The sequence below is a fragment of the Halovivax asiaticus JCM 14624 genome (genome assembly GCF_000337515.1).
Taxonomy (GTDB): Archaea; Halobacteriota; Halobacteria; order Halobacteriales; family Natrialbaceae; genus Halovivax; species Halovivax asiaticus.
In genome coordinates, this window is record NZ_AOIQ01000021.1 from 57,009 (window position 1) to 168,380 (window position 111,372).

Sequence of the window (111,372 nt, forward strand, 5' to 3'; positions counted from 1 at the left end):
GCCGGGTGATCGAGATCCCGAGCACGCCCGGCGGGACGCCCGTCAGGACGATCGTTCCCGCGACGACGGCAAGAAACAGCAGTTGTGTAGCCAGGACGTTCCACCGGAGCGCGTGACTGGTGATCGACTGGTCGCCGATGCGAGCGACGATCCGCCCGGATCGCGTTCCGCTCGCTGAACCGGTCCCATCGTGGACGCGTTCGGATGTGGCTTCCGACGGATCGACGGCACCATCGCCCCACTCAGATCGAGTCGTCGCTGGATCGACCGCGTCGTTCGCCGGGTTCGGCTGCTCGGCCCGCTGGTGGTCCGCTGACGAGGATAGTACCGCACTGTCTGCCTCGGTTATTGCTGTCGCGTCTCGGTGGGTAGCTGTTTCGCTCCGTGTCGTTCGGTCACCCTCGGGCGCACTGGCAGGGGCCGGCGTTTCGAGATTTGTCGACTGGCCGGCTTCGACGGGCGTGAGCGATCGCTGTGTCTGACGTGTGAGAACGACCATTGCGGCCGTGAGAAGCGTGACGACCGTCGCGAACGCCACCCACTGGGTCATCGCTTACTGCGGGCTCGGGTTCGACGACGGTCCGGTGACGCTCTGCTGGTCGAGTGTTGCGCTGGTGATGGACTTGAGGCGGTCGAGCAGCGAGTCCTTCTCGGGCTCGCCGATCAGCGCCACGTCCAGGACCTCGCTGATGTTCGAGACGGGGACGATGTCGACCATCTCCTCGTACTCGTCTTCGATCATGACGTCCTGCTCGTTGGCCTTCGGGATGATGACCGTCTTGCAGCCCGTCTTCGCGGCGGCCTCGATTTTGTGCGTCACACCGCCGACTGGGAGGACGTCGCCGCGGACAGACAGCGAGCCGGTCATGGCGACCGATTGATCAACCGGGATGTCCTCCAGCGCGGAGATGACGGCGGTCGCGACCGTGATGGAGGCCGATGGGCCGTCGACGCCCTGCTGGCCTGCCTGGATGAACTGGATGTGGACGTCCTTACCGGCGAGTGAGGACTGGGGATACTCGCTGTCTTCGTAGCGATCTTCGTCCCAGCCGGGGACGTTCGTCGAGAGCTCCTCGCCGGAGAACTTCTTGATGATCGCCGAAACGTTCTGGACGGATTCCTGGGCCATCTCCTTTAGCTGGCCGGTCGCGATGACGCGGCCGGGGCCCTGGGCGGGCGTGACTTCGGCCATGACGGGGAGCATGATGCCCGAGTCCTCGCCCATGACGGCGAGGCCGTTGACGCGCCCCTCGACGCCGCCGTCGATGACCTGCAGTTCGTAGTCCTTGCGCCGATCGATGTAGTCGTCGGCGAGTTGCTGTTCGATCGAGCGCGAGCGCTTCTTCGCCTGCAGGACGTCCTCGCGCGTCGTGTACTCGCGGTCCTCGGCGCGGGCGATGTCGCCGGCGACGCGAACCAGTCCGCCGAGGTTCCGGAACAGCAGCGTGAGGTGGTCCTTCCGGCCGGCGCGACGGCGGGCTTCGAGCATGAGTTCCTCGATCGCCTCACGGTCGAAGTGGGGCAGACGCCCGTCGCGTTCGACCTCCTGGGCGATGAAGCGGACGTACTTCCGGCGCATCTCGGGTGTGTCCTCGATGGTGTCGTCCATGTACACCTCGTACCCGTAGCCCTTGATCCGCGAGCGCAGCGCGGGGTGCATGTTCTCCATCGCGTCTAAGTTCCCCGCCGCGATCATGATGAAGTCCGTCGGGACGGGCTCGGTCTGGACCATCGCGCCCGAGGAGCGCTCGGACTGGCCGGTGATCGAGAACTCGCCCTCCTGGATGGCCGTCATCAGCTTCTGCTGCGTGCGGATGTCGAGCGTGTTCATCTCGTCGACGAACAGCACGCCCTTGTTGGCCTTGTGGATGGAGCCGGGTTCGACGCGGTCGTGGCTCGGCGTCTCCATGCCGCCGGACTGGAACGGGTCGTGGCGGACGTCGCCCAGCAGCGCACCGGCGTGGGCACCCGTGGCGTCCTCGAACGGCGCGACGCGCTGCTCGCCGTTGTTGACGATCATGTTGGGCACCATGGCGTCCATCCCGCGGGAGGTGTAGCGGAAGAACAGCCAGATGACCACCGCGGCAATGACGCCCAGGAGGAGGGGCCCGCTGATGAACGCGTACACCACCACGATGGCGATGATGACCCACATCAGGATCGAACGCATCTGTTTGCGCTTCCTGGCTTCCTCCTTGTGGGCGTCGATGATCTGTTCGCCCTTGCCCGCCGGGACCGTCCGGACCTTCGGCTCGTTACCGTCGTCCGGGTTGTGGTAGACCAGGATGTCCTGGAGGTCTTCTTGCGGGAGGAGCTGGCTCATCGCCTTGGCGAGCATCGACTTGCCGGTCCCCGGGGAGCCGATCATCATCACGTGCCGGCGCTGTTTGGCCGCCTTGATGATGATGTCGCGTGCCTCGTCCTGGCCGATCACCTGATCGACCAGTCGGTCGGGCACCTCGATGTCCGCCGTCGAGTCGATCTGGAGGCCGCCCAGAAGATTGTCTTCCTCGTCCTCGTCGATCTCGAGTTCGGCGTCGACGCTGACCTCGCTCCCGAGGTCGTCTAGCGTCTCGACCGTCTCTGGCTCGTCGTCGGCCTCGTCGTAGACGGTGCCGTCGCCGGACTCGGCCGGCGGGCGCTCGGCCACTCCCGCCGATTCGTCGTCGATCTCCGCCCAGATGTCGTCGGGAACGGCGTCCGGATCCGTCTCTTCGGTCGACGAATCGGGTTCGTCGTCCGACGAATCCGTCTGCTCAGTGTCTGCGTCCGCCACTGTCTCGTCGTTCGCTGACTCCTCACTCGCCGACTCGTCGTCCGACGGTGCGAGGACGTCGCGTGGCGGTTGTTCCTCGACACCCTCCTCGGGCTCCGTATCGGACGCGTCGGCCCCCTCGTCAGGGGGGTCGGTGTCGTTCGTGTCGTTACTCATAAGGGGCTGGTTGCTACCTCAAACGAAGGGGCTCGCACTGATATACTTTCTCCTCCACTTCTGGCGAATATGGTCATAATGAAGCCTGTAAGTAGCCATCTCATCTCTTGCGACATCGCCACTATCCATTTTCAAAAATTATACATTTCTAATATATTTAATATAGATATATTTAAGTGTGTTCTCTACAAACAACATTTTGCATGGTATCACGACGGAAGTTTGTGGGAGTAATCGCTGCTGCAAGTGGTCTCGGAACCGTAGGTACAGTTAACGCACGTGGATCAGGAAAAGTATCACTCGCTGAGGCCGGTCTATTGGATGTCGTGAAGGGACTGGCTCAAAAAGGGGAAACCGAAGAAATGCATAAAATAATGGATGAGAATAATGTGGAATATTATTCTGGATACGATAGTTTAGGTCCTTCAATTAATGCAACTCAATGGTCGAAAGGGGATTCTGATATGCATGCTACACTAACTCGGGCAAAAGGTGATGATGTTTATTTTGCATCAAACGAAACAACCTTATCCGGGAGTTCTGGTTTGAAAGTCCGTGACGCTAGACGTGTAGATGATGCAATCGGGATTGATTGGGACCACGACAATTGGACTCCAACTGGTCGCACTGACTCTAACGTATATTTAAGTGCTTATGGGGAAATGGCAGATAAAGATTATCTTGAAGTTGAATACGATAATTATTCCTACTATGGAGTAGCAGCAAAGGTGAAATATGACTTTAGTTCCCCAGTAAGGACTATGGATACTGAATTTACTGTGAATCTTATGACAGAGTTGATAAAAGAAACAGATGATCCTAGACATGGGGTCAAAAGTCATTATGAACATACATATAGTGCGACCCCAGGAGCTATAGATATATCCATAGGTGCTGGTGGGTTTTCAGTGTCAACTCCATTCGCAGCAGGAAGTTGGGAGTTAGAAAAAGATTCATTCATAGATAATATGCGGGATTAAAATATCCATTCTACTATTTATTAAGGAGGATATATTCGTCCGACACACTTTAGCAGAAGTGCCGTAACCTCTTTAGTATGACGCGGGGCATCTACATCGGCCGGTTCCAGCCGTTTCACGACGGTCACTACAGCGTCGTGGAACGCATCGCCGACGACGTCGACGAACTCGTCCTGGGTATCGGGAGTGCCGATGCTTCGCACGCGACACGAAACCCCTTCACTGCCGGCGAACGCATCATGATGATCACGAAGAGCCTCGCCGGCCTCGACCTGGTCACCTACGCCGTCCCCATCGAGGACCTGGACCGAAACGCCGTCTGGGTGAGCCACGTCGAGAGTATGAGCCCCGACTTCGACGTCGCCTACGCCAACAACCCCCTCGTCATCCAGCTTTTCCGCGAGGCCGGCGTCGAGGTTCGCCAGTCACCCATGTATGATCGTCACGTCCTCGAGGGGAGCGAGGTGCGCGAGCGCATGATCGACGACGGCGACTGGGAGTCACTCGTCCCCGACGCCGTCGTCGAGGTCGTCGACGAGATCGACGGGCTCGAACGCATCCAGATGGTCAGCGACACGGACGCGAACGGCGCCTGACTCTTCGTTCGACTCCTTCTGCCCGACTGCTAGCTCGCCCCATATTCGTCGATCGCCGTGAGAACCTGCTCCGGCCCCGACGCTCGCAACCGCGGCTCCTCGCTTTCGATCGCCTCGCGTGTGAAAAATCGAGCGTCCGCTGCGTCTCCGCCTGCCGATACCTGGCCCTCGGTTGCGGCCCGCGGAACTGCGTAATTGATCGACACCAGGGAGTGGCCGTCGTCGAACTCCAGATACCCCGTCCCCAGTAGTCTGAGATCCGTCGGATCGACTGTCACTCCCGTCTCCTCTGCGAGTTCCCGTGCCGCTGCACTCGGCAGTGACTCGTTCGCGTACGTGCACGCCCGGGAGTGCCCACGCGCCGATGTCGGCGCCAGCACCTCGTTCGATCAGGAGCACGGACTCATCCGCTATTACGGCGACGCGCGCCAGCGGCACCGGATTGCGAAAAATCGGTCGTTCGAACCTCTCACAGTACGATCGTGGTTCGCCGTCGAACACGGCGTCACCGAGTTCGCCGCCACAGGTTGGACAGTACCGCGGGTGCGGGCCAGTAGTCGTCCATACCATCGTCTCCCTATTGCTGTCACGTCAGGAAACAGTATCGGCGCGATTGCTATCGTGACGAACCGGTGCTGTCGCTCAGTCACTTGCGTCGGTAGGAATTGTGCGTGGGTGCAGTCCCAAGGGACTCCACCTGCATCGTGCAGCGTTCGGCGGTTTGTCTCACGGGCGCAAAGCGCCCGTTCGACCGACCGCGGAACCGGAACGGTTCCGCGCGCACCGCCTCACGTTCCGTCGCATTCGGCGACGCGTGCGATGCGTGGGACCGGATTTGAACTTCCGTCACTCCGCGTTCGCTTCGTGACGACGTTCGCAGTCGCACAGCGACTGCTCACCGGCGGACCCCGCTGGGGCAGCGCCTGCAACAGTATCGATTCCTCTCCGAGACGTAATTTGCTGTAGGAATTGTGCGTGGGTGCAGTCCCAAGGGACTCCACCTGCATCGACGTTCAGCGGCTTCGCCGCTTCACGTTTCGCGGTCGTTTCACGACCGCGCTTGCGATGCGTGGGACCGGATTTGAACCGGCGGACCCCTACGGGACAGCGCCCTCAACGCTGCGCCGTTGGCCTAGCTTGGCTACCCACGCTCGCGTGCTCTGTCTGCATCAAATTCTACCCGCGGGTCGATATAAAAGCGTGTTCTTTTGCGGCCACCGTGGGACGGGGACGCAGTGAGGCGGTCAATTGAAATGCTGCAGGGGCGAAGTCCGCCTATGGCTAAGTACTCGACCGGTTCCTCGTCCGGAGGCGGCGGAACCAACTGCGAACTCTGCGGTGCGGAGAGCGATTCGCTCACGCAGCAGACGGTTGCCGGTGCGAAACTGGAGGTCTGCTCGAGCTGTGCGTCCCACGGGGACGAGGCGAAATCGTCGGCTTCGTCGTCCGGTTCCGGGCGGGGCCAGGACGAGCCGAATCGCAAGAAGAAGGCCGCCCAGAACGTCGCGAAGGCGAACCCGGTCTGGGACGGCGACTCGGAACACTGGGAGAAAGAGGGGACGAACTACGACGACGACCCGCTTCCGTACCTCGTCTCGGACTACGGCGCGGTGCTCGAATCGAGCCGACAGGATGCCGGCCAGACGCGCGAAGAACTCGCCGAGGAACTCGGTGTTCCCGAATCGGACCTCCTCGCGATCGAGCAGGGGCGGGCGACCCAGGCCGGTATCGGCGGCGGCCTGATCGACGCACTCGAAGAACGGCTCGACGTGGAACTCGCCGAATAAGACGGACCGATCCCGTCGCCTCGCGAAGCGGTGTTTCTATCGTGCCATTCGGGGCCGAAGCTGGTGGAATTCGATGTAATCGGCGAGCAGATTTTTACGTAATCCGAACTGAGTACCGGGTAATGAGCGGGCAACGGGCAGCCGCCGAACCGTACGCGACGCGATTCGAGACCGAAGTGTCGGCCGTCGACGGCCGGCGCGTCTGGCTTGAATCGACGCACTTCTTCGCCGAGAGCGGCGGTCAACCCGCAGATTATGGCACGATCGGCGACGTGCCGGTCGTCGACGTCACGGTTGAGGCCAACGAACACGTCCACGTTCTCGAGTCGGAACCGCGATTCCGCGCCGGAAAACGAGTCCTGTGTTCGATCGACTGGGAGGCGCGCATGTACTGTATGCGCGCACACACGGCCAGTCACGTTCTCTTCGGCGCCGCGCGCCGGGTGTTCGACGACGTCACCTACACCGGTCTGGAGATTGGTGACGAACGCGTTCGGCTCGACCTCGCCACAGACGAGCGCGTCGACGACGATGCACTGGTCGAACTCGACGAACTGGTCAACCGGGCCGTCTGGGAGTCACGCCCCGTCTCCTGGGATTCGATGCCGGTTTCGGAAGCGCGTGAGACAGACGAGATTCACATCTCGGAGGCGACCGAGGACACGGCCTTCGAGAAGGGCCGCGTGCGGGTGGTCACGATCGGCGATGCGGATAGTGGCGGGGCGAACACTATCAGGTCCTCGCGAGATACCTGGGACGTCGCCGCGTGTGGCGGGACGCACGTCCGGAACACGCGCGAAATCGGACCCGTCACCGTTCTCGGGTCCGTAACGCCGAAACCCGGCCACGTCGGAATCGAGCTCGCCGTCGGTCCGCGCGCGATCGAACGACGGGAGGTCGAAAAGCGGGTTACGTTCGCTGCGAGCCGTCAGCTTGGCGTCCCGCTGGGTGAGGCGACCGGCGAACTCTCGCGCCTCGAATCGGAACGCGAGAAGCTCGCGGACTCCGTCGGCACGCTTCAGCGCGAACTCGTCAAGACGCGCGTCGAGAGCGCCGAGCCGTTCGAACGAAACGGGCGGACGTGGGTCGCCACGACGGCCGGCGTCGTGGACGCCGACGAAGCTGGCGATGTCGCCGAATCGGTCGCCGGCGAGCTCGCGGACGTCGTAGTTATCGCCGGGGAATCCGACTCGCCGTTCGCGGTCGTCGCCGCCGGCGAGGAGGCAGACGCCGAGTCGATCCTCGGCGAACTCACCGACGAGTTCGGTGGCGGCGGTGGCGGCTCGGATCGCCTCGCCTGGGGAGGCGACTTCGACGTGGAGCCGGACGACGTGGTGTCTGGCCTCGAGGGGTAGTCAGCCGCAGCCGATTGTGTCGGTCGGACACTGTCTTGTACTGTCGTCTCGTCCCGCCGAGGCACCTCTTCTCCTTCGACCAGTTCTATTGTCACGTGCGGCCCTGCTGCTGTGGGTTCCCGACCGATCCCATCGATCCCCGATCGGCGGCGACGGAAAGACAGATAAAAGGGCACGCACGTTGTTTGGCCACCCATGAACGTACCCTACGATCTCACGTCGTACGTCCGCGTCCTGAAGATGGCGACGACGCCGAGCCGGGAGGAGTTCTTCCAGGTGTCGAAGATCGCCGGCGCTGGGATCTTCCTCATCGGCTTTCTCGGCTTCATCATCGGCGTCACGATGGGTCTGCTGACCGGTGGCCTCTGATGGGGATCTACGCCGTCAAGACGACCGCCCGACAGGAACAGACCGTCGCGGACATGATCATCAACCGCGAGGAGCCTGACGTTCACGCGGCGATCGCCCCCGACTCACTGACCTCTTACGTCATGGTCGAGGCCGACAACAACGCCGTACTGGAGCGCGCGCTCGAGGACATTCCTCACGCGCGCACGATCGTCCCCGGCGAGTCAGACATCTCCGAGGTCGAACACTTCCTCTCGCCGAAACCGGACGTCGAAGGGATCGCCGAAGGGGACATCGTCGAACTCATCGCCGGCCCGTTCAAGGGCGAGAAGGCGCAGGTCCAGCGTATCGACGAAGGGAAGGACCAGGTGACGGTCGAACTCTACGAGGCGACGGTGCCGATCCCCGTGACGGTTCGAGGGGACCAGATTCGTGTGCTTGACAGCGACGAACGGTAGTTCGTCGGACCGTGCGACCAGTGGGAGGCCCAATCTTGCTTACCATGCGAACGGGCGACCCGCTGCGAGCCCGTGAGTAGATGCTCGGCACGCCTTGGGTAACCGGAATTTCTGCGCAGCTCATCACGTCGCGGAGTGAAGCGTTCGGCTCTCCGTACAGGTGACTAGTGTCTGGGTAGCAATCCCATTACGCGGGCCGATCCCAGTCGACGTCGCTCACGACGAAGCGAGCATCTCTGCGAGGAGTTGCTGGTCGATGTCGGCGGTGATGTCCTCGAGGAGTTCTTCGCGGGTGCGAATCGCGGCCGAGTCCGCGTCGTACGCACGGACGTACTCCGCGCGACTGTGGTTCGTAAACGTGTGGTAGATCGCCAGAAAACCGTCGGGAACGACCGTCCCACAGATTTCACATTCTCGTCGTTCGTGCGCGTCGGCTTGGTGGACGACCGCCGACTCGACGTCTTCGAAGACCGACCCGCAGTCGTCGATCCCACACTCCCAGGCCATTACGGCAGTGATTCACAGGCCGCCTTAATGGCCTTTTCGCCCGCGACGTGTACCGGGGTCGGCCCCGGGAGTTCCTGCCGGTGGTCGCAACTGATTTGCTCTCGATAAATGATAACAGCTAATTCCCGCCCATCGATACCTGACGGTGTGTCAGCGCAGGACCGCGTCGATCTCCACGTGAAGGTACTCTCAGACGACGTCGTGTCCCGGGCGAAGCAGTGCGGACTCGACGTCCTCGTCTACGCCCCACACTTCACCCCACTTCCGGAGATCGAGGCAGCTGCCCGACGGTACTCAGACGACGAACTCCAGATTGTGCCGGCCAGAGAGGTCTTTACCGGCCACTGGCGGGACCGGAAACACGTGCTGGCGCTCGGCCTCTCGGATCCGATCCCTGATTTCATCACGCTCGAAGGGGCGATGGCCGAGTTCGACCGGCAGGATGCGGTCGTCCTCGTGCCACATCCAACGTTTGCGACCGTCAGTCTCGGCCGGGAGGACCTTCGGCGGTATCGATCACAGATCGATGCGATCGAGGTATTCAACCCGAAGCACTTGCCGATGCACAACCGGCGGGCGCAGGCGGCGGCAGCCGAACTGGAGCTGCCAGCCTATACGTCGTCGTACGCACACCTTACTCGCTCTGTTGGTCTCGCACGGACCGCGTTCGAGACCGAAATCGACTCCGAACGGACCCTCCTGTCGGCGCTCGAATCGGGCGCCGACCGACGGATCGAACACGTTACAGGTGTACGCCGCTGGATCGGTACCGCTGGTGAACTCGGTCACCTCGTCTGGGAGAACACCTGGAAGAAAGCGCGACGGATACCCGGTCCCGGAATCGAACCGACGCATCCCGACGACCCACGGTATGCGGGCCGATTCGACGATGTAAGCGTCTACTGAACCTGTTTTGGATGCCTTCGACCGGATGGCGGGGCGCTCTCCCTCTCTGGTAGTGTTACCCTCCGCCCTGTACTGTTTGCCTGCCGTACTGTAGGGTCACCCGGAGGATTCCGTCGCCCAATGACAGGGACTGATTAGTAAACCACCATGATGGTCAGGGCTCGAGTATGGATCGACGCTCGGTCCTCGTTGGAAGTGGTACCGCACTCACACTCGCGCTCGCCGGTTGCATGGAAGGCGACGACGGCGACGATGGTAGCGAGGAGCCCGAAAACGACGTCAGAACGGGCGGTGATACTGGAGAGAACGGGGATTCAAACGGTGACGATACCCCCGACGACACCCTCCCCGGCATCGACCCAGACGAACTGGACGACCTGACCGACGCGGTCACTGTGAGGGATGTCGTGATCGAAGACCGAATCCTCAAAATCACCGCCGATCTTACGGTCGACTCCAAAAAGAAGGGGATGACCGATATCGGAGCGGGAATGCAGAAGGGAATTAGCGATGTCCACGCCCTGAAGAAGAAAATCGACTGGGTGAAGATCGTCCTCTACGACAGCGGCGAGAAAGTCTTCACCGCGAAAATCAGCGTTGCCTGGCTCGTCAAATTGGTCGACGAGGAGATCGACATGGACGAATTCAGGGCCTATCTCGAAGACGCTACCGACGCCGGGGACGACTGAGGCGGCGGCAACCAGGCCGACTCTGGCGAACGGTGGGCCCCGGCGGAACCTGCGTCCAGCCCGTCACGTCCCCGGTTCGATCGCCGCCAGTGTCTCGTTTACGCGGTCCCAGTGGCTGCCGCGCCAGAAGTGCTGTTCGCAGTCGCGGCACCGCCAGCATCGCTCTTCGTCGGCGGCGGGCGCGTAGTCTGGGGTCGAAGCCGCCGGTTCGACCGCTTCGAGCCGACCGTTGCACCGGCCGCACCGGGTCGGTTCGTCTGGAAGCGTCAGGTCGATTCCTGTGGTTGCGACCGCAGCGAGTTGTCCGTGCACGTCCCGCGATTCGAGGAGAACCGATTCGGCAGCTCGATCGGCGAGTTCCCGATCCCGCGTCAGTACCGTTCGATCCTCCGCGGCGGCGACTGCGAGGACTTCGTCGTCGGCTTCGAGTCCCCGACGCCGGCGTATATCGTGTCGTAGCCACACATCCGCAGGTAGGGAACGAGCCGGCCACACATCACGTCGACGAGGAGGCGCACGGAGTTCATACACGTTCCAGCGACAAAACGTGGCCCCGGCGTTCCTCGCTGTGGAGATCCGACCCAGCCGCGTTCAGTGGAGGAACGATTCGAGGGTGGAGCGGTCCCACGTGTTGACGACATCGTCCGGCTCCGCCCAGCCGCGGCGGGCGGTGTGGACGCCCCAGCGCATGAATTCGAGCGTCGCGGGTCGATGGGCGTCGGTGTCGATGGCGATCTTCGCACCCTCGTCGATGGCCGCCTGCACGGCGCTCCCCCAGAGATCGAGCCGGCGGGGATTCGCGTTCACTTCGAGCGCCGTGTCGTTCGCCGCGGCGGCGTCGCCGAGGGCGCCCGCGTCGATGGCGAGTCCCTCGCGCTCGTTGAGCAGGCGGCCGCTGGGGTGGCCGAGCACGTCGACCGCCGGGTTCTCGATCGCGCGTCGCAGGCGCTCGCCGGCCGTCTCGGCGTCCTGACCGAGCGCGCTGTGGGGCGAGGCGACGATCAGGTCGAGCGCGTCGATCACCTCGTCCGAGAGGCCGATCCCTCCATCGGCATCGACGTTCGCCTCGATGCCGGCGAACACGTGGACGTCGTACTCGTCGTCGATGGCCCGGATCTCGTCGACCTGATCCAGTATCTCGGCCTCCGAGAGCCCCATGCCGCCGACGACGCCGGGTCCCTCGGCATGATCGGCGACGCAGTAGTAGTCGTAGCCCCGTTCCTCGGCTGCCGCGACCATCTCCTCGATGGTGTTGTTCCCGTCGGACCACTCGGTGTGCGTGTGGAGATCCCCGCGAATATCGGCCTCCACCACGAGGTCGGGCAACTCCCCCGCCTCCGCGGCGTCGATCTCCCCGCGATCCTCGCGAAGCTCCGGCGGGATCCACGGCAGACCGAGCGCGTCGTACATGCTCTCTTCGGTCTCGCCGGCGACGCGCTCGCCGACGCGCTGCCCGCCGCCGACGTGCTGGGGATCCGCGTCGGGGTCGGCGTCGAGTTTGGAGACGTCGAACGCACCGTACTCGTTCAGCTTCATCCCGCGGTCGATCGCGTAGTTGCGCAACCGGACGTTGTGCGCCTTGCTCCCGGTGAAGTACTGCAGCGCCGAGCCGAACTCGTCGGGGACGACGAGTCGGAGGTCGACGCGCACCTCGCCGACGCGAACGCTCGCCTTCGCCGGCCCGGACTCGATCTCATCGTCGATCGAGTCCCAGGCGAGGAAGTCGTCCACGACGGCGTCCGGCTCGTCCGTCGCGGCCAGCACGTCGACGTCGCCGATCGTCTCGCGCCAGCGCCGGATCGAGCCGGCCACCTCGCAACGCTCCACGCCGGCGATTCCCTCCAGGTATCCGAGGACGTCGTCCGCGAGCGGGCGGGCCTCCCCTACCAGGTGGCGCTGCCCGACGGTGCGGGCGAAGTCGATGTTCTCGAGAATGTTTTGCTCCGTCTTCGCGCCGAACCCTTTCACGTCCTGAATCTCGCCGGCTTCCGCGGCCGTCTCCAGATCGTCGAGCGTCTCGATCCCGAGTTCGCGGTAGAGCGTGCCGACCGTCTTCGGGCCGACGCCCTCGACGCGGGTGAGGTCGGAGATATCGACGGGTAACTCCGCGCGGAGGTCCTCGAGTTCTTCGATCTCGCCGGTCTCGACGTACTCGACGATCTTCGACGAGATGGCGTCGCCGACGCCCTCGATGTCGTCGACGGCGTCCTCGTCGCCCGACTCGACCGCCTCGGCGATGGGAACGGGGTGAGCGAGGATGTTCTCCGCGGCGCGGCGGTACGCCCGCGGCTTGTACTCGACGTCGTCGGCCTCGAGCAGGTCGGCGAACTCCTCGAAGCGTGCGGCGAGTTCCGCGTTCGTCGTCATGCCCGGACGTTGCACTTCGGGTGCCTTAGTGTCTGGTACCCGTAGGATGGGTCCGCCCTCGCACCCTCACCTGTGAGTAAGGGGGCCTATCGGCCGCCTCGACTCGACGCATCGTCTTCGTTCCCGAGCGCCTTCTTGAGGAAGGACAACCAGCGCTTACGGTCGGCCAGCTCCTGGGCCTGCTGTTCGCGTTCGAGATCCGTGGGGCCGAGGTTCTCGAGGGCGTTCAACGCCCGATCGATGCCGATGATCGCGTTAGCGAGTTCTTCGCCTTCCTCGAACGTGATATCGCCCTCCTCGATCCGCTCGACGCGTTCGACGCGCTCTCGACGGAGATTCCGCTTGGCCTGATCGACGCGGTCACGTTCGCCAGACGGGATTGTCTCGCGGCGCTTGATCTCGAAGACGAACGACTGCAGGTCGAGCTCTTCGCCCTGCACGTCGATCCGGTCGGGGATGTCGACGCCGACCGTCGCCCCGTCGCGCTCGACCCGCTCTAGCAACTGAGAGCGCTCGTAGGGTTGCACACCCAGTGGTCGGATGCCCGGAGTCAAAAACTCCTCGTCCAGCGACGGGGGCCTCGCAGTCGTGACTGGGGCCCGATCGCACCGTCGAAAACCCCAAACCCCATAGCGATCCATCTCATACCCCAGCGCAATGGCGACGTGTGACGTGTGTGGGAAGTCGGTCAGTATGCCCTACGACTGCCGGCACTGCGGCGGGACCCACTGCTCCGAACACCGGCTGCCCGAGAACCACGACTGTTCCGGCCTCCAGAGCTGGAACGACCCGAGCGGCGTCTTCGACAGCGGGTTCGACGAGTCGGTGAACGGGTCGTCCGCATCCACGACGGAGCGGATCATGGCGAAGCTCCCGATCGACACGGGTCCGGGCGGCCCGCTCGCGTACTTCCGCGGCAACGTGACCTACACGATCTTGCTGTTCATGTGGGTGACGTTTCTGGTGCAGTTGATCGTCAGGTCCATCGACCCACAACTCCACCAGACGCTGTTCGTCCTGACGCCACAACACCCCGAGTATGTATGGACGTGGGTGACGTCGATCTTCGCTCACAGCCCAATTAAGATCACCCATATCGCGTTCAACAGCATAGCCATATTCTTCTTTGGGCCACTCCTCTCCCGGTACCTCTCGGACAGACAGTACTGGGGGCTCTTCCTCGGTGCTGGGGCACTTGCTGGCCTTTCACAGATCGCCGTTCAGGCCTTCAGTCCTGGACCTGCAGCCGGCGTCCTGGGGGCGTCGGGTGCGGCACTTGCAATTCTCGGCGTAATCACGATCTTGCATCCAAACCTCAAGGTCTACTTCATGTTCTTTATCCCGATGCCGTTGTGGATCCTGACGCTTGGATTCGCTGTGTTGAGCCTGCTTATGGTCGGATTTAGCCTCTCGAGCCTCGGCGGTATCGCCCACGCGGCCCACCTCGTCGGCCTCCTCGTCGGCCTCGCCGTCGGTGAGTACGTCAAACGCACGCAGACAATCCGCGGCCCGAACCAGTTCCAGCTCGGGCCTGGTGGTCCCGGTGGGCCAGGCGGTCCTGGCGGCCCCGGTGGTCCCGGTCGCGGCCGGTTTTGATACCGTTCCGCTGTTCGCACTTATTCTGGGACCATGACCGTCCATCACCCTGACTTCGCACCCGACCCGTCCCTCTCGCGCGCCGAGATGGAGTCGCTCCAGCGTGAAATCGCCCGGAGCGCCGTCTTCACCGACGATCTCGGGTTCGATCCGGCGCTGCTCGACGATCCGATCGCACGAGCGACCGCGGAGGCAGCATCCGATACGGACGAGACTGCAGATCCGGAAGATCGAGCCGACGGGACCGTCCCGCTCGTGGCCGGCGTCGACCAGTCGTTCCTCCTCGATCAGGACCGCGCGCTTTCTGCGATCGTCGTCCTCCGGCCAGCGGGTTCGGAGTGGGAGGTCGTCGAACGCGTCCACGCGGTCACGCCGCTCGAGATCCCGTACATTCCTGGGCTACTCTCCTTCCGTGAGGGTGGGGCGATCCTGGCGGCGGTCGAGGAACTCACCGCTGACCCCGATCTGTACCTCTTCGACGGCAGCGGTCGCATCCACTTCCGGCAGGCGGGTATCGCGACACACATCGGGGTCATGCTCGACGCGCCGAGCATCGGCGTCGCGAAGAAACTCCTCTGTGGCGACCCCGTCGCCTCGACGGAGGGACTCGCGGCCGGCGAGCGGGTGGCCATCCGGGCGAACGCGGACGTGGAGGGGCCGAACGACATCGCTGGGGAGGGCTCGAGTAGCGAGGGCCACGACGCGGCCGATCCGGACTGGCCCACGATCGGCTCCGCCGTCCAGTCGAAGCAGTACGACTCGCCGAATCGCCACGTCAACCCGTTGTACGTGAGTCCGGGTCACCGCATGTCCGCGGCCACGGCGGCTGACGTCGTCCTCGCGTTCGCGGCGGGGTACAAGCTCCCCGAACCGACGCGGCTCGCTGATGCGTACGCGGATGAAGTGAAGGCGGAGTACCGATAGTCTCGACCGAGTCACACAACTGTGAACGCGACCGATCCCGTCGCCGGACGAGAAAATCGGCGGGACTTACGTATCGGGACGTGAACGGGTTCCGTATGACCAGTGCGACGGCGGCCGACGCGGACGAGTCGGCGGACGCGACGCGGACGGACCGATCGGACGAGCGCGCGCGAACGGGCAGCGACCTCGACGAGGACCGCTACACGCGAAAGCGAAGCGTCCTGATCACCGGCTGTTCGTCGGGAATCGGCCGCGCGACGGCGCTCGCGTTCCTCGACGAGGGGTGGACCGTCGTCGCGTCGTCGCGCGATCCGGCCGACATCGCCGACCTGGCCGAGGCGGGCTGTGAGACCATCACGCTCGACGTCACCGACCCCGACCAGGTGACGTCCGTCATCGAGCGCACGGTCGAGGAGACCGGCGCGATCGACTGTCTGGTGAACAACGCGGGCTACGCCCAGATGGGGCCGCTCGAGGACGTTCAGGCCGACGATCTCCAGTCGCAGTTCGACGTCAACGTCTTCGGTCCACACCGTCTCACTCGCGCGGCGCTGCCGCACATGCGCGCCCAGGGGGAAGGCCGGATCGTCAACGTCTCGAGCATCAACGGACGGATTTCCGTCGCGGGGTCCGGGGCCTACGCCGCTTCGAAACACGCGATGGAGGCGATGAGCGACGCGCTGCGCGTCGAGGTCGAGCCGTTCGACGTCGACGTGGTCCTGATCGAACCCGGCCCGGTGGAGACCGCCTTCGCCGACCGGGTCGACGAGGAACTCCCCGAGTCGCGGACGCCGGACTACGACGCCATTTACGACCTCTTCGAGGACACCCAACTGATCGGCGGCAGCGGACCGCTGGCGAGCGCGCCCGAGGACGTTGCCGACGCCATCGTCCACGCCGCGACCTGCTCAGAGCCGCCGGCGCGCTATCCGGTCGGCCCCGTCGCCCACTACGGCTCGTACGCGCGATTCCTTCCCGACCGGCTCCGTGACGGCATCTACGGTCTCGTCCGGAAACTGGTCTAAGGGACCCACGCCCAGTTACTGTTCATCGACGAAATCACACCGACGCTGGGCGTTCGGCGGTCGCAGGTTCCTGTCTGGAAGCCGGGATCACTATCGCACACTGCAACCTCGAGAACCACCTGAAACCACGCAACCGGCGGTCTACGGCGTCTGCTGGTTCTCTATTGGCACAACCGCCTACTGGGCGGGTCCGATCGAGCCAACTACGCACCAGCCCAGTCGGCGTTCCGATCGATACCGTCTTCACGAACATCATCGGCTCCGGCGCCCCGATTTTCGAGATAGATGCGTGCGTAGGCCAGTTGAATAACTGGTGCGACAAACGCGGTCATCGCGGTGACGAGTCCGACCAGCAAGACCATACTCAGCGTTCCCGAGCTATCGACGAATACGGCCAGTGGCACCAAGCCGATTATCGCAGCAAACATCACGACCAGGAAGAGGATCGTGATACCGAGGAGTTTGAGCAGGTTTCCCTGTGCGACATCCCAGCTCTTTCCGAGGCTGTCGAACGCGTCTTTTCCGTCGATAACACATGCGGCTGGCGCGAGCGAGAGTCGAAGTGTGATGTAGATGCCCGGGATGATGAACAGGAGGAATCCGATCCCACCGAGTATCACCGTAATCAGGGCGATCCCGATCAACGAGAACATACGACCCAGGACCACCGACGAGGCGGCACCGATGTCGGTTGTCTTCCCTGCCAGTTCGTCACGAGCGACCAAGTGAGCAATGCCGCTGACGTACAACTGGATGAGAAACCCGACGATCGAGAACAGGGCGACCACTTCTCCGAGGCCGGAGAAGATGCCGACGACGAGGAAGAGGACGATCAGAATCGGGTTCGATTGCAACCAGCCGATCGATTCGCTGATCGTTCCCATTGCACTTTTCCTTCGAATGGTCGAACTCATACGACCCACTTTCAGCACACTAGTAAAATAGTGCCTATTTTGGTACTGTACTAATTTGAGGTTGATTCGAACCTGACGCGGTCTATGGGAGATCTACCGCCGGAGACACGCCGCTACGACTGAGAGCATCTTCTCGCCGCGGACCTCGTCGGCGAATAGCGGAACGCGCTTGACGTCCGTGCCGCGGAAGAGGTCCTGTGCGGACGCCAGGGCCTGTTGCTGGACGTCCCAGCGGCGCTGACAGAAGGCGCAGTCGTCGAGGTCGGGACTGAGGAAGTCACCATCGACCTCGTCGGTCACGTCGGCGAGGGGCTCCATGACGCGATTGACGACGACGGTACCGACCGGGATGCCCACCTCGTCGAGTTGTTCGCGCAGTCGTGTCGACTCGCGAACGCTCATCTCCTCGGGGACCATGACGATCCGGAAGTCGGTGCGCTCCGGATCCTGAAGTGCGGTCCGGAGTCGTTCGATTCGCTCGCTCAAGGCCTCCAGATCCTCGACGTCGAACCCGGCCGACTCCGCACCGCCGCCGAACATGCCCTTGATGCCGTCGATCATGCTCCCGATACGCTGCCGGATCGTCAACACTTTCCCGACCATCGAGTCGAGCAGTTCGGGGAGTTCGAGGAGGCGGAGGGTGTGGCCCGTCGGTGCCGTGTCGACGACCACGCGGTCGAAGCGGTCGTCGTCGAGGTACTCGAGCAGGAGTTGGACGGCCGCGGCTTCGTCCGCACCGGGCATCGTGCCACCGAGGAGCCCCTCCATCGGGTTCTCGCCGCCCATCATGTCGGCGAGGCCACCGGGTCCGGGTCCATCTTCGCCGCCAAAGGGGCCGCCTGCGGTAGCTGTTCCCTCTCCCTCGTCGGAAAATGGGTTCGTGCCGGGGTCGGTCGCGTCGTCCGCTCCAGCGGTGGCGTCCGTCGCGCCACCGAAGGGTCCGCCGGGATCGCCGAACGCGGTTTCGCCGGCCTCCATCGCCGCTTCGGGATCGATCTCGACGCCCCACAGCGGGACGTCGTCTCGCAGTCGCGCTGGCGAACTGGGAACGTCGGTCTCGAAGGTGTCCGACAGCGAGTGGGCCGGATCCGTCGAGACGACGAGCGTTCGAACGCCGTCCCGGGCGCTGTCGAGGGCGGTGGCGGCGGCCATCGTCGTCTTGCCGACGCCGCCTTTCCCACCGTAGAGAACGTAGCTCGGCCCGTCGATCGAATCGCCATCGTCGGACTCGACGTCGATCCGGGTCGCCTCGTTGGCGTCCTCGACGTCGAGTCCGTCATCGTCCCCGACCGAGTCCGTCGGCGTCACCTCGATCTCGTTGTCGCCAGTGTCCTCGTTCTCGACCGGCTCGACGTCGAGTCCGCTCATTGGCGGTTGGTAGCTGTCGCGGACACGAGTATTCGTCGGTCTCGGCTCGGTTCGCCGGTCTTGGCTCGATCCGTCGTTGCTCGGTCAGGTCGTCTCGGTTCGTCCGGCCGGCTCACTCCCGTCAGGCGACGTACTCGGCGAGCCGGTCGGCCGCCTCCTCCACGCGAGGCGTGACGAGCGCGAACCGGAGCCAGGAACTGGCGCTCTCGCCGAACGCGCTGCCGGGCATCCCGGCGACGCCCGCCTCGTCGATCAGTTGTTCGACGGTCTCCAGGGTCCCGGGATAGTCATCGAAGCGAGCCAGGACGTAGAACGCGCCGTCCGGTTCGACGTAGTCCGCCCCGGCCGATTCGAGCGCTCTGGTGAACAGGTCGACGCGTTCGCGGAGCAGGTCCCGATTCGCTTCGTAGTACGCGGGGTCCGTCTCCTGCAGCGCGCGGAGCACGGCGTACTGTGCGGGTCGACTTCCGGCGACGTTGACGAGCATGTGCCGGCTCTTCGCGTCGTCGACGAGGTGTGGCGGGAAGACCGCGTACCCTACCCGGAAGCCCGTGATCGCGAGTGATTTCGAGAACGCGTTGGTGACGATCCGGTGCTCGGAGTCGACCGAGAGTGCGCTCGTGAACGTCCCCGAGAGGTCGTAGTGGTCGTAGACCTCGTCCGAGACGAGGATCGCGTCGTTCGTCTCGGCGATCTCGACCAGTTCGTGGACGGTGGCTTCGGGGTAGACCGCTCCCGTCGGATTGTTCGGTGTGTTCACCACGATCGCAGCGGTGTCTTCGCTCGCCGCGGCGCGGACCACGCTCGGATCCAGCTGGCCGTCGGCCCCGGCGGAGACGTAGTGGGCGCGCCCGCCGAGCATCGTCGTCTTGCCCGGGTAGTACGAGTAGACGGGATCGGTGAGGATAACCTCCGAGCCGGCACCGCGTTCTAACGCGCGAGCCATCGCGAGGTAGTTCGCCTCCCCGGCGCCGTTGGTGAGCACGACCTGTGAGACGTCGACACCCCGCCGAGCGGCGATCTCCTCGCGAAGGGGTCGAATGCCCTCGCTCGGCGGGTACTGAAACCGGTCCGCGTCGAAGTCGGCGTACTCCCGGAGCCCCTCGCGGAGGGACGCCGGCGGTTCCCAGTCCGGGTTCCCACTCACCATGTCGATCACGTCACCCTCGGCGTCGGCCGCGTACCCCATCACGTGGAAGAACAGCGGTGTCTCGTAGTCCATACGGGGACGTTGGCCGGAAGGGCCGTGGCTCTTTCGTCACTGCAGCATGCTGAAGGAGATCGAACGCGTGGTGAGGCATATGACAGACTCGGGACCGCGTCACGACCCGGTGAGCGTCCCTGCCGGGGAATCGGCTAGGGACCGCCGCGAGCTACTGACGAGCTACTACGCGCTCGTGGATGCGGGCGACATCGACGGGCTCGTCACACTGTTCGCCGACGATATTCGGTACGAGCGTCCCGGTCAGGAGACCATCGAGGGGATCGACGAACTTCGGCGGTTCTACGAGCGAGGCCGACCACTCGAGGACGGCTCCCACGAACTCTCGCGGATACTCGTCGAGGACACGAGTGCGGCTGTGCGGGGCACATTCTCCGGCCGTCTCGACGGTGACCCGGTTTCGTTCGGGTTTGCCGATCACCACGAGTTCGACGCGGATGGGTTGATTACGGAGCGATACACCTTCACCGACCGCGATTCTGTATAACACTCTCTGCCGGCGTACCCGTCCGGGCGAGTGGTGGCCAATCCACCGGTTTGACAACGACTGCACGCGTGCCCGAACGTGTGAACGACGATATCGATCGCGACCTCCCGATGCGGGTGGCCGACACGCTCAGGGACGCCGGCGAGACGCTCGCGGTCGCCGAGTCCTGCACCGGTGGCCTCGTCGGTGCGACGCTGACGGCGATTCCGGGGGCGAGCGACTATTTCGAGAGCGGGTTGACGACCTACGCCTACGACGCCAAACGCCGGCACCTCGCCGTCAGTCGAGAGTCGCTCGACGAACACGGGGCGGTCTCCGAACCCGTCGCCCGGGAGATGGCCCGGGGCGTTCGGGACGTCTGCGACGTGACCTGGGGCCTGTCGATCACGGGGCTTGCCGGCCCCACCGGCGGGACGGCGTCCAAACCCGTCGGTACGGTCTACATCGGCGTCGCGTACGCCGGTCCCTGGGAGAGCGAATCGTCGTTCGCGGCGGTCGAACGCCACCAGTTCGACGGGGATCGGGCGACGATCCGGGCGGCGACAGTCGAGCGGGCGCTCGCCGTCCTCCTCGAATCCTGTGACGAGGTCGAGCGCTGACCTGAGGCGGTACTGGTCCCACACCGGACCGACCGCTCGATTGCCCGATCGCGAAGTAGACGAGCGGGATCGCTACGGGCCGGACGATTCGACCGGCGGCTGACGTGGCCGTCGGGAACGATTCGGAACCGTTTCGGAAATATGGGGCCGAACCATTTGGACGCCTCTATCGACGAATTCCTGCTTAGTACCCTGGCCACACTAACGCGTCCAACTCGGCAGGGCCAATTCACCTTCGGTTGTGAAACAACCGGCGTTTCGGTTTCCGAAAAAAGCCAGAGGGAAAGGTATTCACCTACGGCGTCGCTCCCCTCGCGTACATGAACAAACGGGATCACGTCATGAACGCGGTCCTCGTCGGGATCGGGCTCGGGGCGCTCGTCGAACCGACCGGCGGTGAGACGATGGTCGAGGCCATCCTCATGATCGGTGTGCCGGTCTTGCTCGGGGCGCTCGTCCCCGACATCGACACCGTGATGGGCGACCATCGCAAGACGTTCCACAACCTCCCGCTACTCGTCGGCTTCGCCGCTTTTCCCTACACGTTCGGCAACCTCCAGTACGTCTGGATCGGGATCGTGACGCACTACGTCCTCGACGTTGCGGGGAATACGCGCGGGATCGCCCTCTTCTACCCGTTACTGGATCGCGAGTACGGGCTGCCGATCGGGGTTCCCGCGAACAGTCACGTTGCCGACGTCGTCACGCTGTTGATCACTGGTGCAGAACTTGCACTCGCCGCAGTCATCCTCCGCGGCATGGACGCTGGCTGGTTCCAGTCGGTTCCGTCGGCCGTCGACGCCGTCCGGCCGGCACTCGGGGTATAGGGCCGTTTTTGGCGTCGGCTACTGATTCGGTTCCCACTCCTCACAGGGATCCATGTCGTCCATGTGTGTTCCCTGGTACGTACAGTGGGGGACCATTCCCGAGGATTCACGCCGATACTCGAAGTGGTTACAGTTGCCGCAGTAGTGATCGGCCGGCTCGGCCGGCGTCGTCCGATCCGTGGCTGTGCCCGAATCGAGCGGTGACGAGATATCGGACGTCTCGACGCCGCCGTCGCTCGTGGCCGTCGGACGATTTGGTGAGCGTCGGGACGACCCCGATCCGCTCATCGCCGACGCCGCGTCGGAGACGGCTTGCGTGACGCGGCTGGTTCGACTCGTCTCCCCGCCGTTCGTCTGCGTTTCGACGTCGCCGTCGGGGGTCGAGCCAAGGAAGCCGACACTGCTGACTCCCTCGGGTGGATCGTCACCCTCGACGATCGTCGTTCGCGTCTGGTGGGTGACGTTCATCTCCAGGGCGCCGCCAGGGTCGTTGCGCATCTTGAAGTTCGCCACGACGACGAAGAGACACCAGATCGCACTGAAGAGGCCGAGCAGGTAGACGATGGCGACGAAGAAAGTGAGGTCCTGGTTGTGTCCGTCCCAGTGACGGGGGTAGGCGTACCTGAAGAGCGCGACGCCGAGCAGACAGATACTGGCGCTGATGGCTGCAGCGGCCTGTGCGCGTCGACCGGCCGGCAGCACGGTGAAGACACCGACGAGGACGAGCGGGACGGCGAGGCCACCGAGCGTCCCGGCTGCCTCCCGCGAGGGCAAGGTCCCACTCGCGACGAACGAGAGCACGTCGGTCGTCGCGACGAGGATGGCCAGGACGGCGAGCAGCCCACCCGCGAGGACGAGCGCCGTCCCGGTGTACAGCCGGCGAGTGCTCGTCACCTCCCGCTTGTTCCCTTCGTAGGCCTCCGAGAGACTGGTCATGTCCGCCCAATCGGGTTCGGTCCTCAAAACAGTACGTCAGACGCTCGTCGCACGCGGTCTCCGGCCACTTCGGCGACTTCGAAATGGATCCAATGAGCCGTCGATTCACCGACCGGACGCACCGGGTGAAGCGAAACCTTGAATCGCTCGCTGTGTGAACGGACGGCTATGAGCGAAGAGGACGAGGCCGAGCATCCGATCGAACTCGGCGACCAGACGCCGGTCGAGGGAGCACCGCTGGCGCGGGTGAGCTCCCGCTTGCACTGGCCGATCGAAGCGAGCGAGATCGATCGGCGCGAGGGGGAGTCGCCGATCAGAACGCCTGACGGGCCGGTCAAACTGGAGGACCTGCTCTCGACGATCGACGTGACCTACTTCTCGTCGCGCCAGGAGTTCGAACGCCACGTCCGGGAGGCGATGGGAGCGGGCCCCGTTCGGACGGCGGAGTAATCGACCGTGCCACGGGACGGAGTGCGCACGTGGACTCGCCGGCTCTCGACCCGATTGTCGGCGCTCACGTGGGTGCAGACCTCGCTGCTGGCCGGCGCGGTGCTGACGCTGTGCTGGATGTACACCGTCCCGCAGGAGCTCGACGAGCGTGTACTCGTCGACGGCGTCCTGTTGCTCGGTGGTCCACTCGTCCTCGGACTGACCCACGGCGAGCGGATCGGCTGGCGCGTCAATCGTCGCGCGCTGCGGAACACGGTCTTGCTCGCGCTCTTCGTCCTCCCGTTTTACCTCGTCGGCTCGACGTTACCGACGATCAGGGCGTTCTATCCGATGTGGGAGACCACTGCCGCGCCGTCGGTGTTCGTCCCACACGCGCTGAAACTGTTCTTCCTCGCTCTCGCGGCGGAGACGTACTATCGCGGCCTGCTCTGTGTTGGTGTCCGGTCGATCGGGATGAAAGCAGTCTTCATCAGTCCGTTGCTCTACATGGTTCACCACTTCGGGAAGCCACCGATCGAGTTCGTCCTGTCCGGCCCGACGGACGTCCTCTTCGGGGCGGTCGATTACAAGTCGAACTCGATTCTCCCGTCGGTCGTCGCCCACGGGGCGGGACTCGTCCTGCTCGACTGGCTCGTCCTCCACGAGCCGTTGTTCGACCCGACGCTGCTCATCTCGATCCTCGAACACAGCCCCGTGCCGGTGTGACCCTGGCTGACCTGGGAGGCAAGCGAATCCAGGCTGCTCGGGAAACCTGATCGCTCTAGGCAACTTGGAAGCTCGGGGCAGCTTGGCCGCTCAGCCGATCGTGTTGTGATCGTCCCAGATTCGGCGAGAATGGCTCGTTCGTCGGCACGTGGACTACCGATCTGACGCCGACGAGTCGCTTCTAGCCGCGGTCTCACTCGACGGCGACTCTTCGTCGTCAGTCGGCTCTCCCTCGTCAACCGACGACTCGTCGGCCATCGCGGCGAGCTCTTTCTCGGCGCCGGCGCGGACGTAGGCGGCGCTGCCGGTCACGACGGCGATCGCGACGAGCGGCACCCCGACGAGCAGGACGAGGATGAGGACGAGTTCGAACACAGTCGACAGCTAGGGACCGGACCCTATAGCCCGTTCGCTCTCTGGACTCGCTACCGGCCCGTGAACGCGGCGAGGTTCGATTGGAGACCGGCGGCGAGTTCTGATTTCCGTTTGAGTCGGGCGAGCGAGACGGGCAGTTGCTGCGTGACGGTCGCGACCGCGTCGTGGAATGTTTCGGCCGTGCCGTACTCGCCCTCGAAGGCGTTGCGAACGCTCTCTCTGACCTGCCAGACGCCGACGGGCGCCCAGTACTCGTCGGAGACCTCCCGGAGGACGAGACACTTCGCCTGTCGGCCGATGGATTCCAGATGTTCGAGGGCGCCGAGCCGGGAGGCGTAGTAGGCGCCCGCGGTCTCCTCGACGTATCCCGTTCGGCCCTCGTAGCCCTCGCTCGCGCTGCCCATCCAGATATTTCCGCCAGGGTCGGGGTTCCAGACGCTGCCGGGCGCTTTCATCTCGACGAGTTCGAACTCCCAGGTGCCCGGCGCCAGGATCACCCAGTAACGGTTGCCGACGTACTCGTTCATCCAGACCTGGACTTCGTCGACGCTCGGGCGATTGCGGATCCGTCCGCGGAGGTACTCACCGACGGCGTCGTCGACGGCCGTGATCGACCAGCGCGTCGGGACGAGCCGGCGCTGGTCGGCCTCACCGAGTGCGCCGGCGGAAAGGATCGAGTTGATCTCGTAGACGTCGAACCCGCGGCGGTAGAGGTAGTTCATCGCCCCCTGTGCCTGCCAGTCGTCGTCCTCTAAGGTCTTCTCGACCTGACGGGGGACGTGTGGGTTCTCGCGGAGTTCGGCGTCGCGGGCGTTCGCGCGTGGGCCACGAGGCGTCGCGACGTCGGTTCCGACGTCCAGGTTCAGGTCGGGTTTACTGTCGAGGCCGATCTCCAGGTCCACGGGCCGATCGGCGATGGCGACCTCGCGCTGGACCCCGACGAACCCGTCCCAGACGTCGTGGACCGAGGGTGCGAGCTGCGAGGCGATACTCGGCGCGTCGACGTTGGCTCGCTTGCTCGAGTTCAACAGGCCGGTGCGCCGTTGCAGGACGTCGTCGATGCCGTAGTCCTGCTGGTACCACTTCCCGTCGGTGACGTAGTCTTCGGCGCGGTCTTCGTCGCCCACGGGGGAGAGCAGCCCGACCGGAATGTCGGGGTAGTTGGATCGCCCGACGAAGATGGAGGGTGCGCTCGACCCGACGAGGGAATCGCCGCTGATGACGTCGTCGAAGCGCCGCTCGACGGTCTCTAAGTGATCGGTGATCGCGTAGGACTTCTCCTTCGCGAGGCGCCGACGTTCGGCCTCCTCGTCGGGTTCTAGGTCCTCGATGTACTCGTCGAGGCGCATTCGACCGTCGCTACGTACCGAGCCGTGTTGAATGTTGAGTTCGGCTGCGGCGGTGTGAAGTCGTCGGTGACGCGCGTTTCGGGTCTGAAATCGGCGGATGACGGCGTCGTCGACAGGACGGACGCTGCCGGTCCACCCAGTACGCGGTATCGCCGTGAGAAGAAGCGGGAGACGCGTCGGTCCTAGCCGTGAATGCCCATCGCTTCGATCTGTTCCTGGTAACGGTTCCGGATCGTCACTTCGGTCACCTGTGCGACGTCGGCGACCTCGCGCTGGGTCTTCTTCTCGTTACAGAGCAACGAGGCGGCGTAGATGGCCGCGGCGGCGTAGCCGGTGGGCGATTTGCCCGAGAGGAGCCCCTCCTCGGCGGTCTTCTCGATGATCTCGTTGGCCTTGGTCTGGACCTCTTCGGAGAGTTCGAGTTCGGAGCAAAAGCGGGGGACGTACTTCTTCGGGTCGACGGGTCGCATCTCGAGGCCGAGTTCCTGAGAGATGTAGCGATAGGTTCGCCCGATCTCCTTGCGTTCGACACGGGATACTTCAGAAATCTCCTCGAGGCTTCGTGGAATGCCCTCCTTTCGGCAGGCCGCGTAGAGTGCCGACGTCGCGACGCCCTCGATGGATCGCCCGCGGATGAGGTCTTCTTTCAGCGCGCGCCGATAGATGACCGAGGCGACCTCCCGGACCGATCGCGGGACGCCGAGCGCGGAGGCCATCCGGTCGATCTCGGAGAGGGCGAACTGCAGGTTCCGTTCGCCGGCGTCTTTCGTCCGAATGCGCTCTTGCCACTTTCGCAGCCGATGCATCTGACTGCGCTTCTTCGAGGAAATCGAGCGCCCGTAGGCGTCCTTGTCCTTCCAGTCGATGGTCGTCGTCAGTCCCTTGTCGTGCATCGTCTGGGTCGTCGGCGCGCCGACGCGGGACTTCTCCTGGCGTTCCTGGTGGTTGAACGCGCGCCACTCCGGGCCCGGATCGATCTTCTCCTCCTCGACGACGAGCCCGCAATCCTGACAGACGAGCTCACCCCGATCCGAATCTTTCACGAGATTGTCGGACTCGCACTCCGGGCAGGTCCGAATCCCCTCTTGTTCGTCGTCCTCGACCGTCTCGCGCGTACGCTCCCGCTGGCGGGTGGACCGTGTCATCGCACTTTTATAGTAGTATCTTCCAGGTATATAAGACTTCGGTGGGTGGCTCGATCGTGATCCGTGCGTCCCCGGGAATCGGCAGCGAGAGGGCGGGTTCGAGTAGATTTTTGGGACAAAACCAGAAAAGTTTTACCGGCAATCGCGCTCCTCCCGACAGATGCCGACCATCGAATGCGACGTCGACGTGGCGCGCGAGCGACTCGAATCCGCCGGTGTCTCGATCGAGGCTGGCAACACCGATCACGAACGCTGGCGGGCGAGTCGCGGCGAGGCGACGGCCGTCGCCTACGACGGCAAGGTCGTGATTCAGGGAGCGAACCCGCGCGACATCGAGACGATCCTCCGCGAGTCCGGCGGTCGGGTCCACCTCTACTGGGACGGTGGGTCACGCGGCAATCCCGGACCGGCGGGGATCGGCTGGGTCCTCGTCACGAGCGACGGGATCGTCGCAGAGGGGAGCGACACGATCGGCGAGGCGACCAACAACCAGGCCGAGTACGAGGCGCTGATCGCGGCGCTCGAGGCCGCCCGCGAGTACGGCTTCGACGAGGTGCACTGTCGCGGCGATTCCGAACTGATCGTCAAACAGGTCACCGGCGCGTACGATACGAACGATCCAGTGCTCAGGGAAAAACGCGTGACTGCCGTCGAGCACCTCTCGTCGTTCGACGAGTGGACCATCGAGCACGTCCCGCGCGAAGCCAACGAACACGCAGACGACCTCGCGAACGAGGCGCTCGACCGCGCCTGAGGTGCGCGTCGCTGTCGTCCGTCCGATCGCAGACGTCGAGCGTGGACCGACAGGGAAAACTTCGCGCCGACCTAACGATGGCTATGGACGACCCGACATCGGATCGATTCGACCAGCCACGGGACCGATCCGACCCGGCTCTGGACCGATCAGACTCGGCTTCGGACCAATCCGACGTATCGACGTCTGGATCGGCCCACACCGACGTCTCCGGACACGAGGCTGCTGGCGGCTCCGACGAGGACGGACTCCCGTCGTCGGTCGTCGAGGAGGCAGAGCGCCTCACGCGGCTCGCGCGCAACGCGACCGACCCGGACGAACGGGCGGCTTCCCTGGATCGGCGCGATTCGATCGTGGCTGCACACGACTACACGGCTCGCGTGCGCGAGGAGGACGAGACGCTCGTCTGCCATCCGGACGAGTGGGTCGTCGACGGAACCGTCCGGTTCGATCGGATCGACGACCGTTCGGCGGCCGTCGAAGTCTCGCTGTCGGGCCCGGGCGACCCCGACGACTGGGCGGCGGTCGACGACGCTAACCGCGAGCTCGTCGAGCGCGTCCGCGAGCGAGCGGGCGACGTCCATGCCGCGAACGTCGACCGCTTCGCGGACTTCATGGGCAACCACTGTGCGAAGCGGATGACGGCGGCCTCGTCGGCGGAGATCGAACAGTTCTTCGGCGAGTACTACCCCCGAAACACCTGGCCGGAACCCGACGAACGCGCGGTCGTTGCGGAGTCGATCGAGCGACTGTTCGACGTGGCAGGCGAGTCGCCACCGCCGTTCTCACGACCGGAGTGACCGCTCCGTGTTATGGAGCCGTGTGGCTCCTGCAGTGTCTTATCGGTCCGTCACCGCAGCCGTCGACTCACGCCCACGACTCGGAGCCGCCGCTCGGTGGTTCGGCCGACTGAAAAACCGGTAGTGGGCGGTTTTAGTAGTTGTTGTCGACGATCGCGTCGATCTCGTTGGCTCGATCGGCGTCGGTGACGATCTTCGAGAGCGTCCATTCGAGCTGGTCGATGACCGCCTCGTAGCCCTCGTCGGTGAGCGCGTACTGGTTCGTCCGCTTGTCGAGTTCGCTCTTCTCGATCAGTCCCAGGTCGACGAGTTCGTCGAGGTTGGGGTACAGGCGACCGTGGTTGACCTCGGTGCCGTAGTAATCCTCGAGCTCACGCTTGATCGCGAGCCCGTACATGGGCTCGGTCGAGAGGATGGTCAGGATGTTGTTCTGGAACGCGGTCAGGTCGCGCGCCGTTCGGCCGTCGGTAACTGATTGTGCCTCTGACATAGGTAGGGTAATGTCACCGATCTATTTAACACTTGCTTACGGGTTTGTGCGTACGATCGGTGTTGGTGGTGACAACCGGACGGGACGGGCCCCGAGGCGGTGAATTTCTCGCCTGAGACTCGATCCGTCGCCGATTGCCGTCTCACTAACCTGAGATCCGATTACGAAAGTACTTTTTGATCCACACGAGACGCTCTCTATGTATGCCTAATCTCTGGGAAGAACTCGAGACCGGACCGAACCCGCCAGAAACCATCTACGCCGTCGTCGAGTGCCTCAAGGGCGAGCGCAACAAGTACGAGTACGATAAGGACGTTCCCGGCGTCGTCCTCGATCGCGTGCTCCACTCGAACGTCCACTACCCCTCCGACTACGGCTTCATCCCGCAGACCTACTACGACGACGAGGATCCGTTCGACGTCCTCGTCCTCGTCGAGGACCAGACGTTCCCCGGCTGTGTCATCGAGGCGCGCCCAGTCGCGTTGATGAAGATGGACGACGACGGCGAGCAGGACGACAAGGTGATCGCCGTTCCCACCGAGGATCCCCGATTCGACCACATCGAGGATCTGGCGGACATTCCCCAACAGCAACTCGACGAGATCGACGAGTTCTTCGCGACCTACAAGAACCTGGAGGCAGGCAAAGAAGTCGAGACGCTGGGCTGGGAGGACAAGCAGGCCGCGATTGACGCCATCGAACACGCGCAGGACCTCTACGAAGAACACTTCGGCTGAGACCCCTCAGTTGAGAACGTTCCGGCTGCACATCGACTCCCGCGTCACGTTTCAGCTCTGATTCCTCCCGATCCGACCGCTACCGGTTCGATCCCCGGTCGGTTTCGGTGATCGTCGGTTGTCGTTCCTCGACGCTCGCTTTCGGGACGCTGAGTTCGACGACCGTGCCACGGGGCTCGTTCTCCTCGAATCGGAGTTCGCCGCCGGATTGCGTGACGACCCAGTCGACGAGCCAGAGACCGAGCCCGCTCGCGTGACGCAACTGCGTGATCTCTCGATCCTCTTCGAGCAACTGCCGTTCTTCGTCGGGGATGCCGGGGCCGTCGTCGGCGACGGCGATCGACACTGTCTCCGGATCCTCGCCGACCTCTCGCATGGTCACACCGATCGTTGGATCGTCCCGGTCCGTGTGCTGGACGGCATTCTCGAGGACGTTGTACACGGCGTCGACGAGGAGGTCGTCAGCTCGGACGAGCGCCGTGGATTCGAGTTCCCGATCGACCTCGGCGTCCGGATACTGCTCGGTAAGCCGCCCGATCGCATGCTCGACCACTTCGGTGGCGTCGATCGGGCCGGCCGCGGTGATATCTCGGTCGATCGTCCGCTCGACCGCTCGCGTCTTCTCGGCGAGACTGATGAGTTCGGCCGTGCGGTCCTGTATCGCTTGCCAGTAGCGTGCCGCCTCCGGCGAGTTGGTCATCGAGGCGAGCCGTTCGGCGCTCCCCTCGATGATGTTCATCCCGTTACGGAGGTCGTGCCTGAGAACCCGATTGAGCACCTCGACTCGCTTCTGGCGCTGTTTCTGGTCCGTCACGTCGGTGTAGAGGCCGAACGCGAACTCCTTGCCGTCGACCTCGTACGGGACGACCCTGAGCATGAAGTCTCTGAGTCCGTCCGTCGTTTGGCGTTTGACTTCCGCCTCGACGATCTCACCGGATTCGCTTCGGTCGTTGATCGTTCTCGCCTCGTCCCGCCGATCCGGCGGTGCGAGGTGCTCGTCGATCGGTTCCCCGTGGATGTCTTCGAGCGATAGGCCGAACGTTGCTTCGAACGCCGAGTTCGTCTCCTCGACGAGGAAATCAGACCCGACGATCGGACCCGTCACGACGGCGTCGGGGACGTTCTCGAAGAGGACGGCGAATCGATCTCGCTCCGTGACCAGTTGCTCTTCGTAGGCGAGTCGATCCAGCGCATCTATAACGTGACTGATGAGTAACTCGGCCAGTTCTTCGTCCCGTTCGTCGAATGCTGCGAGATCGGTCGAGATTGCCTGAAACATGCCGTACTCGCCGATCGGAACGGTAAGTCCCGATTGGTACGAATCGTTCTGTGGACTCGCCTCGTCCGACGCATGGATGTCGTCGACTCGACGGGTTTCGCCCGTGACGAACGCTTGTCCGCCCACACCCGCATCTATGGGTCGGCGCGTCGTGTACTGAGACTCGTCGAGCCCCTCCGATATCGCACGCATCTCCAGATGGTCACCGACAGCTTCGGCTACCATGCAGATGTCGAGGTGAAGGACCCCTTCGGCTGCGTTGACGGTCTCTTCGAATATTTCCGTTCTCGTGTCACAGGCTTCCAGTCGGCCGACGACATCGTGAAGTGTCGCCACCTTCTGCTGATGGTCGAGCACCGCCCGTTTCATCGCCTTTCGATCACTAACGTCCCGAACGATGCCGACCGTCCCGATCGCCTGGTCGACCGTTTCGAGCGTCGTCGACGTCACTTCGCAGGGGACCACGTCGCCGGACGCCGTCTCGAGTTTTACCTCCGCCGTCTCGACTGTTTCTGATCGGTGACCTGCCGCCGTCTCTGCTGACAACTGCCCGCAATTGCCGGCGGGTGCACCTTCGCTGTCGATATCTGCCTGGACGTGGTCGAGCGCCCCGTCCGGAAAGAGCAGCGAGGCGTGTGATCCGAGCAAGCGCCCCCGGTCGTACCCGCTCATCGACTCCAGTCGGTCGTTCACCGTCGTGAACGTGCCGTCGGGTTCGAGGGCGTAAACCCCGTCACCGACGGTTTCGACGATCGTCTTCGCTCGTCTGCGCTCTCGATCGCGATCGACGCGCTCGACGGCGACGGCTGCGGTCGCGGCGAGCACGTCCACGAGGTGGTACTCTGTCTCGCCGAGCGTCCGTTCTTCCCGGGAGGCAACGGTCAACAGCCCGTCGTCACCGACGGGCATGACGATGGCGTCGCGAACCTCGACCTCGAGATCGTAGGGGACGACGTCGCTGTTGACGTTCTCGAGCATCCGGGGCTCGCTCCTCGTGAACGTGTCCCAGAGAACGCCATCACCGGCACCGATACGCGTCCCCTCGATCGTCGTTTCGATCGCACCCGTCGAGGCGGACAGGGCCAACTCTTCCGTCTCCGGATCCAGATATCGAAAGCCAGCACGCGGATCGTCGATCACGTCGTTCAGCGCGTCGATCGTGATGGTCGCAATCTCCGACCGCGATCTCGATCGCATCAACCGATGCGTCGTCGACTGGAGTGCTTCCAGTGCGTCCGCACGTCTGACTTCTTCGGTTACGTCCTCCGCGAACGAGAGGACGCCGACGACCGTTCCATCGTCGATCAGTGGCGTCACGTGCCACTCGCAGAGACAGATACTCCCGTCCGCACGGACGTTCCGACGTGCCGTCCGCGCTTCCTCACCTGTCTCGACGACCCGTTCCCACTCGTCTGCGACGGCAGCGTGATCGGCGGACGGAAAGAGGGTTTCGAGCGCCGACTCGCCGTGGATCTCGTCGGCGTCGTACCCGAACAGCGCTGTCGCAGCGTCGTTCCAGCGGACGGCCTCGAACGACCGGTTCCACTCGACGATCGCGAGTGGCGATTGCTCGACGACGAGTTCGTTCCAGTCGAGCGACGACGTGGCTCTCGATCGATTCGAATCGGTCGTTCGTTCCCCCGAATCGGCTACGAGTAACTCGCGGAGTCTCGTTCGCAGTGTCGACGATCCGGCCGAAGCCGGCACGTACCCGTCAGCGCCCGCGGCGACCACCTCGCCGGCGAGGTGCTCGGTCCCGTCGTCAGTGTAGACGAGAACCGGCACGTCAGGTGCACGGTCGACGACGAATTCACAGTTCGATACGAGGGCGTCTTCTCCCAGTCCCGGCCCGAGCACGACCGCACCGAACCCAGCGTACTCGGCTTCGGTTTCCGGCGGTGCGTCGACCCGGACGATGTTGCAGCCTGTCTCGCCGAGCGGGAGCGCTCGTGCATCTGCGGCTGCGACGTTGATAACCTGTTTTTCAGCTCTCATACCTGCCCCATCCCGTCGGTTTCGTTGTGAGATGGAGACCGGCCCACATTAATCTTTTAGCTGATTTATCACACGTACCGGACGGTAGTGCCGGTACTGCTCGATCGTTCGTCTCGAAACGCGGCCACGTCCGGATCGATGCTCGTCGGCTATCCCGTTCACCCAACTTGTGGTCGCTGTCCAAGTCCAGGCGCACTCACCGTTCGGACCCGACTGTGAACGCAGGTTACTGCCCGGTCACTCGAACGCCCGGAGAACGCCCTTGCCGTCGGTCATCCCGACGTGGGGAATCGTCGCCCGCTCCGGGTGGGGCATCATCACGGCGACCGTCTCGCGGTCGCCGAGGACGCCGGCGACGTTGTGGCGGGAGCCGTTCGGGTTGGCAGCGTCGGTCACGTCGCCGTTTTCGTCGCAGTAGCGAAAGAGGACGCGATTCTCGGCTTCGAGTGTGTCGAGGCGATCGGCGTCGATCTCGTAGCGGCCTTCGCCGTGGGCGATGGGAATCTCGATCACGTCTCCCTCGTCGTAGGCGTCGGTCCAGGGCGTGTCGTCGCGTTCGACACGAAGGAACACGTGTTCACACTGGAACCGGGCGCTCTCGTTCGTCGTGAACGCGCCCTCGGTCAGTCCCGACTCACAGCCGATCTGGGCGCCGTTGCAGACGCCGAGTACGGGGACGCCCTCGGCAGCTAGCGATTCGACCTCGTCGATGATCGGCGACTGGGCGGCCATCGCGCCGGCGCGGAGGTAGTCACCGTACGAGAACCCACCGGGCAGGACGACGCCGGTCGTGTCGGTCGGGAGACCGTCCTCGTGCCAGACGATCTGGGAATCGACGCCGAGATGGGTGAGTGCTCGCTCGGCGTCGCGGTCGCAGTTCGAGCCGCCGAATCTGACGATCGAGACCGTCATCGCTGGGCGACGTCGACCTCGTAGTCGTGGATGGTCGGGTTCGCGAGCAGCCGCTCGGCCATCTCTCCGGCGCGATCGGCGGCCGCGTCGGCGTCTGCCGCGTCGAGGTCGATCTCGAACTGGTCGGCCGAGCGCAGCGCGTCGAGTTCGAAGTCCAGGCGCTCTAAGGCCTGCTTCGTCGTCTCGGCCTCGGGGTCGAGCACCCCGTGCTTGAGTCGCACGGTCACCGTCGCGGTGTAGGCTGTCATTACCTGAACGCGCGCGAGCAGGCTCAAAAACGCTTTCGTATTGTGCGAGGCGGCGAACGAACGCGCGTCGCCGCTGATCGACCGACGGAACACTTGCGCCCATCTGAAGACTTTTGCCGTTCGGTCGTCTCGAGGTCGGGTAGCGATGGTCGCGACATCCCGCGAGCGGCGAGGATCGAGTAGTGCGAGAGCCTCGAAACGGCGAGCGGGGAACGGAGTGACCCGCGAGCGGCGAGGACCGAGTAGTGCGAGAGCCTCGAAACGGCGAGCGGGGAACGAAGTGACCCGCGAGCGGCGGTGGTTCCGATGACGAGCGAACTGACCGAAATCACGGTCATCGGCGAGGACGACACGGGGCTGGTCGCCCGGGTGACGAGCCTGCTCTTCGAGCGCGGGATCAACATCGAGGACATCGATCAGGCCGTCCGCGAGGGCGTTTTCCGGATGTACTTGGCGGTCGATACCGCCGGGATGGACGGACACCCGGAGACGCTGCGGTCGGACCTCCGGGACCTCGGCGACGACCTCGACCTCGACGTCCAGGTTCGATTCCCCGCGGACCGCGAGACCCAGCGGATCGCGGTGCTGGTCACGAGGGAGAGCCACTGCCTCGAGGCGCTGTTCGAAGCGTGGGCGAACGGCGACCTCGGAGCCGATATCGGGGTGGTCATCGGCAACCACGACGAACTCGAGCCGCTGGCCGACCACTACGACGTCCCCTTCCACGACGTCGGCGCGCCGTCCGGCGAGGTCGACGAGGACGAACTGCTCGCGGCGCTGGCTTCCTACGACGTCGATCTGATCGTGCTCGCACGCTTCATGCGAATCTTGAGCCCGAACGTCGTCTTTCGGTACGAAGATCGCATCATCAACGTCCATCCCTCCCTGTTGCCTGCGTTTCCGGGTGCCGAGGCCTACCGGCAGGCGCTGGAGGCGGGCGTGCGCGTCGCCGGCGTCACCGCCCACTACGTAACCACGGACCTCGACCAGGGACCGATCGTCACCCAGCGGGCGTTCGACGTCCCGGACGGTGCGGACCTCGCGAAACTGAAGGCAACGGGACAACCGCTCGAAGCCGACGCCCTCCTCGAGGCCGTCCAGTTGCACCTCAATGGGGACGTCTCAGTCCACCGCGGCCGGACGACGGTCCGCGAGAACGGCGACGGCTACCAGCTCGGACTGCCTGCGGCGGTGACGGACGCGAACCCCGACCGGCCCATCGACGGTATCGTGGGAGGCGAGGATTGAGCGTGTCTACCGAGCGAAATCTTCGGGATTCGAGCGGTGAGCGTAGTGAATCGTGAGCGAGGCGACGCACACCGGACGACTCTCGAAGACGACATGGGACCGATCCAGGTGATCGGGTCGGGTGCGACGATCAACGACGCGACCCAGACCGCCTTGGATCGCGTCGGCGACCTCCTCGATGACAGGGGCATCGTCCACCTCGTGCGTGAACAGTACGACCTCTAGGCGCATCGAGTCGACAGCCAGGATCGAGTCGGTATCGAGGACCATACACGGTGGCCGACCAGTCAACGGTCGACGGACGATCGCCGGTGAGAAGAGTGAATTCGGTCGCTATCACGCGTCCCGGTCACCACCACGCGGGGACTACAGTCGACTGACGGCGCCGATGGCCGTCGACAGCGCCGGTGCGTCGAAGTGGTCGGTTCCCGTGTAGGCGTTGGTTCCGGCACAGTACATGTCGCGAGCGGTCTGCAGCACGCTCTCGTCGAGGGATTCCGGCTCCCGCTCACACAGCGCCTTCCAGTCGGCCCGATCGGTTCGTTTGGCCTCGGCTTTCGCCGCGTCGATGGCGTCGACCCACTCGGGCTGGGTGCGCTTGTGGTGCTGGCGGAGCACCTCTTTCGAGAGCTGCGTGCCCTCGTAGCCGAAGCGATTCTCGTCAAAGGTGCCGACGACGTCGGCGACGCGGATCTCGCCCTGGTAGTAGAGACACTCGATCTTGCCATCCTGGTGGTCGAGACCGGCTCCGCTCGCCTGTCTCGTGACGATGCGGTTGACCTCGCGGGCTAGCGATTCGAGCTCGTCGATCGCCGCCGCGCCGGCGATCGCGTCGGCTTCGGCACGGTCCAGGTAGCGATCGGACTCCTCGTACTTCGTGGAGAACTCCACGATCGGGGTCTCCAGGTCGACGGCTTCCTCGGGCCAGGTGTCGAGATCGAGCCCGTGGTCGGCCGGGTCGGTTCGGCGTCGCAGACTCGAGCCGACGGGGACGCGGTTGCGAAAGACGATCTCGAGGGGGATCAGGAAGTTCTCGCCCGCGCCGGCGTGGTAGGCGTCGTAGTCGTAGTCGCGGCCTTCGTGTGGCAGGTCGGGAACCTGGGTGAGATCGATCGCCATCTCGCGCGGTGGCGAGGTCGTGTCGGTCAGCGGGACCGCCCGTCCGTCGTCGACCACGCCACGGTAGTGTGTCGCCACCCCGGCAGCCTCCAACCGTTCGAAGTTGTACGCCCCCATCGTACAGAGGCTCTCGCCTTTTTGGGGGATCTCGTCGGGCATCTTCCCCCAGTCGAAGACCGAGTAGTCGTCGGTGAAGACGAACGAGCCCCGACCCAGTTCGGTCGCCGTCGCCGGTTCGTCGATCTGAAACTCCTTGACTGACGTCATGCGATCACCGCGTTCCGGGCATTCGATCGTGACGCGACATCGTCTCGGTCGCCCATCACGCTTCCCGACGCAACCTGCACACCGGTGTTCATACCCGAGCAACTGCGGCCCTCCCCCATCAACCTTTCAGTGTGGCCCGACAGTTCGCCCGATCCGACTCGTTCCAGCGGCGTGGTACACCGACTCGTTCCAGCAACATTCGTCGGGGACCACCACGTTTTTGCGGGTACACTGGATTCCCTCCCCTGATGGACGGAACTGCGGGCGCGGGTGACGCCGCTCGACCCGGAGCGGGTGACGATGGCCGAGCCGAAGGGAGAGCGCAGCTGGCTGGTGCCGACGAACTCGACGTCTCGTTCGACATCGTCCCCGAGACCGACCAGTCGTTCGAGAACGCGATCGAGAAGGCCCGCGACGGCGTCCGCCTCACGGTCGACGACGCGATCGAACTCCTGACGACCGGCACCGACGTTGACGGAATCGACACGCGCCGGAAAGAGCAGGTGCTCCAGGCCGCCGATCACCGCCGGCAGGATGTCGTCGGCGACGAGGTCACGTTCGTGGCGAACCTGAACAACAACGTCACGACCGCGTGCAACGTCGGGTGCCTGTTCTGCAATTTCAAGGATGCGGCCCACACGTTCGAGACCGACTACGACTCGCCGGCCGAGGCCGAAGTCCCGGGATTCACCAAGACGCCCGCGGAGAGCCGCGAGATCGTCGCCGACGCCGTCGATCGGGGTATCTACGAGGTCACCTCGGTCTCCGGATTACACCCCGCGTTCGCCCTCGACGACGAACACCGCGCGACCCTCGAGGGATACGTGGACGAGCACGGACCCGAGGCCGCCTACCGCGATCTGAATTACAAGCGACCGGAGACGTACGAGACCGATCCGGGGACGTACGTCGCCCAGATAGAGGCGATGAGCGTCGACGGCGTCCACGTCCACTCGATGACGCCGGAGGAGGCCGCCCACGCCCGTCGCGGCACCGACTGGTCCTACGCGGAGATCTACCGGTGCCTCCGCGAGGCCGGCCTCGATACCGTTCCCGGAACCGCAGCGGAGATCCTCGTCGACGAGGTCCGCGACGTGATCTGCCCGGGCAAGATCGACACGCAGGGGTGGCTCGACGCGATGGAAGCCGCGGCCTCCGTCGGGATGGGGCTGACCGCGACGATCATGTACGGCCACGTCGAGAACGAGGCCCACCGAGCGGTGCACCTGAAGCGGGTTAGGGACCTGCAAGCCCGCGTCGACGGCGCGATCACGGAGTTCGTCCCGCTCTCTTTTATCCACCAGAACACGCCGCTGTACGAGCACGGCGTCGTCTCCGGCGGCGCCTCGCGTGCGGAGGACGAACTCATGATCGCGGTCTCGCGCCTCTTCCTCGACAACATCGAACACATTCAGTCCTCGTGGGTGAAGTACGGCGACGAGGGCGGCCTCTCGATGCTCGCCTGTGGCGCCGACGACTTCATGGGGACGATCCTCTCGGAGGAGATCACGAAGCGCGCTGGCGGCGAGTACGGCGAGTTCCGGTCGGTCGCCGACTACGCCGACCTTATCTCATCGATCGGTCGAATCCCCGTCGAACGGTCGACGGACTACGAACAGCGCCGCGTCGTCGATCCGAACGAGTCCCCGCTGGGCCCGCGGCTCGGACCGAAGGCCGACGGCACGCCACTGATTCGGGAGTGACACCGCCAGCGAATGTGATTCTCGGATGCACCAGATGCAGTCGTCGGTTCCCGCACCCGACGGGTTCATATCGCCGGAGCCGATTGAGTTGGGACAGAAACGGCTCGTTCGCGACGGCTACCTCGGATTCCATTTCTGGAATGCTCCCCACATCCGGTATGCTTTTACCGCCCGAGGCGGAAGCGTGAGGTATGTCAGTCACAGCGACGTCGGTCGTGGGCCACGACGAACGGGCCACGCTGAAGCTGCTCGCTCTCACGGGCGGGCTCGAAGGCGACGTCAAGATCTCGTGTGCCGATCTCGCCGAGCAACTCGACGCCTCGAACCAGACGGCCTCGCGACGCCTCCAGCGGCTCGAGAGCGCCGGGCTGATCGAGCGCGACACGGTCAGCGACGGCCAGTGGGTCGTCGTCACGGACGAAGGTGAACACGAACTGCGGGCCGCCTACGAGGAGTACCGGCGCCTCTTCGAGACGGCGCCCCAGGTCGATCTCGAGGGGACTATCACTAGCGGCATGGGCGAGGGCCGCCACTACATCTCGCTCCCAGGCTATCAGCGTCAGTTCGACGACCGCCTCGGCTACGATCCGTTCCCCGGGACGCTGAACGTCGAACTTCGCGACGAGAGCGTCCGTCGCCGCCGCGCGATGGACGCCGTCGAACCTGTCCCCATCGACGGCTGGGAGGACGACGAGCGAACCTACGGCCCCGCGGTCTGTCACCCGGCCACGATCGAAACGGCCGACGGCGAGACCTACACGGACGCCCACACGATCGCGCCGGAACGAACCCACCACGACGAGGACCAGCTCGAACTCATCGCCCCGGAGAAGCTCCGCGACAGCCTCGACCTGACCGACGGCGACCAGGTGATCGTCCATGTCGGAGACGACTGAGATGTCGGGCCACCAGACCGGCGCGAACGCACTGGAACGCGCCATCGACGCCTTCAGCCGCGGTGAGCCCGTCTGCGTCCACGACGCCGCCGACCGCGAGGGCGAGACCGACCTGATCTACCCCGCCGAGGCGGTCACCGCCGACGCCGTCGCCCGTCTTCGCAACGACGCGGGTGGCCTCGTTTGCGTCGCCCTCTCTCACGAGGTCGCCGAGGCGTTCGAGTTGCCGTTTTACACGGAGGCGGTGGATCACCCCGCCGCTGGTGACCACGAACTCGGCTACGACGACCGCTCGTCGTTTTCACTCACCGTCAACCACCGCGACACCTACACCGGCATCACCGACGACGACCGGTCGCTGACGATACGCGAACTTGCGGATGCCGCACGTAACCCCGACGCCGCCGATTTCGCCGATCGGTTCCGGGTTCCCGGCCACGTCCACCTGCTGAAGGCCGCCCCGGAGGGCCTCGCCCAGCGCGAGGGTCACACCGAACTCGGCCTCGCCCTGGCTGACGCGGCCGACACCGACCCCGCCGTCGTCGTCTGCGAGATGTTAGACGACGAGACCGGCGGCGCCGTGACGCCTCGCGACGCCCGTGCCTACGCCGCCCGGCACGACCTCGTCTATCTCGAGGGCAGCGAGATTCTGGACGTCCTCGGCGAGTAACTCGCTCGACGCGCTCTTCTACGGCATCCTTGGGACGACGGTCCGCCGTCTCTGGAACGCCCCACGACTGTCATCATTGCTTGCCAGTGCGCTCGTCGCGCTGGCCGAACTGCTGCGGGTAGCGATTCCCGAATCGAAGCCCGAGGGTGTCAGTCGTCGGCGACGACGGCAGCGTCGGCGAGATCGCGATTCTGGTCGTAGCCGTGGCCGGAGAACGCCATCGCGAACAACACGAGCGGCGAGAGGAACCCGAAGAAGTAGAACGGCAGCCACAGCCACGAGGTGGCGCCGGCGGTGTTCGGGAACAGCACGCCGGTCATGTAGACGGCACCGGCGTGCCACGGGAACAGCGGCCCCGTGGGAGTGCCGGCAGCTTCGACGGCCCGGGAGAGGTCGGTCTCGTCGAGGCCGTACTCCTCGTAGAGGCTGCGGAGGCTCATGCCGGGAACGACGATACTCATGTACTGCTGGGCCGAGAACGCGTTCGTCACCATCGCGGCGGCGCCGGTGCCGGCCACGAGGGAACCGGGCGAGTAGACAGCACTGGTGAGGTGGTAGGCGAGTGTCGCGAGCACGCCCGTGCGTTCGAGCAGGCCGCCAAGCGAGAGCGCGGCGACGACGACGGCGATGGTCCACGCGGAGCCATCGATCCCGCCGGTCGTCAGGAGGCCATTGACGAGTTTGCTGCCCGTCTCGGGGCTGGTGCCGTTCAGGAAGACGTCCCACGCGGCGGCGAAGCCGACATCCTGTACGAGTACCGTGGTGAACACGCCGGCGAAGATGCCGGCGATCAACGACGGCAGCGGCGGGTAGCCACGAATGGCGAGCCCGAACGTGACGACCAGCGGCAAGAAGACCAGGGGGCCGAGCGCGTACGAATCGGCGAGCGGCTCGCTGATGCTAGCGACGTCCGCGCCGCCGCCAGAAACCGCGTAGACGCCGAGTGCGGCGTACGCGACTAGCGACAGGCCGAACGCGAGAGCGGTGCCGGTTCGCATCGCCCTGATGTGATCGTAGAGCCCGCTGTTGGTGACGGCGGCGGCGAGATTCGTGGTGTCCGAGAGCGGGCTTTGCTTGTCGCCGGCGTAGGCCCCGGAGACGATGGCGCCGGCGGTCATCGGTGCCGAGACCCCGAGGCCGCTGCCGATGCCGATAAAGGCGACGCCGAGGGTGCCGACGGTGGTCCACGAGGAACCGATGGCAAAGGCGACGATCGCCGAGAGGATGGCTGTCGCCGGCAGGAAGACGGTCGGCGACAGTGCGCCGAGGCCGTAGTACATCAGGCCGGGGATCGTGCCGGCGCTGGTCCAGGTGGCGATGAGGCCGTAGATGACGAACAGGATGAGGATCGCCTGCAGCCCCATGCGGATGCCGGCGGCCGCGGCGTCGTAGACGCCGTCCCAGTCGTAGCCGAGTCGGTACCGGGCGAACAGTCCCGTGAACGCGATACTCCAGAGGAGCGGAGCGTGCGGTGCGAGGCCGAGAAAGCCGGAGCCGATGCCGAGTGCGGCGACGACGGCGACGATCGGCACGAGCGCCTCGCCGAGGCTGGGTCGTTTCGCCTCGTCAATGGTCTCGTAGGTGAGGGGTGTGTACTCGCTCATCTCCTCGTCGTAATTCCCTGCGCTAATTAAATAACCCGGTTCGATTATTATAGGGAATATGTGCCACTTCTCGCATCTCCCGGCACTACCTGCCCCAACCATCACTCGAGGTTTTAAGAGACGGCCGCGCCATCCCCCTCGTATGGCAAGCTTCGACGAGATGGACGTCGACACGATCTGGATGGACGGCGAGTTCGTCGACTGGGAGGACGCCCAGATCCACGTCCTCACGCACGCGATGCACTACGGGACCGGCATCTTCGAGGGCGCTCGCTGCTACGAAACCGAAGACGGCCCCGCCATCTTCCGCTGGCCGGAACATCTCGATCGCCTCTACAACTCCGCGAAACCCTACGAGATGGAGATCGATCACACGCGCGAGGAACTCACCGAGGCGACGATGGAACTCATCCGGCGGCAGGACTTGACTTCGTGTTACATCCGACCCCTCGCGTTCTACGGCTACGAGTCCCTGGGCGTCAGCCCCGGCGACTGTCCGACCCGCACCGCCATCGCCGTCTGGCCGTGGGGGACCTACCTCGGCGAAGACGCCCTCGAAAACGGCATCGACGTGATGGTCTCCTCGTGGCGCAAACACGCCTCCAGTCAGATCCCGACCAACGCCAAAACGACCGGCCTCTACGTCAACAGCATGCTCGCCGGCGAGGAGGCCCGCCGCAACGGCTACGCCGAAGCCATCGTCCTCAACAAGGAGGGTAACGTCGCCGAAGGTCCCGGCGAGAACATCTTCCTCGTCCGCGACGGCGAACTCTACACGCCCGGCCTCGCGGAATCCATCCTCGACGGCATCACCCGCGACACCGTCATCACGCTCGCCCGCGAGCTCGGCTACACCGTCCACGACGGCGCTACCATCTCTCGGGGCGAACTCCACACTGCCGACGAACTCTTCTTCACCGGCTCCGCCGCCGAGGTCACCCCGATCAAACGCGTCGACAACGTCGAAATCGGCGACGGCTCCCGCGGCCCCATCACCGAGGAGATCCAGACCCGCTTCTTCGACGTTGTCGAACGCCGCACCGACGACCACGAGGAGTGGTTTACGTACCCCTAACGAACTTTTTCGCTGCGCTCTGGCGGACCGACGCCAGCGCTGCTGGCGCACGGTCCGCCGACGCTCGGAAAAACTTCGATGAAAAGCACTCCTCCTTCCGTTCCGGGCGCGTAGCGCCCTCCACATCAGTCGTCGGCCCGCTCGCTCGGTCAGAGCCTCGCTCGCGGTGAACACATGTGAGTCCGCCAGCCTTTCCCCGGGTCGTGACGACGGCGCTTCGCGCCGGGTCACTCCCGGCCAACGGCTTCCTCCAATACTTCTTCAAACAACCAGCTGGCCGTGAGTCCGGTCGCCGCAATACGGCGGCCGGGCGAACCGGGGAAGGGCAGGCATTCCTATCGACTTGTACCGCGAGCAAGGCCGTCGGCCGAGCGAGCGGGCCGAAGACTGACCCAGAGTGAGCGTAGCGAACGGCGGGGAAGGAGGAGTGCTTTTCATCAACGTTTTGCCGAGGGCCAGCTCCGCTGGTCCGCAGCGCAAAAGGTTGTTAGTCGTCTGTTTTCGTCTCCGTCGTGGTCGTGCCCTCGTCGATGACGTCGATGGGGATGCCGCCGCCCATGGGGCCGTCGCGGTTGCTATCGCCGAAGCCGGCGCTCAGGACGCGGGTGAGGGCCTCTTCGACGTTTTCGTCGAGTTCCTCGACCTTGTCCGCTTCCACCTCGACGACGTAGCCGCTGGTGATGTTTGGAGAGGTGGGAATGAAGATGATCTCGCGGCCGTCTTTCGCGGTTTTGCCGGTCCGGAAGCCGGTCATCCGGAGGTCGTCCCAGACTTCGAGTTTGACCGGTTCCTGGAGCGTTTCCTGATCGCCGACGGCGGTCTGGGCGGCCATCTTCGAGGCGTTGTAGACGACGCGGAGGCCGGGGAGGCGGTTGGCGAGGTTGTCGATGAGGCGTTCGAAGAGGTCGCCGACGGTGGTTCGCATCAGGTAGCCGATGGCGAAGACGAGGATGACGAGGACCGTCATCGTGATCAGGACGCGGATGAGTCCGGCCAGTTGCTGGGCGGCTTCGCCGTTGCCGAGGAAGTCGACGATGAAGGCGTCCGGCAGGATGAACCCTGGCGCCAGTGCGGCGACGTAGCCGTAGAGCCAGTAGAGGACGAAGAGGGTGACGAGGATCGGGCCGAGGACCACGAGGCCGCTGGCGAAGTCCCGTTTCCACGAGGTCATGCTCGAAATCACTCACCCGGCCCCTATGAGCGTGTTCATTTGTTCCGGGTGAGGCCTGTACTGAACGGAGGTGTGGGCTGGTGGTACGCCGGCACCCAAACGTGCGCTCGGCGGTTATCGCCCGACGACGGCCCTGAGGGCGAACAGCAGATTCTCCTTGCGTTCGCGGACGCGCCGCCAGAAGTACGAGAGCCACTTGCCGCCGTAGGGGGCGTACTGCCAGACGTCGTACCCTTCGGCGGCGAGGTCGAACTGGGCGTCGGTTCGAACGCCCATGAGCATCTGGATCTCGAAGTCGGTGCCGTATTCGTCGTGGAGCCGTTTCGCCAGGTCGATCATTTCGGGATCGTGGCTGCCGACGGCGATGCCGCCGTCGAAGTGCTCGAAGGCGTATTCGAGGAGTTCCCGGTAGGCTTCGTCGACGCGGGCTTTGTCTTTGTACGCGATCGAGGCGGGTTCGTCGTAGGCGCCTTTTACGAAGCGGACCTTGCCGGGGACGTCGGCGAGTCGTTCGATGTCTTCGCGCGTGCGCTTGAGGTTTGCCTGGACGCAGAGGCCGACGCCGCCGTCGTGTTTCCGGGCCAGATCGCAGAAGACGTCGAGCGTGACGTCGGTCGTCGGGTGGTCTTCCATGTCGATCCAGACGAAGACGTCGCGGTCGGCGGCGTGGTCGACGAGGTCGGTCACGAGCTCGCGGAAGGTGTCGTCGCCGACGTCGAGCCCGAGTTGGGACGGTTTGATCGAGATGCAGGCGTCGACGTCGGTGTTCGCGAGTTCTTCGACGAGATCGCGGTAGGCTGCGGCGTCGTCCTCGGCAGGCCCACGCTCGTCGTAGTGTTCGCCGAGCCGGTTCAGAATGACTGAGACGTCACGCTCGTTTACTTCACGAGCGTGCTCGAGTGCGTCGGCCGGTGACTCACCGGCGACGAAACGACTCGCGATCGGGGGAAGCATACGCGACCATTTCGAGGCGGGATATATGTGCGTTGATGATTCGGGCTGGCCGTCCACGCCGTCATAGTGACTGGTGGGCGGAGTACGCTGCGCTGGCAGAAGCGGTAAGCGTGGTGCTGTATTGGTCGGGTTTCTCGCGTAATCGGTCGATCGGACTCGTGTCGGGGTGACGACCGAAAGTGAGTGCGATTAAGAGGGGTGAGTTCGTTCGACCGATCGAGAATGGGAGTACTCTCGACGATCGTCGTCGCGTTCTGGCTGATGTTGCCCGCGTACGTCCCGAACAACGCGGCGGTGCTGGCCGGCGGCGGACGGCCGATCGACGGCGGCCGGATGCTGGGCGGGTCACGACTGCTCGGTGACGGCAAGAGCTGGCGCGGAACCGCTGTCGGGACGGCCGTGGGGGCCGGGCTCGCGTTCGCCTTGAACGCGGTTTCGGGCGAGGTTGGTTCGGCGATCGGGATCGCGTTGCCGACGTTCCCTGTCGCGGTGGCGATCGCCCTGCCGCTTGGGGCGATGTGTGGTGACATCGCTGCCTCCTTCCTCAAACGGCGGACCGGTCGACGCCGCGGCGCGCCGTTTCCGGTGGTCGACCAGCTCGACTTCGTCGTTCTGGCGCTCGCGTTCGCGTACGTCGTCGCGCCGGGATGGTTCCGCGACGAATACACCCTCGGCGTCCTCGCGGTGATTCTCGTGTTGACGCCGATCCTGCACGTCGGGACGAACGTCCTGGCCTACTGGTTCGGGTTCAAGGACGAACCGTGGTAGGCGTGGGGCCGAGGGGGTTGTCGAACCCGAAGCATCTGCTTTCAAACCGCTTATCTCGGTCGCCTCGCACACGTCGAGTATGACCAACCAGACACTCATCGACGCGTTGCGGGCCGCGGATGCGGTCAAATTCGGCGAGTTCGAACTCGCCCACGGCGGGACGAGCGAGTACTACGTCGACAAGTACCTCTTCGAGACGGATCCGACCTGTCTCTCGGCGATCGCCGACGCGTTCGCCGAGCACCTGGGCGCGGACGACAAACTCGGCGGCGTGGCGCTGGGGGGCGTCCCGCTCGCGGCGGCGACGAGTGTGGTGGCGGATGTCCCGTACGTCATCGCGCGCAAGCAGCGCAAGGACTACGGCACGGCGAATCTCGTCGAAGGCCGCCTCGACGAGGGCGAGTCGGTCGTCGTGATCGAGGACATCGTGACGACCGGGACGAGTCTGGTCGAGGCCGTCGAGGCGCTCAGGGACGCGGGTGCGACGGTCGAGCGCGCGCTGGTCGTCGTCGATCGCGAGGAGGGCGGCCGCGAGACGGTCGCGGACGCGGGCGTCGAGATGGACGCGTTGGTGACCGCGAGCGAACTGCTCGCCGACGCCGATCGGGAGTGAGTTCGCGGGCGGGTGAGTCACGGTCCGGCGACTTCCCGGGTCAAAGCTGGACCGATCGTCGTCGGTCCTCGCCGGGCGGACCCGGCACGTGCCGGTTCTCGCCGACGGCCGGGGGCTCGACCATCAAAACGTTTTTATTGCGGTCCGGGCTACGCGTAGTCACGATGGTAGGTGTCCGCTTTACAGGGCGTTCCGCCCGCTTCTAACCCACACCTACCGGTCGCTGTGTCGGAATCGGTCGACCAGCGGGCGGCGTTCGCGGACGCCGGATCGGGCTTCTCCGAGAAGTACCACGCGCTATCACAGTCATGTCAGAACCAGATTCACAGCACGGAATAGCGGTCGTATTGCCGGACGGGTCCGAACTCGACGTCGACGCGGACGCGACCGTCGAGGACTGCGCCTACGAGATCGGCCCCGGCCTCGGGAGTGACACGGTCGCGGGCAAACTCGATGGCGAGCTCGTCGCCAAAGAAGCATCCGTCTACGACGGGGTGAACTTAGAGATCGTCACCGACCAGTCCGACGAGTATCTGGACGTGATGCGTCACTCGGCGGCGCACACGCTTGCCCAGGCCGTCGAGCGTCAGTTCGGTGACGACGTTCAGTTGGCGATCGGGCCACCCACCGACGAGGGCTTCTACTACGACTTCGATCAACTCGACGTCGACGAGGACGACCTTCCGGATCTCGAGGCGGAGATGGCGTCGATCGTCGACGAAGACCTCGATATCGAACGCGAGGAGGTCTCGATCGCCGAGGCCGAGGACCGTCTCGCCGACGAGCCGTACAAACTCGAACTCTTAGAAGAACTGGCCGCGGAGGGTGAGACGGTCACCTTCTACAGTCAGGGCGAGTGGGAGGACCTCTGTGCCGGCCCGCACGTCGACTCGACCGGCGAGATCGGTGCGGTAAAACTGCTCGAGATCGCTGGCGCCTACTGGCGCGGCGACGAGGACAACCCGATGCAGACCCGGATCTACGGGACGGCCTTCGAGAGCGAGACCGATCTCGAGGAGTTCCTCGAACGGCGGGAGGAAGCCAGAGAACGCGATCACCGCAAGATCGGTAACGAGATGAACCTCTTCTCGATTCAGGACGTCACGGGTCCCGGCCTCCCGCTGTATCACCCGCCGGGAAAGACGGTCCTGCAGGAACTCTCGTCGTTCGTCGGTGAATTGAATCGTGATGCGGGATACGACTACGTCGAGACGCCCCACGTCTTCAAGACCGATCTCTGGCACCGTTCGGGCCACTACGAGAACTACAAGGACGACATGTTCGTCTTCGACGTCGGCGACGACGAGTTCGGCCTGAAGCCGATGAACTGTCCCGGCCACGCCGCCATCTTCCAGGACCAGTCCTGGAGTTACCGCGACCTGCCGATCCGCTATGCCGAGGACGGGAAGGTATACCGCAAGGAACAGCGCGGCGAACTCTCCGGGCTCTCACGTGTGTGGTCGTTCACCATCGACGACGGCCACCTGTTCGTCCGGCCCGACCAGATCGAGGCGGAGGTCGAGCAGATCATCGAGATGATATTCACCGTCCTCGAGACGTTCGACTTGGAGTACGAGGTCGCCCTCGCGACGCGTCCCGAGAAGAGCGTCGGCAGCGACGAGATCTGGGAGCGCGCCGAGTCGATCCTCGAATCCGTCCTGGAGGAGTCGAAGATGGACTACGAGGTCGAGCACGGCGACGGCGCCTTCTACGGGCCGAAGATCGACTTCGGGTTCGAGGACGCCATCGGCCGCAGCTGGGACGGCCCCACCGTCCAACTGGACTTCAACATGCCCGAGCGCTTCGACCTCTCCTACGTCGGCGAGGACAACGAGGCCCACCGCCCGGTGATGATCCACCGCGGCATCTACGGCAGCTACGAGCGCTTCTTCATGGTGCTCATCGAGCACTACGAGGGTAACTTCCCGCTCTGGCTCGCGCCCGAACAGCTTCGCGTCCTGCCGATCTCGGACGACAACCTCGCGTACGCTCACGAGGTCGCCGACGAATTCGGCGACTTCCGCGTCGAGGTCGACGAGAGTGACGCCACGCTCGGCCGGAAGATCCGCGCCGCCCACGACGACCGCGTCCCCTACCAGCTCATCGTCGGCGACGACGAGGAGGCCGACGGCACGATCTCGGTGCGCGACCGCTACGAGGACCAGCGAGAAGGGGTCGACCTCGAGACGTTCCACGACCACGTCGCGGCCGAACGCGCCGAAAAACGGACGGATCCCGACTTCCTGCAGTAGTCGGCCATTCTCGCGGTGATATCGCCAAAAGCGGTGAGGGACTTGGCGTTTTCCTGCACTCGATTTCAGGAAACGCTGAAGGTGATACCGAGTTTGGGTCGGATATGGAACTCGTCGAGAACACGCTGCCCGCCGACCTCGATACCGTCCTCGACCGACCGCTGTTTTGCTTTTTCGCCACGGCGTCGCCCGACGGGTACCCGCGCATCTCGCCGCTGTGGTACCTCTGGGAGGACGAGTGCATCTGGATCATCGCCGACACGATCGAGAAGTCCTACACTACCCGCGTCGAACGCACGCCGGAAACGGCCGCGGCGATCGTCGACTTCGACCCGACGTCCGGACGGGTGTACCACGTCGGGATGCGCGGTCGGTCGACGATCGAACCGCTCGATGACGCTCGCGCCACGCGGCTGCTTCGGCGGTACCTCGGCCCGAACCGCGAGGAGTGGGACGACCGGTTCGCGTCACTCGATCCGGAGCGCTGGGGGCTGATCCGGTTCGAGCCGGAGTCGGTCGTCGCCCGGGACCAGTCGTTTTCCCCGTCGCTGTGATCGGTGGTGTCGAACGGAGACACCGGTCGGTATCGAGGGTCGGTCCCGCCGACCCTCATCGGACGATGGTCACTGGGACGGGGGAGCGACGGGTGATCGTCTCGGCGACGCTGCCGAGCAGGATGCGTCGGGCACCGGTGCGGCCGTGACTACCGATGACGACGTGGTCGATGTCGTGGTCCTCGACGTACTCGAGGATCGAGCGCGAGACGCTTCCGACGACGTGGTCGGTCTCGATCTCGGAACCGGCGTCGGCAGCGGTCTCGCGGGCCTCTTCGAGGAGGTTCTCCGCCCGTTCGTTCTGGTGTTCCATGATGGCGTCGTAGTTGGCCATGGCGCCACCCTCCATGCCAGTGGCCGCGTAGAAGTCGCTGGGATCGATCACGTGGACGGCGGTGATCGTCGCCTCGGGGTGTTCGTCGATCGCGAATTCGAGCGCGTCGGTCGATCGCTCTGAGTCGTCGTACGGGACGAGGACGTGGTGTGCCATGAGCGATGATTCGCGCTCATCCGAAATAAACGCCCGGTCGGGTGCGAGGACGTGGGAACCGTCGTTGGGAGCTGATTCGTCCGTCCGGCCGTGTCGACTCAGGCGCCCTCGACGAGGCGTTCGAGCTGGGTCGGCGGGACGGCACCGCGGGCCGCGTGTTCGTCGGTGGTGAACGTCGGGACGCCCGTGACGCCCTGGCGACGGGCGTCGGCGAACAGGTCTTCGAGCTCGTCTCGTCGAGTCTCGTCGGCCGCCACCTCGCGGATTTCGTCGCCGTCGAGTCCGACAGACGCGGCGACGTCTGCGAGCACGTCGGGGGAACCGATGTCGCGGCCGTCGATCCACAGGGCCTCGAGAATCGCGTCGTCGAATGCTCGCCACGTGTCCGGGTGGATGTCGTCGACGTAGTAAGAGGCAATCTGCGCGGGGAGCGAGTCGGTCTCGGGTACCTCGTCCAGGTTCAGCATGTCGTCGACGCCGTACTCGTCCTGGAGGCGTTCGACGTTCTGGCGTGCCTGTTCGTAGTAGGCCTCGTCCTTGCCGTCGTCGACGTCGTGATTGATCTCGCCGTCCGGTCCTCGCTTCCCGCTGCGCAGATCGAACGGGTGCCACTCGATCTCGAGCGGGGCGTCGCGGGACGCTTCGTACGTTTCGAGCGAGCGCCGTCCGAGGTAGCAGAACGGACAGACGTGGTCGGAGTAGACGGTGAGCTGGTCGACAGTGTCGCTCATGGGATGAACGTGGGCGTTCACGTGGAAAAGGCGCCGGGTCGCGGCAGAATCGGTGTCAGATCGGGTGTCGGCGCGGACTGTCTGTCTCGTCAGTCGTCGTCGGCGGCGATCGGCTCGGCGTCGTCCGTCGACGCGGCCTCCTCGACCGATTCGTCCTCGTCGGGATCGTGCGGGAAGTTTCCGATCGTGGCGTCCTCGAAGGCGTCGACGTCGAAGTCATACTCGCCGTCGAGGAACTCGAGGACCTGTTTCGTGTCGCGTCGGGCGTTTTTCAGACAGGTCGAGGCGCCGGGCGAGGGCGTCACGTTGAAGACGATATCGTCGCCGGTGATCGTCGCCTCACCCATGTCGAGGGACTTCGTGCGCGTGTTGACGATCTGTGGGCGGACGCCGCCGTAGCCCTTCGCCCGCTCGATGTCGTCGAGTTCGACCGTCGGGACGACCTTCTTGACGTGCGGCAGGAAGGCACGTGGGCCAACAGCCGGCAGGTCGTACAGCAGGTTCTTGACGACGTAGGGAAAGAGGATGCGGTCTGCGAGGATGTTGGTGTAGCTGAGGAAGGAACTGGGGCTGAGCCCGAAAACGTCGAAGAAGTCGGGGACGGTCGAGAGCCGCCCGCGTTCGAGGGCGGGGACGACCTTCGCCGTCGGGCCGAAACGGGTGAGGTCGCCGTCGTGGACCTCGGCGTCGCCGTGGACCGCGGCGAAGGGGAGCTTCTTCATCTGCAGCGTGTAGACCTTGCCGTTGAGGAGGCCCTCGTCGGCGACGAAGAAGCTGCCGGCGACCGGGAGCAAGGAGAGGTGTTCGCCGTAGCCCATCTCCTGGGCGATCTGCAGGCTGTGTGACCCGGCCGCGACGACCGTGGCGTCGGCTTCGAAGTGCCCGGCGTCGGTATCGATGACGAAGCCGTCGTCCTCGTCCGATATCTCCGTGACTTCCGTGCCGGTGAAGACGTCGACGCCGTCGTCGTCGCGGACCTCGTCGACGAACGACTTCGCGAGTTTGCCGTAGTCGACCGTGTAGCCGTCCGGCGTCTGGAGTGCGAGCATCTCCTTGCCTGGGTCGCGGCCCTCGACGACCTTCGGCTCGATCTCGGCGATCTCGTCGCGGTCGATCGCCTCTAGCTTCGGGAAGAGGTCGCCGAATCCCTCTTCGTGATAGCGCTGTTCGAGCGAGTCGACCTCCTCGTCGCCGACCGCGAGCACCATCTTCGAGCGCTTCGAGTGCATCTCACGGTCGGAATCGTTCGATTCGAGGTAGCCGGCGACCATCTCGGCCCCTTCCTTGACCGACTCGGCCTTCTCCAGGGTGTAGTTGGTCTCGATGTCCCCGAAGTGAAGCGTCTGGGAGTTGTTCGTGTGATGGGAGTTGATGGCCGCGATCTCGTCTTCCTTCTCGACGAGCGCGACGCGTTCGACGTCAGTAAACTCCGCGACAGTGTACAACAGCGATGCCCCGCTAATCCCGCCGCCGACGATGACTAAGTCGTATTCCTTCATGGTTGACTCGAACCGACTCGGTGTGTTGTCCTCATCGACAAACTGGACTCGATACACAAAATAACTCCTACATCGGCTGAAATGTGGTGTGGTGCCATACCACTCGAAGGGAGTTTACTTCGATCGAGTCGGGGTACCGTCCGGCGCGTGCGGTCCACCGACGCAGCGTTTGGGCGACCGGTCATCCAGCGCCCGGTCAGCACCGGTCACCGAGCGTCCAATCAGGGGGATCGTTTACGGGCGTGGTCGGTGTTCTCGACTGCCGATGGTCGACCGACGCGAGCCCGACCGCCTGTCCGACCCCCGGAACCGGCCCTGGGTCAGTCCCACCGACCGATCGGTGAGTGCGGTGATCCCCGCGCGTAACGAAGCGGCGTACATCGACGCGACGCTGTCCTCCTGTCGGGAACTTATCGGTGCGTCGTTCGACGAGATCATCGTCGTCGACGGCGAGTCGACGGACGAGACGGTCCCGATCGCTCGCGACCACGGGGTGACCGTCGTGACCGAACCGGAGCGGAGTATCGCGAGAGCGCGGAACGTTGGCGCCCGACGGGCGACCGGCGAGTGGCTCGCGTTCGTCGACGCGGATACGGTTCTCGACCCATCGTATCTCTCGGCGATGCTCACGTACGTCGATCTGACTGGCCGCGCCGCGGCGAGTTCGTACTGCCGGATCACTGGCCCGGTGCGAGCGAAACTGATGCAGGGGACGATCAATCGACTCTTCCCGCGACTCACCCACCCCATCCTCCCGGGATTCAATACGTTCGTCCACCGGGCGGCGTTCGACGCACTCGGAGGCTTTCCCGACGTCCCTAACGAGGATACGGCGTTCAGTCGGCGACTCGCCGCCGAGTATCCGACCGGCTACTGCCCGAGAATCCTCGTCGAGACGTCCGGTCGCCGCGTCGCTGCCGACGGACTCACGGGGACGCTCTGGCACTACGCACGACTGGATGTCGGCCGGGTACGGGCGACCGGAGTGGGATGAGGTGGACTGCTGCGGACGACTCGCTTTGGACGGGGTAGCCTGCCGTCCAACCGGCCTGGGACGGGGTAGCGATCGGCGGTACTGGATCCCATCGGCGCTCGCTCATGCGCCCCGTCTTCGGCCGTTTTTCTTCCTATCGGCAATCTGGGGGCCTATAACTGCCGAAATGGGGGTATCTGGTAGCTTCATCGTCCACCACTTTATTTAATACCTCTCGGAAACGCCATCTGGACAGCTACATGTCGAACGTGTTTCTCGCGCGGTGTGAGTCGCCGGCCTTCGACGACACTGTCGTATCGCCTGTCGATCTGACGTCCGTTCCCGATGCCCCCGACGGCCTGGCCGACGGCGAGTCGGTTCGGTTCTGGGGAGTGAGCGACGGTTCGCGAAACGAGTCGAATTTCGCCAAACTGGAACCCGACGATCTCGTCCTGTTCTTCCGGGACGACGCCTACGTCGCCACGGGGCGGGTCGAGACGACGGTCGAAGACGAAGACGGCTGGGCCAGCGACGCGTTCGAGACGGGTGAGACGTTCAGTATGCTCTACTCGCTCTCGGCCGTCGAGGAGATTCAAGTACCGCGAGCGAAGGTGAATCGACTCTTCGACTACTCGGATTCGTACGAACCCCACGGACTGTTACGCGTCAACCCGTCCAACGTGGACGGCTCCCTCGCGGCGATCGAACTCGCCTTACAACGCGTTAGTGAGTAGGCGTCGCGTCGATCACCCTCCACTCCGTCAGTGGCCGCCGGCGAGGTGAAGGCCGACGATCCCGACGACGATGAGCCCGACGAAGCCGGCTCGTGCGAGCGTCGCGGGTTCGTCGAAGAGGACCACGCCGAGCGTCGCGGTTCCGACGGCGCCGATGCCCGTCCACACTGCGTAGGCCGTCCCGATCGGGAGTTCCGTGACAGCCCGCGCGAGCAGAACCATACTGATCGCGAGCGCGATCAGGGTCGCGACCGTCGGGCCCGGTTTCGTGAACCCGTCGGAGTACTGGAGCCCGATCGCCCAGGCGATCTCGAACAGGCCCGCCAGCAGGAGGACGTACCACATCGTGTATCCCGGGTTCGGGCCCGTTCGATCTTAGGCTCCCCGGTTCACGGCTGAACGAGCCGTGCGGTCACGATTGACCAGTCCCGGTCCTGGCTATGACGAAGGGTCGTGATCCAGCGACGTTCGTGTGGTTCTCGGCTCAGATCGGTTCGGTCTCGTGTAAAAACGCCTGGAATTCGACCGTTCGTCCCTCGGGATCCTCAGCGAAGAACTGGTAGATTCGATAGCGCTCGTTCTCGACGGGCTCGTCGTGGGCGACGTCGGAGAGTCGGTCGTACGCGTCGTCGACGGCGGCGGGCGAATCGAAGACGACCGTGATCGTGCCGTCGGTCTCGGCGTGGTCGCGATCACAGAACCCGAGCAGCTGATTGTCGTAGCGCAGGATCGTGCAGTCGGGTTGTTCGAGCCAGCGGTCGGCACCGACCCGCTCGACGTAAAATTCGACGACCGATTCGCGTGATCGGGTTCCGAAGAAGACGATTCCGGACATACGAGTTCTATTCGTCGCGTCCGAGTTTGCAGTTTCGGTCGGGCCGGCAGTGAGCGACGGCCGGTGCCGGTGGGCGCTCTCTGGTCGTTCAGTCCGCGTGGTGTTCGGGCGAGTCAGCGGCCGATGGAAGCGTCCCGTCGGAAAGCGACCGTGCACTTCGTACGCGGCGGATACCGGTCCGGATGGCCGTCTCGAGGACGACGATGCCGATAGAGGCCGCAGCGAGCACGCCGATCGCGAGAACGTGCATCCCGCTTTCGGGGACGGTGAACACCTCCGTGTACATAGCCGTCGGGACGACCACTGCGTAGAGGGCGGCGGGTGCGAGCAGGCCGCGACCGAGTACGGCGCCGAGCGCAATCACCGTGGCCACCGCCGCGAACCCACCGCCGAGAATCGAGCCGGCGAGGTCCCAGTTGTGGCTCGCTTCGAGCTGGGTCAGGACCGCTATCCCGACGAGGATGCTGACGGTGCCGACGACCGTGATGCCGGTCGAACGGGACCGTGTTAGGGTCGGCAGCGTTCGGATACCGTCACTGCCGAGCTCGTACCGGCTCCTGAGCGCGTACTCTGCGATCGCGCCGACGAGCAAGAGCGAGAGCCAGACGGCCCACGACTCGGCGTACCACAGGACGTAGAACGCGCCGTCGACGACGATGGCGCCGCCAAGTTCGCCGATCCGTTCCGGACCGGGCGTCGCGAGCTCGACGACGCTCACGACAGTGACGAGCGCCCCGAAGCCGATCCCGGGCGTGAGCAGCCGCGTGTAAAGGCTGCACCCGACGGCGATGAAGCCGAGGCAGAAACTTCCCAGCAGGAGCGCCGTCATCGGGGCGTTCGGAACGACGGCCTGGTACTCGAAGAGACTGAACAGTCCGTAGACGAGGAAGGCGTGGGCAAATCCGGCGAAAGAGCCACCGAGGATGGTGGCCTGGAGGGTGCGCGAAAGCTGCATGTTCGTCCATATCCATCCGTTCGGCACACTTGTAAGTATTCATTGCAATCGAGTGTGTACGTTTGTGTCGTGCCCGCGAGTGACACGCCCGTTCGGTCGTCACTTTCTGTAGTCAGTTGGGTCGAGCAGGAATGGTGGCAGTGTCCCACAGTGGTGGGTCGGATGGTATCGACGCCCGTCTCGTCCCCGTCGGAGGTGTGCCGGAGACGAGGGTTCCGCGGGATGATACTCGCGGCACCGATGCAAGTGAGTTCAACGGGATCTCTCCTCGGTCTTCGAAGCGCGTCTGAAACCGAGTCGTGGGTCGAGCCTGGCGTCTTTCCCAACGCCGATTGGACGCGATTCTGTCCCTCCTGCTCACTGACCGGTGAACACTTCGATGGTGCCGTCGGCAATTCCGGAGCGGGAATGGACCGTAACGAAATCTCCTTCTTCGATCGTTGTCTCGCCGGTCGGAGTGATGGCTTCCTCATTCCGATTGATTCGTACAACGAGGACATCCGACGGGACGAGTCCCTCGCCGTTGGCTTCTTCGAGCGTTTTCCCGGCTATCGGTGCGTGGTCCCGGACGATCACTTCGACGACGTCGGCATCTCCGGCCAGGCCGGCGACGCCGGTCACCGGTGAAATCGGTTCTTCGTCCCGGGGCCCGAACGGCGCGTACGGGCGGACGTACTCACGGTGAACCAGATCTTCGTCGTCGATCTCGATTCCGAGCGAAGTCAGTCCCTGTGCGATTCTCGTGAGATCGTCCGTATCCGTCCCGATCACCGTGATACGCAGGTCCCCCCGTCCCGACATAATCTCACGGACGGTGATCACGCCGGGAACGTCGAGTGCCCGCTGGGCGAGTTCCTGCCGATCGCGGTCACCGGTACTGCAAACGTAGTGATTTCGTAACCGCCCGTCTACCTTTTCGTAGTCGATGTTGGCTGTGTACCCGCGAATGACGCCCGCCTCTTCGAGGCGACGGATTCGATTTCGGACCGTCGGTGCCGAGACATCGACCTTCTCGGCGATGTCGGGAGCCGAGGTGTGACGGGCCTCTTGAGCCAGGTAATACAGTATTTGCTCGTCAACTGAATCGATTTCAAGGCCCATGCGTATAGAGAACTATCGATTCTCCATTTTCTTTTAGGTTACGTTTGGTTTTCCGGTTTTCAACAGGTCGTTTGCTCGGTAGGCTCCGTCACTCAGTCTCGGTGGTCCAACTATTCTGTCAGTACAGGCCGTGAGTTGGGTGACGAACGATTAGAAAATAACGGTGCATTTCGCTACTCGATCGTTCCCTCGTTCGGCAGGTATTTACTAGCCCGAACCCATTGGCCGGATATGGCCGCGGATTGTCGTGGGAAAGCGCCGCTTCGACACGGTAGGCTTCCGACCGGTGACAGCGTGCCCCATCGCCGAGTGACGGTTTCAGGCACCCCTCCACACGAACCATTTCAGGGCCCGTCCCCGATCCGATCGATCGAGAAATCGGCGACCGATCCACGTGTCGGAGTGGACGGTGGTCTCGTATGAACGACCCAGCGGAGAACGCGGCGGATTCTGATCAGGTTCCCGAGACGGTCCGCGATCAACTGGACGAACTTGAATTGCCCGAACTGCGGGGCGTTCTCTCGTACGTCCAGCGGCGTATCGAGTCACTCCGTCGTCCGATCGCGGAAGAGATCGTCGAAACCGCCACCGGCGAAGTCGTGGACATCGAGAACCACGGTACGCACGCGATCGTTCGGACGCATCCACCGGACCCGGACGGCCCCGGTGTCGATACCGAACTCGTCTCCCTCTATCACGTCCGTCGGGAGCGACATGTAAACGGTGAAGAGCTGTTACACTGGTCGTTTCTGGGCGACATTCGAGACACTGTCGAGTGGCGGTGTAACTCCTGCGGGAGGCCGCTCGATGCGAGCGGGGGCAGTTGCCCCCACTGCGGCAGCGAGCAAACCGAACCCAGGGACACGGAGCGGTGAGAAATGTCATTGCTTCTCGCTAGGGGCCGTTTCGTTTCGGTCGCGAGTGAGAACGCAGCCAGCGAATCGGCGTGCGTGCGCGACCCACATTCGTCGGGCCGTGAAACGGCCCTTCACGATGCAGCGACCGAACTCGCAAGAAGCAACTGATCACACGTTCGAACGAAGGGACACTCATGTACATAATCGTTATCGGCGCTGGAGATATCGGGACGGTGTTGATCGAACGAGCCGTCGCCGACGGCAACGATGTCGTCGTTATCGAACAGGACGAGGAACGCGCGGACAGGGCGTCGATGGAGTACGATTGCCTCGTCTTGCACGACGACGCGACGAACCACGACACGCTGAAGGACGCGGATATCGATCGCGCGGACGCGATCGTCTCGACGACGGACGTCGACGCGACGAACATCATGGTGTTGTTGCTCGCGCAGGAACACGACGTCCCGAACCTGGTGAGCGTGGTCCACNCACCTCTATCACTCCGTTCGCTATCCGAACGTCAGCGACTTCATCGAACTCGACCACCGGACCGAACTCGTGGAGTTGACCGTCACGGAGGGGGCGCCGATGAGCGGCGAACTGCTCAACACCGCGATGGAGCGTGGCAACCTCCCGGAAGGGTGCCTCGTCGTCGCGCTCATGCGGGACGGGGAGATCCGTGCACCACGGGGCGACACGAGAATCTGTGCGGGCGATGAGGTGACCGTCTTCACCGACGACGCCTCGTTGTCCGATGCGGTTCAGGCGTTCACTGGCAATCACAGATGAGGATCCAGTACCGAGCGGTCGGACGGGACGTGGGTCGGATTCTGCAGATCGTCGCTTCGATGCTCCTCGTCTCGATCCTGATCGCGGTCGTCTATGGGGAATTCTACGCCGTTCCGGCGTTCGCGGCGTCCGCACTGATCGTCGCCGGACTCGGGATCGGTCTCGCGCGAGCGTTCCGGTCGGCGCCCGAAATCGGCAAACTCGAGGCGATGGTCACGGCGGCGACCGCGTGGGGTGCGGTCGGTCTGTTTGGCGGCCTTCCGTTCGTCCTCGTCGCGTGGACGATTGCGGCGGATCCGTATCCTGCGTGGGCCAACACGCCACAACTGACCGAGACAGTTGCTACATTCCGGCATCCGGTCAACGCCGTCTTCGAGAGTGTCAGCGGGTTCACCAGTACGGGCCTGACGATGGCGACGGTGGAGGAGGACCTGCCGAGTTCGTTGCAGTGGTGGCGGTCGTTCACGGAGTGGATTGGTGGGGTCGGCGTCATCGTGTTGACCGTGGCGATCCTGGCTCGCCCGGGGAGCGGATCGCTCACGCTCTACCAGAGCGAAGCCCGCTCGGAGAAGATCCATCCGAGTATCGTTTCTACCGTTACCGAAATCTGGAAGATCTATCTCGGCATTACGATCGCGGGTATCGCCCTGTTCTTCGCGGTCGGGATGCCCCTGTGGGACGCGATCAACCACGCGATGACGGGGATTTCAACCGGCGGGTTCTCCGTGCACGCGGATTCGATCGGCCACTACGGAAGCCCGCTGATCGAGTACGCGGTTATCCCACTCATGGTCGCCGGCAGCATCGCGTTCCCGATCCACTACCTGCTCCTCAAAGGGGAGATTCGCAACTTCTACGCCGATATCCAGACCCGCTGGATATTCATCTGGTTCTCCGCCGGATCGATCGGCTTGACGGCGCTGCTCTGGGTTTCCGATCAGTACGCAACCGTCGAAGAGACGTTCCGGATCGCGCTGTTCCAGTTCGTCTCCGCGACGTCGAACGCCGGGTTCGGGACGACGACCCTCGGCAGCGGGACCGAACAGGTCTGGACAGCCGGACCGATCCTTCTGCTCTGTGTCGGGATGCTCACCGGCGCCGCGGCGGGGTCGACGGTCGGTGGACTCAAACTCATTCGCGTGCTGATCCTGCTCAAGGGAACCGTCTGGCAGATCCGAAGCGTCTTCGTGCCCGACAGCGCGGTTCGACACCTCCACCTCGGCGATCGAACGCTGGGGCAGACGCAAGTCGAACGGGAGTTCACCGAGGCAGCGGTCGTCTTCGTCCTCTGGATCCTGTTCCTCATGCTCGGGATCGCCGTCTTCCTGTGGACGCTCTCATCGGCATATCCGCTCGAGTACGTGATCTTCGAGGTGATGAGCGCACAGAGTACTGTCGGCCTCGACACCGGTATCACGGGCCCCGATATGCCGATGGCCGCGAAGATAATATTACTCTTCAACATGTGGGTTGGCCGCCTCGAGATCATCCCGGTCGCCGTGTTGCTCGGGGCGATCTTGCAACGCATCGACCTCTACACCTGATTGGTCATCTGAACCATCTATCGATACTATGGTTGGTATATATGTGGGGCTATCGAATCGGTCCTACCCAAGGATATTGTTTTTGATTCGTTTTTGATGCCGGTGGTTCGCTATCGGTAGGTCCCAGTCCATTTTCGCGATGCCATCCAAAACGGCAGATAGCGGTTATCAGACGGGTTCCGAACGAACCGAAAATCTATGGAGAATAAACGAACGAATCAGTATCCAACCGGAAGATATTTTTCCTATTCGTACTGATTCGGGTCTATGAACCAGGGTCGAAGGGAACCGGCGGAGCGGCTTCCAGATTCGCTACTCGAACAACTCGATGCGCTCGAGACAGCCGGCCTTCGTGCTGTTCGCCGGTACGTGGCCCACCGGATCGAGACCGACCGTCAACCGATTGCGGATCGGATCGTCGAGGAAGCCACGGGGGAGATTATCGACATCGACGACCACGGACCCTACGCGATCGTGCGGATGCGGTCGCCGGTCCAGCCGGAGGAAAACACGGATTCTCCGCTCGTTTCGCTCTATCACGTTCGCCGAGAGAAACGATTCGACGACAGTGATGCGTTGAATTGGAGCTTTTTGATCGACACCCGTGAGGGGGGTAAACTCGAGTGCCACCACTGCGGGGCGTCGATCGATCGGACCGCCTCGACGTGCGCTCACTGTGGCGCATCGACCCCAGATCGGGACCACTGGAGGAACCAATGATCGGGCTGCTGGGACCGACGATGTTGGCGTGGCCAGCGAGTGGTGTGACCCGACCCGCTACGGGCCGCTCTGTGGAGGTGCGCTAGATGTACCTCATCATCGTCGGGGCGGGTAATATCGGCTCGAACCTCATCGAGAAGGCGATCGCCGATGGAAACGACGTTGTCGTCATCGAGACGGACGAGGAGCGAGCCCAGGAGGCGTCGGCAACGTACGATTGTCTGGTCTGCAACGACGACGCAACCACGAACGGTGCCCTGCTGGAGGCGGGCGTCGACCGCGCGGACGCGATCATCTCGACGACGGACGTCGACGCGACGAACATCATGGTGTTGTTGCTCGCGCAGGAACACGACGTCCCGAACCTGGTGAGCGTGGTCCACNTCTCGACGACGGACGTCGACGCGACGAACATCATGGTGTTGTTGCTCGCGCAGGAACACGACGTCCCGAACCTGGTGAGCGTGGTCCACGATCCGGACAACCTGCCCGTCTTCGAGAAGATCGGTGCGACGCTCATCGAGAATCCCCAGCAGTTGATCGCGGACCACCTCTATCACTCCGTTCGCTATCCGAACGTCAGCGACTTCATCGAACTCGACCACCGGACCGAACTCGTGGAGTTGACCGTCACGGANCACCTCTATCACTCCGTTCGCTATCCGAACGTCAGCGACTTCATCGAACTCGACCACCGGACCGAACTCGTGGAGTTGACCGTCACGGACGGGGCGCCGATGAGCGGCGAACTGCTCAACACCGCGATGGAGCGTGGGGTCCTTCCGGACGGCAGCCTCGTCGTCGCACTCGAACGGGATGGGGAGGTCCGCGCGCCCACGGGTGAGACGCGAATCCGGCCAGGCGACGAGGTGACCGTCTTCACCGACGACGCCTCGCTGGCCGAGGCGGTTCAGGCGTTTACCGGTGAATAACTATGCGCGTTCAGTACGCGACGATCGGACGGGACGTCGGCCGTATCGTCCAGGTCATCTCGCTTATGCTGGTCGTGTCGATACTGATAGCGATCGCGACGGGCGAGTTCTACGCCGTGGGGTCGTTCGCGGCCACTGCCGTCCTCATGGCCGGCATCGGTACTGGATTAGCAAACCGGTACGCGGACGCACCAGCGGCTGGAACGGCGGAGGCGATGATTACTGCGGCCAGCGCGTGGGCACTGGTCGGTGTCCTCGGCGGCCTCCCATTTTTCTTCGTCGCGTGGACGATCGAGTTCGATCTGTTCCCGGTCTGGGCGAACACCCCGCCGATGGATTCGACGACAGCGATCTTCTTGCATCCTATCGACGCGGTCTTCGAGAGCATGAGTGGCTTTACCGGGACCGGGTTGACGATGGCTGCCGTCGAGGAAGAGTTGCCTCGGTCGTTGCAGTGGTGGCGGTCGTTCACGGAGTGGATCGGTGGGGTCGGCGTCATCGTGTTGACCGTGGCGATCCTGGCCCGCCCGGGGAGCGGATCGCTCACGCTCTACCAGAGCGAGGCCCGCTCGGAGAAGATCCATCCGAGTATCGTCAACACGGTGACGGAGATCTGGAAGATCTATCTCGGGCTGACGCTCGCGTCGATCGCCCTCCTGCTCGCTGTCGACATGCCGTTGTGGGACGCCATCAATCACGGAATGACGGGGATAGCCACCGGCGGGTTCTCCGTGCACGCGGACTCGATCGGCCACTACGGAAGCCCGCTGATCGAGTACGCAGTCGTTCCAATCATGACGGCGGGGAGCATCGCGTTCCCGATCCACTACCTGCTATTCAAGGGAGAGCTGTCGAACTTCTACCGCGACCTCCAGACCCGCTGGGTGTTCCTCTGGTTTGGTATCGGCTCGGTCGCCCTGACAGGGCTGCTGGTGCTCAACGGACAGTACGCGACCATAGAGGAGACCTTTCGAACGGCGCTGTTCCAGTTCGTCTCCGCGACGTCGAACACTGGGCTCGGGACGACGACGATCGGGAACGGGACCGAGCAGGTGTGGTCGCCGGGAACGACGCTCCTGCTCTGTCTTGGCATGTTGACCGGCGCGGCGGCCGGTTCGACGGTGAGCGGGCTCAAACTCGTCCGGGTTATCACGCTCGTGAAGGGGACGGCGTGGCAGATCGGCAACGTCCTTCAGCCCGACAGCGCGGTTCGACGCCTCCAGATCGGTGATCGGAACCTCGGAGAAGCACAATTCCAGCGTGAATACACCGAGGCAACGGTCGTCTTCATCCTCTGGATCGCTTTTCTCGTCGTCGGCGTGGCCGTTCTCCTCCGCGTTCTCTCCCCTGGCCATCCGCTCGAGTACGTGATCTTCGACGTGATGAGCGCCCAGAGTAACGTCGGACTCGACTCGGGTATCACCGGTCCCGGCATGCCGGACCCCGCGAAGGTGATGCTGGTCCTCAACATGTGGGTCGGCCGGCTCGAGATCATTCCGGTGGCCGTGCTGCTGGGGACGGTATTGCAGCGTCTGGGCCTGTACCGGTAACTGGCTTTTTACCCCTGATCGACTCCGGAGACGTACAGCACAATTTCGGTACCACCGATCGTGCATGCTCATCGTCCGTCCATCCTCTCCTGCCCCTGAAACTCCCTCACACGGCCACACCGAGGTAGAAACCCGTTTAGGCGCCGACTTCCTCGATCAGCCAATGAGCTATCGGATCGGCCTGGTCGGCAAGCCCTCGGTGGGCAAGTCGACGCTGTTCAACGCGGCGACGATGAACGACGTGCCAGAAGGGGCCTACCCGTTCACGACGATCGACCCGAGCGTGGGCGAGGCGTACGTGCGCACGCCGTGTGCGGCGCCGGAGTTCGACGAGACGTGTCAGCCGTCGGTTGGTGTCTGTGAGGACGGCACCCGGTTCGTCCCCGTAAAGCTCGTCGACGTGGCGGGTCTGGTTCCCGGCGCGCACGAGGGGCGCGGCCTCGGCAACCAGTTCCTGACCGATCTGAACGAGACCGACGTCCTGATCCACGTGGTCGACTTCTCCGGGACGACCGACAGCGAGGGCGAGGCGACGGAGGGCCACGACCCGCGCGAGGACATCGACTTCCTCGAAGACGAACTCGACGCGTGGTATCTGGACATCCTGGAAAAGGGCGTGCGACGGTACGCGGACAAGCAGGTCGAGGACATCGATCCGGAGGACATCCTCGGCGAGCAACTCTCGGCATTCGGCATCTCGCCGGCCGCGATCAAACAGACGATCCTCGCGATCGACTTGCCAGTCGCGCCGCTCGAGTGGGACGGTGCGGAAAAAGCGGCCCTCGCCCGCGAGATCCGAAAGCGCACGAAGCCGATGACCATCGCGGCGAACAAGATGGACACCCAGGCTGCACAGGACAACTGGGACGAGATCACGACCGATCCCGCCTACGAGCACCTGGCGTTCGTCCCCGTCTCCGCTCACGCCGAAAAAGCGCTGAAGAACGCAAAAGAACAGGGTGTAGTCGAGTACACGCCCGGAGAGAGTGACTTCGCGATCACGACCGAGAACCTCCCCGCCGAGCAGGAGGCCGGGCTCGAACAGATCCGCGAGTTCGTCGATGCGTTCGACGGGACGGGCGTCCAGCAGGTGCTCGAAACGGCGACCTTCGACGTGCTCGATCTGAAGGCCGTCTTCCCCGGGACGGCCTCGGGCAACTGGACCAAGGGCCCCTTCCGCGACTGCTTCCTCCTGCCCGCGGACGCGACCGCGGAGGACTTCGCCTACCACCTCCACTCCGACATCGGCGACGGCTTCCTCCACGGCATCGACTGTCGCGACGATCGCCAGGTCGGCGCGGATACCGTCCTGGATCACCGGGACGTCCTTGAAGTCGTCTCGACGAATCAGTAGGTGGCCGCGACTGCGGGCGAACGTATCACGCCAAAACTGCTCTCGGTTCTCAATACCGCTCCACGTCGACTCCCAGGGTCTCGAAATCTCGAGTGTTCGCCGTACAGACCGGTTCACCGTATCGATCGGCTACCCCCCGCGACCATCGGGTCGACTTTGTCGATTCCACTTTCACCACCAGCCTCGATGTCGGCCGTTGCCAGGAGGTGCCCTGCCCGTCGAGCGATCTGTTCGTCCTGTTCGACGATCGGACACATCCGGAGCGCGTTCTGTACGTTGGGGCGTTCCCTCTCGTCACCGAACCCAGCGCCGTACGATAGCTCCATCACCACGGGTGCCGGAACGCGTTGGATCGTTCCCGATTCCGCGAATTCGAGTCCCTTCTCGAAGGCGTCTTGGCGCCCGTCGAACAGATCGATCAGAAACGAGGTGCGAGAATCACTCGAATCGCTCTCGAAGTGTGCGCTTTTCGTCGGCGTCGGCCTCGTGTTTCGCGTCCAGTCGCGACCGCATCGTCGCTGCCGTGTCACTCGAAAGAATCCCCGCGACATCTTCCGGGTGTGGACCGCCGATAAGCCGGCGCAGCGTGTCCTCCATCGTTTCGTCGTCGCGCTTGTGCGATGCGATGTACTCGTGAAACTCCTCGGAGATCCGCATCGACTTACGCATTACTGTATACTGGGGTATACACGCTATTGAATCCTCGGGACCGACGAGTCGTGGTCTCGGTGGGCGAAAATCTGCCGAACGATCCAGTCGGGTGAGAACGCCTCTGATGGGCCTGTTCTCGTATTTGCAGCGGCTCAGTTGACCACACTCCGCATGTCCAACCACCATATTCACCGTTAATTCGGAGATATATGGTGGGGCGCGAGAAACGAACTGAAGACAGCAATGAGTTCAGATTCAGACGAGAGGTCCCGGGACGGTTCCCGCGACCTCGCGACGGTGGGGATCCTCGGCGGAATGAGTAGCGAGTCGACACGCGAGTATTACCGGGGCATCGACGAGGCCATCGGTGACGAACTGGGCGGGCACAACGCGGGAGACCTCGTCATTCGGAGCGTCAACTTCGCCGAGATCGAGCGCTGCATCCGCACCGACCAGTGGGATCGGGCGGGAGACCTTCTCGTCGACGCCGCGCTGGACATCGAGGCCGCGGGCGCGGACTTCGTCGTCATGGCGACGAACACGATGCACCGCGTCGCGCCCCGGCTGGTCGAGGCGCTCTCGATCCCGTTCGTCCACATCGTCGACGTCGCCGCCGAAGCGATCCGGACCGACGGAATCGAGACGATCGGTGTGTTGGGTACCGCGGCGGTGATGGAGGGCGAGTTCTACCACGACCGATTCGCCGACCACGGCATCGAGACGCTCGTTCCCGGCGCCGCCGACCGGGAAGCGGTCGACCGGATCATCTTCGACGAGTTGACCCACGGCGAGGTACTGGCCGATTCCCGGGAGCGCTATCTCGCGATCATCGACGATCTCGTCGACCGTGGTGCCGAGGGTGTCGTCCTGGGTTGCACCGAGATCGAACTGCTCGTCTCGCAGGCCGACCGTCCCGAGGTTCCGCTGTACGACACCACGGCCTTGCACGTCGAGCGCGCGGTCGAACGCAGCCTGGGCGGGGCATCGTCGACCTCCTCGTAGGGACCGACAGCATCGACGCGTCGGGAACGCCGACAGCGGTGCCGTTCTGCTAGCGTCCCTCGCACTATACGCCCGTGGGCGTCGTACGGCTGGAATCGAGATGTCCTCGTCCACACGCTCACCGGCTGCGCCGGCGGACGCTTCGCCGGAATCGGAGTCGACGCCGCTTCGATCCGCGCCCGAGTACCGGCGACTCCGTCGCTGGAACGCCGTGATGGCCGTCCTCCACTTCGTCCAGGGGGCGCTCATGGTCGTCTTCGCCGAATCGATCCAGTGGCCGATCACCCGGACGCGCTACGAGTTCGACGTCGCGACGGAGGCCCTCGCGCCGACGACGGTGCAGTGGGTCGAGGTCCCGCTCCCGTTGCTGGTCGCTGGCTTCCTGTTCATCTCGGCGATCGCGCACACGATCGTCGCCACCGTCCGCTACGGGGCGTACGTCCGCTATCTGGAGCGGGGGATGAACCCCTATCGCTGGTACGAGTACGCACTCAGCGCCTCGCTGATGATCGTCGTCATCGCCATGCTCGCCGGCATCTGGGACCTGGGGACGCTCGTCGCCCTGTTCGGCCTCGTCGCGGTGATGAACCTCTGTGGCCTCGTGATGGAACGGCACAACGAACTGACCGACCGGACCGACTGGACGGCCTACAACGTGGGCGTCGTCGCCGGCGCGATCCCGTGGGTCGTCATCGCGATCGTCCTCGTCGGCTCCGTCGTCGCGGGCGACGTCGAGGTCCCGGACTTCGTCATCTACATCTACGTCTCGATCTTCGTGTTCTTCAATCTCTTTGCCATCAACATGATCCTGCAGTACCGGGAGACCTGGCGCTGGCGGCAATACCTCTTCGGCGAGCGGGTCTACATCCTCTTGAGTCTCGTCGCGAAGTCGGCGCTGGCCTGGCAGGTCTACTTCGGGACGCTGACGTCGCCGATCTGAGCCGCCGTGGCTGGCGGTGTCACGCCGCGGCCGGGACACTCGGGTGCGTTTTTCTCCCTGCACGGTGTCGGGAGTCCGTATGACCGAGTTCCGCGGCACCTGGAACGAGGACGACGTCGAGACATTCTTGCAGGAGACGACAGTACCGATTCGGCTCGCCACAACCCGGCCGGATGGCTCGCTGTGGCTCGTCACGCTGTGGTATCGCTATCGCGACGGCGTGTTCGAGTGTGCGACGCAGGCGGACGCGGACGTCGTGGCCTTTCTGCAAAACGATCCATCCGTCGCGTTCGACGTCTCGACGAACCGGGTTCCCTACAGCGGGATCAGAGGGAACGGGACCGCGACGATCTCGACGGACGGCGCGAGAGACACGCTCCGGGACCTCGTCGAGCGCTACCTCGACGGGACGGACTCGTCGCTTGCCCAGTGGTTGCTCGACGACGATCGGGAGGAGGTTCGTATCCGGATCGAGCCGTCGACCATCTACAGCTGGGACTACGGTGAGCGAATGCGTGACGTTCAGCCGACCGACGCGGACTGACATGGGGTCGGGTCCGGTAGTCGGCCCTATCCGGAGAGGTCGTCGGTGGCTGTGGTCGGCACACTTGTATTTTGTCGTCGGGCTTGGCCGAGACGACCGGCAACCTCGAGCGTTCCGACCGACGTCACCACCGCCAACGTATCCACGAGGCCGTAGGTCAAAGTTATTGAAAAGGAAACACTATTTCGCTCCGTCCCCTAGAATAGCACACAAATGATGGATAGACGACAATTTCTAACAGCGACAGGGGTCGCGACAGTGGGGTCCATTATCGCTGGGTGCGCCCAGGACCATTCAGTCCCGGAGCCGCAGGATATCGAGAGCACCGTCACCGACGACCGGTTCCAGACGAGGCGGGACGGTGGAGAGTGGACCGACCTGTTAGTTCGTGGCGTGAATCTAGGAATGGCAAAACCCGGACGCTTTCCGGGAGAGGCGGCGATTACGAAAGCCGAGTACAGTCGGTGGCTGGGACAGATTTCGGAGATGAACGCGAACGTGATCCGAACGTACACCCTTCATCCCCCGGCGTTCTACGAGGCGCTCGCCGAACACAACGTCGACCGCGACGACCCGTTGCTCCTCTTGCAGGGCAACTGGATCGACGAGGCCGTGATGATCGAAACGGGTGACGTCTTCGACGAGGCGGTGGTGGAAATCCACGAAGAAGGGGTCGAAAACGCCATCGATGCGGTACACGGAAACCTCGACGCACCCGCCAGACCGGGCCACGCGAGCGGCCGGTATCGGGCGGACGTCTCGCCGTACGTCCTCGGCTACGTACTCGGCATCGAGTGGGACCCGGAAGTCGTCGAGGCGACCGACGAAAAGCACGGCGGCCTCGGTGAGTACGAGGGAACGTATTTCACGACCGCGGACGCGACGCCGTTCGAACACTGGCTCGCAGCGCGGCTGGACGACGCGACAGCGTACGAGTCCGACCAGTACGACGCGCTTCGACCGGTGAGCATGACGAACTGGCCGACGACCGATCACCTTGAGCACCCGGCAGAGCCGATCGAGACCGAAGACCTCGCGAGCGTCACGCTCAATCACGTCTCGTCGACCGACGAGTTCACGAGCGGGCTCTTCGCGACGTACCACGTCTACCCGTACTATCCGGATTTCCTCAACTACGAACCCGAGTACGTCGAGTACGAAACCGAGACCGGAGAACCCAGTAGCTACCGGGGCTATCTCGAGGACCTTCTCGATGCGAACGAGCATCCGGTCTTCATCGGGGAGTTTGGCGTGCCGGATTCGCGGGGCATGACTCACAGGCACGTCCACGGGTTCGATCAGGGCCACCACACCGAACGCGAGCAGGGAGAGATAAACGCCGCCCTCTACGAGCAGATACTCGAGGCGGGTTCGCTCGGCGGCGCGGTGTTCGCCTGGCAGGACGAGTGGTTCAAGCGAACCTGGAACACGATGGACTACATGAATCCGGATCGCCGGCCGTTCTGGTCCGACACTCAGACCTGCGAACAGTCCTTCGGGCTCCTCAGTTTCGATCCCAGGGGACCGGCCGACGTCACCCTCTCCGGGAATCCGGCGGAGTGGCAGGGGGCAACGACGTTGTACGCCGATTCGAGCACGGAACCCCTGGTGCCTCTCGACGACGGACACGACGGGGAACGAACGCTCATCGGACTCGACGCGACGGTCGACCCTCGCTACCTCCATCTCAGGCTCTCGTACGACGACCTCGGATCGGCGGTCGACTGGGACCGGACGAACACGCTCGTCGCCCTCGATACCAAGCCGGATCAGGGAAATACGTCGATCCCGTTCGGTACGGCGCTGGGAACGGATCGCGGCGTCGACTTCCTCGTCCACCTCGCGGGGCCCGACGATTCTCGCGTCCTCGTCGATAGCTATTACGATACGTTCTACTACCAGTACGGGGAGGACCTCGAGATGATACCCGAGGTCGAGTACGCTGGGAAACGGGATAGCGGTGAGTTTCACGACATCGAACTCGCGTTGAGCCGGGAACTGTACATCCCGAGTCTGGACGAGACGATCGAGTTCGATAGCTACGAGACCGGAAGATTACGGTTCGGGATCGGTGACCCGGAACACGAGCAGTACGATTCGTTGGCCGACGTCTGCGTCACGCCGGACGAAAACATGATCGAGATTCGGCTCCCGTGGCTCCTCCTCAATTTCGCCGATCCGAGTCAGCGCGAAGTTATCGGCGACCTCTGGGCAGAGGACTTTTCGTTCGATCCGTTCGTCGGGGAGCTCGTCGACGGCATTTCCATCTCGGCCGTGACCTTCGAACCCGATGGCGGGGGTGGAGCGACCGACCTCGAGACGCCCGCGAACGTCACGGATTCGCTCTCGGAACTGGTCGACGACGATCTCGTCTTCGATTCTGCCGCCCGGTTCGAGTGGGACACGTGGGAGCGACCGGCGTCCGACGAACGGCTCAAGCAGTCCTACTACGTGATGCAGGAGGCCTACGATAATCAGTCGTAATCATCAGTTTCGACGGACCGAACGCGACCGGCGTCTCGTCTCGGGCGAGATACAGCCGTTGGAGCGGTCCAAACCGACATCGCTCACATCACGTGCCGCGGAATATCCGGACCCCGATACCGAAAACATCGCAACAGAGAATAGCAATTACTGTAGATAGTGCCACGAGTTTGTACTGTGGGAATACGTTATTAGTGATTTTCGCCCAATTTCCTTATCCCAGTGTGGCGACAATATATTCTACTATGCCCTCGTTCGATCGACAACAGTTGACGGATCGTGCCGATTTCCGTGAGTTTATCGATCAGCTCGAGAGCGTCGCCGTCTGGTCGGGAAGCAGAACCGGACTCGAATACATGAGTCCCGCGTTCGAGGAGATCTATGGCCGACCCATCGAAGACGTCATGGAGGACATGGCCGTCATCGTCGAGTCCACTCACCCCGACGATCGTGAGGCGATCGTGAATTTGTTGGCGGGTGCCGACGAGCGCATCCGAAACGAGGACTCCGTCCGGGAAGAACATCGTATCGTCCGGCCCGGTGGCGAGATTCGGTGGGTTGAAGCTCGCATTTTCCCGCTCGAGAGTGCCCCCGGCGAGGACCCCGACGCGGTCGGCGTCACGATCGACATCACGGATCGGAAACGCGCCGAACTCGAACTCGAGCGACAGAACGAGCGCCTCGAACGATTCGCCAACGTCCTCTCTCACGATCTTCGCGGCCCCCTGACCAGCGCAAGGGGATATCTCGAACTCGTCACGGACGAGTTCAGTCACCGGTACCTCGACGCGGTCGGACAGGCGCTCACCCGAATCGAAGAAATCATCTCGGACGTGTTGACCCTCTCTCGGATCGGAAAAATGGCTGAAACGAGTGAATCCGTCGATCTCGCGGAAACAGCCAGAGGGGCCTGGCAGATAACGGACGAGGATCACGGTCACCTCGCGGGGATGGACGATCTCGGAACGATCGAGGCCAGTAGGAGTCTCGTCGGTCAGCTCTTCGAGAACGCGTTTCGGAACGCTGTGGAACACGGTTCCACGAGCCATGCAGAACCTGACGGTTCCGAAGACGCCCTGGAACATGGTTCCCAGGACGTCACGGTCCAGGTCGGGCTGCTCGAGGAGAAAAACGGGTTTTATATCGCCGACGACGGGGAGGGCATTCCCGAAGCCGAACATGAGGAGGCGTTCGAGGCCGGCTACTCCACGTCCGATACGGGAAGCGGCTTCGGTCTCCTGATCATACGGGAGATCGTCGACGTCCACGGCTGGGACGTCCGTATTACGGTTTCAGAAACCGGCGGTGTCCGTCTCGAGGTCTCGAACGTCAACGTGGGCCCCGTCGACTAGTTGGACGCAGTCTGAATCTCGAACCGTGCACCACCGGTTGCTCCCTCCATCGTTCGAATGTCCCACCCGTGGGCCTGCACGATCTCCGTCACGATCGCCAATCCAAAACCCGTCCCGACTTCGTTGGTCGTAAACCCGGGGTCGAAAATCTCGTCTCGAATGGCTGCCGGAATGCCCGTCCCGGTGTCCTCGACGTAAAAGCCGGTTCCCGCGGGTAACGGACCGACCGTAACCGAGATATCGCGTCCACCGCGTTCGAGTTGATCCTCGGTCAGCGATCGACTGCTCGTCGAACCGTGCTCCACACCGTCTTCTGAACCCACTGGTTCCGAACGGCTCGTCAAGCTGTGCTCGACGGTGTTCTGCCGAGCGGACGAGGCAGGGCTCGTCGAACCGTGTTCGACACAGTTCCGAAACAGATTCTCGAACAGTTGCTGTAGCCGCGCCGGGTCCGCGTCGACGGTTCGATCGAGCGGTTCGTCGAGCTGCAGTGTTGCGCCGGTCGTCTCGACCATCTCCCAGCTCTTCTCCGCGACTGACGCGACGTCGACCGGCACGGGTTCGTCGATTTGCTGGCCCTCTCGAGCGAGCAACAGTACGTCCTCGATCAGTTCGTCCATCCGATCGAGCGCTTCGTCGGCCGACTGCAGGTGAGAGATGTCGCCTTCCTCCACCGCGAATTCGATTCTCGCTTTCGCCACCATCATCGGGTTTCGCAAATCGTGCGAGATAATGCTCGCGAACTGGTCCAGTCGATCGTTTTGCTGCTCTAATCGCTGTCTGTACTGCTCGCGTCGTGTGATGTCGGTCAGCGTGAGCATCCGGCCGAGCTGTTCTCCACTGGCCGAGAACGGATTCGTCGTGAGGCGGTAGTACGACGTCGTTCCATCTCGTTCGATTTCGAGTATCGCGTCCGTGGCATCCAGCGTCTCGAAAATCGAGGGCAAAACCGATTCGAGCGGGACGCCGTTCGTCCCGCGTAACTCGGGGTAGAGCGTTCGAGCCGCTCGGTTGTAATCACGGATGCGATCAGTTTCGTCGAGGAGAATCATCGGCTCGTCGGTTTCGCCGGTCAGATTGATCGTCTGGAATCGATCGATATAGACGTAGAAGACGCCGATGGCGAACGCGGCGACCCCGAGGGGCTGATACGTGAATTCGACGAACCGATTGGTCGTCACGCTACCCACGTCGATCAGGATTGGCAACCCGGAGAGCAAGACGACACCGAAGAGCGCCGCGGTGTCGTAGCTCACTTCCAGAAACAGTTCGTAAAGCATGAAAAATCCGATGAAGGCGAGCGCGTACGCCAACCCCATCGTGATCCAGTACAACGGCTCGTGCTGAACCAGCAGATGTGGAAAGGGGCTGGCAGACGGACTGGCGGTAAAGTACAGGCCGTGGATCGGATTCGTGACTTTGATCGAAACGACGACGAGATAGACTCCGACTGCCACCTGTCGGATGCGCGTGTTCCGGTGAAGCGACCGACCAGTATACGCAGAACAGAAGTAGAGCCACGCGCCGACGGTAGCGGGGCCGACTACGAGCCCACCAACGTAGAACCAGTACTGAAGGGTAGGTGTGGGGGCGGCGATATAGCCAACGTGCGCGGCTGCCCACAACCCGGATATTACCAACATCGCACGGAGACCGCGTCGTGAGTCGGGGTCCTCGATACGATCCACTCGGCGTACACTGACGAAGCACACGATCGCCGCGACGCTGAAAAGAACGACGTACCCGAACCACAGAACGCGAGACGTGTACTGAAAGCCGGTCACTGTGGAGTATTAGATCCGGTTGCAGAAATAGCTGCGTTCACTCGCACGCGACTGTCGCCTGCTCGTTCGAAATCGGGTCGATCGCACGCTGAAACGACTGGTGCGCTCACTCAGGCGGTTTCAGGTCGGTGACGTCTCGGTAGAACCAGACGTATTCGAGCGCCCCGTGTTCGTTGCGAATGGTACTCGAGTACTGATCCAGGACCGTCCCGTCGTTGAGATGAATTTCGTTTCGTTGCGGTTCGTCCGGCCGCTCGTACTGTTTCTCGACGTTCCGAACGAACGTTTCCGGGTCTTCGACGCGAGTTACCGCGTACTCGAGGGGGGATTCGTCGCTTACTCCCTGAATGACGCTATCGGGGACCCCCCACAGGTCGGCGAATTTCTCGTTGGTGAGGAGGATCCCTTTCTCTTCGTCGGTAACGAGAATGCCATCCGGGCTGGTCTCGAAGAAAGACTCGATGAGCGACTCTCGGTAGTCGAGTTCACGTTCGCGCTCGACGTGTCTGGAGATATCACGAACGATGGTAACCACGCCGTCCGCTCCGTCCCAGGTGAACTGGCGGCTGGTGACCTCGGCGGGAACTGAGTCCCCCTCGGACGTTGTTACGGACCGTCGTTCCCGTTCGAGGATCGGAGCAGTCGCGCCTCGAGTCGATCGTCCGCTCTCTGCCGTTTCGCCCCCGTGCTGGAGAAATTCCGAGATTTCACGGCCGCGAATCGCCGCTTCGTCCTCGAGTGCTAACAGTTTGACGGCGGCTGGATTGGCGTAGACACACTCCCCCCGGACGCTACCGATGATCGCATCGGGGGACACCGCGAGTATCGTTCCGGCACGCGACTCCGATTCGATGGCTTCGTGGTGACTTCGATCCTGTTCGACGGCGTTCCGTATCCGCTGAGCGAGGACCCGATATTGGTCCGGCTCAGCTCCTTTTTGCATGTAATCCGTCACGCCAGCCCCGATCGCCTCGCTCGCGATCCGTTCGGATCCGTGCCCCGTGAACAGGATGAAGGGAAACCGGGGCCGCTCCGATCGAATGCGCTGAAGGAACTCGAGACCGTCTATCTCCGGCATATCGTAGTCGCTGACGATACAATCGAACGTCGTCTCCTCGATGAGCCGGAGTCCCGCTCGCGCACTCGTCGCGGTCGTCACTGACAGCTCCTCGACCGCTCGCTCGAGAGCCACGGCGGTGAGATCGACCATCGCCGTATCGTCGTCGACACAGAGGACGGAGATCGACGACCCGTCAGGGGTCATGCGAACATGAAGGCCTCCCGTAGTCAAGTCGCTGTTGACCGATCGCACGGAAAGTCAGGCTTTGGGAACGTTACGCTCGAAATAACCGACAGCGTTCGATTTGGCCGGCCCAGTCCGACGTGGCGTCCAAGACAGGGGTCCTCTCCCCACCGTCTGGAGACCGAGGCGGGGACGAACGGGGAGCCGGGAGCGACGATTCGCGTGGCCCTCAGATCCCCGACGTGAACCGGGCGATCACTCGAATCCGGTCCGAACCATTTCGCCCCACTCCGCGTTTCCGCTGACGTATCGGACGAGTGCGAGCCACGCGATCGCGGCCTTCCACTGTCTGTAGGGGAAGTGTTCGAGCAGCGCGTACCCGAGCAACGAGGCGATATCGCTGGGCGTTCGGTACCGCTGGAAGCTGAGCACCTCGTTGAGAACGCTCAGCCACGAGAGGAGGGTTCCGACCCCGATTGCGATCGCCAGAAAGAGAAGGAAAAACGATACGTTCAACACGCCGAGAAGGAACGCGGCCGGAACGAATACGTACCCGAGTCCCTCGACGAGCGGGCCGAGGGCTTCGACTAACAGGAAAAACGGGAGCGCAAACAGGCCGATCGCGCCGTACTCCCGGCGACCGATCATCGACCGGTGGATCCACAGCGTCTCGAGCAGGCCCTGGAACCAGCGCATCCGCTGGCGACCGAGCACGGTCCGCTTCGACGGCACTTCGGTCCAGACGACGGGGTAGGGGACGAACTCCACCCGGTAGTCGGTGCCGGCGAAGTGCCGGTGAAGTCGCACGACGAGTTCCATGTCTTCGGTGATCGTCTCCGTCGAGTAGCCACCCACTTCGCGGACGGCGCTCGTTCGAAACAGGCCAAACGCACCGGAGATGATGAGCAGGCTGTCGAGGCCGCTCAGTCCGACGCGACCCGAGAGAAACGCCCGGAGGTACTCGACGACCTGAATATTGACCAGCCGATTGTCCGAGAGTCCGACGGTGGTGACGATACCCCGGGACGTCGAACAACCGTTGACGACGCGGACGGCCCCGCCCGTCGCGATCGTCTGTGTCGGCTGCCTGAGAAACGGCTCCGCGACCTCGAGCAGCGCGGCTCGCTCGACCATACTGTCGGCGTCGATGGCACAGAACAGCGGCTGATCGGTGAAGAACACGCCCGCGTTGAGCGCGTCAGCCTTTCCGCCGTTGTCCTTGTCGATCACGACGAGATTTCGCTCGGCCGACTGATAGACGTCGTGAACCGGCTCACAGGGCAACTCGTACGGGATCGGCGCGTCGATTCGATCGAGGTCGAAGCCGTCGGTGACGGCCTCGAGCGTCCCGTCGGTGGAACCGTCGTTGACGACGATCACCTCGACCTGCGGGTACTCGAGGTTGAGCAGCGAGCGGACGGAGTCGGCGATGACCGCCTCCTCGTTGTACGCCGGGACCACGACGGCGATCCCGGGCAGGAACGGCGATCGATACGGGTCGTACGTCGGCTTGAGTAGCCAGTCGCGGACGCTCTGTCGGAGAACGACGAACGAGACGAGGTGGATGACGAGGTAGCTCCCGTTGACCAGTAGGAAGTAGGCCACGAAAAAGACGCTGATAGGCCACAGCAGGCTATTCAGGACCATCCGGCGGCACCCCTCCGTGGCGGGTTCAGTTCGGCGTTCGCCCACGCGATAGCGGCCGCGAAATGCGCGGGCGCCTCGCTTTCGCCCGCGTCAGCGTCGATCGTCGGCAACGAGGCACCGATCCTGTCAAGCGTGCGCGCCGCCGTCACCCGACACCGATCGTTCGGATCCGTGACGACGGCGTACTGCAGCCACTCGATCGACGTCGAATCACCCCACCGCCCGAGCAGCGCGTAACACGTGAGACGGACCCCAGGATCGGGATCGGAGAGGATGCGTTCGACGTCGACGTACTGACGAACTGACGGCTGCCACCCCTGCCGCTCGAAGGTAGATAGCGTCGCGGCGCGAACGGCCGGCGAGTCGTGTTCGAGCAACGCTCCCAGCCATTCGAACAGCGCGGGCCGACGTTCGAGCCGACAGTGACCAAGGACGAGCAGACACTGCAACAGCAACGCCTCGTCCCACTGCTCGCCCTCCGCAGTCAGCTTCGACGTCAGTGCCGACGCATCGGTCTGATTGAGCCGGTAGAGCGTGTCCAGGGCGAACACCGAGAGGCGTTCGTCGTTGCGCCAGAGCAACAGCGAGGTCGCCTCCTCGGTCGCGTTCGGGCCGCCGCAGACGAGGAGCAGTCGTGCAGCTGCCGCCCGCGTCGTGGAGTGGCCGACCGACGCCGCCCGCAAGCGGTCGACCGACACCGGCTGTTCGAGCAGCGTCAGCCAGATGAGGCCGCGAAGTCGCGTCGTCGTTCGCCACGACTCGAGCGAGCGAACCGCTCGATCGTCGATACCGGCCGCTGTCGCGAGCTCCAACAGCTGCTCCCGTTCGCTTCCACGAAGCTTTCGGAGATACTGGGCGATCATCTGGCGGATGACGTACCGTTCGAGCCGGGAGTGGGTCTCGTACCAGCGCTCCCAGTCGGGGGTGGATCGCTCGAGCTGGGCGAACAGATCGGGGACGAGCTCGTGCCGTATGGTTTCGCGTCGGCCGTCGATACTGTACCGAATAACCGCGACGAGAAACGTGATACTCGCGACGAGGAGACAGCCACCGACGATGGCAATGCCGACGTCACCGAGCCACGTCGTCATTGGAGGAGCCGGTCTAACCTGACGGCAACTTCCGATGGACTGAACGGTTTCACGACGTAATCGTCTGCGCCGAGGGTGAATCCTTCCACGACATCGTCTTCGAGACCCCGACCGGTGATGAGAATTATCGGGAGGTCGTCGTAGCGCTCGTCCGTCTCGAACCGGCGGAGCAATCCGAACCCGTCGATCCCGGGCAGCATGATGTCGAGCAACATCGCGTCCGGAAGCTCGTCGGTCGACTCGAGGTACTCCCAGCAGTCCTCGCCGTCTTCGATAACGACGACCTCGTAGTCGTCCAGCTCGAGCCGGTAGGTGAGCACCTCCGAGATCTGTTCGTCGTCCTCGACGACGAGCACCGCCGTACTCATGGTCCCACCGGATCGATCGCGAGGCGTATCTCGCCGGCAACCTCGAATCGACCGCCGACCTCGGACTCGACCGGTGCGGGTGTGGTTGTCCGTGGCACGAATGGTGCTCGTACACCGCCACCGCGGATAAATGCCGACCCAACACTGCAATTTGCAATCACGGAGTGAGTACGGCCTCACTATACCCACCTACTGAATACGCGAGCCCGAACCGTTCACAAAAACTGGGTTGGGCCTACGTCGCTGCGATTCGTGGTGCTACCTGCAGCGCAACGGCTGTATCACAGGTGTTCTCGATAGTCCGAATGCGGGCTACAGAGAGTGTGTCGGTCTCGAACACTGCGAGCACCTCCCGGGACACCTCTCCGAGCCACTCCGTCTCGTCTCTGTCGAGTGTCGAACCGCCATCGGTCAGGGTGCATGCCGCTCTGAGCTCGGTCTCGGTTGCTGGCCACGAGTCGAGTTCGTACCCGAGAACGCGACACACGCTGAGCGGATCGAACCCGACTGACGCCGCAGCATACGCGATTCGCCTGACCGTCGGTTCGTACAGTTCGACGAAGTGGTCGACGTCGATCCCTGCGCGCTTTGCAGCACGTCGCCGTTTGTAATCGGCGGGCCCAAAATCGGCAGTCGCGAGGGAAATGATCACTCCCATCCGCCTGGTCGTCGGTACCGTTCCGTCTTGAGTCTCGCGGCGTTCGTTGTCCCGTGACGAGCGCATCAGGGACGTATTCCGGCCCGCGGGCGTAGCGGAATCCTGTTACTGATGGGCCGGGAAACGGTCGCGCGAGGCGTGGACGACGTTGAAACACCGGTCGTGATCGCAGAATTTCGTGTCGCGTCCCTCGCACACCGCCACGATGTTGGGTCGCTCCGTGTCGGCGCAATCGTGGCAGTACCGAGCCGTGAACCAGGCGCGCTCCGAATCGAACTCGGCCGTGTGCGTCGCCGCTGCGTCACAGTCGTACACGGTACAGGTTCTCCTAGCGGGTGAGTGATCTTCGAGAACCGCGTTGAGCCCCAGTCGGAGGCTCTCGTACCCCTCGGCGATCGTCTCGCGGTCCCCCGTTTCGACTATCGATCTAACCACGTTCGAGTTCGCGGCGCACGGGTTGCGGAACGAGTACCGATCCGGTACATTCGAGAAGCGATAGCACATCCGCCTACGCGAGGTGGATCAACGGGCCGGCGTCACCGACGACTATCCTGCTCATCGGACGGCACTCAGGCCTACAGTCCCCACTTCACGTCCGCCTTGACTGCCTCCTGCGCCGTCTCGACCTCGTCGACGAGTTCGGCCCCGAATTGTTCGACGGCTTTCTCCCGGTCGTGTTCGTAAACGAGCACCTGCTCAATCACGTCGGACTCCTGTAAGTCGCGAGCTTCGGCGATCTCTCGGACGCGTTCTGATATTTGGGCAGCAACGGCGTACGATCGCGTGGTACCGTTTGTAAATCTGCGTCCGCCGGTGTGCCCGATTGTGTATAAGTGTACGCGTGTATGCTCGTATGTTCTGGGAGTCACTGATTGCAGCCGGCGTGCTGAACGGCCACCGTCTCGAAGAAATCTTTCTCGGATCTGCAGTTGATTCCACAACTTAACCAGTAACTATATTACACGTCACGTCAATTATCCGCACGGAAGCCACGGACTCGCGAGGGGTAGAAATGCCCCGGGTGCTTGGGACACCCGAGACGTGGCTTCCAATTCCCTGACGTGGGATCTTGGTAGCCATGTTCCGAAAGACACCTTCGAGACAAAAAGGTCTCGCACGCCCGTTGCCTAGAGAGTCGTATCGCTATCCGTCGCTTAATTTCGTTTTCGGGGATTGGGGGCCGAGTCACGTCGATCAGTTCGATCGACAGCACTGCGAGGTGCTCGGATGACATCCGTCGAGCGAGCGCGCGACGGAGCTGGCGATATGTCTCCCGATCGGGAGTGTTATCGGTGTGATCGGGACGTGGCACCAACGCGGCTCTTTCGGCTCGTCGCCGAGCCGCCGGCCGCGCTTTCGTCCGACTACCAGACCGCGGAGCGGTTTTGCTGCCCGGATTGCGCCGCCGCGATGAACCTCTCCGAGTTTTCCGAGCAACTGAAAGCGCGTGCTCGTCGAGGTGTGAAGTCGCTGGAGCGGTGAGTGTGGAGCGAACAACTGTCGACTAACAGCGACTGGCCACCCACGATGGACGGCGCCATCACCGCCTTCGTTTCACTGCTCGAGTGACAGTACGGCCATCATTCAGGAAAACCCTATCCCCATCGAGGGCGACCAGTGTGCTATGAGCGGATACGATCAGACGCTCGAACCGTTTCTGTGGCGTGCGGAAGCCATCCACTCCGACCGGGAGATCGTCGCCCGGACACACGAGGGGATCAACCGGTACACGTACGGCGAGTACGCGGACCGGGCGCGTCAACTGGCGAACGCGCTCGACGCGCTCGGGATCGAGGAGGGCGACCGGGTCGGGACGTTCTGCTGGAACCACGAGCGCCACTTCGAGACGTACTTCGGCGTCCCGAACATGGGCGCGCAGTTGCACACGATCAATCCGCTGCTTCCCGACAGCCACATTCAGTACATCGTCGAGGACGCGGCCGATCGCGTCATCTTCGTGGATCCGTCGCTGGCGGAGAAGCTCGCTGGGGCGTACGACCCGGACGCCTTCGAGAGCGTCGAGCAGTTCGTCGTGATCGGTGACGAGGTCCCGGACGTGTCGCTGGAACCGCTGACGGACTACGAGTCGTTCATCGCGGATCAGTCCACGGAGTACGACTGGCCTGACCTCGACCAGGAGGACATGGCCGGAATGTGCTACACGTCGGGGACGACCGGCAAGCCGAAAGGGGTCGAGTACACCCAGCAGATGATGTGGAGTCACACGATGGCGATGTTGACTCCGCAGGGGCTGGGGATCGAGGATTCGGACGTCGTCATGCCGATCGTGCCGATGTTCCACGTCAACGCGTGGGGGATGCCGTTCGCTGCGACCGCCGCGGGGGCGAAGCAGGTGTTCCCGGGACCCGCTCCCGATCCGGCGGACATCGCCCACCTCATCGAGGAGGAGGGTGTCACCATCACCGCGGGCGTGCCGACCGTCTGGCTCGGCCTGCTCGAATACGCGAACGAGAACGAGGTCGACCTCTCGTCGCTAGAGCGCGTCGTCATCGGCGGGGCCGCCGCGCCGAAGGCCGTCATCGAACAGTTCGACGACCTCGGCGTCGAGGTGGTCCACGCGTGGGGCATGACCGAGACCTCGCCGGTCGGCGCCGTCGCCCACCTCACCGACGAGATGGAGCGCGCTCCCTACGGGACCCAGGTCGACAAGCGGAGTAAGCAGGGCCTCATCGTCCCCGGTCTGGAGTTCAAGGTCGTCGGCGACGATGGCGAGGAGATCGCGTGGGACGGTGAAGCCTTTGGCGAGTTGCTGATTCGGGGTCCCTGGGTGACGACGGAGTACCACGAGCGCCCGGAGGCCAACGAGACGGACTTCGAGGGGTCGTGGCTTCGAACGGGCGACATCGTCACGGTCGACGAGGAGGGCTACATCGAGATCGTCGATCGCGCCGACGACGTCATCAAGTCCGGCGGCGAGTGGATCTCCTCGCAGGAACTCGAAAACGCCATCATGTCCCACGAATCCGTCTCCGAGGCCGCGGTGATCGGCGTCCCCCACGAGCGCTGGCAGGAGCGCCCGGTCGCGATGGTCGTCGTCCCCGAGGCCACCGACCGCGACCAGTTGACCGAGGAGCTGAAAGCGATGCTCCGCGAGGAGTACCCGAAGTGGTGGCTCCCCGATGGCTTCGAGTTCATCGACGAGATCCCCAAGACCGCCACCGGGAAGTTCTCGAAGATGGATCTCCGCGAGCAGTACGCCGGCGAGGAGTTGCTGGAGGAAGATGCGCCGGCGGACGCCGCTCCTGACGAGGATTGAGAGCTAGTCGGTATCCGTCTTCACTGATTCAGAATGCTGGCCTCGGCACTCACGACTCACAATCTATCCATAGTGAATGTGCTTAGCGCGGCTATAGACGCCGCTCAATCCGTAATCCGTTCACTCTATCGTACTACTCTTCGAATGGGTGCCAGTCCCAACAATATCCGGGGTCCTCTTCGGGTCTGACTCCTGTGAACGTAACAAATACCCCATGCTCATATCGTAGCTCCTTTTTGTAGGCGGTGATTTTCTCGCGGTCATACTCTCCTGAGCGCCCCGATTTCTTTGCTTCCACCACCAGCAGGTTATCGTAATGGTCCCCTCTGTTGTGGACGATAATATCTGGATAGACTGTCTTTGCATCAAGGTCCTCTGGGTCAACGTTATCCGGGATTTTACTCGTGAGGTGCTCCATCGAAACGGCTTTGCTCACCTCATTCTCTCCCACGCGATTATATTCTACATCGACGTCCCAGTCTCCGCCGACCTCTTCTTCAAGGTAAACTGCCAATCTATGAGTGATGCTTCTCTCGTTAACATCATACCTCAGTAAGTCAGTATCATCTTCGATGACTCTCTCAAGAGCCTTCGACAATTTCTGACGTGCTTCTTTTTCGTCCATGACCTGATCATAGGTAGTCCTGTTTGTTCAAGAGGTGGGTATTGAAGTGGTGGAGACGTTCTCCAGCGGGACGTGGTCTGATTCACAGTGTCGATGTACTCCAGTGGTGAATCCAAAACTGACCGAGGCCTCTGGATACCAAGGCCCCAGACAAACCCTCCCATTTCGTGCTCTGACCGCCAAAATCGGGGCCACTGCACTCACGACTCACAATCTATCCATAGTGAATGTGATTAGCGCCTCTGTCGAGCCTGCTGATGCTCTCGTTCCCGAATTAATCTAGCTTATCGAATAGCAACAGGATGATGATTTCAATGGGGACGATTATCGCAACTGCGATGAGGAACGTTGAGACAGGCCCTTCGGCCGACGTTAAGACATTCACTCCCTGAACTACACCAACCACTGTCAGTACCAATGTTAGGACAACGACCGATATCTGCAATCTCCGATTGGATTTTTGATTTTCTGTGTTCAGTACCGTCGAACCAGCTTGTACCCTGTCGCTGAAATAGTTAGCAACGTTCTGATATCGGCTGTTGAGTTGGTCAACCCTCTCGGAGATGGTTTCGTACTCTTGGTGCATTTCGTCTGACAAGCGATGAAACAGCGACCTGTTATCGACACTTGCACCTATCTTACTCGGAGTGCTTACTTGGCGTTCGTATGCTTGTCCTGGCTTATCAGAGCGTTCAATCCTGTTAAAGAGGTTCTCGATTTCGTCGCGGTCATCTACTATTTCAGAATGAAGTTCAAACCACCTATCATGAAGGTCACGTAATTCCGATTGCTCGGTGGCTATTTTATCAACATCAAAGTCATCAGTCAGTGACCAATCTGTCTCAGACGCACTATCAACATCGTCGGCAATGTCCAGTAGTTTCTCTTTCTGGTTTTGCTGCCAGTGATGAGCCTTCGTGTATACTGAAAGCGGTATCAAATACTCATTCAACCATTCTACATCCAGATTCCCCTCTGGAATCTGCTCTCGGCATTCAATCGCTACAAACTCATCCCATACGTCGCTAACACTGGTGGGCGAAAGAAGAAACGAATCCTGTACCATCGACACGTAGGACTCTGGGTCGTACCCAAATTGGTCCAGCAGGTCCGAATTGAAATCCCCCCATCTTCGCAGGTCAAGGTGGTCGGTGTTCACTCTGATTGGTTCATCATCCTCTGGAATTACTCGAATTATATTTGACGTACCCAACACCTCTACTCCTCTGAACACTTCTTGCTGAAACTCGTCTAAGTCAGAACGAGCGTCTCTCAGTGTTAGTGGAATGTGTCGCTGACGGTGAGGCAGCATATCTGTTGCATAAGAGGGGAATTCCGCCGATAGGACTACGTCAGTTATTGACTCTGTTTGATTGAGTAAGCAGATATCTCCTTCCTCGAAGTCTAGTTCATAGAAATCCGTAATTTCGAACCTATCGAATCCACGCTCTACACTCCATCTTTGCCTACCTCCAATAGCGCCAATGCTTCCTCCGCCCCCAATAGCACCAATATCACCGTCGATATCTTGTACGATAGTATCTTTGACCGTTTCTCTATCCTCGAACTTGATATGGCATATTCGGATTAGCTGTACTGAGTCGAGTTCTACTGTTGGAGATTGCCCAAACATAGTGAGAAAACTATTAGACACTCAGTGTTCCGTCGGTGTTAGAATATCCCTCACACTTTTCGAATCTTATTGTGGTTGCCTGTCTTTCTGACCCCAGAAATCGAGCCGCTTCTGCCTCGATGCTCAGCCCACACTCGGTCTCGATATTTTCACCTTTGGCCTCAATATCATGGTAACGGTCTCCAGAAGGGGGAACGAATACACGCATTCTTACTCCTCCAGAGGCGGGTCTTGTGATGGGATATAGACCTGCTTCAACGGGACTGTTGCCTGATACTCGGGATCGAGGGCGTCGTAGTGTTGAATCAGGAGGTCAATGAACTCATCCCGGTCAATGAGCGTGACTCGTTGTTCGGCATTCCGTGCTGCTTCCTGTGCCTCACTGGTATAGCCACCAGTCGACACGAACAGGCCCCGTTCGCCGTTCCCGAGGGTTCCGGTGAACGCTCGCATGTCCGGCGACCCAACCTTCGACTGCTGGCGCTTGACCTGAGCTTTGATATACGGCTCTTCGAATCCCAATGAATCGGGGTGAGCGACCACGTCGATACCGCGGTCCTGACTGTCTCGCGTCTTCTTCGCGTGGTATCCCATCGCTCGTAGGACTGCGGCGACCAATTCCTCGAAGACGAATGGGTCCATGTTCGCCAGAATGTCGGAGATGAGTTCGTCTGCCTGGTTTTCAACTTCGTCGACGAATGGGACAGTGTCCTCCTCGTCCTCGCCCTCATCGGGTGTCTCCCCGCTTAGAACGCCTGTGATTTCAATAGCGCAGCTGTCAAGCGAGAACACCGTGAGCGTGCTTCCGAGCGTGTTTTTCGTCGAGGTCGTGAACTCGTCACGGGAAACCGTGTCTTCCCATTCGACACGCCTGACGTGTGGATATCCCGGTGGGTGGTCGCCTGGTTTCCACTCGTACCCACTAGTGACCTCCCCGATGAGATACTCGCGCTCCGTCTTGTCGTAACTCAGAACCAGATGCCCCTTCTCCATCTCGAGCGCGAATCGGTTCACCTGTCCTGCATTCTGGGCGATACGTCGGCTGTTATGTTCGGAATACTCGTCGGTCGAATTGAATCGGGCCTTCATCTCTTCGTAGGATCGGACATCGGATACGTCCCCGAGTTCTTCCCATCCGATAGCGACCAGCGAACGAGACTCGAATTCGTCTACTAACTCGTTGTCGTTCCCGGCCCGAACCATGAACGCATGCTCTGCCATATTACCCAAACTATTGCGAACATCGAATTATCAATGTTCGCATGCTCTACTATCTCCGACAAGTCCGAGATGGCTATGCGTGGAAGCTATCGCCGCAGTTTCGACAAGTTGCCCATCCACCTTGCTTCACTTTCTGCTTCTCGCCGCACTCGGGGCACTCACGCCAGACGGAGCGGTTGTGATAACTCATTAATTGCTGATAGCCGCTTCTGCGACCTCGCCTAGCAGGCCTGTCAGTGCATCCTCGAACGGTTTCGAGAGGTCAGGTGCTCCTCCACTTCTCGGGTGTGCGACTTCGTGGAGCAACGTGCTGGCGAAATCTCGAACGCTGTTTAGTTGCTGACGTCGAATGACAATACGCTGTTCATTTCCATCCCAGACTCCATTTGCCATCTCGCCTCGCTCGGTCATTCGAATCGTCTCTGACACCCGTATCTTCTCTACAGGTGGGTTATTGAGGAGGTCGAGAATATCGTCCCTGCAATTCCACACCTCGCGCTCGTCCTCTGTCATTTCGTCCTCGGGGACCCAGTCGTACTCGAAACTCTCGTTGTACTCTTCGAGATACGTGCCAACGTCACGAAGGCGATTCCCCTCGGAATCTCGCTCGTCCTGGATCTCGTTACGGATGTTCTCGGGGACAGTGACGACTCGATACCCGTCTCTACGGGCATGGTTGAGCAGGTCCGCGTTCGAGTGTAGCTCATCCACGGTCGCAAATACAACGTCGTCCCGTTCGTTCAGGAGCTTTACCGCGTGCAGACGAATCGGTTTCCAATTCACTTCATCGTGGGTTGTTCCATCCGTGAAGTTCTCGAAATCGTCGACAAGCCGCTGAGCGACTTCTGTGGTTTCACACTCCCGTAGAATATCTTTCACCCGCGAACTATAGGCTGTGCGCCCAACGTTTGAACGCTCCCGATTCAGGGCGTCTCGGACCTGCTTCGTCGTCTTCGTGATGTTGTAGCTGAAAAGGAAGTTCTCCTCGGTAGCGACCTTGAGCCCAGTAACGTAGATACGGGAATCCTCGCCTGCGGGGGAAGCGTAGACCTCTCCGAACTTGGTTTCCTCCAAGAGCTCGTCGTCGGTAAAGCGAAGAAAGTTGCTTTTGGCCTGATCGATTTGAGACTCCGTGATGCCATCGAGAACCACGTCCGTTCCATCGATATCACGCTCAGGCGGATAGATGAGCCCGTGCAGTGTCTCAATGTCTTCGAAATCCGCCTTAGGCGCTTTCTCGACGGTTATTGTCTCGTGCTTCGAGTGAATGGTTACGTCGACCCCGTTACGGTAGAACGTCGCCAGCGCGTCCTTCAACCCAACGCCGAATTTGCCGATTACCTTGTCCGGGTTGTTCAGCTTCTCCTCGTCCTCGTTCTGCGTGAGGTGCTCGTGGCGTAGCCCTCGACCGTTATCCCGGATGTGCCATCTCCCCTGGTCGTCTTCATAGATTTCTACTTCACTCGTTTCTGTGAGGGCCTGTTCGTCGAGGGCGTTAGCGATTACCTCTCGGGCTGCATCTGCGACACCCCACGCCTCTAGCACCTCCTCCATGTTGAGGTCGAATTTTCGTGCCTGTTCGGACATATACTCCCCCTTGGATCGGAATAGTCTTGAAAATTAGACAACCACTGTGAAAGTGAAATCGACCTAATCGCCGATAATGACGGCTCGTATTCTCAAAATCACCTACTTTATCCGAAATACCGACTTGCTCCTGGAAGACCCCTCTCCTGAGCAGTATCGGCGTAGATTCCCTTTCTGGTGTAGATATCTGGTTTATAGTACAGCGTTTCCTCTATCCCGCACTTATTTCTCAGCAATTCGCGGACTCGAAAGACATCCTCTTTGTCGAAGTAGTTGGGTGTATAGACGACGATGACATGGTTACCTCGATTCTCTTCTTCGCGACCATATTTGGCTGTCACCTTTGCTGAGTAGATTTCGTTCTCTTTGACCAACTCGGTCACGTAGCCCCAGACGTCGTCGATCTCGGCGGGTTTGAGGAACACGTTCCACTTCCCAGAAAGTGATGTCGGGGAATCGTGTTGAAGCGCTTCTTCGTCTAATTCCCGAACAGTGTCGTTATCAGACTCTGGTATGTCGTTCGCTGTCATGTCTTTTTGCTTCAGAACATCGTGAGCCTCATAGTAGTCTTGCCTGTCGCCTTGAGCGTAAATCCAATATTGCTCTACCTCTTCGGATGGGGGGTGTGTGCCGGCCATGCTACTGCAATTGTAACTCACCGGTTTCAATCCCGCTACCACCGACCTTGGAGTTATTAGAAACCCGGAACAATCAGGAAACTGCTTTGCTCGTTTACGGCTACGATTTGGAAACGACAAGGTTCTCACCCTTCGAAGATCAAATCATCAGCGCACAGTATTCGTACGACGATGGAAACGTCTCGTTCTATCCTAGCTGGGAATACGAATCGGAACGAGAACTCCTTGTTGACTTTCTGGACGATTGGGCTGGGATCAAGCGGAAGCGTATCGGGGCTGACGGTGCGCTCTTTGTTGGGTTCAATATCCTCGGGTTTGATGCCCCGTTCCTTTTCCTGAAGTGCATCACTACCGACGGTGTGCTCAACGACTTGGGATGGTCATACGAGGATTGTTGGAACCAAATCTACCGATGGCCTTCATATCTCGACCTCGCACACCTTCTTGGAGCCGACTTCATCGGGATGGAGGCAGTACGCGGCGAGATTGTCGGTACACAGGGCGACTTCGCTGGTGAGGACGTGCCAGAGTACTACGAAAACGGTAAACACGAAATCATCGAAGAGTACGTCCGTGACGAACTGGCTGCAATGGCAGCAATCTACGAGGAGCTTCGTGATTCCGCGTTCTTTGAAGAGCTAATGGGAATCCGTCGGCAAGTGGGCCTCGAACGAGAATTGGTATAGTTGTCCCCTCAGGAACTCAGGATTTCTGCACGCTCAGGGTGTTTTAATAGCTGCTCTAGATCCCGTATTTCTGCTGAAGACGCAACCTCGCGGAACAGTTTACCTCGCAATGCCATCCACGTCGTTTCCAGGGCTTCCCGTTCCGTTTCTGTAGCAGGAATCCAAATACAATCACCAACGGACTGTTTACTCCCCTTCGAAGCAAACGCAAATGCTGTCGTTTGTTTAGGAATCTCGGTTAGTGCATCGGCCACTGACAAGAGGTATGGCTCACTCAACACGGCGAACAGCAAGTCGTATTCTCGAGTCAGTATATTATTGAACGTCTGAGGAATGCTCTTCTCGCGGCCGACTGCCTCGATCGCCTCGTCATTCGTCAGGCCGTCAATATTGTATCCTGCTCGCTTGGCCCGCTTTCGAACGGATTCGATATCGCTGAAACCACACTCATAGGACGGTATCTCCGTATCGTCTCGTAGCAACCCGAATCCTGCGGAAATGATATACCAGTCGACATCTGCAACCTCACGGAGATGAGTGACTGCCGTCTTGACGTGCTGGTGTTCACGACCAGTATACATGCCTGCCGCAGTCGTGGTGTACTCGGCATGTTCCTGTACTAGTTCCCCACGCGAGTGCCCGTCTACGTCCTCACAGTCAAGAACGGGGGCGTATCGTTTGTCTTTGGAACAGGGCGAGAGTACGCAGACATCCATCCGTCGTTCTATTCAAAGACGTCACACCGAGTGGTGAAACTCTTTGTGCGTCATTGAGAGGAACCCATTGAAATGGTTCGTCAGGACAACATCAACCGCTTCTATGGCTTACTCGACGAGAATTTAAACGGTTTCCCAAAATGTACCACAGTTGAACTCTACTGCTCGGATTTCAGCGGAACTACGGAGTTTCTTAGTAGCGGTTTCTCGCGAGAGGTCGAATACTTCCATCACTTCTTCTGTAGCAACTGGTCCATGTTCCTCTACGAACTTGGTGAGTGGCTGGAGAACAGGCTCTGGTTCCATGGTGTGACCGAGGAATGCGGCTAGCGCTCGTTCGTACTCAACGCGGCCTTTCCAAGTCCGAGGAATATTATCGATCTCAACCTTCATCACCGGCATCTCTGTGGCTTCAGGAGTTCGTTCGAGTGTAACGGCGTCCCAGTCCTCTGCCAGTCGGCGTTTATTTAGACCGACGTCGGCGGCGAGGTCCAGAAGTAATTCTCTGTTTTCGATATTTCGTCCTTTAACCTGAGCTGCTAACCGTAACCGGCGAAGATAGTTTCGAGCTAGTTGTTCGTCTTGCTTTTTGGCTGCGTTGAATGCTCGGGAGGAAAGTTTTGTAGAGGTTGGTGGCTCTTCTTTCCACACGTCTTCGTTTGTGGGTATTCTGTGGGTTTCTGCGTTTTCTCGCCATTTCTCTGCTTGGTGTAGAGGATCATCGAACGTGCGGACAGGTGCTAGCTCGTAGGAGATTTCGAGTCTATCTCCGAATGTGTATTGCAGGTGTTTTAACACCGGTTCCATTCCCCAGCCGGTGTTGTCCCAGGGATCGGTGTGGACAACGATCGAGGCTTCTTTCTCCTTTTCGTCTTCTTCTTCATCTTCTTCGGTGTCCTCTTCATCCTCGTCATACTCTTCATCGTTCTCTTGGTCATTTTCTTGGTCTTCAAAGCTGTCAGAGTCTGAATCTCCTTCCGTCTCCTCCGACTCACCGTCTTCAGGCTCTTCACACTCCGTATCATCGGATTCAGAATCATCTCCCTCTTTTTCGTCTTCTGCTTCCTCGTCTTCACCGTTTTCGCTGCCCGAACTACCGCTACCGCTGCCTCCACTGCCTCCAGCTGCTCCCGCTCCTCCAACCCCAGCAGCGCCAGCGGCACCTCCGCCAGCACTGGATGCCGCAGCTCCGGTAGCACCAGCCACAGCAGCCGCTCCGCCTCCGCTATCATCTTCATCTTCCTTGGAGCCTCCTGAGTCGCCGTATTCGGTGATGTCTCCGTCTGTTCTACCGTCGTCATCGTCGTTTGAATCGCTACTTCCGCTACTGCTGCCTCCGCCGGAGGGTCCTAATCCCATTAGCATGATTTGTAGTCGTTGAGTTTCGGTTGCTTGTGGCCGTGGTTAGCAAACAGTGCTTCTTCCCTGCGGGGACGCCATTCTGCGAACATGTCTTGTGAGAAACTTCCATTTCCGTCGGAGCAGCTCTTGATGAACTGGGTGAGTCCGCTCGCCCCTGTAACCCGTGGAGGAAGTTTTCTGAGGTGGGTTTCGCCGTGTCGGGCGATGGCGAGAACGTTATCGGGATCAATGACCGTGATGAGATTATTGATGTGGTCAATCAGATCATTGATCTGATTCCCGGTCGATCCTCCACAGTATTGCCGTGTATAGAACGCGAAATTCGTGAATCCGAGGCGGTGAAAGAGATCGACGTACTCCTCGAAATGCCACTGCTTCATACCCTTTGCAAGCGGGAGAAGTTCGATTTCCCAGCCTTGTTCAGCAATTTCCTGGTTCAACCATTTGAGCCGGATTTTGTATTCTCTGATCCCGCCCAGCTGCTTTGCACCATCATCTTCCCTGTAGACGGTGCCGGTATCAGGAATGTAAATCGCGGGCTGGATCTGTTTCAGTATGCGTCGGATTTGTGCTCTGGTGCGGTTTCGCAGGATTTCGTCCTTTTCTGTTGCTGTTACGATGGGGACTTGCCAGGGTTCAAGGACAGCGTCAAGAGTACCGTATTCATCGAGAACTTCGACGACGTCACAGAAGTTGACCATCACGTATGTGATGAGCATGTTTCCTTTCAGGAAATCCTCAAATCCGTCGTGAGGAATCTCGATTCGGAGTATGATGCCTCTTGGGAATTGTTTGATCCGTTGGGAAACAACTGCCTCTCCTAGAGTCTGCTGGTCTCTGCTGGGACCTCGGGCTTTTGACGACGAACTCATGTATTTTCCGTCTCCGATTGGTTTCCTTGGGAGACATTCTCTAAGTGGTTGCCATCAACTATAAAAGTACCGAGTAGGGGAAGCCTAATTCGGCGCTCTAGGCCTACCAAAACCCTCGAATTCGAATCCTCGATTGCCGCTATAGAAAAGGTGGCTACGGAATAGTTCCCCTTCTAACATTCCCCAAACTCAATTGTCGATCGAGAGTCTTACGAGATGTATAGAACTCCTTCAAGGGAACTGTTTCTTCAGTGATGATCGTAATTCGAGTACAGCTTTATCAGGCGTATATCCTGTGAAAGCAGTTTTCTTTCCGGCTTACCAAAAAGGGAAGAGGTCTAATTCCTGTTTGGAGATAGACCTGTATTCAATCTACAAGTGTGCACTTGGAAACGTCACTTGCAATTCTAGTAAAAATTCTCTCGCTCTCCTGTTTCGAACAACTTAATGATTTTCTGGGGATCTTCCTGATTTTCCCCATGCAAGTCTTCACAATCAGCACAAGCGTTGTGTTCCATGTCGTCACGTTCGATACATTCTGGACAAGAAGAGAAAACTATTCGAATAGGATCATTTCTGTGTTTTCTCTTTCCCTCATATTCCCCTTTGAGACGAGTAGAGTTCCCCTTTGGATCCTCTACGATACCCTGGACACCTTCTATGACCGAGTCTCCTTTTCCCTGCTTATTGAGTTTCTTGTAGTCTCGTTCAAACTTTGGCTGTTGTCTAGCTTCAAAATTCTCGCCTTCAGACATCGATGGAAAAAGAAGAACTAGGTTCTTTGCGAGCCTCTTCAACAGCAGTATTCACTGACTTTCTCGATCTCTCATGAAGCAATATGTCTAAGGTTTCAGCCCATTCGTCAGAGAGTTCGAATCTCTGGTTGTATTCGTCATTAGATAACGACCAGATGATATCTGTACCCTTCGGGATGTCTTCGACTTTTTGCTCAGTTCCAGACGCCATCAGTTCTACATTCATATCGTAGACTATGTTTTTGAGTTTGTAACCAGGAATATCTCCATACTTTTCGATAGTCAAATTAATTTCCCGGACTATGTCGCTATTATCAGACAGGACAGGCGTTGCTTGGTCTAGTACTTCTTTTCCTTGAGAGAGTATCTCCCCCGACTCCTCAGATACAAACCTGTTTTCACAAAGATATTCGTGATCCTCATACACTTCCTTACTCATTGGACCGTGTTCCCATCTAAAAAAGGAATATTTGAGTCCATCGATCCCTTCTTGGACTAAAGAGTTTTCACTAAGAAAGACTAGTTTTTGGAGCTTCACGTCACCTGTGATCCGGCTTGTTTCTGAAACTCTGTCAAACAGATGCAACAATAATAACCGGTCGACAAGTCTGTCCTTATAGTCCCGCGGGTCCCCGTACTCTTGGCTCATTACTAGACCATAGTTTGGACAAAGCGCAAAAATCTTGTGTCGTAATTCACCATTTAAATCTTTCTTTAGAGCCATTGTAGATGGGGTATCATGTCTACTATCACTATCCACAACGCCTAGGAGTGTCCGGGCATAAGTTTCTGATGTAGAAAATGAGCAAAAATTGAGGGTCTCAACAATGTGACTGGGAGAATGAGGTAGGCCTAGCCGAAGAAACGACTTACGTTGCCCTCTATCCCAATCGAAAGCACGTCGAAGAGTGGATGGAAGAAGCAGAAGAGCAGGGCTACGGGAGCCAATCGAAGTACCTGTACGAGCTGATACAGGAGGCCCGTGCTGCTCGGAAAGAGGGGTTTCTCGCGTACAGCCAAAACGAGTCACAGGCCGAAGAGCTACAACTAAAAATCGAGCAATTAGAGGACAAACTCGAAAATGCTCGCAACTCCGAACCCGGTGAAATTGATATCGCCCACGAAGAGTTTGTGACTGCGTTCCTCACCGAGCGGTAGTGACTTTCTCCAAATCAAACTCAGCATCCAGTGACCACGATTCGACGACGTTGACGATCTCTGGCATCACATAAAGTCGCTTAACTCGGCTTCCTCAGAACCCTCGGAACCGACAGTAAACGTGCTCGTTCCCAGTTCTTCGAGCGTATCCACTTTCTCCACCATCACTTCGGAAGTCGTACCGCGATTGTTCCGCCGCTCCGTCACGGCCTCCCGCAACTCCTGCAACTTCTCCACGCTGATGTCCACACCCGACGCCTCTATAACCGCCTCGTCAAGCCGATCCTGTGCATCCGACTCGCCTGCCTCCAACGCCCTGTACGCGTCCTTGATGGACTCCAACTCTTCCTCGTCCAATTTCCGGACGTCCAGTACCGGAACACCAATCAACTCGTACTTGGCCAGCTCCAGCATCCCCCGGCCCTCGCTCCTCCCCCATGCCTCGACGAGTCCCTGATACACGTTGGAGTTGAGGACTCCAAGAAGAGCCATCGTGTCCACGCCCCTGTCCGGGTACAGACAGTGCAGTCGGTTGTTCGGTACGATGCCTTCGTTGCGACTGGCGAAGATACGATACTTGAACCCCTTCGGGTGCAGAATTGATGCATCTCGCTTCCGGTTGATGTCGTAGCTCTGCCCTACGTCGAACCACACATCGCGGCTGGCGGTCGTCTTCCGTTCGTTGAACTCCCGTGCCTCTCCCTCGCGGACGTAGTCCACCAACTCGGTGTGACCATCATCACGAAACGCCTGCTTGACTCGCTCCTCCAAGTCGGACTGTTCAAAGCCCCCGTTCGACTTCACGTCCTTGACGTACTCGTGCAGGTCAAGGATCCGCAAGTCCGTCATCTCTGCGTTCAACACCTGACCGCGCTCGATGTCCTTGATCCATCTCACCGCCGGCGATAGGAATTGCTCGTCAATCCCGCGCTCGGCAGCCTCGTCCTTGTCGATGTAGAAGAACTCGTTCGCACCGGTCTTGACGCCGCCACCCGAGTCCTCGAGTAGGTCTTTGAGGGGAACCATCATCGGGTTCTCCAGCATCTCAATGAAGGTCTGAGGCGCATCGAGGAAGTAACCGAGTTTGCTGGTGTCCCGATCCATCAGGTAGTCTTGGCTCACGGCCACCGTCCGGTACGCCCCCCGATTCACAACCGCCATCTCTCGGTTGTCGTCGATCGGGTAGTCGAAGTTGAGTGTGTCGATGATGTCCTCAACCTCCATCGTGTCCTTGATTCTGATGAAGTTCACCGTATTATCGCGCCGTTCAGACTCGTCACTGCACTTCTCCAACATCACCATTGCACCGTCAACGAACGCATCTTCGAACGCCCGAGCGCCGAAGCCGACGACCGCACGCACCTTGAACTGGTCAAACAGGAACTGCTGGAACCCTTCGCCGTACCGGGTCATCATCCACTTCGTCGGGATGATGTACCCCATTCGACCGCCATCGCGCATGAACTGTCTCCCGTGTGTGACGAAGTAGACGTAGGCGTCGCTGTATCCGCTCAGTTTCTTGTCTCCGTCGTAGTACTCACCGTTCCCGATTTTCTTCAGGTGGCTTTTGAAGTGCTCAGAGTCGGGGTACAGACTCCGGTGATCCATATACGGCGGATTGGCGATGGCGGCGTCGAACTTGCCGAGAACACCGTCTACATCCTCCTGCTCGCCGAGCCGCGTACTCGCCAAGTACTGCGTCTCCGGATCGATGTTAAAGAAGCTGTCGTGGTACAAATGCAGACGGTCAGTGCGCTCGGAGATGTTCTGGCTCGCCAGATTGATCGCCGTTAAGTGGAGCGGAAATCGGTTCACGTCAACGCCGACAATGCTGTCGATGATCTCCTGATGAGTGGCGGTCGGAGCCACCGAATCAAGTCGGTGGTACGCCTCCACGCAGAACGTCCCACTCCCCGAGGCCGGATCTAGCACCTTCGGAATCTGACCGTCCTCGATCGGCTGAATGGCCCAGTGAGTCAACGTCTCGGCGATCTTCGGCGGCGGGTAGAATTGTCCGAGCGCCTTCCGTTCCTCTGCCGGGATCAACTCCTCGTATATCTCGCCGAGCAAGTCCTCGTCAAGCGTGACGATCTCCTCTGCCTCGATGTTGCTGAGGAAGTCCTCGAGCGTCTGGAGTGTCTTCTTGTTCTGCGGGAAGTCAGCGAACAGGCTCGCCCCACTATTGAAGATCGGTTCGTAGTCGATTTCTTCGATGATGGTTTCGAACTGATTCTGCAGGTGTGTCTCCAGTCCACTCAACGTCGTGTGTTCGTGGAGTGAGTCCAACTCGAACCCGCTCTCCGTCTCGATCTCCGGTACCGTGTCGTCGATCTCGGGATCGTACTTGGGCTTCGTCTTCTCGCGCACCACTTCGTAGAACAGAACCTTGTTCGTGAGCAGGTACGCGTACTGCTTCCCGGCCACCTCGAACTGCTTCTCCTCGTCAAGGTCACTGTAGTCGTTCTCCGCAATCCACTCGTCGAACTGCTGCGTGAACCGCTCGTTCCGACCGTACTTATTCTCGGCAAGCGCCGCGTACGTCGGCCAAATCGAAGAGTGGAACGACCGCAAGACGCCGACGATACGCTCCCGCTCCGTCTGATCCGGCAGCGCCGCCTCCTCGTGGACGTGTTCTACGACACCGAGGAGTTGTGGAATCGCCTCCTCAAGCGTCGCTTCACGGAGATTGAAGTAATAGAAGTCCACGTCCGACATCTCGATCTCGCCCTGATAGTGGAACAGAAACAAGTCGTTACTGTTGCACGTGGCGAAGAACTCGGCTTCCAGCGAGTCCGCGTACTGGCGCGCCTGCTTTACCACCTCGTGGTCACGCGGGTAGATGTCGTCCCGCTTGACCTCAATCACCAGCTCGCCGTTGAGGGCAGACGGCACGTAGATGTCCGCAAACCCCTCGTCGGTCGTCTTCTCAGACACCGGCTCGTCAAACAATGTGTCGTTGTCGTCAATGTAGTCGAGAAGACGGGTGTAGAGAATCCCGTGGAATTTCGCCTCCTTTGCGCTCATTATATAGCTGCTTCTTATCCACACCTCAAAGTTGTAACGACGTGAGAATTCGCTCTCATGATGGAAATAATCGAGCATAGAAATCTAACAGTACATCGAATGTCTTCTCTCCATTTTGTATGGATGTTTCTATCGTATTATGCTCGTTTCTCCTAATTGTGGAATACGAGACTGATCAATCACGGTTGACGCACCACTCCCGGTATGACTGGGGCCTATGTGACGCCTCAGAGTGTACTCTATTCGCATTTTGATTACGACTGTCCTCTCTCAGAGGGTAGTAGACGCAATTCTCTGACGTTCGTTCACTTCTTTCCCGAAATGTATGGATAGAAAGCTGGCCTCGGCACTCATAGGGCTCGTCGTCACCGGTTGCCGAGACCGGTTCGGCCCGGGTGCATCGTCATCGGCCACGCGGGGATAGTCGGTGCCGGCACAAACCCGTTGCCCATCGGGTGTGCTTTGGGCCCGACATCCATCGGGTGCGTTCTAATTCCGTCACTCCTCGAGCGACCGCTCTGACCCCGTCAAACTGTCCACGATGACGTCGCCGTCGTCGCGCTCGGCGAGCCAGAACAGCTTGTAGCCCGTGACGACGCGCTCGAACTCGATCTCGGGCGCGCGGTTCAGCGAGTATCGCCGGAGGGTCCACTGAAAGACGGACTTGCGGGCGCGTTCGTCGGCGTCTTCGGGCGTGAGTTCGGCGGGGAGGACGAGGGTGTCGTCGACGTGTCGGGATTCGAGGTCCGGGAACGTGTCCGCGCGGACGGCGAGCCGCCGCGACCGATCGACACTGACGACGAACGCGTCCTCGCGGTCGTCGAGTAGCGGCCGCGACATACTGACCGACGCGTCGTAGATCCGGTAGGGGTAGGCCACACAGCCGACGCGACCGGTCGCCTCGACGTCGTCGCGCTCGATCGAAGGGGGGACGACCGAAAGCTCGACGGACTCGCAAGCGCGTGGGTCGTCGTCGCGAACGCGCGGATCATCGGCCGCTGGGGACCGCATCGACGCCGCGTGGCTGGCCGCCGTTCCCGTCTCGTCGCTGGTTCCCTCGTCTGCCCGCTCGTCGGCGCTCATTCGTCCACCTCGCCGTCGTCCGGGGTCCCGTCACGCGTTCCGTCCGTCCAGTAGTCGCTGTCGCGAACGTGGTCGCGGATGGCGTCGGCCTCGGTGATCGCCTTCGGCTGAGGGAGCCCGCCGTCGGTCGCGACTGGCGACGAGTCGCCGGCCGAGTCCCGATCGCCGAGCACCGCCGAGAGGGGCTTGTGCATCACCGAGAAGTGCTCGTCGAGGTGCTCCTTGCCGGGCGGTGTCGTGAGTTTCGAGACGACGATCATCGTCAGCGCCGAGAGGATGAACGCCGGGAATAGGCCGTAGACGGTGAGCAACCCGTGGAGGAACGGCGAGGACGCCTCGAGTGAGGCCAGCGTCGCCTCACCGAGGATGAGTTCCCACTGCGGCCAGACGAGCATCGTCGTCGCGCCGACGATCATGCTCGACACGGCGCCCTCGCGGGTCAACCCGCGCCACCACAGCGTCGCGATGAGCGTGGGGCCGATCGCCGCGCCCAGTCCGCCCCACGCGTAGTTGAGCACCAGATCGTAGATGGGTGTGTTTCGAGCGACGTACGCGAAGGCGATGCTGGCCCCGCCGAGGCCAAGCGTGACATACCTGGAGTAGCGCACGAGTTGCGTCTCAGTGGCCTCTCGGTCGAAGTAGCCGTGGTAGACGTCCTCGACGACGGCGCTTGTCGCGACGAGGAGTTGCGAGTCGGCGCTCGACATCATCGCCGCGAGCGCGGCCGCGAGGATGATCCCGGCGATGGCGTTCGGGAAGAGTTCGAGGGTCAGCCGTGGCATCGCGTTCTCCGCGTCGGCGAGCGCGCCGTCCCCGAACGCCACCAGCGCGTACAGCCCGACGAGTGCGGCACCGATGTACGCGACGAACATGAACAGCTGGGCGACGAGCGCGGCGAGTCGGATGTTCCGCACGCGATCGATGCCCATGAATCGGACCATGATGTGCGGATTGCCCGGCACGCCGAGCCCGATCGCCGCGTAGCTGATGATCCCGAAGACCGCCGCCCAGCCGGTCATCCCCGCCGTGATACTCGTCAGCGAGCCGTCGATCGAGGCCCCGCCCGAAAACGGCGAGCCGAACTCCCCGAACGCGATGATCGGCAGGATTGCGAACGCCGCGAGGATGATCGCCCCCTGGAAGTAGTCGGACCACGCGACCGCGAAGTAGCCGCCGAGGAAGGTGTAGCCGACGACGATGATGCCGCCGACGACGATGCCGATCCAGAGTTCGGTACCGGTGAGGATCTGCAGGAGCGTCCCCGCGGCGACGATCTGTGCGCCCACGTAACCACCCTCGAAGATGATCAGTACGACCGCCGAGACGCCCTTCACCGTCCCGGTATCGTCGCGCAGGCGCGTCTCGAAGAACGTCGGCAGGGTGACCGCTCGGACGATCTCGCTGTACTTGCGCAACCGCTTGGCGATGCCCGACCACGCCGCCAGGTCCGCCGGGATCATCCCCAGTCCGTTGAAGAAGGCCATGATTCCCGTGCCGTAGGCGTCTCCGGGGACGCCTAACGTCAGCCAGCCACTCATCTCGGAGGCCCGCTCCGAGAAGCCGGTCACGACCGGGCCGACGCGCCGACCGCCGATGACGTAGTCGCCGACCGTGTCGAGCAGCCGCGAGGACCAGAGCCCGATGCCCACGAGCACGAGCAGGTAGAGCCCGAAGGTGACGAGCACCGCGTCGCTCGCCCCGCCTGCGATCCCCGTCACGGTCGGTCACCTGAGGTTGCCCCCGTTTCGTCTGCGGATCCCATCTCGTCGGCATACTCCTCGCGAAGTCGTTCCTCCCGTCGTCCTTCCCAGACGTAGTAGACGACGAGGAGCACCAGGTACACTGCGAACGGCCCAACGAGACCGATCCAGTCGAGCGTGCTCATCGCTGCCATACGGCGCGTGACATCACCTCATAAAATAACAGTACCGGTAATTTCTCACTACCTGTCCGTTCTCCGGTGACTTGCACTCGCCGCCTTTGGCACTACAATCCGGTCGGCACGTCGAGGAACGTCGTCCCGACGCCCCAGCCGCCGACGAGGTCCTGCAGCGCCTGGACGCCGAATGTCTCGGTGGCGTAGTGGCCCGCCAGCGCGACGTGGATCCCGGCCTCCTTCGCCTCGTGGTAGACCTTTCCCTTCCCCTCACCGGTGACGAGCGCGTCGACGCCCGCCTCGACGGCTTCGTCGAGCCAGTCGGTGCCGCTGCCGGTGAGCACCGCCACGTTCTCGATCCGGTCGGGACCGAAGTCGAGCAGCCGAACGTTGCCGGGACCGGTGTCGAGTTCGGTGGCAAGCCGATCGCGGAGTTCGTCGGGCGCGTACGGATCCGGTGCCACGCCACGCTGGCCCACGCACTCCGGCCCCAGTTCGCCGAACGGTTTGCGGTCGGTCAGTTCGAGTACGTCCGCCACGCCTGCTGCATTGCCCAGTTCCTGGTGGCCGTCCAGCGGGAGGTGCGAGACGTACAGTGCCAGGTCGTTCTCGATCAGCGGGGCGATCCGGCCGTACTGCTGGTCGGTCACCCGCTCGATGCCGGCCCAGGAGAGACCGTGGTGGGTGACGAGCAGGTCCGCGCCCGCATCGGCCGCCGCGTCGATCGTCTCTTGGACGCCGTCGACGGCGAACGCGACGTGTTCGATCTCGGCGTCGGGCGGGCCGACTTGCAGGCCGTTCGCACTCGCGTCGAGATCCGCGTAGTCGTCCGTTCGCAGCTCCTCGTCCAGCCGGTCGACGAGTTCGGTGAGTTTCATACCGGCTCGTTGGGCGGCGACCGTGTAAGCGATTTGGGTCTGTTTCGATACCTGTCTTCTATCCGTTCGAACGAGCCCCCTATTCGATCTCGTCCGCCCGATCGTCTTCCAGCAGCGTTCGTGCTCGGCGGTAGATCGGTCTTCCGAGCCAATCGCGGTCTTCTGGATCTGGTCCAGCCGTCGGTCTGCCTCGTCGGCTCGGAGCCGCCCTCGTTTGACCAGTGCGGAGAGGACGATCGGAGAGATCGCGACCTGTGCCTCGGTTAGTCGTTCGAGTTCGGGTAACGCACGGATATCGTCGGTGACGAGGAAGGAGGCATCAAGTGCGTTACAGAGAGCGATGCAGGTGCCTTCTCCTCGGTCGATTCGGGACGTCTCGGCGACGGTACCCGTCGTTTCGTGGACCGTAATGCGCTCGACATTTTCGGTTACAGCTGCCGCCGCCCGTCCGTGGGTATCCTCGTACGCCGCTGTGGATTCCAGTTCTTCCAGCACGTGACGGCTCGTGTGGACGTCGAGTTCGTCGAGCCAGATTGTGAGAACATCACCACAAGATAACGAGACGAGTGCGCTGGTGTCGGCGACGATCATTCTACAGCGAGGCCATCTCGTCAGCCAGCTCGTCGCCCTGGTCGAGAATGGCCTTCGAAGAGCGGACGGATTCGGCGTCCTGGCGGCCGATAAACGCGCTCAAGGTGTCGAATTCGATCTCGTCGTCGAGGTAGAGTTCGACGACCGCTTCGTTGAACGATTCGTCGTCTTCGATGTCCGAAAGATACTCGCAAAGCGCCTCCGTGACGATTTCTGTTCGGTTCCGGTGGGTTACCTCTGCGGCGATGTCGGCTTTTTCGAGGAGTTCTTCCGGAAGGCGGAAGTTGGCTCGTGTCGTCCCCATGGTTAGTTGTGGGTACGCTGTACATACGGAAGCAAAAAGCTAGGGTCGTCGAGTACGTCCACACCGGAAAATCATTCGCCCGATCGTCGCCCAACCAGAGTCTTACCAGCTGGTGCTAGCACGGTCCAGAACTGGTCTTTCGACCACCGGGAAACCACCACTTTTGTCCAATCCCGACGAACGATCGTCCATGTCACGTACAACCGTCTCACACGAGGAGGGTGCGATCTACGAGTTCACTCCGACGCTCGACCCCATCGCGACCGTCGAACCCGGCGCCGAACTCACGATCGAGACGCGAGACAGCTTAGACGGGGCGGTCCAGACCGACGACGACCTGATCGAATCGGTCCCGGAGGAGGTCAACGCCGCGACGGGGCCGATCGAGGTTGCGGGCGCCGAACCGGGCGACGTGCTCGCCGTCGAAATCGAGGACGTCCGCCTCGCGGAGGACCGCGGCCGGGTGGTCACGATCGACGGCTTCGGCCTGCTGGACGGTCACGAGGACATCGAGGCGCCTCGGACGAAGGTTACACCGGTCGCCGAAGACTCGACCCCGGACGCGGACGTGGTCACGGACGCCGTGATCGAGTTCGGTGATCACGAGATTGCCGTCGATCCCTGCATCGGGACGATCGGTGTCGCGCCCGCGAGCGACTCCTACACCACGCTCGTCCCGCACGACCACGGCGGCAACCTCGATACGACCGACGTCTCGGCGGGCAACACGATCTACTTCCCCGTCTTCCAGAACGGCGCCATGCTCGCGATGGGTGACAGCAAGGCCGCCATGGCCGACGGCGAGATGTGCGGTACGGGCGCCGAGATCGCGACCGACATCGACGTCACTGTCCGGGTGATCGACGGCGACGACGTCGCGGTCGAGCTCGACCGCCCGCTGATCGAGACGCCCGACGCGTGGAAGACCGTCGCCAGCGCCGAATCGATGGAGGAAGCGTGCGAACTGGCGAACCTCGACGCGATCGACCTCTTCGCCACCGAGCATGGCTTCGGCCCAACCGAGGCCTACATGTTCTCGAGTTTGGTTGGTGGTCTCGAGATCAGCCAGGTTGTCGATCCGCTGGTGACCGTGCGGAACGCGATTCCGAAGACTCACTGCGACGGGCCGTTCTGAGATCTGTCCGGCGATCACGGCGTCCCGTCGCTGCACGGTGGCTACGGTCCCGCCGATGTCTCGCTGATCCGCACCGAGTCGACCACCATCGCTTTTAGTGCGCTCTGCAAAGGCCTGCCCATGAACGCGAGCCGGTTTCGTCGGCCGCCGGAGTTCAAGCTGACCGACGTCGCCCAGCAACTCGTCGGCGGCTTCCTCCTCGCCGGGCCGTTCGTCGTCACCGAGGAGGTCTGGAGCCTCGCTGGTAGTATGAACGCGATCCAGGCGCTCCTGACCGTTGCCGTCGTCTTCGCGATCGGGTACGCCAGTCTGTACAAAGCCAACGACGACAGGGACGTCGACGCCGAACAGGAGGTCGGCGGAATCCCGCTGCGATTCATCTCACTCATGCTGGTCTCGTTCGGCTCGGTGACAATTCTGGCACTGCTGTTCGATGCGCCGGACGTGTTCGTGAGCGGGTCGCTCATGACGCTCCCGACCATCGAAACGACGCTCAAGGCCGTCAGCGTTGGCTCGATCTTTAGCGTCGTCGGTGCGTCGACGGCGGACACGCTGTTCTGAGACGACGGGGTTCTCGCCGAAAATCACCGAGCGTCCGCATCCGGTCGACGTGATTGGATCGTTATCGCGTGGACGCGACCGGCCCGCCGCTCGCCGCGTGGGTGTACACGAACTCCTTCAGCAACTTGCCGGCGAGCGACGCCGCTTGCCCGTCGTCGCGGTCGTTGACCTCGACGACGTCGAAGCCCGTCGCGAACGGCGCCACGGTGCGAACCGCATCGCGCATCTCGCGCGGTTCGAGCCCGAACGGCTCCATCGTTCCCGTCCCCGGCGCGTACGCCGGGTCGGCGCCGTCGATGTCGACGCTGAGGTAGGTCTCCCGTCCGTCGAGTACCGCGTCGACGTCGGTCTCGGCGATCCACTCGCCGACGGACGCCGGCGGGACGACGGTGACGTCGTCGGCCGCCGCACGCTCCCACTCGTCCTCGCTCCCGGTTCGTGCGCCCAGGATGATCGCCTCCTCGACTTCGAGGTCGTCGGCTTCGAGGATCCGACGAGTTACACAGGCGTGATTGAGCCGGTTGCCGTCGTACTCGTCGCGGAGATCGAGGTGGGCGTCGAGGCAGACGAAGACGTCGGGTTCGGTCGCTCTCGCACCAGCCAGCGAGATCGTGTGCTCGCCGCCGATCGCGAGCGGGACCGCCTCGTCCCAGGTGACGTCGCGAAGCGTTCCTTCCAGGTACTCGAGGTACGCCGCGACGTCGTCCCAGGCGTGGACGTCGCCGTCGTCCACCACGTCGAGGTCGGAGAAGTGCTGGTCCGTCCGGTGATCGTAATCGTCGAACGGTGCCGCAAAATGTCGCACGTGCCGGGGGCCGAATCGGGTCCCCGGTTCGAAGGTCGTCGACGCGTCCAGGGGCGCGCCGACGATCACGAAGTTCGCGTCCTCGCTCGCGGCCGGGTCGTCGTCGGTCGACGAGTTCGCGTGGCCGTTCGCGTCGGATGCGTCGCGTCGGTCGGTCGCCCCGGGAAACATCAGACGATCTTGCGCTGTCCTTCCATCTCGAGGAATTCGATCTCGTCGTCGGGTGTGGCGTCGACGTCCTCGGGGATGCGCATGGTGAACGTCTCGTAGCTCTCTAAGTCCATGACCTGCATGTCGTCGCCGTCGACGGAGACGATCTGGCCCTGCTTGCGGTGGATGATCGGGACGCGGATCTTCGCGTCGACCGGCTGGGAGAGCGAGCGCTTCTTCTCGTCGAAGACGCCCTTGGCCTCGATACGGGCCTTGGCGCTGCCGTGTTTGCCGGGTTTCGCGGTCGAGTAGGCGTTGATCTTGCACGCTGTTTCGTCGATCATGACGTAGCCACCTTCCTGGAGGTCGCGAACTTCTTGCTGCTGTGTCGCCATACCCGCTCGTACCCAACCGAGTGCCATAAACGGTTTGAAAGCGACCGGCGGGGCCTGTCCACCACACCGACCCCTCGCTGCGTGGCCCCGTTCGATCGTCCGGGTCGCGACGGCCATCTCAGCTCGTGACCTCGATCGGGATACATTTACTAGTCAGGGCATCGTACCGATCGGCAATGTCGAGCGACGAGTCCGGCGCGGTCAGGATGGCCGACGGTATCTCCGAGGTCCTGTACACCATTGCGGGCGTGACGCTACTGGGGCTCGGCGGCTTCTTTGCCGTCTCCAGTCTGGCATCGCTCGCCGACGGTCCGTTCGCCAGCGTGCTTGGACTCGGACTCGCGTTCGTACTCCTGGCGTTCGGCGTCTTCCTCACGCCGGCCGTTCGCCGGCGCCTTGCCCGCCGCCACGGCCTCGGGCAGTTCGGAACAGTCCGATCGGTCGATCATCGCGCGTTCGACCGATCGGACGGTTCACCCGAACGCTGTGTACACTGTGACGAACCGACCGATCGCGGACTGATTCGGCGGTACCGTGACGAGTATGCAGTTGCCGGGATCCCCGTCTACACCCGTGATATCGGATACAACCACTATTGTCCGGACTGTGCCCGGAGCGGTCCGCTCAGTACTGGGTTCACGGGAGGTCGAACCGATCAGCTCGCATCACAACCTCCGGTATCTGATACCCAGACCGCGTCAGATCCCGACGCACCGAGAACCGATGACGAGCTGGAACACGCCGATCGTAACGACCCAGAGCGGTCGACGGAGGAGATCGGGCAGCGCTGAAGACGGGGCTACTCTCCGATCACGCACTCGACTCGCTTCAGTCCCTCCCGTAACTCTTCTGTCGGCAGCCCGAACCCGATCCGGAAGTACTCGGGGTGGCCGAAGTACTCTCCGGGAGCGAGGACGACGCCCTCGTCCTCGACGACGGTGCGACAGAAGTCTGTCCCGTCAGCGAAGCCATCGGGGACGGTCACGAAGCCGTTGACGCCGACGGGGTCGTACCAGTCGAGGCCGTGGTCGTCGATGAACTCGCGCACGATTGCTCGGTTCTCGGTCGCGAGCGCGCGGTTCTCGGCCAGGATCTCGTCTTCGTGTTCCCCCAGCGCCTGCTTCGCGACGTGTTGGCCGAAGATGCTGGGGGAGATGGTCGTGTAGTCCTTCCAGCGAACCGCCGCCTCGACGACGGGTTCCGGCCCGACGAGCCAGCCGAAGCGCGTCCCCGCGAGCCCGTAGGCCTTCGTCAGGCTCGTCGTCGAGATGCCGTGGTCGTATCGCGCCGCGACGGGCTCCAGGGGGTCGTCGGCGAGGCGGCGATAGACCTCGTCACAGAGCAAGTACGCGTCGTGATCGGCCGCAATCGCTGCAATGTCGTCGACGACCGACTGGGGGTGGTAGCGCCCGGTCGGGTTGTTCGGATTGTTGCACACGACGACGGCCGTCTCGTCGGTCACCGCCTCCGCGACGGCGTCGACCGAAAGTTCCCAGTTCGGCGGCTCCAACTCGACGTGGCTGACCGATCCGACCGCTTCCGGGACGGCGTGAAGGGCCTGGTAGGTCGGCGTAACGACGACGGCGTGCTCGCCAGAGCCGGTCACGGCTCCGTCGTCCGATCCTCCTGTGTCACCGGGACCGTCTGTGTCCAGCAGCGCCAGAAACGCGAGGAAGTTCGCCTCTTGCGTGCCGCAGGTGAAACAGCATTCGTCCGCAGTGCGATCGTACCGGGCGGCAACGTCGGCCCGAAACTCGGGGTCGCCGTCGGTCGGGATGACGTAGCCCAGTTCGCCGGGATCGGTGTCGAATCGATCCGCCGCAAGGCTCCGGATGCCGCTCTCGGCGAGCATGATGTCCGCGTCGTGTTCGTACCGATCGAACCAGCGTTCGAGTCCGAAGGGGGCGATCTGCATACCGGTTCTACGAGTCCCGGGAAGCAAGTAGGTACGGTCGGCGGCAGCGAACGCGGCGGATGAGACGCCAGCGAACGTGGCGGCTGGTGCGGCGGGCGAGCTTCGATCCGCTCACTCCCACCGAAACCCGACCGGCGATGTGGGGGCCGAAAGGGGCGGCGCTGGGAGGTCCGTCGGGACGGTCGGGCGGTTGTACGGCTGGGGAGCGATATCGTTCGGGCCGTCGGGGTAGCAAAGCGACGCGAGCAGTTGTAGCTGGCCGCGACCGACGTCGAGTTCGAACTGGCCGCCGCCGTACATCGTGACGTCACGGTCCCTGCAGTACTCGATCGTCTCGAACAGCGACTCGAGCGAGCCGAACCGCGAGGGCTTGATGTTGAGCCAGTCGGGTTCCCACGGTAATGCCCGGACGTCGTCCAGGCCGTGGATCGGCGCGTCCCAGGAGACGCGACTGCGGATTTCCGGATCGTCGAACAGTGCACGCGTCTCGTCGGTCAGCGCGGGATCCTCGATGACGGCGTCGGAGAACGCTTCCAGAAGGCGTCGGTACAGGTCTGGATCGGCCGGCGCGTCGACGTCGGTTCCCTCGTATTGCCCCTTGAGGTCCAGGATCCGTACGGCGCCCGTGTCGACGAGCGCGTCGATCACCGCGTCGGTCCACTCGGTCGTCGGGTCGAGTTTCAGTTGCAGGTCGGGGACTCGATCGAGCAGCGACTCGACACGATCGACGGTGGGCGGGTCACCCAGCCGCGTGCTGGCGACGAAGCGCACGGGATTCGACTCGCGATCGAGCGCGCTCGCCAGCCCGGTCTCGGCCTGTCGAAGTGCCAGATCGAGTGCCGCGCTCTCGATCCCCCAGCGCCGGTAGTTGCGAAACACTTCCCGGTCGGGCGCACCAGCCGGGAAGCAATCGACCTCGCCGACGTGGGCTGAGAATGAGTCCATCGTGTACTCGCCGATGAGATCCGGCAGGCCCGTTCGCGCCAGTGCGTCGTGTTCGTCGGCGTCGTAGGTGACGTCCTCGCCGCGACCGACGACCTGCGCACCGTCGGGACCGGGCCCTGACAGCGAGACGATCGTCGTCACGCGCGTAAAGTCACTCGACGTCTCACGCTCGCGTCGCTCGAGGGCGACGTCGTCGATCCGCACCGGGAGATCCGCGATCCGGTCGTAGTCCATGGGGTAACTGGGACGGCCGTCGTGAAAGGCGTTCCCGGTCCGTTGGTTCGTGACGGCTCGAATCTTCACTCTTCGTCCTGCTCGTGCTCGCGCTGGCGCAGGCGCTGACGGGTGAACTGTGGCCGCGCGCTGATCCCCTCACGCGTTCGGAAGGATCGGCGGAGGGCGATTGTCGCCACGACGATCAAGGCACCGGCTGTGAGGGCGACGGCGGTGGCGTCGAGGGCGATGCCGAGGCCGGCCGTGACGATCCCCGCCGCGAGCACCAGCCCGTACGTGATCCGTCTGGCGAGTTGGTCGAGGACGTCGTCGGGATCTTCGATCCCCGCCCGGACGAAGAGGTCGTCGCGTTCGACCCGATCGAGCGCTTGCTCGGCTTTCGGTGGAATTCGGGCGGCCGAGATCACCGACTGTCGAAGCTGGTTGCCCGCATCTTCGACGTATGCGCGGGCGGTCTCTTCACGGTAGCCGCGCTCGGTCAGGAAGTGCGTCGCCGTCTCGATGAAATCGAACTCGGGATCGAGCGTGACGCAGACGCCCTCGACGACGGTCGCGACGCGTAGCACGAGCGCGAGATTGCGCGGCAGCCGGAACGGGAACTCGTAGATCGAGTCCTCGATCTGTTCGACGATCCGCTGTACCCGCCGCTGTTCGATCTCCGCGCCGGTCGCGTCCTCGATCGCGAGTTCGAGTACCTCGGCCATCACCGCGCGGTCGGCGTCGGGCCGTAGCGTGCCGACCTCGATCAGCGTGTCGAGGACGGCGTCGGTGTCGCGGCGAGCGATCGCCACGTAGAAGTCGACGATCTTTTCCTGGATGTAGGGATCGACGCGACCGGACATCCCGAAGTCGTAGAAGACGATGCGCCCCTCGCCGTCGACCGCCAGGTTACCCGGATGCGGGTCGGCGTGGAAGACCCCGTCCTCGATAACCATCTGCATGTAGGCCTCCTGGAGGCGTTCGGCGAGGGCGGCCCGGTCGACACCCGTGGCGTCGAGCGTCTCGACGTCGGTGATCTTCGTCCCCTCGACGTACTCCATCGTGAGGACGCTCTTGCCGGAGTGGCTCTCGATCACGTCCGGGTGGACGACGCCCGCGTCGTCCGCGAAGTTTGCGGCGACGGACTCGAGCATCCGTGCCTCTCGTTCGTAATCCATCTCCTGGCGAATCGTCCGATCGAACTCCTCGGCCAGCGTGTCGAGCGAGTAGGCCCGCGCGTCGTCGACGAACCGTCGCAGGAGCGGCACCGTCCAGTGGATCACGCGGAGGTCGGCGGCGACGAGCGACTCGACGCCGGGTCGGCGAACCTTGACGGCGACGTCCTGGCCGTCGAGGCTGGCCCGGTAGACCTGTCCCAGGCTCGCCCCGCTGATCGCCTCACGGTCGAAGTCGTCGAACCGCTCGTCGACCGGCCCCAGTTCGTCTTCGAGCACCGTTCGCGCATCGTCCCAGTCGGCCGGCGGCACGTCGTCCTGTAACGCCGAGAGGACCTCGAGGTACGTCGGCGGCAAGACGTCGGGCCGACTCGAGAGCAACTGTCCGAGTTTGACGAACGTCGGCCCGAGGGCGAACAGGATCGAGAGCAACCGTTCGGCGCGCTCGCGGTGGATATCACGGGATACGGTCCGGGACCGACCGAACAGGACGAACCGATGCCGATCTCGCGCGTAGGCCACCAATAGCGGAAGAAACCGCCACATAACACGGACGAACCGACCGTACGCGCGAAGGCGGCCCACACGTCTCACCCGATCAGGTGGCTCCGTCTTCGTCGACGACGTCGATCGCCGTCGCGTCCAGCTTCGGAATCGTCACCTCGAGGACGCCGCGGTCGATGTCGGTTTCGACGGCATCGCCGTCCGCGTCTTCGGGCAACGAGACGGTCAGTTCGCGACGATCCGGCCGATTCTCCTCGACGTACTCGAAGTCGTCGGGGTGGGTGAGCTCTCGCGTCGCGTCGATATGCAGCGTCCCGGAATCGACGGTGACGTCGAGCGTCGTCGCGGAGACGCCGGGGAGGTCGACGACGAGCAGGTAGGCGTCCTCGTCCGCGAGCAGATCGTAGAAGACGTCGCTCGGGAGCTCCCGGAGTGCATCGCGAATACCAGCCATTATCCGTCCTTCGCACCCCGGAACGAAAAACCCCGCGGTGGCTTTCGGATGGCTGCCCGTGGCAGGGTGATCTGATCGTCGCCCGCCCTGCTTCGCTGCGGTAACTCGTGAACGGATCGCTGGTCGGTGTCGATGACACTTCGTGAATACTGACTTTCAGTGGATAACGACCGTCATAGTCGCTTAGTATGGCGTTTTTAGGGCCTAGCGATGTACGTGCTTGCAATGTCTACGATCGCAGAGTTTCGAATCCCCGCTGCCGATCTGGTCCTCGCGGACTCGTTCGATCGCCTCTCCGACCTGTCGGTCCAGCTCGAGTCCTCGATCTCCCGGACGGTCCCCTCGCTGTGGATCGCCGGCGCGGGGGCCGAGGCGGTGACCGACGCACTCACCGCCGACGCGTCGGTGGCAGCGGCGGAACTCTTGATCGAGACGCCCGACCGACTGCTCTACGACGTCGAACCGTCCACGGCGACCCGTACTCGATTCGATCGGCTGCTCGAGGCCGACGCGACCGTTCTCGACGCGACGGGGCGATCGGGCTGGTGGCAACTCGAGATGCGGTTTCCGGACCGGAACGCGCTCGCCGACACGCACGACCGACTCGACGAGGCCGGGACGGCGGTCGAGATCGTCCGCGTCTCACAGCTCGGCGGCGGGCCGACGGCACACCCGCGGCTCACCCCCGAACAGCGCGAAGCGCTCGTCGCGGCATTCGAACACGGCTACTTCGAGATCCCCAGACGGACGTCGATGGAAGAACTGGCCGCCGAACTGGGAATTTCCCATCAGGCACTCTCCGAACGATTGCGCCGCGCCTACGAGACCCTCGTCGATGCGGAACTACAACCCGCCGGCGAGCACGCCCCCTGAAGCCGTCGCTCCTCCAGTCGACTCCACGCGGTCACCGAATGTCGAGTTCGTCGAACGAGCTAATGCGGTGGTCACCACGAACGCAGTGCCCGCGCTGTTCCGGCCCGTGCCGGTCGACGTGTATCGCATCTAGCCCGGCGTTCCAGGCTGCGCCGACGTCACAGGCGCCGTCACCGGCCAGGACGCCGCTGCCGCTCGTGACACTGGTGTGGTTCGAGGCACCGGTCCCCGTCCCGCCGGCGTCGGCCAGTTCGGCCACGACCCCTTCGACGGGTGTCGGATCGGGTTTCCAGCCCGTCTCGTCCGTACAACAGCAGACCGCGTCGAACCAGTCGGCGATATCAAGCTGGTCGAGAATCGGCTCGGTCAGAAACGACTGGCAGTGGGTCACGAGCCCGACCGGTTCCTCGAGGTCGGCGACGAACGCCGCGTCGTCGTAGAGGTACGTCGCCTCGGCCCTGACTGCCGGATCCTCGACGTCGTGGAAGACGTTCCAGAACGGGTCCGGGTCGACGCCCCACTGGCGAAGTTGTCGACTTCTCGACCCGGTCAGGCCGTGCCACAGCGTTTCGGCCTCCGCGTCGCTAAAGGGTCGATCCAGGCGGGTGCCAACCTGATCGAACACCTCGCGGACGTACGACCACTCGACGTCGACCAGCGTTCCGTCCAGATCGAGCAGCCAGTAGTCGTACCCCTCGCCCATCGATCAGATCGTTCGTGTGGAGCGACCATGGGCGTTGTGGTCGCCGAAGCCCGTACTCAGGTCCGAAACGAGTTCGGCGATACGGATCGCGGGCCTCGAAACGGGTTCGTCGACACGAACCGCGGGCCCATCCAGAAACCTCAGGAATCGTCGTCCGTCAGGACGATCTCGAGTCGTCCGGCGTCGAGCAGCCGTTCGATCTGTCGGTGGGTAAATCGTGCGTCGCAGTTCTCGCCGACGAACGTGACGAACGTCCCGTCGGTCTCCGTGATCGTCGCCAGATCGCGTCCCTGCCGGTGATGGTAGCAGACGGTCGTACCGGGAACGAGTGCGTCCGCCGTCAGTCGGCGAACGTCCTGCGTGGTCTCGGGCATACGTTCACCGCACGAGTCCGGCCCCGTAGCCACTCCCCTGTCTCACTGCAGGAGTTATTTCGGCGACGGCTGACTGTGGTGAGGCGGCGCATTGGAAACCGGTGATCGAATCGCCTGAGAAACTCGCTACGCGCGTCAGTTCACTCCGCCACTCAGAGTTCGACGTCGTCGATGCCGCCGGTCTGGGCGGTCTGTTCGGATTCGATGAACTCGGCCATCTCGATGTCGGCGTCGGTGATTCCGCCCTCGTCGTGGGTCGTCAGCCGGATCTCGACTTCCTTGAACCGGATGATGATTTCGGGGTGGTGAAACTGGGCTTCGGCGATTTCGCCGACCATCTGGGCGAAGTTGACGCCGTGTAGATAGTCGGTGAACTCGTAGACGCGAACGATCTCGTCACCCTCCCGTTGCCAGCTACTCGGCAGTCCTTCGGCGATCTCGTCGTCGGAGAGTCGGTCGGCCATAGGGCCACCGATGAAGGCCAGCGAAATAATAATTCGGGTAGTCGCTCGCCGGTGGGTCAACCGGACTGCCGTCGGTTATTTCCTGTCGAAAAAGCAGACGGTGTGGCGTCGCCACAGCGGTGGGCCCCTCTCAGTCGTCTTCGGCCGCTCCGAGAGCGTGTTCGGCCGGTATGTTTCGAGACGTGGGCCCTGGCTCCCCACCGTTTTCGGCTGGATCGAACAGCCGCAGGGCGGTGTCGATCGTCTCCCAGTCGTCGTCGACGGCGGCGTCACGCAGACTCTCGGTGGGCGCCGAGAGCAACTGGTTGACGACGGCGTCGGCCATCGACTCGACGATCTCTCGTTCCTCGTCGGAGACACTGCCGCGATCTTCGAGCCGGTGTAGTGCCGTCTGCACTTCCCGATTCTTGATCCGGGTTGCACTCTCGTACATCGCCGCGATGACCTCGTCTGCACGCGCACGCTTTAACTGCGTGAGGAGGTTGTCGAACTCCCGCTCGATCATCGATTCGACCTCGTCGGCGGCCGTCTGGCGTTGCTCCCGGGTCTTTCGCGTGAGCGACTCGAGATCGTCGAGGTCGTAGACGGTCGTCTCCGGCACCGATCCCGTCACGGGGTCGACGTCCCGCGGCT

General features: G+C 62.3%; 114 protein-coding genes, 1 tRNA gene and 3 pseudogenes (2 of these 118 running past the window's edge). 52 read left to right on the plus strand and 66 right to left on the minus strand.

Translation table 11 applies throughout. From position 1 onward, the window contains the following. On the minus strand, positions 1 to 550 hold the 5' portion of the coding sequence (locus tag C479_RS12795; RefSeq protein WP_007703321.1) for a CPBP family intramembrane glutamic endopeptidase. It extends 473 nt beyond the left edge of the window; 550 of the gene's 1,023 nt are visible here — the first part of the coding sequence; it begins with the start codon at positions 548 to 550; its stop codon lies off the left edge, out of view. 3 nt (positions 551 to 553) lie between these two features. Continuing rightward, positions 554 to 2,932 carry an ATP-dependent protease LonB gene (lonB, locus tag C479_RS12800; RefSeq protein WP_007703322.1) on the minus strand — a complete coding sequence of 793 codons (2,379 nt, stop codon included), beginning with the start codon at positions 2,930 to 2,932 and terminating at the stop codon, positions 554 to 556. A 203-nt stretch (positions 2,933 to 3,135) separates the two neighbouring features. On the opposite strand from lonB, the gene C479_RS16130 reads away from it, so the two are divergent. Both C479_RS16130 and C479_RS12805 read left to right on the plus strand, forming a co-directional pair. Further along, complete coding sequence (locus tag C479_RS16130; protein WP_152415900.1) at positions 3,136 to 3,912, plus strand: hypothetical protein; 777 nt, start codon at positions 3,136 to 3,138, stop codon at positions 3,910 to 3,912. 77 nt (positions 3,913 to 3,989) lie between these two features. Beyond that, positions 3,990 to 4,508 (plus strand): nicotinamide-nucleotide adenylyltransferase, encoded by a 519-nt coding sequence (locus C479_RS12805; RefSeq protein WP_007703323.1) that lies wholly within the window; start codon positions 3,990 to 3,992, stop codon positions 4,506 to 4,508. 29 nt (positions 4,509 to 4,537) lie between these two features. Here the strand turns inward: C479_RS12805 and C479_RS12810 are convergent, their stop codons facing one another. Further along, positions 4,538 to 4,888, minus strand: a complete 351-nt coding sequence (locus tag C479_RS12810; protein ID WP_007703324.1) for an NUDIX hydrolase — start codon at positions 4,886 to 4,888, stop codon at positions 4,538 to 4,540. Between the two features lie 686 nt (positions 4,889 to 5,574). Beyond that, positions 5,575 to 5,659 (minus strand) — tRNA-Leu (locus tag C479_RS12815). 126 nt (positions 5,660 to 5,785) lie between these two features. Between C479_RS12815 and C479_RS12820 the strand changes: the two genes are divergently transcribed. The 4 genes from C479_RS12820 to C479_RS12835 all read left to right on the plus strand — a co-directional run bounded on the left by C479_RS12820 (position 5,786) and on the right by C479_RS12835 (position 8,456). Beyond that, on the plus strand, positions 5,786 to 6,295 hold the full coding sequence (locus C479_RS12820) for a helix-turn-helix domain-containing protein (RefSeq protein ID WP_007703326.1): 510 nt from the start codon (positions 5,786 to 5,788) through the stop codon (positions 6,293 to 6,295). Positions 6,296 to 6,417: 122 nt separating this feature from the next. After that, positions 6,418 to 7,650 (plus strand): alanine--tRNA ligase-related protein, encoded by a 1,233-nt coding sequence (locus C479_RS12825; RefSeq protein WP_007703350.1) that lies wholly within the window; start codon positions 6,418 to 6,420, stop codon positions 7,648 to 7,650. 195 nt (positions 7,651 to 7,845) lie between these two features. Beyond that, on the plus strand, positions 7,846 to 8,019 hold the full coding sequence (locus C479_RS12830; protein WP_007703353.1) for a protein translocase SEC61 complex subunit gamma: 174 nt from the start codon (positions 7,846 to 7,848) through the stop codon (positions 8,017 to 8,019). After that, the gene (locus C479_RS12835; RefSeq protein ID WP_007703362.1) at positions 8,019 to 8,456 is read left to right on the plus strand and encodes a transcription elongation factor Spt5; all 438 of its coding nucleotides are present in this window, start codon (positions 8,019 to 8,021) and stop codon (positions 8,454 to 8,456) included. Before C479_RS12830 ends, C479_RS12835 begins: the two co-directional genes overlap by 1 nt. 216 nt (positions 8,457 to 8,672) lie before the next feature. On the opposite strand, the gene C479_RS12840 is transcribed toward C479_RS12835, so the two are convergent. Further along, positions 8,673 to 8,963, minus strand: a complete 291-nt coding sequence (locus tag C479_RS12840; protein WP_007703363.1) for a DUF7565 family protein — start codon at positions 8,961 to 8,963, stop codon at positions 8,673 to 8,675. 147 nt (positions 8,964 to 9,110) lie between these two features. Here C479_RS12840 and C479_RS12845 point away from each other — a divergent pair, with 147 nt between their 5' ends. Further along, the gene (locus C479_RS12845; protein WP_007703364.1) at positions 9,111 to 9,869 is read left to right on the plus strand and encodes a PHP-associated domain-containing protein; all 759 of its coding nucleotides are present in this window, start codon (positions 9,111 to 9,113) and stop codon (positions 9,867 to 9,869) included. A 230-nt stretch (positions 9,870 to 10,099) separates the two neighbouring features. Further along, entirely contained in the window at positions 10,100 to 10,558 is a 459-nt protein-coding gene (locus C479_RS12850) for a hypothetical protein (RefSeq protein WP_241430193.1), read from the plus strand. A 63-nt stretch (positions 10,559 to 10,621) separates the two neighbouring features. Here C479_RS12850 and C479_RS12855 read toward each other — a convergent pair. From C479_RS12855 to C479_RS12865, 3 genes and pseudogenes are all read right to left on the minus strand, one after another. After that, a pseudogene (locus C479_RS12855) lies at positions 10,622 to 11,076 on the minus strand (DUF5615 family PIN-like protein). A gap of 73 nt (positions 11,077 to 11,149) precedes the next feature. Then, the gene (gene polX, locus C479_RS12860; protein ID WP_007703371.1) at positions 11,150 to 12,925 is read right to left on the minus strand and encodes a DNA polymerase/3'-5' exonuclease PolX; all 1,776 of its coding nucleotides are present in this window, start codon (positions 12,923 to 12,925) and stop codon (positions 11,150 to 11,152) included. An 86-nt stretch (positions 12,926 to 13,011) separates the two neighbouring features. Continuing rightward, on the minus strand, positions 13,012 to 13,452 hold the full coding sequence (locus C479_RS12865; RefSeq protein WP_007703379.1) for a DUF5788 family protein: 441 nt from the start codon (positions 13,450 to 13,452) through the stop codon (positions 13,012 to 13,014). 130 nt (positions 13,453 to 13,582) lie between these two features. On the opposite strand from C479_RS12865, the gene C479_RS12870 reads away from it, so the two are divergent. The 3 genes from C479_RS12870 to C479_RS12880 all read left to right on the plus strand — a co-directional run bounded on the left by C479_RS12870 (position 13,583) and on the right by C479_RS12880 (position 16,470). Next, positions 13,583 to 14,521: a rhomboid family intramembrane serine protease gene (locus tag C479_RS12870; protein WP_049907304.1), complete on the plus strand. Its 939-nt coding sequence runs from the start codon at positions 13,583 to 13,585 to the stop codon at positions 14,519 to 14,521. Between the two features lie 33 nt (positions 14,522 to 14,554). Beyond that, complete coding sequence (locus tag C479_RS12875) at positions 14,555 to 15,445, plus strand: endonuclease V (protein ID WP_007703381.1); 891 nt, start codon at positions 14,555 to 14,557, stop codon at positions 15,443 to 15,445. A gap of 95 nt (positions 15,446 to 15,540) precedes the next feature. After that, entirely contained in the window at positions 15,541 to 16,470 is a 930-nt protein-coding gene (locus C479_RS12880; protein WP_007703382.1) for an SDR family oxidoreductase, read from the plus strand. Positions 16,471 to 16,673: 203 nt separating this feature from the next. Here the strand turns inward: C479_RS12880 and C479_RS12885 are convergent, their stop codons facing one another. The 3 genes from C479_RS12885 to C479_RS12895 form a co-directional block, all read right to left on the minus strand. After that, complete coding sequence (locus tag C479_RS12885) at positions 16,674 to 17,354, minus strand: hypothetical protein (RefSeq protein WP_007703383.1); 681 nt, start codon at positions 17,352 to 17,354, stop codon at positions 16,674 to 16,676. A gap of 123 nt (positions 17,355 to 17,477) precedes the next feature. Next, complete coding sequence (locus C479_RS12890) at positions 17,478 to 18,752, minus strand: ArsA family ATPase (RefSeq protein WP_007703384.1); 1,275 nt, start codon at positions 18,750 to 18,752, stop codon at positions 17,478 to 17,480. Positions 18,753 to 18,873: 121 nt separating this feature from the next. Beyond that, complete coding sequence (locus C479_RS12895; RefSeq protein ID WP_007703385.1) at positions 18,874 to 19,974, minus strand: pyridoxal phosphate-dependent aminotransferase; 1,101 nt, start codon at positions 19,972 to 19,974, stop codon at positions 18,874 to 18,876. Positions 19,975 to 20,053: 79 nt separating this feature from the next. Between C479_RS12895 and C479_RS12900 the strand changes: the two genes are divergently transcribed. From C479_RS12900 to C479_RS12910, 3 genes are all read left to right on the plus strand, one after another. Then, complete coding sequence (locus tag C479_RS12900; protein ID WP_007703386.1) at positions 20,054 to 20,461, plus strand: nuclear transport factor 2 family protein; 408 nt, start codon at positions 20,054 to 20,056, stop codon at positions 20,459 to 20,461. Between the two features lie 80 nt (positions 20,462 to 20,541). Continuing rightward, positions 20,542 to 21,060 carry a CinA family protein gene (locus C479_RS12905; protein ID WP_049907306.1) on the plus strand — a complete coding sequence of 173 codons (519 nt, stop codon included), beginning with the start codon at positions 20,542 to 20,544 and terminating at the stop codon, positions 21,058 to 21,060. Positions 21,061 to 21,380: 320 nt separating this feature from the next. Next, the gene (locus C479_RS12910) at positions 21,381 to 21,887 is read left to right on the plus strand and encodes a metal-dependent hydrolase (RefSeq protein ID WP_007703392.1); all 507 of its coding nucleotides are present in this window, start codon (positions 21,381 to 21,383) and stop codon (positions 21,885 to 21,887) included. A gap of 18 nt (positions 21,888 to 21,905) precedes the next feature. Here the strand turns inward: C479_RS12910 and C479_RS12915 are convergent, their stop codons facing one another. Next, positions 21,906 to 22,823 carry a DUF7139 domain-containing protein gene (locus C479_RS12915; RefSeq protein ID WP_007703393.1) on the minus strand — a complete coding sequence of 306 codons (918 nt, stop codon included), beginning with the start codon at positions 22,821 to 22,823 and terminating at the stop codon, positions 21,906 to 21,908. Between the two features lie 168 nt (positions 22,824 to 22,991). On the opposite strand from C479_RS12915, the gene C479_RS12920 reads away from it, so the two are divergent. Then, positions 22,992 to 23,273, plus strand: a complete 282-nt coding sequence (locus C479_RS12920; protein WP_007703394.1) for a DUF5789 family protein — start codon at positions 22,992 to 22,994, stop codon at positions 23,271 to 23,273. A gap of 117 nt (positions 23,274 to 23,390) precedes the next feature. After that, complete coding sequence (locus tag C479_RS12925; RefSeq protein WP_394295149.1) at positions 23,391 to 23,978, plus strand: CPBP family intramembrane glutamic endopeptidase; 588 nt, start codon at positions 23,391 to 23,393, stop codon at positions 23,976 to 23,978. Between the two features lie 153 nt (positions 23,979 to 24,131). On the opposite strand, the gene C479_RS12930 is transcribed toward C479_RS12925, so the two are convergent. The 3 genes from C479_RS12930 to C479_RS12940 form a co-directional block, all read right to left on the minus strand. Continuing rightward, complete coding sequence (locus C479_RS12930) at positions 24,132 to 24,353, minus strand: hypothetical protein (RefSeq protein ID WP_007703396.1); 222 nt, start codon at positions 24,351 to 24,353, stop codon at positions 24,132 to 24,134. A 50-nt stretch (positions 24,354 to 24,403) separates the two neighbouring features. Beyond that, positions 24,404 to 25,702: a DNA repair protein NreA gene (nreA, locus tag C479_RS12935; protein WP_007703397.1), complete on the minus strand. Its 1,299-nt coding sequence runs from the start codon at positions 25,700 to 25,702 to the stop codon at positions 24,404 to 24,406. A 182-nt stretch (positions 25,703 to 25,884) separates the two neighbouring features. Beyond that, the gene (locus C479_RS12940; protein ID WP_007703398.1) at positions 25,885 to 26,847 is read right to left on the minus strand and encodes a transcription initiation factor IIB; all 963 of its coding nucleotides are present in this window, start codon (positions 26,845 to 26,847) and stop codon (positions 25,885 to 25,887) included. A 160-nt stretch (positions 26,848 to 27,007) separates the two neighbouring features. Between C479_RS12940 and rnhA the strand changes: the two genes are divergently transcribed. Both rnhA and C479_RS12950 read left to right on the plus strand, forming a co-directional pair. Then, positions 27,008 to 27,601 (plus strand): ribonuclease HI, encoded by a 594-nt coding sequence (rnhA, locus tag C479_RS12945; RefSeq protein WP_007703399.1) that lies wholly within the window; start codon positions 27,008 to 27,010, stop codon positions 27,599 to 27,601. An 83-nt stretch (positions 27,602 to 27,684) separates the two neighbouring features. Further along, complete coding sequence (locus tag C479_RS12950; RefSeq protein WP_007703402.1) at positions 27,685 to 28,401, plus strand: DUF7108 domain-containing protein; 717 nt, start codon at positions 27,685 to 27,687, stop codon at positions 28,399 to 28,401. A gap of 133 nt (positions 28,402 to 28,534) precedes the next feature. On the opposite strand, the gene C479_RS12955 is transcribed toward C479_RS12950, so the two are convergent. Beyond that, on the minus strand, positions 28,535 to 28,891 hold the full coding sequence (locus C479_RS12955; protein ID WP_007703405.1) for a PadR family transcriptional regulator: 357 nt from the start codon (positions 28,889 to 28,891) through the stop codon (positions 28,535 to 28,537). Between the two features lie 203 nt (positions 28,892 to 29,094). Here C479_RS12955 and C479_RS12960 point away from each other — a divergent pair, with 203 nt between their 5' ends. After that, positions 29,095 to 29,628 carry an inorganic diphosphatase gene (locus C479_RS12960; protein ID WP_007703408.1) on the plus strand — a complete coding sequence of 178 codons (534 nt, stop codon included), beginning with the start codon at positions 29,095 to 29,097 and terminating at the stop codon, positions 29,626 to 29,628. Positions 29,629 to 29,707: 79 nt separating this feature from the next. Here C479_RS12960 and C479_RS12965 read toward each other — a convergent pair whose 3' ends face one another. From C479_RS12965 to purS, 3 genes are all read right to left on the minus strand, one after another. Further along, entirely contained in the window at positions 29,708 to 32,902 is a 3,195-nt protein-coding gene (locus C479_RS12965; RefSeq protein ID WP_007703412.1) for a PAS domain S-box protein, read from the minus strand. Positions 32,903 to 33,139: 237 nt separating this feature from the next. After that, positions 33,140 to 33,814, minus strand: coding sequence for a phosphoribosylformylglycinamidine synthase I (purQ, locus tag C479_RS12970; protein WP_007703415.1), 675 nt, complete (start codon positions 33,812 to 33,814; stop codon positions 33,140 to 33,142). Further along, positions 33,811 to 34,062, minus strand: coding sequence for a phosphoribosylformylglycinamidine synthase subunit PurS (gene purS / locus C479_RS12975; RefSeq protein WP_007703420.1), 252 nt, complete (start codon positions 34,060 to 34,062; stop codon positions 33,811 to 33,813). Before purS ends, purQ begins: the two co-directional genes overlap by 4 nt. A gap of 306 nt (positions 34,063 to 34,368) precedes the next feature. Between purS and C479_RS12980 the strand changes: the two genes are divergently transcribed. After that, the gene (locus C479_RS12980; RefSeq protein WP_049907310.1) at positions 34,369 to 35,310 is read left to right on the plus strand and encodes a formyltetrahydrofolate deformylase; all 942 of its coding nucleotides are present in this window, start codon (positions 34,369 to 34,371) and stop codon (positions 35,308 to 35,310) included. Positions 35,311 to 35,361: 51 nt separating this feature from the next. Continuing rightward, positions 35,362 to 35,535 (plus strand): annotated as a pseudogene (locus tag C479_RS15885) (acetamidase/formamidase family protein); the annotation flags it as partial. Positions 35,536 to 35,676: 141 nt separating this feature from the next. Here C479_RS15885 and C479_RS12990 read toward each other — a convergent pair. Beyond that, the gene (locus C479_RS12990; RefSeq protein WP_007703423.1) at positions 35,677 to 36,696 is read right to left on the minus strand and encodes a phosphoribosylaminoimidazolesuccinocarboxamide synthase; all 1,020 of its coding nucleotides are present in this window, start codon (positions 36,694 to 36,696) and stop codon (positions 35,677 to 35,679) included. Positions 36,697 to 36,944: 248 nt separating this feature from the next. Here C479_RS12990 and cofH point away from each other — a divergent pair, with 248 nt between their 5' ends. The 3 genes from cofH (at position 36,945) to ribB (ending at position 39,965) form a co-directional block, all read left to right on the plus strand. Beyond that, positions 36,945 to 38,399, plus strand: a complete 1,455-nt coding sequence (gene cofH, locus C479_RS12995; RefSeq protein WP_007703424.1) for a 7,8-didemethyl-8-hydroxy-5-deazariboflavin synthase subunit CofH — start codon at positions 36,945 to 36,947, stop codon at positions 38,397 to 38,399. A gap of 191 nt (positions 38,400 to 38,590) precedes the next feature. Then, on the plus strand, positions 38,591 to 39,295 hold the full coding sequence (locus C479_RS13000) for a DUF120 domain-containing protein (protein ID WP_007703425.1): 705 nt from the start codon (positions 38,591 to 38,593) through the stop codon (positions 39,293 to 39,295). Continuing rightward, on the plus strand, positions 39,279 to 39,965 hold the full coding sequence (ribB, locus tag C479_RS13005) for a 3,4-dihydroxy-2-butanone-4-phosphate synthase (RefSeq protein ID WP_007703426.1): 687 nt from the start codon (positions 39,279 to 39,281) through the stop codon (positions 39,963 to 39,965). The genes C479_RS13000 and ribB overlap by 17 nt, the downstream gene beginning before the upstream one ends. Positions 39,966 to 40,114: 149 nt before the next feature. On the opposite strand, the gene arcD is transcribed toward ribB, so the two are convergent. Then, entirely contained in the window at positions 40,115 to 41,569 is a 1,455-nt protein-coding gene (gene arcD / locus C479_RS13010) for an arginine/ornithine antiporter ArcD (protein WP_007703427.1), read from the minus strand. Between the two features lie 142 nt (positions 41,570 to 41,711). Between arcD and C479_RS13015 the strand changes: the two genes are divergently transcribed. Then, positions 41,712 to 42,644 carry a branched-chain amino acid transaminase gene (locus C479_RS13015; protein ID WP_049907314.1) on the plus strand — a complete coding sequence of 311 codons (933 nt, stop codon included), beginning with the start codon at positions 41,712 to 41,714 and terminating at the stop codon, positions 42,642 to 42,644. Between the two features lie 176 nt (positions 42,645 to 42,820). Next, positions 42,821 to 43,045, plus strand: coding sequence for a hypothetical protein (locus tag C479_RS16135; RefSeq protein ID WP_152415901.1), 225 nt, complete (start codon positions 42,821 to 42,823; stop codon positions 43,043 to 43,045). Positions 43,046 to 43,131: 86 nt separating this feature from the next. Here C479_RS16135 and C479_RS13020 read toward each other — a convergent pair whose 3' ends face one another. Then, positions 43,132 to 43,815 (minus strand): DUF502 domain-containing protein, encoded by a 684-nt coding sequence (locus tag C479_RS13020; RefSeq protein ID WP_007703432.1) that lies wholly within the window; start codon positions 43,813 to 43,815, stop codon positions 43,132 to 43,134. 114 nt (positions 43,816 to 43,929) lie between these two features. Continuing rightward, complete coding sequence (locus tag C479_RS13025; protein WP_007703442.1) at positions 43,930 to 44,769, minus strand: proline dehydrogenase family protein; 840 nt, start codon at positions 44,767 to 44,769, stop codon at positions 43,930 to 43,932. A 222-nt stretch (positions 44,770 to 44,991) separates the two neighbouring features. On the opposite strand from C479_RS13025, the gene C479_RS13030 reads away from it, so the two are divergent. The 4 genes from C479_RS13030 (at position 44,992) to C479_RS13045 (ending at position 48,956) form a co-directional block, all read left to right on the plus strand. After that, entirely contained in the window at positions 44,992 to 45,537 is a 546-nt protein-coding gene (locus tag C479_RS13030) for a CDP-2,3-bis-(O-geranylgeranyl)-sn-glycerol synthase (protein WP_007703443.1), read from the plus strand. A gap of 79 nt (positions 45,538 to 45,616) precedes the next feature. Continuing rightward, complete coding sequence (gene pyrE / locus C479_RS13035; protein ID WP_007703446.1) at positions 45,617 to 46,150, plus strand: orotate phosphoribosyltransferase; 534 nt, start codon at positions 45,617 to 45,619, stop codon at positions 46,148 to 46,150. A 308-nt stretch (positions 46,151 to 46,458) separates the two neighbouring features. Beyond that, on the plus strand, positions 46,459 to 48,402 hold the full coding sequence (thrS, locus tag C479_RS13040; RefSeq protein WP_007703449.1) for a threonine--tRNA ligase: 1,944 nt from the start codon (positions 46,459 to 46,461) through the stop codon (positions 48,400 to 48,402). Positions 48,403 to 48,506: 104 nt separating this feature from the next. Further along, positions 48,507 to 48,956, plus strand: a complete 450-nt coding sequence (locus tag C479_RS13045) for a pyridoxamine 5'-phosphate oxidase family protein (RefSeq protein WP_007703452.1) — start codon at positions 48,507 to 48,509, stop codon at positions 48,954 to 48,956. A 55-nt stretch (positions 48,957 to 49,011) separates the two neighbouring features. Here C479_RS13045 and C479_RS13050 read toward each other — a convergent pair whose 3' ends face one another. The 3 genes from C479_RS13050 to C479_RS13060 all read right to left on the minus strand — a co-directional run bounded on the left by C479_RS13050 (position 49,012) and on the right by C479_RS13060 (position 51,676). Continuing rightward, positions 49,012 to 49,446: a universal stress protein gene (locus tag C479_RS13050; RefSeq protein ID WP_007703462.1), complete on the minus strand. Its 435-nt coding sequence runs from the start codon at positions 49,444 to 49,446 to the stop codon at positions 49,012 to 49,014. Positions 49,447 to 49,544: 98 nt separating this feature from the next. Next, entirely contained in the window at positions 49,545 to 50,177 is a 633-nt protein-coding gene (locus C479_RS13055; protein WP_007703465.1) for a DsbA family oxidoreductase, read from the minus strand. An 89-nt stretch (positions 50,178 to 50,266) separates the two neighbouring features. After that, positions 50,267 to 51,676 (minus strand): FAD-dependent oxidoreductase, encoded by a 1,410-nt coding sequence (locus C479_RS13060; RefSeq protein WP_049907315.1) that lies wholly within the window; start codon positions 51,674 to 51,676, stop codon positions 50,267 to 50,269. Positions 51,677 to 51,941: 265 nt separating this feature from the next. On the opposite strand from C479_RS13060, the gene C479_RS13065 reads away from it, so the two are divergent. Next, positions 51,942 to 52,670, plus strand: coding sequence for a glycosyltransferase (locus tag C479_RS13065; RefSeq protein ID WP_007703470.1), 729 nt, complete (start codon positions 51,942 to 51,944; stop codon positions 52,668 to 52,670). A gap of 239 nt (positions 52,671 to 52,909) precedes the next feature. Next, complete coding sequence (locus tag C479_RS13070; protein WP_007703471.1) at positions 52,910 to 53,383, plus strand: hypothetical protein; 474 nt, start codon at positions 52,910 to 52,912, stop codon at positions 53,381 to 53,383. Positions 53,384 to 53,410: 27 nt separating this feature from the next. Here the strand turns inward: C479_RS13070 and C479_RS13075 are convergent, their stop codons facing one another. The 4 genes from C479_RS13075 to C479_RS13090 form a co-directional block, all read right to left on the minus strand. Continuing rightward, entirely contained in the window at positions 53,411 to 53,728 is a 318-nt protein-coding gene (locus C479_RS13075) for a DMT family transporter (protein ID WP_007703473.1), read from the minus strand. Positions 53,729 to 53,867: 139 nt separating this feature from the next. Beyond that, entirely contained in the window at positions 53,868 to 54,218 is a 351-nt protein-coding gene (locus C479_RS13080; protein WP_007703474.1) for a hypothetical protein, read from the minus strand. A gap of 88 nt (positions 54,219 to 54,306) precedes the next feature. Then, a complete protein-coding gene (locus tag C479_RS13085) occupies positions 54,307 to 55,173 on the minus strand; it encodes a hypothetical protein (RefSeq protein WP_007703477.1) in 867 nt (288 codons plus the stop codon). Positions 55,174 to 55,530: 357 nt separating this feature from the next. Further along, positions 55,531 to 56,274, minus strand: a complete 744-nt coding sequence (locus C479_RS13090) for an Lrp/AsnC family transcriptional regulator (RefSeq protein WP_007703480.1) — start codon at positions 56,272 to 56,274, stop codon at positions 55,531 to 55,533. A 419-nt stretch (positions 56,275 to 56,693) separates the two neighbouring features. On the opposite strand from C479_RS13090, the gene C479_RS13095 reads away from it, so the two are divergent. From C479_RS13095 to C479_RS13125, 7 genes and pseudogenes are all read left to right on the plus strand, one after another. Then, complete coding sequence (locus C479_RS13095; protein ID WP_007703482.1) at positions 56,694 to 57,149, plus strand: hypothetical protein; 456 nt, start codon at positions 56,694 to 56,696, stop codon at positions 57,147 to 57,149. Positions 57,150 to 57,325: 176 nt separating this feature from the next. Further along, positions 57,326 to 57,923 (plus strand): annotated as a pseudogene (locus C479_RS13100) (potassium channel family protein). After that, positions 57,920 to 59,467 (plus strand): TrkH family potassium uptake protein, encoded by a 1,548-nt coding sequence (locus C479_RS13105; protein WP_007703485.1) that lies wholly within the window; start codon positions 57,920 to 57,922, stop codon positions 59,465 to 59,467. Before C479_RS13100 ends, C479_RS13105 begins: the two are co-directional and overlap by 4 nt. 267 nt (positions 59,468 to 59,734) lie before the next feature. Continuing rightward, complete coding sequence (locus tag C479_RS13110; RefSeq protein ID WP_007703486.1) at positions 59,735 to 60,187, plus strand: zinc ribbon domain-containing protein; 453 nt, start codon at positions 59,735 to 59,737, stop codon at positions 60,185 to 60,187. An 86-nt stretch (positions 60,188 to 60,273) separates the two neighbouring features. Continuing rightward, complete coding sequence (locus C479_RS13115; RefSeq protein ID WP_007703487.1) at positions 60,274 to 61,119, plus strand: potassium channel family protein; 846 nt, start codon at positions 60,274 to 60,276, stop codon at positions 61,117 to 61,119. Between the two features lie 2 nt (positions 61,120 to 61,121). After that, positions 61,122 to 62,669 (plus strand): TrkH family potassium uptake protein, encoded by a 1,548-nt coding sequence (locus tag C479_RS13120; RefSeq protein ID WP_007703488.1) that lies wholly within the window; start codon positions 61,122 to 61,124, stop codon positions 62,667 to 62,669. A 163-nt stretch (positions 62,670 to 62,832) separates the two neighbouring features. Continuing rightward, positions 62,833 to 64,023: a redox-regulated ATPase YchF gene (locus tag C479_RS13125; RefSeq protein ID WP_007703489.1), complete on the plus strand. Its 1,191-nt coding sequence runs from the start codon at positions 62,833 to 62,835 to the stop codon at positions 64,021 to 64,023. Positions 64,024 to 64,136: 113 nt separating this feature from the next. Here the strand turns inward: C479_RS13125 and C479_RS16685 are convergent, their stop codons facing one another. Both C479_RS16685 and C479_RS13135 read right to left on the minus strand, forming a co-directional pair. Then, positions 64,137 to 64,349 carry a hypothetical protein gene (locus tag C479_RS16685; RefSeq protein ID WP_007703491.1) on the minus strand — a complete coding sequence of 71 codons (213 nt, stop codon included), beginning with the start codon at positions 64,347 to 64,349 and terminating at the stop codon, positions 64,137 to 64,139. A gap of 112 nt (positions 64,350 to 64,461) precedes the next feature. Then, positions 64,462 to 64,692 carry a hypothetical protein gene (locus tag C479_RS13135; protein ID WP_049907318.1) on the minus strand — a complete coding sequence of 77 codons (231 nt, stop codon included), beginning with the start codon at positions 64,690 to 64,692 and terminating at the stop codon, positions 64,462 to 64,464. Positions 64,693 to 64,917: 225 nt separating this feature from the next. On the opposite strand from C479_RS13135, the gene C479_RS13140 reads away from it, so the two are divergent. From C479_RS13140 to C479_RS13160, 5 genes are all read left to right on the plus strand, one after another. Continuing rightward, positions 64,918 to 65,676 carry an aspartate/glutamate racemase family protein gene (locus C479_RS13140; RefSeq protein ID WP_007703495.1) on the plus strand — a complete coding sequence of 253 codons (759 nt, stop codon included), beginning with the start codon at positions 64,918 to 64,920 and terminating at the stop codon, positions 65,674 to 65,676. Positions 65,677 to 65,776: 100 nt separating this feature from the next. Next, positions 65,777 to 66,616 (plus strand): heliorhodopsin HeR, encoded by an 840-nt coding sequence (heR, locus tag C479_RS13145; protein WP_007703497.1) that lies wholly within the window; start codon positions 65,777 to 65,779, stop codon positions 66,614 to 66,616. A gap of 79 nt (positions 66,617 to 66,695) precedes the next feature. Next, positions 66,696 to 67,160 (plus strand): pyridoxamine 5'-phosphate oxidase family protein, encoded by a 465-nt coding sequence (locus tag C479_RS13150; protein ID WP_007703499.1) that lies wholly within the window; start codon positions 66,696 to 66,698, stop codon positions 67,158 to 67,160. Positions 67,161 to 67,565: 405 nt separating this feature from the next. Further along, a complete protein-coding gene (locus C479_RS13155) occupies positions 67,566 to 69,644 on the plus strand; it encodes a hypothetical protein (protein ID WP_007703502.1) in 2,079 nt (692 codons plus the stop codon). Positions 69,645 to 69,889: 245 nt separating this feature from the next. Next, positions 69,890 to 70,996: a sensor histidine kinase gene (locus C479_RS13160; RefSeq protein ID WP_007703505.1), complete on the plus strand. Its 1,107-nt coding sequence runs from the start codon at positions 69,890 to 69,892 to the stop codon at positions 70,994 to 70,996. Here the strand turns inward: C479_RS13160 and C479_RS13165 are convergent. The 8 genes from C479_RS13165 to C479_RS16945 all read right to left on the minus strand — a co-directional run bounded on the left by C479_RS13165 (position 70,993) and on the right by C479_RS16945 (position 78,491). Then, complete coding sequence (locus tag C479_RS13165) at positions 70,993 to 72,780, minus strand: sensor histidine kinase (RefSeq protein WP_007703507.1); 1,788 nt, start codon at positions 72,778 to 72,780, stop codon at positions 70,993 to 70,995. The two genes, C479_RS13160 and C479_RS13165, sit on opposite strands and share 4 nt — an antisense overlap. A gap of 106 nt (positions 72,781 to 72,886) precedes the next feature. Then, positions 72,887 to 74,044, minus strand: coding sequence for a PAS domain-containing response regulator (locus C479_RS13170; protein ID WP_007703510.1), 1,158 nt, complete (start codon positions 74,042 to 74,044; stop codon positions 72,887 to 72,889). Between the two features lie 234 nt (positions 74,045 to 74,278). Next, positions 74,279 to 75,670 carry a glycosyltransferase family 2 protein gene (locus C479_RS13175; RefSeq protein ID WP_007703511.1) on the minus strand — a complete coding sequence of 464 codons (1,392 nt, stop codon included), beginning with the start codon at positions 75,668 to 75,670 and terminating at the stop codon, positions 74,279 to 74,281. Further along, positions 75,661 to 76,761 (minus strand): HEAT repeat domain-containing protein, encoded by a 1,101-nt coding sequence (locus C479_RS13180; RefSeq protein ID WP_007703514.1) that lies wholly within the window; start codon positions 76,759 to 76,761, stop codon positions 75,661 to 75,663. Before C479_RS13180 ends, C479_RS13175 begins: the two co-directional genes overlap by 10 nt. Beyond that, complete coding sequence (locus C479_RS13185; RefSeq protein ID WP_007703517.1) at positions 76,758 to 77,129, minus strand: response regulator transcription factor; 372 nt, start codon at positions 77,127 to 77,129, stop codon at positions 76,758 to 76,760. The genes C479_RS13180 and C479_RS13185 overlap by 4 nt, the downstream gene beginning before the upstream one ends. A gap of 235 nt (positions 77,130 to 77,364) precedes the next feature. Next, positions 77,365 to 77,853 (minus strand): hypothetical protein, encoded by a 489-nt coding sequence (locus tag C479_RS13190; protein ID WP_152415902.1) that lies wholly within the window; start codon positions 77,851 to 77,853, stop codon positions 77,365 to 77,367. Positions 77,854 to 77,892: 39 nt separating this feature from the next. After that, the gene (locus C479_RS13195) at positions 77,893 to 78,222 is read right to left on the minus strand and encodes a hypothetical protein (protein WP_152415903.1); all 330 of its coding nucleotides are present in this window, start codon (positions 78,220 to 78,222) and stop codon (positions 77,893 to 77,895) included. Between the two features lie 140 nt (positions 78,223 to 78,362). Beyond that, positions 78,363 to 78,491 carry a hypothetical protein gene (locus tag C479_RS16945; RefSeq protein WP_275039667.1) on the minus strand — a complete coding sequence of 43 codons (129 nt, stop codon included), beginning with the start codon at positions 78,489 to 78,491 and terminating at the stop codon, positions 78,363 to 78,365. A 523-nt stretch (positions 78,492 to 79,014) separates the two neighbouring features. On the opposite strand from C479_RS16945, the gene C479_RS13200 reads away from it, so the two are divergent. Continuing rightward, complete coding sequence (locus C479_RS13200) at positions 79,015 to 79,269, plus strand: hypothetical protein (RefSeq protein WP_007703525.1); 255 nt, start codon at positions 79,015 to 79,017, stop codon at positions 79,267 to 79,269. A 142-nt stretch (positions 79,270 to 79,411) separates the two neighbouring features. Beyond that, positions 79,412 to 81,064 (plus strand): long-chain fatty acid--CoA ligase, encoded by a 1,653-nt coding sequence (locus C479_RS13205; protein WP_007703527.1) that lies wholly within the window; start codon positions 79,412 to 79,414, stop codon positions 81,062 to 81,064. A gap of 133 nt (positions 81,065 to 81,197) precedes the next feature. Here C479_RS13205 and C479_RS15890 read toward each other — a convergent pair whose 3' ends face one another. From C479_RS15890 to C479_RS13230, 5 genes are all read right to left on the minus strand, one after another. Beyond that, positions 81,198 to 81,689: a hypothetical protein gene (locus C479_RS15890; protein WP_007703528.1), complete on the minus strand. Its 492-nt coding sequence runs from the start codon at positions 81,687 to 81,689 to the stop codon at positions 81,198 to 81,200. A 274-nt stretch (positions 81,690 to 81,963) separates the two neighbouring features. After that, entirely contained in the window at positions 81,964 to 83,322 is a 1,359-nt protein-coding gene (locus tag C479_RS13215) for a hypothetical protein (protein WP_152415904.1), read from the minus strand. Between the two features lie 210 nt (positions 83,323 to 83,532). Then, entirely contained in the window at positions 83,533 to 84,525 is a 993-nt protein-coding gene (locus C479_RS13220) for a restriction endonuclease (protein WP_241430194.1), read from the minus strand. Between the two features lie 207 nt (positions 84,526 to 84,732). Beyond that, complete coding sequence (locus tag C479_RS13225) at positions 84,733 to 86,130, minus strand: ATP-binding protein (protein ID WP_007703535.1); 1,398 nt, start codon at positions 86,128 to 86,130, stop codon at positions 84,733 to 84,735. 107 nt (positions 86,131 to 86,237) lie between these two features. Then, entirely contained in the window at positions 86,238 to 86,768 is a 531-nt protein-coding gene (locus C479_RS13230; RefSeq protein ID WP_007703537.1) for a putative phosphothreonine lyase domain-containing protein, read from the minus strand. An 86-nt stretch (positions 86,769 to 86,854) separates the two neighbouring features. On the opposite strand from C479_RS13230, the gene C479_RS13235 reads away from it, so the two are divergent. Then, the gene (locus tag C479_RS13235) at positions 86,855 to 87,454 is read left to right on the plus strand and encodes a hypothetical protein (RefSeq protein ID WP_152415905.1); all 600 of its coding nucleotides are present in this window, start codon (positions 86,855 to 86,857) and stop codon (positions 87,452 to 87,454) included. 8 nt (positions 87,455 to 87,462) lie between these two features. On the opposite strand, the gene C479_RS13240 is transcribed toward C479_RS13235, so the two are convergent. From C479_RS13240 to C479_RS16150, 5 genes are all read right to left on the minus strand, one after another. Next, complete coding sequence (locus C479_RS13240) at positions 87,463 to 88,035, minus strand: hypothetical protein (RefSeq protein WP_206536721.1); 573 nt, start codon at positions 88,033 to 88,035, stop codon at positions 87,463 to 87,465. Positions 88,036 to 88,293: 258 nt separating this feature from the next. Continuing rightward, positions 88,294 to 89,529, minus strand: coding sequence for a DsbA family protein (locus C479_RS15895; protein WP_152415906.1), 1,236 nt, complete (start codon positions 89,527 to 89,529; stop codon positions 88,294 to 88,296). Further along, complete coding sequence (locus tag C479_RS13255) at positions 89,529 to 90,404, minus strand: hypothetical protein (protein WP_007703546.1); 876 nt, start codon at positions 90,402 to 90,404, stop codon at positions 89,529 to 89,531. Before C479_RS13255 ends, C479_RS15895 begins: the two co-directional genes overlap by 1 nt. A gap of 407 nt (positions 90,405 to 90,811) precedes the next feature. Further along, positions 90,812 to 91,159, minus strand: coding sequence for a type II toxin-antitoxin system RelE family toxin (locus C479_RS16145; RefSeq protein WP_152415907.1), 348 nt, complete (start codon positions 91,157 to 91,159; stop codon positions 90,812 to 90,814). Next, complete coding sequence (locus C479_RS16150; RefSeq protein ID WP_152415908.1) at positions 91,152 to 91,808, minus strand: type II toxin-antitoxin system antitoxin SocA domain-containing protein; 657 nt, start codon at positions 91,806 to 91,808, stop codon at positions 91,152 to 91,154. The genes C479_RS16145 and C479_RS16150 overlap by 8 nt, the downstream gene beginning before the upstream one ends. Before the next feature lie 263 nt (positions 91,809 to 92,071). Here C479_RS16150 and C479_RS13265 point away from each other — a divergent pair, with 263 nt between their 5' ends. Further along, entirely contained in the window at positions 92,072 to 92,317 is a 246-nt protein-coding gene (locus tag C479_RS13265; RefSeq protein ID WP_007703550.1) for a hypothetical protein, read from the plus strand. A gap of 66 nt (positions 92,318 to 92,383) precedes the next feature. Here the strand turns inward: C479_RS13265 and C479_RS13270 are convergent, their stop codons facing one another. The 6 genes from C479_RS13270 to C479_RS13295 form a co-directional block, all read right to left on the minus strand. Beyond that, complete coding sequence (locus tag C479_RS13270; RefSeq protein ID WP_152415909.1) at positions 92,384 to 95,341, minus strand: N-6 DNA methylase; 2,958 nt, start codon at positions 95,339 to 95,341, stop codon at positions 92,384 to 92,386. Positions 95,342 to 95,839: 498 nt separating this feature from the next. Continuing rightward, entirely contained in the window at positions 95,840 to 96,424 is a 585-nt protein-coding gene (locus tag C479_RS13275) for a hypothetical protein (RefSeq protein ID WP_007703555.1), read from the minus strand. Continuing rightward, positions 96,421 to 98,142, minus strand: coding sequence for a sodium/proline symporter (locus tag C479_RS13280; protein WP_007703561.1), 1,722 nt, complete (start codon positions 98,140 to 98,142; stop codon positions 96,421 to 96,423). The genes C479_RS13275 and C479_RS13280 overlap by 4 nt, the downstream gene beginning before the upstream one ends. After that, on the minus strand, positions 98,139 to 98,318 hold the full coding sequence (locus C479_RS13285; RefSeq protein WP_007703563.1) for a hypothetical protein: 180 nt from the start codon (positions 98,316 to 98,318) through the stop codon (positions 98,139 to 98,141). Before C479_RS13285 ends, C479_RS13280 begins: the two co-directional genes overlap by 4 nt. 92 nt (positions 98,319 to 98,410) lie before the next feature. Beyond that, entirely contained in the window at positions 98,411 to 99,178 is a 768-nt protein-coding gene (locus C479_RS13290) for a Nif3-like dinuclear metal center hexameric protein (RefSeq protein ID WP_007703565.1), read from the minus strand. 592 nt (positions 99,179 to 99,770) lie between these two features. Further along, complete coding sequence (locus C479_RS13295; RefSeq protein WP_007703567.1) at positions 99,771 to 100,073, minus strand: hypothetical protein; 303 nt, start codon at positions 100,071 to 100,073, stop codon at positions 99,771 to 99,773. Positions 100,074 to 100,263: 190 nt separating this feature from the next. Between C479_RS13295 and C479_RS13300 the strand changes: the two genes are divergently transcribed. Both C479_RS13300 and C479_RS13305 read left to right on the plus strand, forming a co-directional pair. Further along, a complete protein-coding gene (locus C479_RS13300) occupies positions 100,264 to 101,208 on the plus strand; it encodes an acetamidase/formamidase family protein (protein WP_007703568.1) in 945 nt (314 codons plus the stop codon). Positions 101,209 to 101,328: 120 nt separating this feature from the next. Beyond that, complete coding sequence (locus tag C479_RS13305; RefSeq protein WP_007703569.1) at positions 101,329 to 101,769, plus strand: DUF2391 family protein; 441 nt, start codon at positions 101,329 to 101,331, stop codon at positions 101,767 to 101,769. 61 nt (positions 101,770 to 101,830) lie between these two features. Here the strand turns inward: C479_RS13305 and speB are convergent, their stop codons facing one another. Next, a complete protein-coding gene (gene speB, locus C479_RS13310; RefSeq protein WP_007703570.1) occupies positions 101,831 to 102,745 on the minus strand; it encodes an agmatinase in 915 nt (304 codons plus the stop codon). Then, a complete protein-coding gene (locus C479_RS13315; protein WP_007703571.1) occupies positions 102,745 to 103,119 on the minus strand; it encodes a translation initiation factor IF-5A in 375 nt (124 codons plus the stop codon). The genes speB and C479_RS13315 overlap by 1 nt, the downstream gene beginning before the upstream one ends. A 176-nt stretch (positions 103,120 to 103,295) precedes the next feature. Between C479_RS13315 and C479_RS13320 the strand changes: the two genes are divergently transcribed. Beyond that, a complete protein-coding gene (locus tag C479_RS13320) occupies positions 103,296 to 103,910 on the plus strand; it encodes a hypothetical protein (protein WP_007703572.1) in 615 nt (204 codons plus the stop codon). Positions 103,911 to 103,918: 8 nt separating this feature from the next. On the opposite strand, the gene C479_RS13325 is transcribed toward C479_RS13320, so the two are convergent. The 4 genes from C479_RS13325 to C479_RS13340 form a co-directional block, all read right to left on the minus strand. Then, positions 103,919 to 105,034, minus strand: a complete 1,116-nt coding sequence (locus C479_RS13325) for an aminotransferase class I/II-fold pyridoxal phosphate-dependent enzyme (protein WP_007703573.1) — start codon at positions 105,032 to 105,034, stop codon at positions 103,919 to 103,921. A gap of 111 nt (positions 105,035 to 105,145) precedes the next feature. After that, positions 105,146 to 106,213: an enolase gene (locus C479_RS13330; protein ID WP_049907397.1), complete on the minus strand. Its 1,068-nt coding sequence runs from the start codon at positions 106,211 to 106,213 to the stop codon at positions 105,146 to 105,148. A 65-nt stretch (positions 106,214 to 106,278) separates the two neighbouring features. Continuing rightward, positions 106,279 to 107,913 carry an ABC1 kinase family protein gene (locus C479_RS13335; protein ID WP_007703575.1) on the minus strand — a complete coding sequence of 545 codons (1,635 nt, stop codon included), beginning with the start codon at positions 107,911 to 107,913 and terminating at the stop codon, positions 106,279 to 106,281. A 52-nt stretch (positions 107,914 to 107,965) separates the two neighbouring features. Further along, positions 107,966 to 108,325, minus strand: a complete 360-nt coding sequence (locus C479_RS13340; protein ID WP_007703576.1) for an Hsp20/alpha crystallin family protein — start codon at positions 108,323 to 108,325, stop codon at positions 107,966 to 107,968. Between the two features lie 225 nt (positions 108,326 to 108,550). Between C479_RS13340 and C479_RS13345 the strand changes: the two genes are divergently transcribed. Further along, entirely contained in the window at positions 108,551 to 109,198 is a 648-nt protein-coding gene (locus tag C479_RS13345; protein WP_007703577.1) for a helix-turn-helix domain-containing protein, read from the plus strand. 31 nt (positions 109,199 to 109,229) lie between these two features. On the opposite strand, the gene C479_RS13350 is transcribed toward C479_RS13345, so the two are convergent. From C479_RS13350 to hemA, 4 genes are all read right to left on the minus strand, one after another. After that, on the minus strand, positions 109,230 to 109,901 hold the full coding sequence (locus C479_RS13350; protein WP_007703579.1) for an HAD family hydrolase: 672 nt from the start codon (positions 109,899 to 109,901) through the stop codon (positions 109,230 to 109,232). A gap of 140 nt (positions 109,902 to 110,041) precedes the next feature. Further along, complete coding sequence (locus C479_RS13355; protein WP_007703580.1) at positions 110,042 to 110,275, minus strand: hypothetical protein; 234 nt, start codon at positions 110,273 to 110,275, stop codon at positions 110,042 to 110,044. Between the two features lie 152 nt (positions 110,276 to 110,427). Next, positions 110,428 to 110,739, minus strand: coding sequence for a 4a-hydroxytetrahydrobiopterin dehydratase (locus tag C479_RS13360; protein WP_007703581.1), 312 nt, complete (start codon positions 110,737 to 110,739; stop codon positions 110,428 to 110,430). A gap of 130 nt (positions 110,740 to 110,869) precedes the next feature. Beyond that, positions 110,870 to 111,372, minus strand: the 3' portion of a protein-coding gene (gene hemA, locus C479_RS13365; protein WP_007703582.1) for a glutamyl-tRNA reductase. The gene runs 808 nt beyond the window's last position; only the last 503 of its 1,311 coding nucleotides appear in the window; its start codon lies beyond the right edge, outside the window; the stop codon is at positions 110,870 to 110,872.

What these genes read in the sequence shown, in the direction of transcription:
- C479_RS12805 (WP_007703323.1), top strand. Translation starts at nt 3,990, where the DNA reads ATGACGCGGGGCATCTACATCGGCCGGTTCCAGCCGTTTCACGACGGT.
- C479_RS13015 (WP_049907314.1), top strand. Translation starts at nt 41,712, where the DNA reads ATGGCAAGCTTCGACGAGATGGACGTCGACACGATCTGGATGGACGGC.
- C479_RS12835 (WP_007703362.1), top strand. Translation starts at nt 8,019, where the DNA reads ATGGGGATCTACGCCGTCAAGACGACCGCCCGACAGGAACAGACCGTC.
- C479_RS13110 (WP_007703486.1), top strand. Translation starts at nt 59,735, where the DNA reads ATGAACCAGGGTCGAAGGGAACCGGCGGAGCGGCTTCCAGATTCGCTA.
- C479_RS13220 (WP_241430194.1), bottom strand. Translation starts at nt 84,525, where the DNA reads ATGGTTCGGGCCGGGAACGACAACGAGTTAGTAGACGAATTCGAGTCT.
- C479_RS13295 (WP_007703567.1), bottom strand. Translation starts at nt 100,073, where the DNA reads ATGGGGACGACACGAGCCAACTTCCGCCTTCCGGAAGAACTCCTCGAA.
- C479_RS13330 (WP_049907397.1), bottom strand. Translation starts at nt 106,213, where the DNA reads ATGGACTACGACCGGATCGCGGATCTCCCGGTGCGGATCGACGACGTC.
- C479_RS12840 (WP_007703363.1), bottom strand. Translation starts at nt 8,963, where the DNA reads ATGGCCTGGGAGTGTGGGATCGACGACTGCGGGTCGGTCTTCGAAGAC.
- C479_RS15895 (WP_152415906.1), bottom strand. Translation starts at nt 89,529, where the DNA reads ATGGGATTAGGACCCTCCGGCGGAGGCAGCAGTAGCGGAAGTAGCGAT.
- C479_RS13160 (WP_007703505.1), top strand. Translation starts at nt 69,890, where the DNA reads ATGCCCTCGTTCGATCGACAACAGTTGACGGATCGTGCCGATTTCCGT.
- C479_RS13335 (WP_007703575.1), bottom strand. Translation starts at nt 107,913, where the DNA reads ATGTGGCGGTTTCTTCCGCTATTGGTGGCCTACGCGCGAGATCGGCAT.
- C479_RS13135 (WP_049907318.1), bottom strand. Translation starts at nt 64,692, where the DNA reads ATGCGTAAGTCGATGCGGATCTCCGAGGAGTTTCACGAGTACATCGCA.
- C479_RS12885 (WP_007703383.1), bottom strand. Translation starts at nt 17,354, where the DNA reads ATGGGAACGATCAGCGAATCGATCGGCTGGTTGCAATCGAACCCGATT.
- C479_RS13085 (WP_007703477.1), bottom strand. Translation starts at nt 55,173, where the DNA reads ATGCAGCTTTCGCGCACCCTCCAGGCCACCATCCTCGGTGGCTCTTTC.
- C479_RS13060 (WP_049907315.1), bottom strand. Translation starts at nt 51,676, where the DNA reads ATGAAGGAATACGACTTAGTCATCGTCGGCGGCGGGATTAGCGGGGCA.
- C479_RS13080 (WP_007703474.1), bottom strand. Translation starts at nt 54,218, where the DNA reads ATGTCCGGAATCGTCTTCTTCGGAACCCGATCACGCGAATCGGTCGTC.
- C479_RS13205 (WP_007703527.1), top strand. Translation starts at nt 79,412, where the DNA reads ATGAGCGGATACGATCAGACGCTCGAACCGTTTCTGTGGCGTGCGGAA.
- C479_RS13215 (WP_152415904.1), bottom strand. Translation starts at nt 83,322, where the DNA reads ATGTTTGGGCAATCTCCAACAGTAGAACTCGACTCAGTACAGCTAATC.
- C479_RS13170 (WP_007703510.1), bottom strand. Translation starts at nt 74,044, where the DNA reads ATGACCCCTGACGGGTCGTCGATCTCCGTCCTCTGTGTCGACGACGAT.
- C479_RS12980 (WP_049907310.1), top strand. Translation starts at nt 34,369, where the DNA reads ATGACGAGCGAACTGACCGAAATCACGGTCATCGGCGAGGACGACACG.
- C479_RS13265 (WP_007703550.1), top strand. Translation starts at nt 92,072, where the DNA reads ATGGAAGAAGCAGAAGAGCAGGGCTACGGGAGCCAATCGAAGTACCTG.
- C479_RS13055 (WP_007703465.1), bottom strand. Translation starts at nt 50,177, where the DNA reads ATGAGCGACACTGTCGACCAGCTCACCGTCTACTCCGACCACGTCTGT.
- polX (WP_007703371.1), bottom strand. Translation starts at nt 12,925, where the DNA reads ATGACGACGAACGCGGAACTCGCCGCACGCTTCGAGGAGTTCGCCGAC.
- C479_RS13255 (WP_007703546.1), bottom strand. Translation starts at nt 90,404, where the DNA reads ATGAGTTCGTCGTCAAAAGCCCGAGGTCCCAGCAGAGACCAGCAGACT.
- C479_RS13150 (WP_007703499.1), top strand. Translation starts at nt 66,696, where the DNA reads ATGACCGAGTTCCGCGGCACCTGGAACGAGGACGACGTCGAGACATTC.
- C479_RS12890 (WP_007703384.1), bottom strand. Translation starts at nt 18,752, where the DNA reads ATGAGCGGACTCGACGTCGAGCCGGTCGAGAACGAGGACACTGGCGAC.
- C479_RS13285 (WP_007703563.1), bottom strand. Translation starts at nt 98,318, where the DNA reads ATGGCAGCGATGAGCACGCTCGACTGGATCGGTCTCGTTGGGCCGTTC.
- C479_RS13140 (WP_007703495.1), top strand. Translation starts at nt 64,918, where the DNA reads ATGAGTTCAGATTCAGACGAGAGGTCCCGGGACGGTTCCCGCGACCTC.
- C479_RS16145 (WP_152415907.1), bottom strand. Translation starts at nt 91,159, where the DNA reads ATGTCTGAAGGCGAGAATTTTGAAGCTAGACAACAGCCAAAGTTTGAA.
- C479_RS12950 (WP_007703402.1), top strand. Translation starts at nt 27,685, where the DNA reads ATGGACGACCCGACATCGGATCGATTCGACCAGCCACGGGACCGATCC.
- C479_RS13320 (WP_007703572.1), top strand. Translation starts at nt 103,296, where the DNA reads ATGTCGAGCGACGAGTCCGGCGCGGTCAGGATGGCCGACGGTATCTCC.
- C479_RS13025 (WP_007703442.1), bottom strand. Translation starts at nt 44,769, where the DNA reads ATGCTTCCCCCGATCGCGAGTCGTTTCGTCGCCGGTGAGTCACCGGCC.
- C479_RS12965 (WP_007703412.1), bottom strand. Translation starts at nt 32,902, where the DNA reads ATGAGAGCTGAAAAACAGGTTATCAACGTCGCAGCCGCAGATGCACGA.
- C479_RS13095 (WP_007703482.1), top strand. Translation starts at nt 56,694, where the DNA reads ATGAACGACCCAGCGGAGAACGCGGCGGATTCTGATCAGGTTCCCGAG.
- C479_RS13325 (WP_007703573.1), bottom strand. Translation starts at nt 105,034, where the DNA reads ATGCAGATCGCCCCCTTCGGACTCGAACGCTGGTTCGATCGGTACGAA.
- C479_RS12955 (WP_007703405.1), bottom strand. Translation starts at nt 28,891, where the DNA reads ATGTCAGAGGCACAATCAGTTACCGACGGCCGAACGGCGCGCGACCTG.
- C479_RS16150 (WP_152415908.1), bottom strand. Translation starts at nt 91,808, where the DNA reads ATGAGCCAAGAGTACGGGGACCCGCGGGACTATAAGGACAGACTTGTC.
- C479_RS12875 (WP_007703381.1), top strand. Translation starts at nt 14,555, where the DNA reads ATGACCGTCCATCACCCTGACTTCGCACCCGACCCGTCCCTCTCGCGC.
- C479_RS12895 (WP_007703385.1), bottom strand. Translation starts at nt 19,974, where the DNA reads ATGGACTACGAGACACCGCTGTTCTTCCACGTGATGGGGTACGCGGCC.
- C479_RS12960 (WP_007703408.1), top strand. Translation starts at nt 29,095, where the DNA reads ATGCCTAATCTCTGGGAAGAACTCGAGACCGGACCGAACCCGCCAGAA.
- C479_RS13000 (WP_007703425.1), top strand. Translation starts at nt 38,591, where the DNA reads ATGTCAGTCACAGCGACGTCGGTCGTGGGCCACGACGAACGGGCCACG.
- C479_RS16685 (WP_007703491.1), bottom strand. Translation starts at nt 64,349, where the DNA reads ATGGAGCTATCGTACGGCGCTGGGTTCGGTGACGAGAGGGAACGCCCC.
- thrS (WP_007703449.1), top strand. Translation starts at nt 46,459, where the DNA reads ATGTCAGAACCAGATTCACAGCACGGAATAGCGGTCGTATTGCCGGAC.
- purS (WP_007703420.1), bottom strand. Translation starts at nt 34,062, where the DNA reads ATGACAGCCTACACCGCGACGGTGACCGTGCGACTCAAGCACGGGGTG.
- C479_RS12915 (WP_007703393.1), bottom strand. Translation starts at nt 22,823, where the DNA reads ATGACCAGTCTCTCGGAGGCCTACGAAGGGAACAAGCGGGAGGTGACG.
- pyrE (WP_007703446.1), top strand. Translation starts at nt 45,617, where the DNA reads ATGACCAACCAGACACTCATCGACGCGTTGCGGGCCGCGGATGCGGTC.
- C479_RS12990 (WP_007703423.1), bottom strand. Translation starts at nt 36,696, where the DNA reads ATGACGTCAGTCAAGGAGTTTCAGATCGACGAACCGGCGACGGCGACC.
- purQ (WP_007703415.1), bottom strand. Translation starts at nt 33,814, where the DNA reads ATGACGGTCTCGATCGTCAGATTCGGCGGCTCGAACTGCGACCGCGAC.
- C479_RS13065 (WP_007703470.1), top strand. Translation starts at nt 51,942, where the DNA reads ATGGTCGACCGACGCGAGCCCGACCGCCTGTCCGACCCCCGGAACCGG.
- heR (WP_007703497.1), top strand. Translation starts at nt 65,777, where the DNA reads ATGTCCTCGTCCACACGCTCACCGGCTGCGCCGGCGGACGCTTCGCCG.
- C479_RS13275 (WP_007703555.1), bottom strand. Translation starts at nt 96,424, where the DNA reads ATGAGCGCCGACGAGCGGGCAGACGAGGGAACCAGCGACGAGACGGGA.
- C479_RS12850 (WP_241430193.1), top strand. Translation starts at nt 10,100, where the DNA reads ATGGAAGGCGACGACGGCGACGATGGTAGCGAGGAGCCCGAAAACGAC.
- C479_RS13190 (WP_152415902.1), bottom strand. Translation starts at nt 77,853, where the DNA reads ATGCGCTCGTCACGGGACAACGAACGCCGCGAGACTCAAGACGGAACG.
- nreA (WP_007703397.1), bottom strand. Translation starts at nt 25,702, where the DNA reads ATGCGCCTCGACGAGTACATCGAGGACCTAGAACCCGACGAGGAGGCC.
- C479_RS13200 (WP_007703525.1), top strand. Translation starts at nt 79,015, where the DNA reads ATGACATCCGTCGAGCGAGCGCGCGACGGAGCTGGCGATATGTCTCCC.
- C479_RS13225 (WP_007703535.1), bottom strand. Translation starts at nt 86,130, where the DNA reads ATGTCCGAACAGGCACGAAAATTCGACCTCAACATGGAGGAGGTGCTA.
- lonB (WP_007703322.1), bottom strand. Translation starts at nt 2,932, where the DNA reads ATGAGTAACGACACGAACGACACCGACCCCCCTGACGAGGGGGCCGAC.
- C479_RS12920 (WP_007703394.1), top strand. Translation starts at nt 22,992, where the DNA reads ATGAGCGAAGAGGACGAGGCCGAGCATCCGATCGAACTCGGCGACCAG.
- C479_RS13340 (WP_007703576.1), bottom strand. Translation starts at nt 108,325, where the DNA reads ATGGCTGGTATTCGCGATGCACTCCGGGAGCTCCCGAGCGACGTCTTC.
- C479_RS12910 (WP_007703392.1), top strand. Translation starts at nt 21,381, where the DNA reads ATGAACAAACGGGATCACGTCATGAACGCGGTCCTCGTCGGGATCGGG.
- C479_RS15890 (WP_007703528.1), bottom strand. Translation starts at nt 81,689, where the DNA reads ATGGACGAAAAAGAAGCACGTCAGAAATTGTCGAAGGCTCTTGAGAGA.
- C479_RS12820 (WP_007703326.1), top strand. Translation starts at nt 5,786, where the DNA reads ATGGCTAAGTACTCGACCGGTTCCTCGTCCGGAGGCGGCGGAACCAAC.
- C479_RS13185 (WP_007703517.1), bottom strand. Translation starts at nt 77,129, where the DNA reads ATGAGTACGGCGGTGCTCGTCGTCGAGGACGACGAACAGATCTCGGAG.
- C479_RS12870 (WP_049907304.1), top strand. Translation starts at nt 13,583, where the DNA reads ATGGCGACGTGTGACGTGTGTGGGAAGTCGGTCAGTATGCCCTACGAC.
- ribB (WP_007703426.1), top strand. Translation starts at nt 39,279, where the DNA reads ATGTCGGAGACGACTGAGATGTCGGGCCACCAGACCGGCGCGAACGCA.
- C479_RS12940 (WP_007703398.1), bottom strand. Translation starts at nt 26,847, where the DNA reads ATGACACGGTCCACCCGCCAGCGGGAGCGTACGCGCGAGACGGTCGAG.
- rnhA (WP_007703399.1), top strand. Translation starts at nt 27,008, where the DNA reads ATGCCGACCATCGAATGCGACGTCGACGTGGCGCGCGAGCGACTCGAA.
- C479_RS12900 (WP_007703386.1), top strand. Translation starts at nt 20,054, where the DNA reads ATGACAGACTCGGGACCGCGTCACGACCCGGTGAGCGTCCCTGCCGGG.
- C479_RS13230 (WP_007703537.1), bottom strand. Translation starts at nt 86,768, where the DNA reads ATGGCCGGCACACACCCCCCATCCGAAGAGGTAGAGCAATATTGGATT.
- C479_RS13030 (WP_007703443.1), top strand. Translation starts at nt 44,992, where the DNA reads ATGGGAGTACTCTCGACGATCGTCGTCGCGTTCTGGCTGATGTTGCCC.
- C479_RS12880 (WP_007703382.1), top strand. Translation starts at nt 15,541, where the DNA reads ATGACCAGTGCGACGGCGGCCGACGCGGACGAGTCGGCGGACGCGACG.
- arcD (WP_007703427.1), bottom strand. Translation starts at nt 41,569, where the DNA reads ATGAGCGAGTACACACCCCTCACCTACGAGACCATTGACGAGGCGAAA.
- C479_RS13045 (WP_007703452.1), top strand. Translation starts at nt 48,507, where the DNA reads ATGGAACTCGTCGAGAACACGCTGCCCGCCGACCTCGATACCGTCCTC.
- C479_RS13125 (WP_007703489.1), top strand. Translation starts at nt 62,833, where the DNA reads ATGAGCTATCGGATCGGCCTGGTCGGCAAGCCCTCGGTGGGCAAGTCG.
- C479_RS13070 (WP_007703471.1), top strand. Translation starts at nt 52,910, where the DNA reads ATGTCGAACGTGTTTCTCGCGCGGTGTGAGTCGCCGGCCTTCGACGAC.
- C479_RS13175 (WP_007703511.1), bottom strand. Translation starts at nt 75,670, where the DNA reads ATGGTCCTGAATAGCCTGCTGTGGCCTATCAGCGTCTTTTTCGTGGCC.
- C479_RS16130 (WP_152415900.1), top strand. Translation starts at nt 3,136, where the DNA reads ATGGTATCACGACGGAAGTTTGTGGGAGTAATCGCTGCTGCAAGTGGT.
- C479_RS13355 (WP_007703580.1), bottom strand. Translation starts at nt 110,275, where the DNA reads ATGCCCGAGACCACGCAGGACGTTCGCCGACTGACGGCGGACGCACTC.
- C479_RS13290 (WP_007703565.1), bottom strand. Translation starts at nt 99,178, where the DNA reads ATGAAACTCACCGAACTCGTCGACCGGCTGGACGAGGAGCTGCGAACG.
- C479_RS13315 (WP_007703571.1), bottom strand. Translation starts at nt 103,119, where the DNA reads ATGGCGACACAGCAGCAAGAAGTTCGCGACCTCCAGGAAGGTGGCTAC.
- C479_RS13345 (WP_007703577.1), top strand. Translation starts at nt 108,551, where the DNA reads ATGTCTACGATCGCAGAGTTTCGAATCCCCGCTGCCGATCTGGTCCTC.
- C479_RS13180 (WP_007703514.1), bottom strand. Translation starts at nt 76,761, where the DNA reads ATGACGACGTGGCTCGGTGACGTCGGCATTGCCATCGTCGGTGGCTGT.
- C479_RS13090 (WP_007703480.1), bottom strand. Translation starts at nt 56,274, where the DNA reads ATGGGCCTTGAAATCGATTCAGTTGACGAGCAAATACTGTATTACCTG.
- C479_RS13075 (WP_007703473.1), bottom strand. Translation starts at nt 53,728, where the DNA reads ATGTGGTACGTCCTCCTGCTGGCGGGCCTGTTCGAGATCGCCTGGGCG.
- C479_RS13155 (WP_007703502.1), top strand. Translation starts at nt 67,566, where the DNA reads ATGGCAAAACCCGGACGCTTTCCGGGAGAGGCGGCGATTACGAAAGCC.
- C479_RS12825 (WP_007703350.1), top strand. Translation starts at nt 6,418, where the DNA reads ATGAGCGGGCAACGGGCAGCCGCCGAACCGTACGCGACGCGATTCGAG.
- speB (WP_007703570.1), bottom strand. Translation starts at nt 102,745, where the DNA reads ATGTTTCCCGGGGCGACCGACCGACGCGACGCATCCGACGCGAACGGC.
- C479_RS13300 (WP_007703568.1), top strand. Translation starts at nt 100,264, where the DNA reads ATGTCACGTACAACCGTCTCACACGAGGAGGGTGCGATCTACGAGTTC.
- C479_RS13270 (WP_152415909.1), bottom strand. Translation starts at nt 95,341, where the DNA reads ATGAGCGCAAAGGAGGCGAAATTCCACGGGATTCTCTACACCCGTCTT.
- C479_RS13240 (WP_206536721.1), bottom strand. Translation starts at nt 88,035, where the DNA reads ATGTATACTGGTCGTGAACACCAGCACGTCAAGACGGCAGTCACTCAT.
- C479_RS13305 (WP_007703569.1), top strand. Translation starts at nt 101,329, where the DNA reads ATGAACGCGAGCCGGTTTCGTCGGCCGCCGGAGTTCAAGCTGACCGAC.
- C479_RS13360 (WP_007703581.1), bottom strand. Translation starts at nt 110,739, where the DNA reads ATGGCCGACCGACTCTCCGACGACGAGATCGCCGAAGGACTGCCGAGT.
- C479_RS13105 (WP_007703485.1), top strand. Translation starts at nt 57,920, where the DNA reads ATGAGGATCCAGTACCGAGCGGTCGGACGGGACGTGGGTCGGATTCTG.
- cofH (WP_007703424.1), top strand. Translation starts at nt 36,945, where the DNA reads ATGGACGGAACTGCGGGCGCGGGTGACGCCGCTCGACCCGGAGCGGGT.
- C479_RS12925 (WP_394295149.1), top strand. Translation starts at nt 23,391, where the DNA reads ATGTACACCGTCCCGCAGGAGCTCGACGAGCGTGTACTCGTCGACGGC.
- C479_RS13020 (WP_007703432.1), bottom strand. Translation starts at nt 43,815, where the DNA reads ATGACCTCGTGGAAACGGGACTTCGCCAGCGGCCTCGTGGTCCTCGGC.
- C479_RS13120 (WP_007703488.1), top strand. Translation starts at nt 61,122, where the DNA reads ATGCGCGTTCAGTACGCGACGATCGGACGGGACGTCGGCCGTATCGTC.
- C479_RS13350 (WP_007703579.1), bottom strand. Translation starts at nt 109,901, where the DNA reads ATGGGCGAGGGGTACGACTACTGGCTGCTCGATCTGGACGGAACGCTG.
- C479_RS12830 (WP_007703353.1), top strand. Translation starts at nt 7,846, where the DNA reads ATGAACGTACCCTACGATCTCACGTCGTACGTCCGCGTCCTGAAGATG.
- C479_RS13050 (WP_007703462.1), bottom strand. Translation starts at nt 49,446, where the DNA reads ATGGCACACCACGTCCTCGTCCCGTACGACGACTCAGAGCGATCGACC.